This window comes from Sinorhizobium terangae (assembly GCF_029714365.1).
Classification (GTDB): Bacteria; Pseudomonadota; Alphaproteobacteria; order Rhizobiales; family Rhizobiaceae; genus Sinorhizobium; species Sinorhizobium terangae.
Genome location: NZ_CP121660.1, coordinates 687,316 through 802,658, shown reverse-complemented (window position 1 = coordinate 802,658; position 115,343 = coordinate 687,316). Strand labels below are relative to the sequence as shown.

Sequence of the window (115,343 nt, the reverse complement as noted above, 5' to 3'; positions counted from 1 at the left end):
CGAGCCGGCCAAGCCGCGGCCCGTCAAGTCCGTCGCGGCGAGCGCCGCGCAGGCGGAAACAGTGCACTTCCCCGGAATCGTCCAGGCCCGGGTGGAAACCGATCTTGCATTCCGCACATTGGGGCGCGTCGTATCGCGCAAAGTGAATGTCGGCGACCTCGTGCGGGCAGGCGATGTCGTGGCCGAGATTGATCCGCTCGCCCTTGAGCTTGCGGTCCGGAGCGCCGAAGCCGACCTGCGCAACGCTGAAGCGCAGTTTGAAAACGCCATGTTGACGGAGAACCGCAAGCGCAGGCTTTCCTCGACGAGTGCTGCGAGTATCGCCGACCTGGATCTTGCCGAGCAGGCGCTGAAGTCGGCCTGGGCCAGTGTCGGACAGGCAAATGCCAGCCTCGACAAGGCGCGCGAGCAGCTTGGTTATGCCGAGCTGAAGGCCGAGTTCGATGGTGTTGTCACGGCCACGGCGGTCGAAGTCGGACAGACGGTAACCGCTGGTCAGCCGGTGCTGAGACTCGCTCGCCTTGATCGGCGTGACGTGGTCGTCGACGTGCCGGAAGCGCAGTTGCGCGCCTTGCGCCTGGGCGATCGGTTCGACGTCGCCCTCCAACTCGACGAGACGCTCCGGACCTCCGGCGTTCTGCGCGAGATCGGACCGCAGGCCGATGCCGGCACCCGCATGCGCAGGCTGAAAATCGCGATCGATCAGGCGCCGGAAGTCTTCCGCCTCGGATCAGTGATAACCGCTGCGCCACCAGAGGTGCAGCAAGTGCGCCGGATCGGCCTGCCTGCGGCGGCCGTCGTAAAGAAGGATGGCACCGACCATGTCTGGGTGGTCGATCCCGCGACCCACACCGTTTCACTGAGGCCCGTCCGGCTCGACATCTCCTCCAACGACGCTCGTTCCATCCGCGTCCTCTCCGGGCTTACGGACGGGGAAGAGGTTGTCGTCGCCGGTGTGAATCAGCTGGCCGAGGGCCAGAGCGTCAGAACCAAACAGGAGCAACGCCCGTGAACAAGTTCAACCTTTCAGACTGGGCGCTCGAGCATCGCTCACTCGTCTGGTATTTCATGATCATCTTCACAGTGGCCGGAGCCTACGCCTATATGGCCCTCGGCCGCGAGGAAGATCCATCCTTCACTATCAAGACGATGGTCATCCAGGCCAAGTGGCCCGGCGCCTCCGCTCAGGAAGTGACGCAGCAGGTCACCGATCGCATCGAAAAGAAGCTGCAGGAACTCAACAATCTCGAACATACCCGCAGTATCACCACCGCCGGTCAGACCATCGTCTTCGTTGACCTGCTGCCGGAGACGAACGCAGCGGATGTGAAGCCCACCTGGTCGCGGGTGCGCAACCTGATTGACGATATTACGCACGAGTTTCCGCAGGGCGTTATCGGCCCGTTCTTCGACGACCAGTTCGGGGATGTCTACGGCAATATTTATGCCTTCACCGGCGACGGCCTCAGCCATAGGGAGTTGCGCGATTTCGCGGAGGACGCCCGAACGCAGATCCTCAAGATTCGAGACGTGGGCAAAGTCGACATCGTCGGTGCGCAGGACGAGGTCATCTACCTCGAATTCTCCACCCGCAAAATTGCTGCCCTCGGCATCGACCGCGCCGCGATCGTCTCCGCACTGCAGGCGCAAAACGCCGTAACGCAGTCCGGTTTCGTTGAGGCGGGACCGGAGCGCATTGCGCTGCGCGTCGGCGGCCGCTTCATCTCCGAAGACACCCTGCGCGGGATCAATCTCAGGGTCAACGACCGCTTCTTTCCCCTGACGGACGTCGCCAACATCACCCGCGGCTATGTCGACCCGCCAAGCTCGCTTTTCCGCTTCAATGGAAAGCCGGCGATCGGGCTCGCGATTGGCATGAAGACGGGCGGCAACGTGCTTGCCTTTGGCGAAGCGATCGAGGAGACGATGGCCAGGATCGTTCAGGATCTTCCGGTCGGCGTCGCGGTCGAACAAGTGTCCGACCAGCCGAAAGTCGTTCACGAAGCCGTCGGGGGCTTCACAAAGGCCCTGTTCGAGGCGGTTGCGATCGTGCTCGTGATCAGTTTCATCAGCTTGGGTTTGAGGGCTGGCCTGGTCGTTGCGATAGCGATCCCGCTCGTTCTCGCCATCACCTTTATGGTCATGCTCTATACTGGGATCTCGCTACAGCGAATCTCGCTCGGAGCGCTCATCATCGCGCTCGGTCTTCTCGTCGACGACGCGATGATCGCGGTCGAGATGATGGTGGCGCGGCTGGAATTGGGTGACAGTCTCAAGAAGGCCGCCACCCACGTCTACACGTCCACGGCCTTCCCGATGCTGACCGGCACGCTCGTCACCGTCGCGGGCTTCATCCCGGTCGCGTTCAACAAGAGCAGCGCCGGGGAGTTCACCTTCTCTCTCTTCGTCGTCATCGCCGTATCGCTCATCGTATCCTGGATCGTCGCCGTACTGTTCACGCCCCTGCTCGGCGTGACCTTGCTGCCCAAGACGATGAAGAAGCATGCCGAACATAAGGGCTGGTCCGCGAGGGCGTTTTCGCGGCTGCTGCAATTCTGTCTGCGCTGGCGCTGGATGACGATCGTCGCTACGGTCCTGCTCTTCGCCGGCTCGGTCGCCGGCCTGTCGATGGTGCAACAGCAGTTCTTTCCGAGTTCCGACCGGCCAGAACTCATCGTCGACTGGAATCTGCCGCAGAACAGCTCGGTTGCCGAAACGAGCCGCCAGATGGGTCAGTTCGAGCGTGAGGTGCTGACTGGCAACCCTGCGGTAGAGCATTGGTCGACCTACGTCGGAAGGGGCGCGCCGCGCTTCATCCTTTCCTTTGATGTACAGCCGGCTGACGTTGCCTTCGGGCAGACCGTCATCGTCACCAAAGGGCTCGAGGCTCGCGACAAGCTGAAGCAGGAAGTCGAAGCGTATCTGCAGAAGACTTTTCCCGGAACTGACGCCTATGTGAAGCTTCTGGAAATCGGACCGCCGGTCGGCAAGCCGATTCAGTACCGTGTGTCCGGCGAGGACCTCCAGACGGTGCGCGAGCTCGCGCAAAAACTGGGGTCTGTCGTCGGCACCCATCCTTCCCTCAAGAACCTCGCCTTTGACTGGAATGAGCCAGCGCGCGTCGTCAAGCTCGACGTGCTGCAGGACAAGGCGCGGCAGCTCGGCGTCTCATCCCAGGACATCGCCATGGCGCTCAACACCGTCGTCCGAGGGGACGCGGCAACGCAGGTCAGGGACGACATCTATCTGGTCAATGTGGTCGGCCGCGCCGCAGAAACCGAGCGCGGTTCGATCGACACGCTGCTGGACCTGCAACTGCAATCCAGCAGCGGCCAGTCGGTCCCATTGTCCTCGGTCGCAAGGTTCCGCTATGAGGTGGAACAACCGACGATCTGGCGGCGCGACAGGCTCCCGACCATCACCGTCAAGGCTGGGATCAGCGATACGACGCAGCCGGCGTCGATCGTGAAGGCGCTGGCCGACAAGGTTGCGGGGTTCGAGCAGACGTTGCCGGTCGGCTATCACGTCGAAGTCGCCGGTGCGGTCGAGGAAAGCGCCAAGTCGCAGGGTCCCATTGCGACGGTAGCGCCGGTCATGCTCCTTATCATGGCAACGCTCCTGATGATCCAGCTTCAGAGCTTCCACAGGCTGTTCCTGGTCTTCTCGGTTGCCCCATTGGCCCTCATCGGTGTTGTCATGGCTCTTCTCATGAGCAATGCCCCGCTCGGCTTCGTGGCGCTGCTCGGCGTGCTCGCGCTCGTCGGCATTCTCATCCGTAACTCGGTGATCCTGATCGTGCAGATCGAGGAATTGCGCGCAGAGGGCATGTCGCCATGGAAGGCGGTCGTCGAGGCGACCGAACACCGCATGCGGCCGATCATGCTGACCGCCGCCGCCGCCACCCTGGCGCTGATCCCGATCGCGCACGAGATCTTCTGGGGACCAATGGCCTACGCGATGATGGGCGGAATTGTCGTGGGAACGGCCCTGACGCTTCTCTTCCTTCCGGCGCTCTATGTTGCCTGGTTTCGTATTCCGCGCGAAGTCGAGCAGCACTGAGATGCGCGGCTCCATCTCTCTCGACCGCTCGCGAAGCATTTTCGCTGTACAATGGGCCGGCCGCTCTCGGCCGGTCCGGGCGACAAACCGGACGGGGCCTCGGCGGGTGCTCCCGCTGATACTGGTCCTGTCCGTCGCCCTAAACGGCTGCGCGACTCGTGTGGAGAACGTCCTTCAACCGCCAGCAGTGGCCGCTACTGACGCGAACCGGGTCGACATGCTGGTGGCGACGACGCGCAAGCCGTCGGACGATCCCGGCCGACTCTATTCGGGCGAGCGCGGAACGGCGATCTCGCTCAACAGCGTCACCGTCTCCATTCCTCCGGATCGAAACCGCAAGATCGGCGAGGTGCAATGGCCCTCGCGCGTGCCGCCCAATCCTGAAAAGGAATTCGCGGTCCTTGACGTTGGCAAGGTCGCTTCGGAAGGGCAGGCTCTCAAGTGGTTCCGCAAGAACCGGAACGCCAAGCGCCAGGTGCTCATCTTCGTGCACGGCTTTAACAACACCTATGCAGACGCCGTCTTCCGCTTCGCCCAGATCGTTCACGACTCGGGCACTGATGCGGCGCCGATTCTCTTCGCCTGGCCATCACGGGCGCGCGTCTTCGACTATCTCTACGATAAGGAAAGCGCAAACTACTCGCGGCGGGCACTAGAGGACCTGATCCTTCAGGCGACAAGGAGCCCCGACGTCGATGACGTGACGATCCTTGCGCATTCGATGGGTACCTGGCTCGCCGCCGAAGCGCTGCGCGGCGTTGCCATGCGCGAAAAGGCAATCCCGGCCAAAATCAAGAACGTCGTGCTTGCGTCGCCGGACATCGATATCGATGTGTTTCGTCGCCAATTCCTAGAGATGGGAGCCAAACGGCCGCATTTCGCGATCCTGACATCGACGCGAGACAAGGCGCTTGGGGCTTCTCGCTGGCTGTCGGGCGGAGTTGAACGAATCGGAGGGGCAGATCTCAGACCCTATGCCGCCGCTCTCGAGGAACTTGGCGTTTCCGTCATCGACACGAGCGCCATCGCCTCGAACGATCCGCTTGGCCATAATGCCTTCGCCGACAGCCCCGAGATCGTACGTCTGCTCGGCCGGCGCCTGGCCGGTCAATCGCTTTCGGGAGGCGATGCCACGTTCGCGGATCGTGCAGGAGTGGCGGCTGCCAATTTCGCCGGGTCGGCCGCGCGCGTGGCCGTTGCGGGGCCGGCATCGGTCATCAGCGGCGAAGCTCGCGAAGTGTTGAAGCGCGAGCTTTCCCCCTCGACCGGGGAGATCGTGGACGGGCAGATCTCGTACTGAATGTAGGGCCGCTGCCCAGTCAAACGCAGCCCAGGAGGTGGCGAAGCACGCCACCTCCCAAAGCCAAAAAGCGCAAAGCAATGGGAGCCGACTAGCCTGTTCGCAGCCGCCGCCCCTTACGGCGCCAGAGTCGTTTGAACGACCCGATAGCCTCGTCGTTTGTCGGCGAGAGGCCGGATGCTCCTTAGTCGAATGCGCCACCGCATCGTGCGCAGCCCTCCACCTCTCCCGAGGACATCGTTTCGAGGGTTTGAACAGCGACGTTCAAATCTGCGGAAAAGCCGAACATCGCGTTGTTGACTATAACGTCATTATGACTTAATAGTCATTTATGGCTGATAGGGAGGAGACGCCTATGAAACTGCAAGCCGCACCCGCAGTTGCCACAGGACCGGAATTTCTGGGCGCTCGGACCTGGTGAGCGCGCGCCATGTTAGCCATCAAACCGAAGATGAGCCGGCAGGTTCTCAGAGCCATCTTGTTTGCCCTGCCCAAGGTACTCAATCACACCGCTTCCGGCCGTCCCGCGTTCGCTGAACGGCTAAAACAGCGCGATGTTGTGGCATGGATTGGTCTGCAGGATGGTAGCCTCGGCCGCATTGTGGAAATCCGAGACGGCAGATTCCGCTCCCGTGCGGGTTCGCCGGCCGAGGCTGAAGTGGCCATGTCCTTCAAGGACGCAGCGACGGCATTGAAGCTCTTGATGCCCAATCGCGATCAATTGGAAATCATCCATGCGGCCAAGAACTTCAAGGTCGTGACCACGGGACCGGACGATCTGGTCGTCTGGTTCACGCAGACCCTCTATATGAGCGAAACTGCGGGCCTTCCCATGGGAACGCCGATGCCGGACGGCAGCCGCCGCTACACATGGGGTAATCGCGGTGCGACTGCCCCCGGCAACTTATTTGCAAGATGATGCTGTCTGGGTTGGTTGCCCCCGATAGGATGGAAATACGGGCTCACGATTGGAACCGGGCCCAAACATCGAATGGAGGCAACCATGGACCAATATATAGGGCTCGACGTTTCATTGAAAGATACTGCGATCTCGATCCGGGAGGACGGGAAGCGGATCTGGCGGGGGAAGCGCGCTTCGGATCCAAAGGTGTTGGCGCAGGTGATCCGCAAGCATGCCCCGAACGCAAAACGCGTCATATTCGAGACGGGGCCGCTGTCGACGTGGTTCTATCACGCACTGACGGCGGAGGGGATCCCCGCTATCTGCATCGAAGCGCGGCACGCGCAAAAGATATTGAACGAGACGCTCAACAAGACAGATGCCAATGATGCAGATGGCTTGGCCCAGCTGGCCGAAGCCGGCTTCTACAAGGCGGTCCGGGTAAAGTCATTTGACAGTATGTTGACGCGCACGCTGGTCGGCGCCCGCAATCAGCTCCTGAGCATCTCAACCCAACTTAGCAACCAGATCCGCGGCCTGATGAAGACGTTCGGCCTTATCATCCCTAAAGGAACGGGTCGGGTGTTTGATGGCAATGTGAGAGAGCTTTTGGCTGGGAATGATGACCTTGCACGGATCATATTGCCCCTGCTTGAGGCGTGGCGCGACATTCGCAAGCGCGCGGCCGATCTTGATCGCCAGTTGCTCGCAGTGGCACGGCAGAGCCAGGCTTCGAAGCTTCTGACGACGATCCCAGGAATTGGCGCCGTTACGGCGGTGTCCTACATCGCAGCGATTGAAGATCCAGACAACTTCAAAACGTCGCGCTCGGTTGGTGCCTGGCTCGGGCTAACAACGCGGCGCTACCAGTCAGGTGAGGTCGACTATAACGGCCATATCTCGCGTAGAGGTGACAACCATCTGCGGGGGCTGTTGTATGAAGCGGCGACAGTGCTTCTCACGAGCGCCAGTGCCAGGACCGAGAGCAGCCTCAAGAGCTGGGGGCTTCAGCTGCGTGAGCGGTTGGGCTTCAAGCGCGCTGCGGTGGCAGTCGCCCGGAAGCTTGCGGTCATCATGCACAGCATGCTCAGGACAGGAGAAGTCTTCAACGCATCGGCTGGCGCCATCGCATAAGCAACCGCCAGCTTCTGCCCTCAGCGCGTCAAACCTGATTTGAGGCACTGAGCGTCCCTGCTGCGGACGTCGGTTGGATCATTCCGCTACGAGTGGCTGCAGCTCGTTGAGACTGCGCGCTACACATGGGAAGGTCCTGCCTGCGAAGCCCATTGTGCGGCGACATTTGTCGACCGCGAAGACAACCCTGCTCCCCAGCACCGGATAGCTCCGAAGGACATGCCGCTGAGCGCCGATCCACCGATCAATTTAATCTGCGTTGCCTACCCGCAACCCGGCGAGGTCGCCGAATGCCTAAAGCACCTTGACGACCGGGATGCGATTAGACAACCACCTGCACCAACGGCGGACCCCTGTTCGTTCACGTCAAGGACGGCCGGATCCTGCGCGTTACGCCCGTCGAGTTCGACGGCAGCGACCCGTCCACCTGGGTGATCGAAGCCCGTGGGCGCAAGTTCAGCCCGCCCCGCCGCGCGCTGGTAGCCCCCCACGCTTTGACAATGAAATCGCTAGTCTATTCGGACAAGCGCATTCTTTACCCGATGAAGCGCGTGGATTTCGATCCCGACGGCGAACGCAACCCGCAGAACCGCGGAAAATCAGGCTACGTGCGGATCAGCTGGGACGAGGCACTGGACATCGTCGCCAAGGAGATCAACCGTCAGAAGCGCGTCCATGGACCCGGCTCCATCACGTTCCCCATGTCGTCCCATCACCAGTGGGGAAACGTCGGCTACTACCTGAGCTCGCTGATGCGGTTCGCCAACCTGATCGGCTTCACCCGGGTCGCGGCCAATCCGGACAGTTGGGAAGGCTGGTATTGGGGTGCCATGCACCACTTCGGCAATTCAATGCGCGTCGGCGTGCCTGCGGGCTATGGCGGAGTGGAGGATTGCCTCAAGGAAGCCGAGATGATCGTCTTCTGGTCCTGCGACCCTGAAAGCACCAATGGAGCCTATGCGGGGTTTGAGGGCACGACGCGTCGTTTATGGGCCAAGGAACTCGGCATCGAGTTCGTGCACATTGACCCCCATTGCAATCCGACAGCCCAGTTGCTGGGCGGACGCTGGTTTCCCGTCCGGCCGCAGACCGACGCGGCTCTGGCCCAGGCAATCATGTATGTCTGGGTTACGGAAGGCCTTTATGACGAGACGTACGTCGCCACCCGCACCACCGGCTTCGACGAATGGAAGGCGTACCTGCTGGGCGAAACCGACGGCGTTCCCAAGACGCCCGAATGGCAGGAGGCCGAGACCGGCATCCCTGCCAGGGACGTGCGCGCCTTGGCCCGCAAGTGGGGCGGCAAGAAGGTCTACCTGGCTGTCGGGATGACGGGCACCGGCTTCGGCGGCGCGGGCCGCGGCGCCACCGGTGCGCAGTGGGCGCGCTGCATGGTGATGATGATGGCGATGCAGGGCTGGGGCAAGCCGGGCATCAATTTCGGCGGCCTCCAGATCGGCGTCCCGCACGACCTGCATTTTTATTTTCCGGGCTATGCAGATGGAGGGATTTCCGGCGACCTGGCGTGGACCGGTAATGCGGTCAACAATTACCAGCGTATGCCGCATATCCTGACGATGAATCCCGTCAAGCAGATGGTTCCACGCCAGCAACTGCCCGACGCGATCATCGACGGTCACGCCACCGGCTATCTCTGGGACGGCATGGCCCAGGAGGCCCAGTTTGCACCATTCAGCTATCCCATGCCGGGCTACTCGCCGATACACATGATCTACCGCTACGGCGGCTCGTCTCTCAGTACCGTAACCCGATCGGGGCGCTGGGTGGATGCCTATCGGCACGAGAGCATCGAGTTCGTCGTGAACCAGTCCATCTGGATGGAGGGCGAGGCCCAGTTTGCCGATATCATCCTGCCGGCCTGCACCTCGCTGGAGCGCTGGGACATCGGCGAATGGGCGAATTCCGGCGGCTACGCCCATCACGGTGTTAACGTCGTCAACCATCGCGTCATCACCCTCCAGCACAAGTGCATCGAGCCCTTGGGCGAGTCGAAGTCAGACTATGAGATATTCACTTCCGTCCTGACCCGGCTGGGGCTGGGAGCCGTCTTTACCGAGGGCTGCAGCGAGCTCGACTGGGTCAAGCGGGTGTTCGATTCGTCAGATCTGCCCAGCCGAATTTCCTGGAAGAAATTCTGTCGCAAGGGCTACTACGTCGTGCCGCCCGAAAAGCCGGAACTGCGCCAGCCCGTCGACATGCGCTGGTTTGCCGAGGGCAGGCGCAAGGATCTTCCGGAACCGGCTCCCATGCCATCCCAGTACGCCGAAGAGTTCGGCATGGGCCTGCAGACGCCGAGCGGAAAACTCGAATTCGTGCCGGAGATCCTCAAGCGGAACACGGCGGACAATCCGGACCGGCCGCCGGTCAATCACTACCTCCCCTCCTGGGAAGGGCTGCGCAACACCGAGCTGGCCGAGCGCTACCCGCTTCAGTTGATCGCCACTCACAGCCGCTACAGCTTTCACACCAGCGGCGACGGCAAGAACAGCGCGGTCAATCAGGTCGAGGACCACCGCGCGCTGATTGCCGGCCACCGCTTCTGGCTGCTGCGGCTTAACCCGGCCGATGCAGCCGCCCGGGGCATTCGCCATCGTGACCTGGTGAAGATCTTCAACGACCGCGGCGCCGTGATCTGCGCCGCCGACATTTCGCCGCTGGTGACCCCAGGGGTCGTTAAGTCCTATGAGGCCAGCGCCGAGTTCAAGCTCATCGACGTTGCGGGGGAGACCGTCGAGGTTGGCGGGTGCCTCAACATGCTCACCCCGGACCGGTCGCAGACCCGCGGAACCAGCAGCATGGCTCCCAATTCCTGCCTGGTACAGATCGAGAAGTGGCGCAACGCCGAGGCATTCAAGTTGGATCGCGCAGCTTAGGAGGAAGCCATGAGCAAGTGGAACCTGATCATCAATGTCGGCCGCTGCGAAAACTGCCACAATTGCGTCATTGCGAACCGGGACGAGCATGTCGGAAACGAGTTCGCGGGCTACTCGGCGCCGGCCCCTGCCGTCGGCGATAGCCCAATCCGCATCCTGCGACGTACGCAGGGCAGCGCTCCCATGGTGGAGACCACCTATTTGCCGGTGATGTGCAATCACTGCGATGACGCGCCCTGCATGCGCCGCGCCGGCGACGCCATTCGCAAGCGCGACGATGGCATCGTCATCATCGATCCGGTGAAGTCGCGTGGCCGCAAGGACATCGTTCGCTCCTGCCCGTATGGCGCAATCGTCTGGAACGAGGAGCAACAGGTGCCACAGACTTGGTTCTTCGACGCTCACCTGCTGGATCAGGGGTGGGATCGGCCCCGCTGTCAACAGTCCTGTCCGACGGATGTCTTCGAGGCGGTGAAACTCGATGACGCCGTCATGCAGAAAAAAGCAGAGACGGAAGGACTCAAGGTGCTCAAGCCCAACCTCGCGACCAAACCCCGCATTTGGTACCGGGGATTGGAGCGGTGGGAGACGTGTTTCATCGGCGGTAGCGTCAGCGCCGAACTTGCCGGGGTGGTCGATTGCGTTCAGGGGGCGGAGGTGACCCTTTCCCAGGGAGGCAAGCGTCTCGCAAAAGCCACGACGAACGATTTCGGCGATTTTGCCTTGGACGGTTTGCTGGGTGACGGAAGCACATATCGTGTCGAAGTATCCCACGCAAATGGCAGCGCCTGGCGCGACTGTGTCCTAAGCGAGAGCATCTATCTGGGCGAATTGCGGTTGGCCCGCCCCCGTGCCGCCGACGCGCGTGGGGGACCCGATGCTTGACAGTGATCATTGCCGCACGGATGTGGACAATCGGGGAACAAGACGACAGGAGAGCCGGGGAGCGAACGTTGCCCGCATTCTCAGTGCGGCAGAGACTTTGTGCGCGCTCTATGGATCCGGAAAGACGAACGTCTGCGACATCGCGAGCTACCTGAAAATGTCGCCGGCAAATGTCTACAGGTTCTTCCCTTCCAAACTGGCGATATACGACGAGCTTGTCGCGCGAGTGCTCGACAACAATTTTCCCGTCATACAGCCCGTCTCCGGAACGCTCACGAGTGCAGAAAGTCTCCGAGTGTTCATTCTGGAGCTGCACCGACGTGTTCTTGCGCTCATGCGAAAGCAAGAAAATCTCTTTGAGCTACTCACGGTCGCCGACGATGAGCGCTGGCCCGCCTTCGAGGCATTCGTAAAACGCGTGAGGGACATCGTCGCTGAATTTGTCGAAGTGGGTGTCCGTGCACGGGAGTTTCGCCGACAGGACAGTCTGCGGGCCGCGGAATGCTTCTGCGCGTCAACTGCCGCACTCTGGGAGCCTAAAGCGATCAGAAATTTTCATTTGAGGCGCTCGCTTACTGCGCCCGACGACCTGGTTTCTTTCAGTGTTGAAGCTCTCCGGATCCGACGCGGCTGAGTTCGTGCTCGCGGCACTGGAGTTCGAGCCGGAGGAAGCTCGTCGCGTCGCAAATTTGGAATTGCCGCCGCTACCCAAGTGAGGCTGCGCGGATCGATTGGGAGGAGGACATTCATGCTCGCAACACCCCGTGACGACTTCGGGCACCCCGTTGTCACGCTGCGCGATATCGAGGCATTCGAGCAAACGCCGCTGTGGGAGCGTAACCTGCCGGCAAGTACCTACGAGATGCTTGCGCGCGGCGCCGCAATCGCGCCGGATCAACCTGCCCTCTCGTTTTTTCTGCGCGTCGACGATTTTCGTGATCCCTTCGTCTGGACGCACGCAGAGCTCCTCGCTGACATCACGAGAACAGCCAACGCCCTCCGGCGGCTGGGAATCGGTCGCAACGACGTCGTCGCCTTCGTGCTGCCCAATCTGCCCGAAACGCATTTCGTGATCTGGGGCGGCGAGGCGGCGGGCATCGCCTTTGCGATCAATCCACTTCTTGAAGCGGAACAGATCTCCGAGCTTCTCGTCACCGGGAAGGCAAAATGGCTCGTCACCCTGGCCCCATCTCCGGGAATCGACATCTGGCAGAAGGCGATCGGGGCCGCGGCGAATGTGCCGAACCTGCGAGGGGTTCTGACCGTCAGTCTTGCCCCGTATAACACCGCCACCGACGTACCGCAGGGCTTCGACGGGCTCAGCATTCCTGTTCTCAGTCTCCGCCAGGAGATGGCCGCAGAACCGGGAGACCGGTTGACCTTCGAGACCCCCAAGGCTGAAGACATTTCCTCGTATTTGTGCACAGGCGGCACCACCGGGTTGCCCAAGATCGCCGCGCGCACCCACTTCTCGGAAGTGTTCGACGCTTGGTCAAGCCGAGCCTTCATTGGCGACGCCTTCGCACCAGGCAAGACGATCTTTTGCGGCCTGCCGCTCTTCCACGTCAATGGGCAACTGGTGACGGGCCTAATCCCCTGGGCGCAAGGCGCACATGTCGTCATGGGCACGCCCCAGGGCTATCGCGCAGAGGGAATTATTCCGTCCTTCTGGGAGATCGTCGAACATTATAGCGTCGTGGCCTTCTCGGGCGTTCCGACTGTCTACTCCGCACTGCTGCAGGTGCCGGTCGGCGGCCGCGACATTTCGGGCGTTCGCTATGGTTTCTGCGGCGCCGCACCAATGCCCGTGGAACTGTTCCGCAATTTCGAAAACGCGACGGGAATACGCATTCTGGAGGCCTACGGCCTGACGGAAGGCGCCTGTGTTTCCAGTATCAATCCTCCCCAAGGCGAGCGACGTATCGGCTCGATCGGCCTGCGCCTCCCCTACCAGCAAATGGCAGTGGTCAGACTTGACGATTCCGGCGGCTTCACCGGATTCGCCGGGGCGGAAGAGGTCGGCGTGCTCGCGATCCACGGGCCGAACGTCTTCGCCGGCTATATCAATGCAGAACACAACAACGGTCTCTGGCTCGAGATCGACGGCGAGCGCTGGATGAACACCGGCGATCTCGCCCGCCAGGATGCGGGCGGCTATTTCTGGCTGACAGGCCGCAAGAAGGAACTCATCATCCGGGCCGGCCACAACATCGATCCCAAACTGATCGAAAATGCTGTGCAGGATCACCCGGCAGTGCAACTCGCCGCGGCGGTTGGACGGCCCGATGAGCGCGCCGGAGAACTGCCAGTCCTTTACGTTCAGTTGAAGCCGGGGACGACGGCATCGGAGGCGGACCTGCTTGCTCATGCCATCGGCCGTATCCCAGAGCGCGCCGCACATCCCAAATCGGTCCGGATTCTCGCCGCGCTGCCCATCACATCCGTCGGCAAAATCTTCAAACCAGCATTGTCGATGCTGGAGATCGAGGACGTCGTACGCCAGGAGGCGGCATCGGGCGGCGTGAATCTCGTATCGCTCTCGGTTGATCAAGATCCCCGGCTTGGGGTGCTGGCAAGAATTGCAACTGAGGGCGATCCGAGCCCTCTCCGCGAAAAACTGGGTCGCTACGCCTTCAAGGCGCAGTTCCTTTGAAGATCAGCGAGAAGAAGGGGACGTCAATGATGGCGATCAATCTTGGCCGTTACGAGAATGGGGCGCCAGCAGTCTCTTGGGCAAACTACCAGTCAGGAAACCAGTCATGAATGCTGCAACTCGGATCCCCGTGACCAACCTTCAGCACCACGTCTTCTACGTGACCGACCTGGAGCGCTCGAAGGCTTTCTATATCAAGCTTTTCGATTTGCAGTTCTCCGCTCTCAACCACCCGGACAGCAGCGCAGCAATGCGTTTGTCGCAGCAGGAAATGCACTTCTTCTCGTTCGGTTTCCACCATCACGACATCTGTCTGGTGAAGCACCACAAGCTGAAGATGGACAACAATTCCATGCTGCACTTCGCGTTAGCGGTGAAGGACGCAGAGGCATTCGACGACGTCAGGCGCCGCGCAGAAGGGATGGGCCTGTCGATCCGCGAAGGACGCATGCTTGCCTCCGCGCGCCCAGTATCACGTGCTTTTTGCGTCCGGGACCCAGACCAGCACTGGATCGAGATCATTGAGGAGCCCGGCAAATGAGCGACGCCGCTTTCATCCCCCCGAACGTCTTGCCCCCATTCAAACTGCGCTTCGCCGGCCTCCTGAAGCGGAAATGGTTTCGCGAATTGGTGCTGTTGTGGCCGACGCTGACCAAGCGGCGGTTCTCCAACAAGACGGAGGACTACGGCGTCTTCAGGCCTTCGCTCGTTTCTCACATCGGGCAGCTATCGATCTATGTGCGCGACATCGCGCGAAGCCGGGCCTGGTACGAGAACGTTGCCGGCATGATCCACAGCCGCACCTGCGAGCCCGAACCGCATCCCTTCAAGGAAGGGTGGCGCATCCGCTGCTGCTACATGAGCGCAACCGACCACGAGGATTGCCTCGTGCTCGTCGAGGAATACGACCCCTCCGGCAGGATCACTGTGCCTTCGGGCATGAGCTTCTTCCATTTCGCACTCGAGGTGAAAGGAAACCAACTGGAGGACGTCCTGGCCTTTGCCAAGCAACAGCAGGCCGCCGGTTTCCAGTTGAACTACGGTCCAGTCCGCCACAACAGCGAACCGCCTTTGGGCGATGGCGAAACCGGTGGCAACGTCGCCTGCTATCTCTACGACCCCGACTGGCACAATGTCGAGTTCTGCGGCGCGATGGACACGATCGAGAACTATCGCGCGCGATACGGCGACCTCAAGGGCAAGGACCGCGCTTGACCAGCGCTCCGACCTTCAAAGAGCGCTCTGAGCCGACATTCGGGCCGCTTTCGATGCGGCCCTTCCAAAGAAAGGAAATGAAATGGTAGTGAAAGTGGCCCGATTTACGATCGGCGGCGAACCGTTATGGGGGATTTTGGACGGAGACGAGATTGCGCCGCTCGGGGGCACCTTCGTCTCAACCGCCGACATCCTGCGCCTTACTCCTGCAGAACTCAAAGCGAGGGCAGGCGCTGAGCGGTTCGCGATCAGCTCAGCAAACATTCTGAGCCCCGTCACAGCGCCGGCGCAGATCGTCTGCCAGGGTCTGAACTACGCGGATCACGCCGATCAATCGGGGCATGCGCCACGTCAGAAGAACCTGTTCTTCATGAAGGCCGCCTCATCGCTATCGGGAGCATTCGACCCGGTGATCCGACCCGCCGGGTGTCAGATGCTCGACTATGAAGTGGAACTCGGGCTTGTCCTGAAGCGACCTTTGAATGCGGGCGATCGCGTCACCCGAGAGACCCTCGGCGATTTCATCGGCGGCCTAGTGTTGTGCAACGACGTTTCCGCCCGCGACATCATGTTCGGCGAAGCCTTCTTGCAGTGGTTCCGTGGCAAGAGCGCCCGTACGTTCTGCCCCTGCGGACCCTGGCTGGTCATTCCGGAACCGGAAGAGGTAGCGGATCTGCTCGACAGGATTGAGATCCGCCTCTGGCTGAACGACGAACTTCGACAGTCGGCCCACACCCGCGACCTCCTCTTTCGCCCGGAAACCTGCCTCAACGACATTGCGTCCCTGATGGACCTGTGGGCGGGTGATCTCGTCCTGACCGGGACGCCGGGGGGCGTGATCCTGCAAGCGAATGCCGCTCTGGCCCAGATCGTGACGACTAAGCTCTTCAAGGATTCCGAGCGGAAGGATGCGATTGTCCAGGAAGCAACCGCGCACACACGCTACCTCGCGCCTGGCGACATTATGCGCGCCGAAATGCGTACCGACGACAGCGCCGTCGATTTTGGCAGGCAGTTGCTCGAAATCGTTGACGCGTGATGTCGGCGGGACCAGGACGCGCACGCCATCCCTGCCCGCATCAGCCTGATCTCCGGAGATTGAAGGAGTCGAGGTTCGCCTCCTGATCTAGCCCATTAGCCGGCGCCTTGGAGGCAATGCGCGGGGTCCGCAGCAGGTGAGAACTGTCCATTTCCTTGGGCTTTACAGAAAGCGAGTTGTCTCGGAGGAGGGAGACCCGCATGAAAACTATTAGGTTGGTGACCGGACTTTTCAGCTATCTTTTCGTGACACCTGCGGTCGCAGGAGGATTCGATGTTCTGGGGCAGCCGAATGACGTCCTTTTCGAGCCAGGACGCTACATCGAGTTCGGGCTAGGTTTTGCCAGTCCGAGCGTGGAGGGACAGATCACTGCCGTCGGTCCCCCGTTTGCTTCGGGCGACACGGCGCCCACGCTTCCATTTTACACAGGCGCCTTCAAGGCTGATATCAACGAGCAATTCTCGGGAGCGGTCATTGTAGATAATCCCTACGGGCGCACGCTCGAGTACAATAGCGGACCGCTGTCCGGGCTGACGGGAGAAGTCGAGTCATTCGCCGTCACAGGCTTGCTGCGCTACAAGCTGACGGATCGTTTCAGCATTTTCGGCGGCCCAAGGCTTCAGCGTCTCGGCGGCAATACCGATATCTCAGTCTTTGCAGGCGGCGTGCCAGCCGGCTTCGCCAACGTCGAATTTGAGGACACATGGGCGGCGGGCTACGTGGTCGGGGGTGCCTTTGAAATCCCGGAGGCCCATGTTCGGGTCGCAGTCACCTATAATTCGGCAATCGACTACGATCTCGACACTTCCGGTGCTTACGTCGGGACGACAAGCGTCGAGACCCCCCAATCGGTCAACATCGATCTTCAGGCCCCGATCAGTCCTTCGACGCTGCTATTCGCGACGGTTCGCTGGGCCGAATGGAGCGAAACCACAATCAGTCCGCCGGGTTATCCTCTAGGCTCGCTGACCCACTTCAACGATACGACAACCTACAGGCTCGGCGCAGTGCAGGTGTTCAACGAGAATTGGGCGGGATTCACGGCTCTGACCTACGAGCCAGAAACCGACATATCGGCTGACGCGCCAATCGACGCAACAGACGGTCTATGGGGGGCAACGCTCGGTGCGATCTACACGAAAGACAAAGTGAAAGTGACGACCGCTGTCTCGTATTACCAGTTCGGTGACGCGTCGGGTTCATTCGGAGACTTCACGGACAATGATGTAGTCAGCGCCGCCGTCAAGGTGGGGTATTCGTTTTGATCGGACTTCCGGAAGCGCCTCGACTGCCAAACTTTGCAGTTGCTCGGGAGTGATTTCCGGCAGGTTGCCATGCCGCATAGCGCCCGGACGACCATGTCCGGCGCCCAGACAGCACCAGACATGAATGGAGAAAACTATGCAGAAGCAATTCGCCCCGAAGGTGTGGCGTTGGAACCGCCCGAATGGTGCGCACCATGCAGAAGCGATCGGCATGGCGGAGACCGCTACCGGTCACGAGGCTATGAGCACCACAGACAAAAACGACCGCAACTGTGGTCACAGCAGTCACTCAGCACCATCCCGACGAATTTCCGCACTCCACCCACCTGTGCCGCTGACGGCGACACCTGGAAGGACCGGATTGGCGTCCGAGCCCGACCTTCGCCGCAGGTAACCTGGGCGACTGTCTTGCGCTTCCATATCGGCCGTAGAGAACGGCTTTGCCACCTACTGAAAGCAGACGTTGGCGGCGACGACGCTGGAGGTAGTGGTTGCGCCATGAACGGACGTTCTTGGTTCACAAGTTCATTTCGCGGATGCCGCAGTGAAACGTGCCGCTCCGTGTGACTGGATCGCCGCTGCATCGGTCCGGCATTCGGTAGCAAACGCCACCAGACTTGAGCCACACCCTCCAGCGTCTGGACGCCCTTACTCGCGATGAGCCAATCACGGGGAGCGTTTCGGCGATAGCTGGAGCGACCTTCGTGTTGGCGGCTTTGTTGCGGCGGCCGCGAGATTGGCTTCCACGCAGCACAATTCCGAAAGTCGTCGCGACATGCTGCCAGGAACGCTCCTCACCGGTAAGCGATCGGTTCTCCGAGGTCAATCCAACCCGTCAATTCAGGCCGGCACGGGCAAGTCCGTCGATCAGGCGCGCCCGATCCTCGGCGCGGACGAAAGAAGATGTTGCTCCGACCGCGTCCCGTGAGATGTCAGGGACTAGCGACTTGAGCCGTCCGAGCAAGTCCGTGGCAGCCTCCTGATTGTCCAGAAGTCCGGCACAGGCCGTGCCGATGACCAGCGGAACCGCGTGGCCGGACCGCAAGCGATGCGCCTCCCGTGCATAACTCAATCCAAGCTCGTAATTCGCGCCCTGGAAGTAAGCCATGGCGTAGTAGAACTGAAAGTCGCCGAGAAAAGCCTCGCGCGGGCTCAGTCTGAGGGCGTAGTCGATGCAAGGAATGGCGTCCGCCGCGCGGCCCCCGTTGGCATGCGCAAGTCCCAACTGGCCGTGTGCAAACGCGGAGTTGGGGTTGATCGCGACAGCCTGGCTGATCGCTGCCATCGCCAGGACATTGTCACGCGTCGCAAAGGCTATCATCGCCTGCGCAAGGTAAGCCCACGGTTCCTTATCGTCCGCGGCAATGGCTTGTTGCACGATATCCCTGGCAAGGGCCAGGGCGTATCCCATGTCCTCCCACCCCTGGAACGCGCGCCACACCGTAATCCAACCTTTCATGGCGAGCGCCTGGGCATAATCGGGAGCCAGTCCGATTGCCCGATCGAGCAGGGGGAGCATCTTCCGGCTGCTCTCCTCAGACAACTGGGAACACAGGAACACCGCCCGCACGACACATTCCCAGGCATCAAGGCCATGATGCGGCTTGGGGCTTTCGCGGGCATGCTCTGCCGCCAGGAGTTCCGGCCCGATGCGGCCGACGACGCTTGCGGTGATTTCGTCCTGAATGACGAAGATGTCGCCGAGGTCGCCGTCGTACCTCTCGGCCCAGAGATGGGCTTCGGAGGCCGCATCGATGAGCTGCGCGGTCACCCTCACGCGGTTGCCGGACTTACGGACACTCCCCTCGAGAACATAGCGGATCCCGAGTTCGCGCCCGATGGCGCGCACATCCACGGCCTTTCCCTTGTAGGTGAACATCGTGTTGCGGGCGATCACGAAGAAGCCCTTGAGCTTGGATAGCGCGGTGGTGATGTCCTCGGTGAGCCCATCGCTGAAGAAGTCCTGCTCCGGGTCGGCGCTCATGGCGTTGAACGGCAGCACGGCAATGGATGGTCGGTCCGGAAGTGAGGGCCTGGGGGGCGATGCCGGTCGTGCGGTCGACTCTTCCAGAAGGGGCCGGTACAGTCGCACAGGCCGCTCCATGTTCTTGAGCGCGCGTTCGCCGAGGTACTCGTAGTTGCAGTCAAGCTTGCCCTGGAGGTGATCGTACGCCGTGCCGGAAATGCAAACGCCGCCTGGATCCGCCAAGGTCTGGAGGCGGGCCGCGATGTTGACGCCATCGCCGTAGAGATCCCCATCAACCTCGTGGATCACATCACCGAGATTGACGCCGATCCGGAAGATAATGCGTCGCTCCGTTGGGATATCGGCCTGGTTCTCGGCAACGCCCTTCTGAATGGCGACCGCGCACGCGACGGCATCGACGACCGAGCCGAACTGCACGAGCACACCGTCGCCCATCAGCTTGACAATACGGCCCTGATGCTCGGCCAGCAACGGATCGATCACGTCCCGGCGCAGAACCTTCAGGGCCCACAACGTCCCAGCCTCGTCATGTTCGAGGAGGCGGGAATAGCCGACGACGTCAGCGGCCAAGATCGCGGCCAGCCGCCGCTCCGCTCTTGCAGTTGCCATTGCTGTCTCTCCCTCAGGAGATCCGCCGGATGAAGCCCAAGCGATTGACGCGACATGCACCATCCGGCTGCCTGACACCGCGACCGTGCTGGTTCAAGATACCACTGAGACGGTCATGTGGCGACGCTTCACGAGAGTGCCGCCTTCAACAGGAACAGGATCCGCGACGCGGTTACTGCAAAGGTGTGTTGCGGTCCAATGGAAGGACGGCGTCATTCGAAGGAAGGTCCGTATTCGGGACTTCGAACCCACTGGCGCGCTGAATTTGCCGAAGCGGTTTCTTCCGTCGTTGGCGGTGGGAACAATCGCTCCGTCAGCCACGTGTCCCAACCTCAGGATGGTCCGGAGTGGGTCAGGTCACGACGATGCCCACGCCGACCTGAATGTCCGCAACTAAAGATTTGCGGCCGGGAGCTGCCCGTCCACTCCCGGCCCGAAGCGGACGAGGAGACAAGTCATTTACGCTAGCCGGAGTGCAACCATGTCGCCGCTGCTGAGTGTTGTCAAATTCGCTTCGATTTTGTTGATCGGCCAATCCCACCAGGCGATATCAAGAAGTTCACTGATGATCTCATCTGAATAACGCATTCGGATGATCGCTGCCGGATTTCCTCCGACAACCGCGTAAGGAGGTACATCACAGGAAACGACGGAAGCTGCGGCGACGATTGCGCCAGAACCGATTTGGACACCCGGCATGATCGCCGCATCCTGGCCAATCCACACGTCATGCCCCACGACCGTATCCTTTACAGGCAGGTCCTTGTAGCCGAAAGTTTCGGGTTTGAAGATGCGAAACGGGTAGGTAGTGAAGCCAGTCATCGGATGATTGGCCGAACTGGTGACGAAGTAACTGCCCCTAGCAATCTGAACAAACTTGCCGATGATCAGCCGTTCGCGAACGCCATGACCGAGATACGGTGCCAGAACTCTGGCAGTGTCTTCGGGCTTTCCGGAATGCGTGTAATAGCTGAAGTCGCCAACCTCCATGCGCGGATGATCGATGACGTTCTTCAGGTAGACCGTATCCCCATAGACAGTCCCGTCGGGCAAGGTAATTGGGTGAACCGCATTGACGTCGAGAAGAGGCATGGAAAACCTTTTCAACATGCAGCCGGCCCTGCTGAAACAGAGTCCCATTTTTAGGCATAGCTGCCCGATTTCGCAGTAATTACGCTATTTTCTCTGAGCCGTGAAATCCATAGCGAAGCGATTATGGGTCTCATGAGTAATTTTCATGCCGACGTTCTCGATCGAGTCCTGTTCGCGATGTCCACTTCTGGCGCCGCTATCGGCACGCACACATTGGACTTCCGCTCTCCTGAAGGTTTTTCGATGCGGGCCGCAGCGCGACGTTTGCCGCTGGCGTTGGGCGGCCCGCGTTGACAAACCTTGGAAGGAGGAAGCCGCGGAGGCTGGGTGGGACCTATGGGGAAAGCGCGGGGCCGCGGGCGTCTGTTGTGGACTTCGGCGCTGCCGACAGACGCAAAGGCGCCGACCCGAGGGTGTGGGAGGCGATGATCGGAAGCAGATCTGGCGGTCTCGTTGGTGCCGATTTCGACGCTTTTGCGATGCTCAGTGTTATTGGGCGCAAAGCGATCCGATCCCGGAATGCAGAGTGTTTTCGGGTCGGCTTTGGCCAATGTGACGGGCACCTTGTCATGCGGCCTGCTTTCTCGGTGGCGCCCGGGCTCTGGGTTTCTGACCGCGTCGGAAGATCTCGATGATGCGCATCGGGCCACCGCACTCGGGGCATGGCTGTCTCAGAGTGAGCGGGATCGTCTCAGCGCTTGGCGGATCATTGTGTTTGGCCGTTTCCGCTCCGAGCAGAGCGCGGATCTTTGCGACCTTGGTCTTGCGGCCCGCACTGGCGAGCAGGCCGTAATGGCGGATGCGGTGGAAACCGTCGGGCAGCACATGGAGCAGGAAGCGGCGGATGAACTCGTCGGTGGCCAGCCGCATCACCTTCTGACGGTCGCCGGTCTTGATCCGGTAGTCCTTCCAGCGGAAGGTGACGGTCTCGGCATCGGCGCTGATCAGACGGCTGTTGGAGATCGCCACCCGGTGGGTATAGCGGCTGAGATAGGCGAGCACCGCTTCGGGACCGCCGAACGGCGGCTTGGCATAGACGACCCATTCTGATTTGCGCACAGCCAGGCGGCGAACGCGTCAGCCTCTGCGAGAGCTGTCAGATCAGCGTAGAACCTCAGATCGCCGGCGCAATGCAGTGCCCGCAGCCCTGCGATAAACAACCGCCGGAACAGTCGCGACAGAACCCGCACCGGCAGGAAGAACCCGGGGCGGCATGAGATCCACCGCGTGCCATCCGGCGACAGCCCGCCGCCGGGCACGATGATGTGCACATGCGGGTGATGGATCAGCGCCGATCCCCAGGTGTGTAGCACGCTGGTCATGCCGATGTGCGCGCCAAGCTGCCGGGGATCGGCGGCGATAGTGCTCAGCGTCTCGGCCGATACCCGAAACAGCAGGTCGTAGACAGCTTTCTTGTTCCAGTAAGCGATCTGCGCGATCTCGGCCGGCAGGGTGAAGACCACGTGGAAATACTCGACCGACAGCAGGTCTTCGGCGCGGGCGGCCATCCAGTCGCGCGCCGCGGGGCCCTGGCACTTCGGACAGTGCCGGTTCTTGCAGGAATTATAGGCGATGTGGTTATGCCCGCACTTGGTGCAAGCCGCCACATGCCCGCCGAGCGCCTCGGTTCGGCAGGCTTCGATCGCCGCCATGACCTTGAGCTGGGTCAGGCTGACATGCCCGGCATTGGCTCGCCGCCACGCAGGCCCATAGGCTCGGAAGATGTCAGCGATCTCCAGCTTTTGCCGGGGCACCCCGGCGCGCGCTTCATTCCAGCCGACGCCTCAGGGTGAGATCCTCCAACTGCTTCAGGCGCTCGAACGGGCTGATGGTGTCGCGGATCAACTTGGTGGCGACGTGGGTTGTCTAATCGCATCCCGGTCGTCAAGGTGCTTTAGGCATTCGGCGACCTCGCCGGGTTGCGGGTAGGCAACGCAGATTAAATTGATCGGTGGATCGGCGCTCAGCGGCATGTCCTTCGGAGCTATCCGGTGCTGGGGAGCAGGGTTGTCTTCGCGGTCGACAAATGTCGCCGCACAATGGGCTTCGCAGGCAGGACCTTCCCATGTGTAGCGCGCAGTCTCAACGAGCTGCAGCCACTCGTAGCGGAATGATCCAACCGACGTCCGCAGCAGGGACGCTCAGTGCCTCAAATCAGGTTTGACGCGCTGAGGGCAGAAGCTGGCGGTTGCTTATGCGATGGCGCCAGCCGATGCGTTGAAGACTTCTCCTGTCCTGAGCATGCTGTGCATGATGACCGCAAGCTTCCGGGCGACTGCCACCGCAGCGCGCTTGAAGCCCAACCGCTCACGCAGCTGAAGCCCCCAGCTCTTGAGGCTGCTCTCGGTCCTGGCACTGGCGCTCGTGAGAAGCACTGTCGCCGCTTCATACAACAGCCCCCGCAGATGGTTGTCACCTCTACGCGAGATATGGCCGTTATAGTCGACCTCACCTGACTGGTAGCGCCGCGTTGTTAGCCCGAGCCAGGCACCAACCGAGCGCGACGTTTTGAAGTTGTCTGGATCTTCAATCGCTGCGATGTAGGACACCGCCGTAACGGCGCCAATTCCTGGGATCGTCGTCAGAAGCTTCGAAGCCTGGCTCTGCCGTGCCACTGCGAGCAACTGGCGATCAAGATCGGCCGCGCGCTTGCGAATGTCGCGCCACGCCTCAAGCAGGGGCAATATGATCCGTGCAAGGTCATCATTCCCAGCCAAAAGCTCTCTCACATTGCCATCAAACACCCGACCCGTTCCTTTAGGGATGATAAGGCCGAACGTCTTCATCAGGCCGCGGATCTGGTTGCTAAGTTGGGTTGAGATGCTCAGGAGCTGATTGCGGGCGCCGACCAGCGTGCGCGTCAACATACTGTCAAATGACTTTACCCGGACCGCCTTGTAGAAGCCGGCTTCGGCCAGCTGGGCCAAGCCATCTGCATCATTGGCATCTGTCTTGTTGAGCGTCTCGTTCAATATCTTTTGCGCGTGCCGCGCTTCGATGCAGATAGCGGGGATCCCCTCCGCCGTCAGTGCGTGATAGAACCACGTCGACAGCGGCCCCGTCTCGAATATGACGCGTTTTGCGTTCGGGGCATGCTTGCGGATCACCTGCGCCAACACCTTTGGATCCGAAGCGCGCTTCCCCCGCCAGATCCGCTTCCCGTCCTCCCGGATCGAGATCGCAGTATCTTTCAATGAAACGTCGAGCCCTATATATTGGTCCATGGTTGCCTCCATTCGATGTTTGGGCCCGGTTCCAATCGTGAGCCCGTATTTCCATCCTATCGGGGGCAACCAACCCAGACAGCATCATCTTGCAAATAAGTTGCCGGGGGCAGTCGCACCGCGATTACCCCATGTGTAGCGGGCGGTGCTGCTCAGCTTGGCATGGCCGAGCAGAACCTGGATCACCCGCACGTCGGTGTTCGCCTCCAGCAGATGCGTGGCGAAGCTGTGGCGCAGGGTATGCAGCGTTGCGGGCTTGGCGATGCCCGCCATGTGCTTGGCCGCGGTGAAGGCCCGGTTGAGCTGGCGCGGCGAGATCGGATTGATCTTCGGCTTTGCAAGCCCGGCGATAGCATGGCCTTGCGATCCTTGCCGCCCTTGCCTTCTTCGACGTGGATCAGCATGCGCTCGCTGTCGATGTCAGTGACCTTGAGGTGGCACACCTCCGACGCCCGCAGCCCGGCGCCATAGCTGATGTGCCGGGAAACAACCATCCCCGCGGACGCGCCTCCCGCCAGTAATCGCGCAGCAGATCCAACTGAGCGCCGCCCGATACTTCAGCCCGGGCCCGGGAGCCGCGGCCAGCAGGTCGGCGACCTCCTCGACGCTCAAGACGACCGGCAGCTTCTGCGGTTTGCGTTGGAACTGCATGTACCGCTTCATCTCCTCGCGCCCGCAGGTGATCCCGAAAAAGAACCTGAGCGCGATGATCCGGACATTGAATGTCGAGGGCGTCACCCCGGCATTGGTCATGTGTAGCTGGTAGGCCCGCAACTCCTCCGGCGTCGCCGTGTCGGGTGAGCGCCCCAGAAAGGCCGCGAAATCCTTGATCGCCCGGATGTGGCCTTGCTGCGCCTTGTCGCCCATCCCGCGGATGCGCATGTCCTCGATCATCCGCTCACGCAGCGCGGTGGTCTTCTCCTCTGTCATCGGACCCTCCTGTCCATCAGATTGAGAAGTCTCAATCGTCAGGCCAGGAACCCGAGACACAAAGAACCGCCGTCGATCAGGAAACGCACCGCCAGCCACAAGCGCCATTGCCGCGCGAGCGGCTTAGTCCTGCCACCCATCTCTGCTGATGCTGACCAGCCGGCGAAGGCCTGCTTCGCCCTGGAAGCGGAAATTATTGCCGCTCTACGCACGTGTTGACTGAGGCCCAAAGCCAGGGCATAAAGGTGGCATCCACGGTCGCTCGCGACGGAAAAATGGAGTGAATTCAAAGGCAATTTCACTAAGCCTTTGAAATCACGTCAGAATCCAAGGTTCCCCAGGCAAGCACAATTTACGCCTGTAGCGCCTCATTCTGATCTGACGATCATCCGCAAAAATTCTGCTGGTTTTACAACTAAATGCTACCCTTTCCGCGCTGGCAGCCGCAGGTTCGCGCTGCGTCGAAGTCGCAATCTACGATCGCACGAAAACTGGCTGGGGACCCAACTTGTCGGACGCAAATTCTTCCGCATTCCGCCAGGAGCTGTCATCAGCAGGCCGGTCAGCGCATGGCTCGTTTCGACCCATATTGGCGGCAAGCCCAATGAGCGGCTCGTTTCACTCCATAACCTGCCGTAGTGATCAAAGGTACGGCGCCTGCTGCGATCGGTCCGCCCAGGATGCTCGCGATGACGAGCCCCAGCGTCGCACTGGCGATGCCGACCTCCATTGCATTGGCCAGGCCGAAGCGGGTGGAGATAGTCGGCGCCCAGGCAATGGTGGTGCCGTGCCCACCGACAAGCGAAGCCGAGCCGAGCAGGATCGAGAATCCGGCAGGCAGACCGAGCAACGCCGTACCGCCGCCGGCGACCACGCTCCGGATGACAAGAAAAACGAGCGTCAGCGTCAGGAGGACGAGAAAAGGCCGCCCGCCGGCAATCAGGTCGGAGAACCGCGCGTTCAGGCCCACGCCGGTGAAAAAGTACAACAGCAGGAGATCGCGCGCCGAGTGCAAAGCGTATTTCCGTGCCAAAGAATGCGAATGCCATCAATGTCACGAACGCGGAAATCGGACCTCCGGTCACCGCCTCCGGGATGTTCCAACGCGAAAGGGCCGTGACCGACCTGTTGAGCCGGTTGTCGACGAAAAACACCAGGATCGATAACGTAAACGTCAGGAATCCGGGAACCTGCAATGCCGACATACTCTCTCCCCGTGTGATCGTACGTCCGGCCGCTCCGTGTGCACTCTCCTGCAAGGAAGGCCGGGATCTGCCGGCCGTCAGCTTGCGTTCTCCTGGAACGCCATATCTTGAAGGAACCTCTCATTGCCGGGAAATCGTCGGCCCTTGCGCCGTTCGCCATCAGTCTGTTGGAAATCACTAAAGGCACAGGCCCTGGAGCACGCGATATTTGATAATCTCGATGCCGCGCGGGCCGTGCAATTTGATAACACCTTTGTTTTTCAGCTTTGTAAGCGAACGCGACACGGTTTCGATCGTCAGCCCGAGGTAGTCGGCAACATCGACCCGAGGCATGAAAAGCTCAAACCTCTGCGAGTTGCCCGCACGTTCCGACATCTCAAGGAGAAAGGCTGCGACCCGCTCGACTGCGCTTTGGCGGCCGATAACCAGTTGATGCTCCTGCGCGGACGAGAAATTTTCCAGTACCGCCGGCAGCAAGCCTTGCCAAATATGCGCATCCTTTTGCAGGCTGATGCTCCTTATGCCGGTGACGCCTATCGCTTCCGCAGTGGAACGGTGCCGGTCCCCATTTTGCAGACCAAACCAATTCCCTCCAAAATGGAATGCAAGGATTTGCCGCCGCCCGTTCGCAAGCACCCGATAAACGCGGACAGCTCCGAATTCGACGCGGTAGGCTTGGCCGATCCTTTCACCGGGAGAGTAGATGCTTTGTCCGTCGACAAAGCTGCTCATCGGCTTCGACTCAATCTCTTCCCCAGGAACCAACTCCATGAGAGGGGCGCTTATGCCCGTTCCCGGAGCAAATATTGACGTAAGCATTGCTCGACTCCCATGACTGCGTCCCCCTTTGCCCCTGCTTCGACGACCATCGTGCCCGTCGAATCGTTGTGTTTCCGCCAGCGCTGATTAGTGAACAAGATCACCGGGCCTCGACCTTTACTGCCCAGGCAAAGCAGCCAACGCTTCCGAGTTAGCTAAGGCCCTTTGCCGGCCCGAGTGCTTGCTCAATCTCTGCCGCCAGACTCTCGACCAGCCCCTTGAACTCAGTTCGCCGCGCGTCGCGAACATGGAAAGGAAGCTGATCGGCATTGGCAAGCGCAGTCTCAGCGGCGGCGAAGTCCTCGCACATCCCTCTGAAACTCTCGTCGCGCATCGACAACTCCTTGATCTGCAAGGAGCGCGTCGGAAATCGACGCAACGCAGCCGCCAATCCGTGTCCTTCATCAGACCCTCCCGATCGCGCATTCATTTCGCTCCTCCCCCTCCGGGCCGGAAATGAAAATACGACGCCAGTATATTGCGCTCTGGGCGGGCTGGGACGTATGATACGGGAGTTTACGGGTTCCGCTGGACACAAGCGTACGTTGTAGTGTTGATGGGGGGCGGACATGACGATCGCTGGCCAGGAGAGCGTTCGGGTCGAGCCGACTGCTTCACCCTCCGACGAGGAAATCCTTGCGCAGCTCGATCGAATTCGGCTCAGCGCGGAGTTCGATGCCCCCGGTCGCGCCCGCAAATTTCTGACCTATGTTGTCGAGCAGGTGATTGCAGGCCATTCGGACCGCATTAAGGCCTATTCGATAGCAACCGAAGTCTTCGGGCGAGACTCCTCGTTTGACGCTCAAACGGATCCGGTAGTGCGGATCGAAGCGGGCCGTATTCGGCGCGCGCTCGAACGTTATTATCTCGTTGCCGGCCGCAATGATCCGATTGTTATTAGCATTCCGAAAGGCGGCTACGTACCGATCTTCGAAAGGCATACCGACGTGCAGGTCGAAGGAGACCCCGGTCCTTCAATGATAGCAAGATCGGTCTTGCCCATCGAACGTTCCCGGCCACGATGGATTTGGCTCGGCGTCGGCGCGGCCGCTCTTGCCCTGGGTGGGCTGGCGGCAAGCGTACTCGTTCGCCCTGCTTCGGACGCGAACTCGGTAACGTCCAGCGGCATTCGGCCAAACATTCCAAGGCTGGTTGTGATGCCGTTCGAGGATCTCTCCGGAACGCAGCAATCGGCGATGATCACGCGAGGGCTCGCCGACGAGGTCATCAGCAATATCGCCAAGTTCAAGGAGATCATCGTCGCCACCGGTGAGACGGCGGCGCAGCCAACCGCCGCGGGCGATGGGCCGACCTACGCCCTGGAAGGTCGGGTCCGGCTCGATGGCGACAAGCTCCGTCTTGGTATAAGGCTGATCCAGCGGTCCGATGGATCTGTGGTATGGGCGAACAGCTACGACGAAAACCTGCAGGCCCACAAGATCATTGAACTGCAGGAGAACGCCGCTGCCGCCGTGGCGACCGCCGTCGCACAACCATACGGCGTCATCTTCCAGGCGAACGCCGCACACTTCACAAGCGCGGTTCCGGATGATTGGGAAGCATACGCGTGTACTCTGGCCTACTACGGCTATCGCAGCGACTTGAACCCCCAGACACATGCTTCCGTTCAAGAGTGCCTTCTGCATGCGACAAGACAGTTTCCCAATTACGCCACGGCCTGGGCACTCCTGTCGATAACATATATTGACGAGCTTCGTTTCCGATATCGTCTCGGTCGATCGTCGCCCATATCGTTGGAGCACGCGATCGAGGCAGCGACGCGCGCCGTTGAACTGGACCCAGAGAATGCCCGCGCCTTGCAGGCGGAAATGCTCGCCTTGTTCTTCCGCGGGGAGGTTGATGCGGCCTTGGCGGTGGGCGCGCGCGCTTTTGCCATCAATCCCAATGACACGGAACTCTCCGGCGAATATGGTTTCCGCCTCGCCCTCTCCGGTGAATGGCGTCGAGGCTGCGATCTCGTGGCTAGAACCGTCGCACACAATCCGGGGCCCGTTGTTGGATATTTCGAGGCCGCCCTGGCGGTCTGCTCCTATTTCAAGCGGGACTACGTCGCCGCCGAGCGATGGGCCTCCCTGGCAGACCTTCGCGCCAATCCGAGTTATCACATCATCCTGCTCGCCACCCTTGGAAAGCTCCGCAAAATGGAAGAGGCTCGAGTAGAGCGGGAATGGCTGGAAACCAACCTCCCGGACTTCTTCGACAACATCCGAAGAGAAGTCGCACTCCGGATCCGTCGCCCCGAGGATCAGCGGCAGCTCTTCGAAGGATTGCGCGAGGCGGGCGTTCCCATCCCGGAAGTTGAGCCCAGAATGAATTAGAACATTTGCCGTCAGGTGGGAATCACCGGACGTCGCATTAATGCGGCAAAAACAAACAGATCGAGCGATGGCGCGAACCTACGTGAGCGCTCCCCGCTCTACAGCGCCGTGCGTCCTTTCAGACGCACAAAGGTCTCTGTAACACTTTGGATTACTGCATGTTTTTGTCGTTGAATCGGTTCCGATTTAAGGACATGCAGTAGACCGGTGTTCCACCTCCCCAGACAGCGCGCGGGAACACCCCGCGCCTCAGACCTTGTCCGGCGACCAGTCGAGGAAGAAGCCGACATCTCCCGGGATGCCGCCCGGGAAGTTGATGATCATCGCCTTCAGCTTGTAGCCCTGCGGCTTGCCAAAGGTCTGATAGCGCTCATAGAACTCCTTGGCCTTGCCCTGCAGCGTTTGCGGCCAGTCCCGATCGGCGCTGTTAATCGCGCGGCCGCTGTCGGTGCAGAGCGAGGATGGGAAGCTATAGACCATGGCTTCGAATTTCCCGTCCTTGACCGCGTTCTGGACAAGGCGGCGAACAACCGCGATTTCCTGCTCCGTGACATGTTTTTCGAGGAAATCGGCGGCGAAATCGGCAAGCTTCTGTTCCTGCAGCGAGCGGAGCTTTCGCTCCTTCTCCATTTCCGCCATCTCCCGCTCCAGCATCTGCATGCGAAGCTGCTCGGCGCTGATCGGTGCACTCGTATCGGCATTCAAGTCTTTCTGTTCCGGCATCGTGTTGCTCCACTTCAAGTCAAGAGGACGAGGGCGGCCCGTTCTCGGCACGCATTGGAAATTCTTTGCACCGGTCTCCGCGACCATATCTGGTTCTGCAGACGCCCGAGCCTTGCTGGAAACTTCAAAAATCAAACAGGTGCCGGGCTCGTAACCCTCGCATCAGTTGCCTTCGTTCGCACCATCCGCCAGCCAAGAAGTCCGAAAACGATTGCAAGCAAGGGGTTCAGAACATTGAAGAAACAGAAACCGGCATAGGCAGCGGTCGGGATTCCAAGGGTTGCCGCCATATAGGCGCCACAACTATTCCAGGGCACAAGCGGCGAGGTAACAGTGGCCGAGTCCCCAACGACCCGCGACAGCATCACAGGCGCCAAGCCTCGATCGGCGAAAGAAGCGCCGAACAACTTGCCTGGCAGAGCGACGGATATGTATTGATCCGAAGTGATGACGTTGGAGACAACGGACGTTCCGACAACAGTCGCGATCAAACCCGCCACGGATTTCGCCCGGGCCACGAGTGGGTCGATCAGCCGCTTCAGCATCCCCGCGTGCTCCACGACCGCACCGAACGCAAGGGCGGTGATGATGAGCCAGACTGTATTCATCATGCTCGCCATGCCGCCTCGGGAAAGGATGAGGTCGATCGACTTTTCGCCCGTCGATGAAATGAACCCGTTGGCGAGCGCTGCCCATGTTCCCTTTAGCAATGCCAATCCAAAGGGTAGGTCTGGCGTGCCAGCGAAAGCCACGACGCTTGCCGGATCATGCAGGACTGCCACGACGGCGCCGGCGATGGCACCTGCGAAGATGGTCACAAAGGGGGGGAACCTGCCTATCGAGAGCAGGAAGACGAGCACGAGAGGCAGGAACGCCCAGAGCGAAACGGCGACCTTGCTATCGATCATCGCAAGTGCACGGGTGGGGTCAAACTCGCCCGCCTGCCCAAGCAAGGCGAAGACGACCGACGAGAGAAGTAGGGCCGGCACGGAGGTCCAGAGCGATTCGCGGATGTGGCCATAGATGTCAGAGCCTGCGGTCGCCGTGGCAAGATTCACAGTATCAGAGAGCGGTGAGGCTTTATCGCCGAAATATGCTCCGGAAATGATCGCGCCAGCCGTAATCGCCGGCGAGAGCCCCATGTTGGCTGCGACGCCCATCAAGCCGATGCCGAGCGTTCCGGCAACCGTCCAGGAACTGCCAATGCTGAAGGCGACGACGGCACACACGATACAGGTTGTTGCGTAGAAATAGGTTGGGCTGAGCAGCTTCAGGCCGTAGTAGATCATCGAGATGATGGTGCCGCTCATCGCCCAGGTCCCGATGAGCCCGCCCACCGCCAGCAGTATCAGAATTGCCGGGAGAGCCGCTGCGATCCCATCCACAACGGCTTGGCGGACACCATTCCACTGCAATCCATTCTTGTAGGCTATGCCAGCGGCAACGATCCCGCAGAAAAGCAATGCGATCTGGTTCGGGCCGGACGAGGCATCATTGCCAAACAAGACATAGGAAAGCGAAAGAAGCGCAATAAGCGTCAGGCAAGGAACGAGTGCATCGACCAGCGACGGTGGATGGGAACCAGTCTTCGGATCGAAACCTTCCTCACGATCGATTTGTGACATGTCATTGCTTCCAAACCGAGCGGGCTACCCTAACCATGCCATGTCATTTTCGTGAACGCAGAATTGATGATCGTGCCCCGTTCCGCCCGCACAATCGCGGCGATATCCGCCAGTGCCCCTATCGCCGCGGAATGTCCCGTCACCTTGGCGAATTGACAAGCCGCCTCGACCTTTGGTCCCATGGAACCCGCGGGAAACGAATAGGCACTCAGGTCGTCGGGGGGCGTCTTGAAGATGGCCTTCTGATCAGGGGTTCCCCAACCGGTGCAGACGGCTTCGGCGTCCGTCGCCATTATGAACAGGTCGGCTTCAAGTTCGCGCGCCAGAAGCTCGGAACAAAGGTCCTTGTCGATTACAGCTTCCACTCCCCCGAGCTTCCGCTCCGCGCCTCGTTCGTACATGGTCGGAATGCCGCCGCCGCCGGCGCAGATCACGACAGTCTTCTTGTCCAGCAGCCAGCGGATCGGACGGATCTCAAAAATCCGTTTGGGGACTGGCGAGGGAACGACGCGGCGCCACTTGTTACCGTCCTGCTTGAACGCCCATCCTTTCTCCTGATGGATCTTCGCCGCCTCGTCCGCTTCGTAGACCGGCCCAACGAACTTGGTTGGGTTCTGAAATCCGGGATCGGCACCGTCGACCTCGACCATGGTAAGCAATGTTGCGAGCGGCACTTCGAACGGAAGAAGGTTTCCAAGCTCCTGCTCCAGCATGTAACCGATCATGCCCTCCGTCTCCGCGCCGAGCACATCGAGCGGATAGGCCTCGTCTGCCTTGTAGGCTGCTCCCTGGAGCGCAAGCAGCCCAACCTGCGGGCCGTTGCCGTGCGTGATCACGACCTCATGTTCGGCGACAAGCGGTGCAATGGCTTCCGCAGCGATTTTGATGTTTTGACGTTGTACGTCCGCGGTCATGGCCTCCCCGCGCTTCAGGAGAGCATTCCCACCCAACGCGATCACGACACGCATGTTCAATCCCCCAACGTCGCGACAAGCAGGGCCTTGATCGTGTGCAAGCGATTTTCCGCCTGCTCGAAGGCAACGTTCGCCTCGGATTCGAACACGTCGTCGGTCACTTCGAGGCCGTTGGACATTCCATAGTCGTGGGCGATCTGCTTACCGACCGTTGTCTCGGTGTCGTGGAATGCAGGCAGGCAGTGCATGAACCTGACTTGCGCATTTGCGCTCGCCTTCATCAGATCAGCATTGACTTGATAGGGTGTGAGCAATTGAATTCGCTCTTTCCAAACCTCTTTCGGCTCTCCCATCGAGACCCAGACGTCGGTGTGAATGAAGTCCACCCCCTCGACTGCTGCCCTTGGATCGTCGGTGATCGTCAGGCGCGCTCCAGACCGCTCTTTGAGCCGCTCGGCGATGCGCCGATATTCCTCCGAAGGCCAGAGTGACTTCGGGCCACAGATCCGCACATCCATGCCCAACAGGCAGCCCACGATCAACAAGGAATGCCCCATGTTCGACCGGGTATCGCCCACATAGGCATATTTGATGTCGCTGATCGGCTTGTCTGCATGTTCGCGCATCGTCATCACGTCGGCGATCATCTGGGTGGGATGATACTCGTCCGTGAGGCCGTTATAGACCGGCACGCCGGCATATTTCGCCAGCGTCTCGACACCATGTTGCGATGAGCCGCGATACTCGATGGCGTCGTACATGCGGCCGAGAACCCGAGCCGTGTCCTTGAACGATTCTTTATGCCCGATCTGCGACCCTGCAGGATCTAGGTACGTGACGTTGGCGCCCTGATCGGAACAAGCAACTTCGAATGCACAACGGGTGCGCGTCGATGTCTTCTCGAAAATGAGGCAGATTTCCTTACCTTCCAGATGCTTCTGTTCCGTGCGCGCATATTTGGCCCGCTTCAGATCGCGGGCGAGATCAAGGAGGTAGCGAAACTCGCGTGGTGTGTAGTCCTGCACCGTAAGAAGCGAGCGATTGCGGAGATTGAAACTCATGATGCTGCTCCAATTGCAAAGTCAGGATGGGTAATTCTTCAATAGGCGGGCTCTCGCCAGATCGGGCAGGTCATGCAGTGTCCGCCGCCGCGGCCACGCCCCAGTTCGGCCCCACGAATCGTGATGACCTCGATACCCGCCTTCCGTAGCAGCGTGTTCGTGTGCGTGTTGCGGTCGTAGGCGACGACCACTCCCGGTTCGAGCGCCACTACATTGTTGCCATCGTCCCACTGTTCGCGTTCCGCCTCGTAGGCATTGCCGCCGGTGGCGACGGTTCTGAGTTTCTGGATGCCCAGCGCCTCGCTGACGACTTCGAGCATCGGGCGTTCTTCGGCTCGCACCTCGAAGTTTCCTTCGTCATCGACGGGATGCAGGCTGTAGCAGCGGATCTGCTCGACAACGTCGGCGAAAAGCGTCACGACGTCACGGTCGCAGAAGCTGAAGACCGTATCGAGATGCATCGCGGCCCGACTCTTCGGCATCAGGCAACCGATGACCCGAGTAGCGGCCTTGTTCCTGAAGAGGGCCTTAGCCACCTGCCCCACCGCCTGATAGGTGGTGCGTTCACCCATTCCGACGAGCACAGTGCCGTTGCCAATGGGCATGACGTCACCGCCCTCCATCGTAGAATTGGCGAACTGTTCGTCCGAGTCGCCCCACCAGATGTTGAAATCGCCGCCCTTGAAGATCGGATGGAACTTGTAGATTGTCCGCTGCACCAGCGTTTCGGCGCGGCGCGCCGGCCAGAACATCGGATTGCACGTCACGCCGTTATATATCCAGCAGGACGGATCGCGCTGAAAGAGGGTGTTGGGAATGGGTGGAATGACAAATTCAAGGCCCCCGAAAGCGCCAACCATCAGCTTCTTGCCCCGGCCCTCGGGAAGGTCGGCAATCGAAATCCCGCCGATGATGTAAGCGGCGAGTTGTCTCGAGTCCATTTCATCGAGCCATGGTCGCATGGCCTCGGCGATTTGAGAGCCGATTACATTTGGCGTGATTCGGCGGTCGAGCACGAACTTGCGAGCGTCCGCGTCGGCAAGCGCTTCTGCCAGCAGGTCGTGCAGTTCGAGGACCTCGACTCCCCTCTCCTGCATCTTCAGGACAAAATCGTAATGGTCCTTCTGAGCCTCGTGAACCCAGATGACGTCATCGAACAGCAGGTCGTGGCAGTTTGCCGGGGTCAGCCGTTGGTGCGCCAATGATGGCCTGCACACCATGACCGTCCTGAGCTTGCCGACTTCCGAATGAACACCAAAGTTGCGCATGCGCGCCTCCTCCTTCAAACCCGCAGCCCTTGCACTTGACCGGCCGCGGTCAGAGCGGGCTGATCTTTCCCGTCCACAGCAGATATGCGGCGACGATCGCGAGCACGACGACCAGTCCGGCAAGCCAGGCTTCAAATCCGGCAAACACCTGTTCACCTCGCTCCTTCCTGGCCTTCGCATAGACAAGCAGGCCAGGGGCAAACAGGATCGAGCACATCAGGAGGTAGCTGAGCCCGGCAGCATAAACCAACCAGATGCCGTAAAGCGTGGCCAGCGCCCCAACGGCGATGTCCCTGTTCCGACCACGTGCGCCCTGCTGATAGGTCTCTCCGCTCAATGCGAGTTTGAGCGCGTAGGCTCCGGAGAAGACGTAAGGGGGCAAGATGGCGACCGAGGCGATGAAATAGAAGAACTGGTAGGCGCTCTTGGAAAAGAAGCTCAGGACTAGGAAAACTTGAATCAGAATATTGGTCGCCCAAAGCGAGTTTACCGGCGATCCGTTTTCATTGTCGGCGGCAAACCACCTCGGGAACGTGCCGTCGCGCCCGCAGGTGTAGGGAATTTCCGAGCAGAGCAAGGTCCAGGACAGGAATGCACCACCGACCGAGATGATCAGCCCGGCATTGATCAGAGCAGCTCCCCATTGTCCGACGAGCGGCTGCAGCACGCCAGCCATCGACGGGACCTTGAGTCCGGCCAGCTCCGGCTGGCTTAAAATCCCTGTCGAGAGCATCGAGACGAGGACATAGATCCCGAGCGCCCCCAGAAAACCGATCACGGTCGCCCGACCGACATCGGAGCGCCGGGCCGCGCGCGCCGAGTAAACGCTCGCCCCTTCGATACCGATGAATACCCAGAGGGTGACAAGCATGGTGCTCTTGACCTGCGACATGATGCTGCCGAGGTCGGGGGCGTCGAGAGCACCCCCGCGGCCCCAGAAGTTCACCGTGAACCTGTCCCAATTGAACGCAACGATCGCAATCAAGACGAAAAGGAAGAGCGGTGCGAGCTTGGCGATGGTGGTGACGATGTTGACGAAGGCGGCCTGCTTGACACCCTTCAGCACTAACCAGTGGATGGCCCAAAGGCAGAACGAGGCTCCTATGATTGAAACGAGGTTATTTCCATCGCCGAACACCGGAATGAAGAAGGACAGCCCGGAGAAGATGGCGACCGCATAGGCGACATTTCCAAGAAACGCGCTAAGCCAGTAACCCCAGGCGCTGATGAAACCCATGAAAGGGCCAAAACCGGCCTTGGCGTATGCGTAGGGACCAGCATTGAGGTCCGGTTTGCGGATTGCCAAGGTCTGGTAGACAAATGCCAGCATCAGCATGCCGAAGCCGGTGACGGCCCAGCCGATCAATATTGCTCCGGGCGAAGCGGCGCGAGACATGTCTGACGGCAGATTGAAAACCCCGCCGCCGATCATCGACCCAACGACGAGTGCTGTGAGGGGCAGGAGAGTGAGTTTGTCGGAATGCACCTCGGTATTGAAGGTGCCCTCATGCGCGATCGTCATGTCCCCCTCCAAATCGCATGCGGTTGTCGCATTCACGCGTTTCAGCTTCTCGGGCACAGTGCTGCGGCGGAGGATGATGCGTGTTCCACCGGGCGCGCGCGCTCCACACCAGCGACATTAGAAATCCGCTGATGGCATGTCATTGATTTCAGACAAATCTCATCCGTCTCGTTGGTTTTTTCCTTGAACGTCGGCTCGCTTGACGCGCATGGGGCGAGTCTTGGCCCTGCGACGCTTGCGGCCGACTGTCCAAAGATCACCAGAAAAAATGAGTTCCGGGCGCCCCCATGAAACTTGGCCCATGACACAGCCTCGAAACGGACGGCAAGCTGCGCTCCACCCGTATCCTGCCGGTCCCGCTTTTGATCGCAATCAACGACGCGAAGAAGTGATGGGCGTAAGATTCAAGACAGATGAAAAGCGGGAGAGTACGATGAATCGTAAAGAGAGAATTCTGTTCGCGGCTATTTGTTCTATCGTAACTGTCGGCCCCGGTTCCATTTCCTTGGCCGAGCAAACGTCCGGAGATCACTACCCCGGCATCGACATAAACCAGCGCGTCATCAACGGGCAGCGCGAACCCCTCAACAAGTATCTCCTCAAACGCAGAGGCACCGTGCAGAGCCCGGATACCGGCGCTACGGGCACGATCAACCAGCCACAACCGCCACGTAAGCCGGTGCAGTAGATCGACCACAAAGCAATCCGGAATGGTGAAGAGCCGCCTCTCCGCACCATGCTTGAGCAAGAGGCCTTGCAGCCCATTGGAGGAAGAATATGGCCTGGGAGCGGATTTTTGTGCTCTGCCGCGCGGCGGCGACCGCGCTGACCTTGTTTGCGCCATGTGGTGTCGCTTTGGCCCAGCACACGGCCGCCGCTCCTGCCGCGCCGATCGAGGCCGCGCCCGAGCCGTTGACGGATGACGAGCTCGAGGTGCTGGTTGCCCGCATTGCGCTTTACCCGGACGAGCTGGTGGCGCTGATTTCCGCGGCTTCGCTCTATCCCTTGCAGATCGTCGAGGCGGAGCGGTTCCTCGAGGCGCGCGAGAAGAAGTCCGACCTGAAGCCGAAAGATAGCTGGGACGGCAGCGTTGTCTCGCTGCTGAACTATCCGCAAGTCGTCAAGATGATGAGCGAAGACCTCGAATGGACGCAGTCTTTCGGTGAGGCCATCGCCAATCAGCAGAAGGATGTGCTGATCGCCATCCAGCAGTTGCGCGACGAGGCGGTCGCCAAGGACATCATCAAGACGGACGACAAGGTGAAGGTGGTCGAGGAGGGCGACAACATCGTCATCCAGTCGGCAAATCCGGAAACGATCTACGTGCCGCAGTATCCGCCCGAGATGCTGTACGTACCGGACTACGCGCCGGCGCCGATCAGCTATTACGAAGAACCCTATCCGGCCTATTGGTATCCGGGAGCAGCCTTCTTCGCCGGCGCCATCACTGGCGCGGCCTTCGCCGCCATCGTCGACTGGGACGACTGGGGCGTCTGGGGCGGCGACTGGGACGGCGACATCGATGTCGACTGCAACAAGTGCTTCAACAACATTGACTTCGACGGCAAGGTCAACTGGAACGACATCGACTGGAAGAACGTCGATCGCAGCAAGATCAACTTCGATCGCGATCAGCTCAACAAGTTTGATCGGACCAGCATCAAGAACGACATCAAGGCCAGGGGCGACAACAACCTCCGCAACCGCGCCGCCGAGATCAATCGTGACCGGCCGCAGGCGCGCCCGGGCGGCGGTGGCGGCCAGCTCAAGGACGTGCGCAAGAGCACGCTCGAGGGGCTGAAGGCGCAACCGAGACGGGATACCGCGGCGCGGCCCGGTGGCGGGCAGGCGGCCGCAAAGGCGAGAGCCGACGGCGGCAAGCCGAGCGTCAACCGGCCGAAGGGCGGCAGCAAGCCCTCTGCTAGCCGACCCGCCGGCAAGAAGAAGATGGCTTCCAAGGCGCAGAACCGGCCGAAGAAACCGTCCGGCCTCGGCAATGTCAATTCCGGCCGGCGCGAGGTGGCCTCGTCGCGGCGGGGTGGTCAAAGCATGGGCGGCGGTCAGCGCGGCGGCGGACGGCCCCAGATGAGCCGCGGTGGCGGCGGCAGGCCGCCGATGCATCGTGGTGGCGGAGGCCGCGGCGGTGGCGGACGCAGGCGTTGAGCGGAGGGGAGAACGGCCATGACCAAGCTTTTGCACACACTTCTCCTCGGGTCGGCGCTCTCGCTTGCGGGCACGCTTGCCATCGACGCCGCCCTCGCGCAGACGCAGCAGCCGGACCAGACGCAGCAACCGGCGGGCATCATCGACGACTATGCCGCGGCGGAAGACCCGCCGGCCTTCGACGATCCCGCCAAAGCGGTGGAGGCTTTCAAAGCGCGACTTGCCGCCAACGACTTCGACGGCTTGGCGAAGCTCCTGGGACTCGACGCCGCAAAGGTGAAGACGGGCGAGGGAGCGATGGAGAACTTCGCGCTCATTCGCGAGGGGGCGGCCCGCAATGTCGTCGTTCGCGATCTCGAAGGGCGCAAGGTCCTCGAAATCGGCGATCGCCTCTGGCCGCTGCCGTTCCCGATCACCAAGGGCGAGGACGGAAAATGGGCGTTCGACACCTATGTCGGGCTGGAGGAGATCGTCAACCGCCGTGTCGGCGAGAACGAACTCGAGGCGATCGAGACGGTGCGCGCCTATGTCGACGCGCAGAAGGACTATGCGTCCCAGGACCGCGATGCCGACGGCGTGCTCGAATATGCCCAGAAGCTGATCAGCAGCCCTGGCCAGACCGACGGGCTCTACTGGCCAGCCGATCAGGGCGAGGAGACAAGCCCGGTTGGCGATGCGATCAGCGAAGCGGCGCTCGAAAAGGCGAAGGCCGGCGAGGGCTATTTCGGCTATCGCTTCCGCATCCTGACGTCACAGGGCGACAACATCGCCGGCGGCAAATACGACTACACCATCAACGGCAACATGATCGCTGGCTTCGGGCTGATCGCCTGGCCGGTCACCTATGCCGAGACCGGCGTCAAGACCTTCGTCGTCAACCAGCAGGGCATCGTCTACGAGCGGGACCTGGGCCCAAGCACGGGAGCGATCGTACCCTTCATCGACCGATTCGACCCGGATGACAAATGGACCGTGGTGGCCGACTGAGGAGGCACATCGGGATCCCTCGACCGCCCGCAGGTTCTTGCCTCGGGAGGCGGTCGATAGGAACATCGATGCCCCAGCCGCCTGCGTGATGCCGAATTCTTCACGCCCATTCAAGGCACTCGCTCAAGAGAATTTGGCTGGATCTTGCCCACGCAAGCAATGGCCGCTTTGTTCACGCAAAGCTGCTGCCCGGCTTCTTCGAACTGCACTTCCGTATCCACCTAAAGCTGCTGGAGTGACCAGCAGACGAATCCCATCTTGGGTCCGAAAGCGGAAATTATTGCCGCTTCTCCCCCTGTTGACTGAGGCCCATTGCCAGGGCACAAAGGTGGCATCCACGGTCGCTCGCGATGGGAAAGCAGAGGGCATTTCAAGGCGATTTCGATAAGCTATTGAAATCATCTGAGAATCCAGGTTCCGCAGCCAATTCTCGCTAAATCCCCTTTATTCCTTGATTTTCCAGTCGCGCCGGATCCCGTTTTGGCATCATTGGCGACCTGATGCCCAGAACTGTAGCCCACAGGTGATGCCCACGCGAAATATGCGCGGCGGCCTCTCAGGTGGCAGGCAGGGGCAACATACCCATGGCAGTCCGCCACCAGGTCGAAAATCTCATTCGCCGCGGCAACATCTTCTACTGGCGAGCACGCGTCCCCATGTCGTTCGCGCGGTGCCGACCGGGCAGCCGCTTTCACTCAGCCTTCACTGTTCCGGCACAGGCGCTGTTCGACATGGACGACAGGCACGCCCTCGCTGACCGAAATCTCAGCGAGTTCACGGGCGGCTCAAGGCAGAACCGTCGCGCCAACGCACCTCAAGCCGCGCAGACCGAAGGGACACCGATTGCAGCCCAACCTTCCGCGCCGGCCAATAAATCGCCGACAGCCAGTCCCGCCGAGCCTCCCGCGATCGTGACCCTCGATCTTCGCCCGGCACCGCCTCCCAATGTTCCCGAACGGGGGGAGGCTTCGAACGCGACGCCGGTCATCCTGGTCGCCGATTTCGAGGCGGAATGCGAGAAGCTGATCAAGAACATGAAGGATGCCTGGGACGCCAGCACGGCAAGAGAAGCCCGCGCGCTTGTGCGGATGTTCAAGGATGTGCTTGAGGAAAAGGGCGTCGAGCATACCGGCCAAATCACGCAATATCACATCGGGGAATTGCGTCAGTTTTTCAACAACGTCCCGACACGCTGGGGGCAAAGCGCCAGAATGAGGGTGATGTCCGCGCCTGAGCTTCGCGCGGAAGGGCAGAAGCTACGGGAGCAAGCCGAGGAGGAGGGAAAAGAGGCTGCCGTCGGGCTGCGCGCGGCAACCATTCGCAAGCACATCGGCAACCTCAATCACTTTCTCAAACATGTCCGCGGCCATGGCTTTGAAGTCAAAGACTGGACCTTCGAAGGCTTGAGGCCAAAGAAGCCGAGGCCTCTTCAATCCGCCCCAGCTGTGCGAGGCATGCCGCTTCGTTCAGCAAAAAGAAACGCGGAGGATCAAAGAGCGAACGGTAAACTTCAGGCGCCAATTCGAATTCGCGGGACAGATGACAGCAGCCCCCCAAGCTGGAGACGAACGTCGGCGGCAGCAATGGCTCGGGAGAAATGCACTCGATATCAGCCGCTCCTTGGTGCTTTTCGCAAACGCCGCCCAACGCTTCCCTGTCGAGGACTCTCGACAGGGCAGTCGGAGGTGCGCGTCCGCGATTATTCCACAAAGAACGATAAAGCCTTGAATTGTCCCCCCGAGCGAGAGATGCTGTAGAGTACTGTGTACATGACGGGGGAGTGTTCATGGGGCAGTTGACAAGCAGAGAACGCGAGTTCGCCGCCGCTATATTGGTGGCCATGGCCATCATCGGCATTGCCATGGCCGCGGCAGGTCGATCGGATGCGCTTGGAGTTCATGGCGCGATCGTCGTTCTCTGCAGTCTCGGTCTGCTGTTCTTCCTCATTTCCCGGGCATTTGGACCGGAGCCCGACACGGCCCGGATCACCCGCTACTACGACGATCCCATCAAGGTAGGCGTCGCGTTCACTTTGTTCTGGGCGATTTTCGGCATGTTCGTCGGCGTCTGGGCTGCCGCTCAGCTCGCCTGGCCGAGCCTGAACTTCGATACGGCATGGGCAAGCTTCGGACGGATCAGACCCGCGCATACAACCGGCGTCATCTTCGGGTTCGGCGGCAATGCCCTGATTTCGACCTCGTTCCATGTGGTCCAGAGGACCTCGCGCGCCCGGCTGGCGGATCAGTTGAGCCCTTGGTTCGTTCTGTTCGGCTACAACCTATTCTGCCTGCTGGCCGTGACCGGCTATTTCATGGGAGTGACCCAATCCAAGGAGTATGCGGAGGCGGAATGGTACGCCGACATCTGGCTCGTCATCGTCTGGGTCACCTATTTCCTCCTCTACATCCGGACACTGGCGCGGCGGAGAGAGCCCCACATCTACGTCGCCAACTGGTACTACATGGCCTTCATTGTCGTGGTCGCGATACTGCACATCGTAAATAACCTGACGATTCCCGTCTCGCTGAGCCATGCCAAGAGCTACACGATCTGGGCAGGCGTCCAGGACTCCATGGTACAGTGGTGGTACGGCCACAATGCCGTTGCCTTTTTCCTTACGGCAGGCTTCCTGGCCATGCTCTATTATTATTTGCCGAAGCGGGCAGAGCGGCCGATCTTTTCTTATCGGCTGTCGATACTGAGTTTTTGGGGCATAACGTTCTTCTACATGTGGGCCGGATCTCACCATCTTCATTACACGGCCCTGCCACATTGGGTACAGAACCTCGGCATGACCTTTTCGGTCATGCTCCTGGTTCCTTCCTGGGCATCGGCCGGCAATGCTCTGCTGACGCTGAACGGCGCGTGGCACAAGGTGCGCGACGACGCGACGCTGCGCTTCATCATGATGGCGGCTTTCTTCTACGGCCTTTCGACTTTCGAGGGGTCATTCCTGGCGGTTCGGCCCGTGAACTCGCTGTCGCACTATACCGATTGGACTGTCGGCCATGTCCACGCGGGCGCCTTGGGATGGGTCGCGCTGATTACCTATGGCTCCCTCTACACACTCGTGCCGGCGATCTGGAAGCGTGAAAGGATGTATTCAGCGGCGCTGGTCGAGGTCCACTTCTGGCTCGCCTTTGCGGGCACGCTCATCTACGTCTTCGCAATGTGGAACTCGGGCATCATCCAGGGGCTGATGTGGCGGACCTACACGGATGACGGGACGCTCACCTTTTCCTTCGTGGACACCCTCCTTGCGATGTATCCTTATTATATCGCGCGCGCCTTCGGCGGTTTGCTATTCCTTATGGGGGCAGTGGTTGCCACCTTCAATATCTGGATGACCGTGCGCGAGGTCCCCGTGGCGAGCGGTGAGCGGAAGGACGATATCCCTCTCGCCGAAGCAATGCCGGAAGGCGTGGCAACTGGCGCCGCGGAGTAGCGACATGCCTGAACTCGTTCATCGCAAGCTCGAACGTACGGCGATCGGTTTCGTGCTCGCGATCATTGTCGCGGCCAGCGTCGGCGGCATCGTGGAGATCGCTCCGCTCTTTACCATCGACGAGACGGTCGAGAACGTCGACGACATGCGTCTATATACGCCCCTCGAGCTTGCCGGACGCAACATCTACATACGCGAGGGCTGCTACGCCTGCCACAGCCAGATGATCCGCACGCTCAGGGACGACGTGGAACGCTATGGGCCTTTCTCGCTCGCGGTCGAATCGAAATATGATCATCCCATGCTGTGGGGTTCGAAGAGAACGGGGCCCGACCTCGCCAGAGTTGGCGGAAAATACTCAGACTTCTGGCATGTCGCCCACCTCACCAATCCGCGCGATGTCGTGCCGGAATCGAACATGCCGGCCTATGCTTGGCTGGCCCGGACGCCGTTGCGCCTGAACGACCTGGGCGCTCATCTCGCAGCACTGAGAAGCGTTGGCGTCCCCTATACCGATGAAATGATCGAGAACGCTGCTCGCGATGCCTTCGGACAGGCAGTGCCGGATAGCGAGCAAGCCACCGGCGTGACCGAACGCTATGGGGAGGAAACACAGGTCAGCGCATTCGACGGTGTGACAACGCGGGTCACGGAAATGGATGCACTCGTCGCCTACCTGCAGGTCCTCGGAAGGATGACAAAGGCAGCATACCAGAACACCGCGGCTCCGGAGCAAGTACCCAACCCGAACGACTGAAGCGAGAGCGGACGAAAAGCCATGGATCTGACGCATGAGACATTGGTGGAGGCGTCGAAGAGCTGGGGGCTCTTCTACCTGATCGCGTTCTCGATCTGCGTGCTCGTCTACACATTCTGGCCTGCAAACCGGAAACGTTTCGATCGCGCAAAGAAGGGCATTCTCGACGAGAACGACAAGCCATGGACGTAGAGGAAGTCGACCCCGTCAGCGGCCGAAAGACAACGGGGCATGAATGGAACGGCATCAAGGAACTCGATACTCCAGTTCCGCGCGGGGTGCTGCTGTTCCTGATCGCGACCCATATCTTTGCCCTCCTCTGGTGGGTGCTGCTGCCGACCTGGCCGCTCGGGGCCACCTACACGAGGGGTCTGCTCGGGATCGATGAGCGAAACGTCGTGGAGGAGAAGCTGGCCGCGGCGGCAGCGGCCAGAGCCGTCTGGGAAAAGAAGATCGATACGCTCTCCTACGACCAGATAAGGGCGGACGAGCGTTTGATGGCAACGGTCCGTTCCACCGGTCATCAACTCTTCGGAGACAACTGTGCCGTTTGTCATGGCGTCGACGGCAAAGGTCGAAGCAACTATCCGGATCTGACCGATGACGACTGGCTTTGGGGCGGCGGCCCGGAGAATATCGCTCAAACCCTGAAGGTCGGCATCAACACTCGGCATCCCGAGAGCCGTATCGCGCAGATGCCCTCGTTCGGTCGTGACGAAATGCTTGATCGCAATCAGGTCCGTGATGTCGCCGGCTATGTCTACTCGCTGACCAACCCCGCGTATTCCACGCCGGACAACGTAGGCCGCATCGAGGCCGGCAGAGAGATATTCCTCACCACCTGCGCCGCTTGCCACGGCGAAGACGCGAAGGGCAAGCGGGATGTCGGCGCTCCGAACCTGACAGACACCTACTGGGTCTATGGCGGCACCCTGCCGGCCATCATCGAGTCCGTCCATGGCGGACGCCAAGGCCATATGCCGACCTGGGATGAGAGGCTGACACCTGCGGAGATCAAGATGCTCGCCCTCTATGTCAACTCTCTTGGCGTCGAGAAACCATGATGAGAAAGGCCGCCACAAAGCCGAACAGGTCGACGTTGTCATTCTGGATCCTGATGGCGGCTGCCATTTTTCTCGGCGCCAACGCCCACTTGCTCTATGTCGCAATCCGAAGCGATCCCGGATGCGTTGCTCACTTGAAGGACAAAGGATCGGCGCCGGGCGAATACAGAGCCGCAAAGTCATCCTGCTGACCGTTGTCGGGGGATCCTGGAGAGGCCCATGAGCGGGAATAGAAAGTTATCGAGGTGGGTCGGCGAGGTCTCAGGCATTGAGGAGACCTGGAACCCGAAATGGCAACGGCATCTTCCGGCGCAGGCGCCTCTCGACTGGCTCGCCAAAGGTTGGCGCGATCTGATGACCTATCCGATGCTCAGCCTGACTTATGGTGTGGCGGTCTTCGCCGTTTCCTTTTCGATCATATGGCTCCTGTTTGCCACCGGGCGTGACTATTTCCTGCTTCCCGCCGTGGCGGGCTTCATGATTGTCGCGCCGCTTCTGGCCATCGGTCTCTATCTGAAGAGCTCGCGCCTGGAACAATCCGAGCCTGTCGGCCTTGGAAGCATGCTGCGCGTGAGGCCGATGGCCGGGGCTCAAGTGTTCTTTACCGGGCTCATTCTCTGCATGCTCATGCTGCTGTGGATGCGCGCGGCGGTAATCATCTATGCACTGTTCTTCGGTGTTCGGCCGTTTCCGGGTCTTGAGCATGTCACCCAACTCCTGCTGACGACGCCCGCCGGGTGGGCCATGCTCACGGTCGGGATTTTGGTCGGAGCGCTTTTTGCCGGATTTTCCTTTGCCATAAGCGTGTTCTCCATTCCCATGCTGCTTGACCAACGCATCGATGCGTTCACGGCGATGGGAATGAGCGCGGCCCTGGTCTGGAACAATCTCCGGCCGATGTTCGTCTGGGGCGCGATCGTTCTGGCGTTGTTTCTCTTGAGCGTCGCCACGGCGCTGATCGGCCTCATTGTGATCTTTCCGCTGCTCGGGCACGCCACTTGGCATGCCTACAAGGCGATGAGCTAGACATGTCGTGCTGCTCCGGCATCGCTGTTTCCCTTGCTGACGATGCTGCAGGCAGCTTCGTCCGCCCTGAGGAGATCTGGTTGGCAAGCCGTGACCTTGGCGACGGCCTGCGACAGATCACTCTATCCCTGCCCACGGTGCGCTGTGCCGCATGCATCGCCGCTGTCGAAGCGACGCTCACGGACATCCCCGGCGTGGAGGTCGCCCGAGTCAACTTGTCGAACCGGAGGGTAACGATCAACTGGCGCGGCAAGGAGCAAGAGTGTCCGGACTTCGTCAAAGCACTTGCAGGGATCGGTTATGCCTCGCACCTTGCATCTTTCGACGACGGCAGTCAGAATCCACAGCTTTCCGCCCTGCTGAGGGCGCTTGCCGTCGCCGGGTTCTCGGCCATGAATATCATGATGCTGTCGGTCTCCGTCTGGTCGGGAGCCGACCCGGCGACGCGCCAGAGCTTTCACCTGATCTCGGCGGCGCTGGCGCTGCCGGCGATTATCTACTCCGGCAGCATCTTCTATTGCTCGGCCTGGGGAGCGCTGAGGCGCGGTCGCACCAACATGGATGTGCCGATCAGCGTCGGCGTCCTGCTTGCCTTCGCACTCAGTGCCTACGACACATTCCAGAATGCGCCCCACGCCTATTTCGACGCCAGCACCTCATTGCTGTTTGTTCTGCTGGCGGGTCGGGCACTGGATGAACTGATGCGTGGCAAGGCGCGTTCGGCCTTGGGCGCGCTGGCAAGGCTCGCGCCCCAGGGCGGCAATGTCATCCGCGCCGACGGAACCGTCACCTATGTTCCGCTTGCCGATATCAGGCCCGGCATGCATCTGCTTGTCGCCGCCGGAGAACGATTGCCAGTCGATGGCGTCGTCGTGAAGGGAACCTCGGAGCTTGATTGCTCGCTCGTTTCCGGGGAGAGCCGGTGGAGACATGCGCAAAGGGGGACGACCATACAGTCCGGCGTGATGAACCTCACGAATCCTCTGACGCTAAGGGTGACCGCGCGCGCGGACCATTCATTCCTCGCCGAAATGACCCGCATGATGGAGGCCGCGGAAAGCGGCCGTTCGACCTATCGCCGGATTGCGGACCGCGCGGCCGGCCTCTATTCGCCCGTCGTACATGGCGTCGCGTTCCTTTCCATGATCGCCTGGTTCTATGATACCGGGGACCTGCACAAGGCGATCACAATCGCCGTCGCCGTGCTGATCATAACCTGTCCCTGTGCCCTCGGCCTCGCCGTTCCGATGGTCCAGGTCGTCGCTGTCCGGCGGCTTCTCGAAAGCGGGATCATGGTTCGCGACGGATCGGCCTTCGAGAGGCTGAGCGAAATCGACACCGTGCTGTTCGACAAGACCGGAACCTTGACACTGGGAGAGATCCGCCTTGGCAATGTGGATGAGATCCCGGCTCGAACTTTATCCCTGGCGGCCGCGATGGCGAGCTTTTCCAGGCACCCCGCGTCTGTCGCCATTGCCGCCGCGAAAGTCCAGGGGAAAACGCCTCCCATCGCGTTCGACCGGATTGAGGAGATTCGCGGATACGGCATAGAGGCCCGCGTCGGAAATCAAGTCTATCGCCTCGGACGCCATGCCTGGGCATCGATCGCGCCGCAGGCCACCGCGAATGATGGATCGTCGACAGTCGCACTATCGCAAGACGGCAGGACACTTGCCGTATTCTCCCTCGAGGACACCCTCCGTCCGGGCGCGCGGGAGCTCATGCGCGTGCTGCACGCCTCGGGCCTTTCGGTAAGCATAGTATCGGGCGACGGCCACCCGGCGGTTGCGTCGGTCGCATGCCGACTGGGGATCGGTGACTTCTTCGCAGAGCTGCTCCCGTCTGAAAAGGTGGACGTCATCAGGGCATATTCGGCCGCCAACCGCAAGGTGCTGATGATCGGCGACGGGCTCAACGATGCGCCCGCGCTCGCCGCCGCGCATGTATCGATCGCGCCCTCGTCCGCCGTTGACATCGGACGAAGCGCGTCCGACTTCGTTTTCCTTGGACACAGCCTGTTGGCGATCAGCGATATCCTGCAGACCGCATCGCGAGCCAATGCTCTGATCCGGCAGAATTTCGCGCTGGCGGTGGCCTACAACGTCGTCAGCGTGCCCTTCGCAATTGCCGGAGAGGTCACGCCGCTCGTCGCAGCCATCGCCATGTCCCTGTCTTCGATCGCCGTCGTGGGAAATGCCCTGCGCCTCAGGATATGGGACGCCGAGAAGCGCAAGAGCTTCGACGCGCGAGAACCAGCGGCGGTAGAGCGATGAATAATCTTGTTGTTCTAATACCGATCACGTTAGCGATGGGCGTCGTGGGTCTGTTGGCATTTCTCTGGTCTCTACGAACCGGGCAATATTCGGACCTGGACGGAGCGGCCGAAAGGGTCCTGTTCGATGATGAGGATGACGAGAGATTGCTCAGAGCTGCGGAAAGATCCGTTTCACAGGGCCCAGACAAACCGCCGTTCGATCGCAGCGTTCCCGATGTCGAGATGCGGAGGTTCCAACATGCCGCCGGAGGACCGAATGCAACAAGAGGCTGACAAGGGCTTGAATGCAGGCTCTCCGGAACATGCAATGCCAATGGAGCCAAGGCCTGATCAACAAGAGCGACCGGTTGGCCGAATGGACCCCTCGGAATCTGTAACCCTGTTCGCAATCATGTTTGGAGTAATCGGCGCTCTGGTCGGGCTCGTTGCGGGAATGGCATTTCCTTCGAATTCCCAAGCCGGTGTCGCCATTCTCAACTGCCTCATTGCGATGCTGGCCGGCGGTTCTGCCGGCATCGTTGCAGGCGGTACGGTAGGAGCTACCGTCGCCGTGTTTCGTGGCGTCAGAGTCCCGAAGGAACGCCGCCAAGAGGGGCGGTCCGGATAGTTCGTTGAGGTCAGGGTCCTCGATCAAGGTCGATGATGCATTAGAGCAAGTGGAGCTGTAGCACTGAAGGGCGACGCTTCGCGTCGGAGCGCCGCCTGTTGGCCTGCTGAGGCGATAGTTCGACCCTAGGCGGCCATTCGCCCTGGGAGGGCGACTTAGCCATAACGTCGGCTGCCATTCACCTCCTTGCCGACGATCTCCCTGATAATGGTCAAGGTTTCCCTGGCGGCCTCCCTTGGCGGCAGGGCGGTATCTGCGACGTTGCTCACGAGTCTCGTGATATCGTGGTCGATATTCTTGTCGGCCCATCGCTTGCCTCTGGCGACGGTGATGTAGACCGAGTAGGCGTGGTGCGTGGTGCCGGGCCGCTCACCGATGATGTGGAGAATCCCTCTGATCGTGTCGGGATCTGCTTTCTCGAAAAGCACCTCGCCGATCCGGTAGCCGGCGCGCACCCTTCCGCTGGTGACCATGATGTTCTTGTCGCCCATGGTGACACCGGCCTCGGCAAGCAGCCTGCGCATCTCCTCGAGGTAGGGCGCGAGATGTCCGTCGTCCATGATGGCTTTGGCGTTGAGACCGTCCGAGATGACGATCTGGCCCTTGGGCATATCGTCTCCCCAGGAGTCCCTTATTCTTTCAATCTCCGCAATTGCTTCCGGGCTCAGCGTTTCGCCTGTGTTCGGGTGGGTTATGTAGTCATTACGGTCGTTCGACAGGGTGCGGACGGGCACGACATTAGGCACGGCGGCGATAAACTCGGGCGTGAGTTCGGCCCAGAGGGATTGCTTGGCGTCGTCGTAAAGGCCCTTCACCTTGGCCGCGAGCGTCGGATTGAGATCCCAGATGTTTTGCCCGTGGCCGGTCGCGAGATCGACACCTCTTTCTTCAACCTCCCGCATCTTCTCCCGGCCTTCCGCGTAGACCGCGTCCCTGGACCTTCCATCACCCTTGGCGAGGCGGTACTGATAGTAGACCCACAGAGGATCTCCGTAGTTCTCGGTATAGCCGTTATTCTCGTCAACGATTCCGATCCGCTTGTAGAAATCCCACATCGCATCGTTGACCTTGAAGCCGAATTTATCCCTCACGCGCACGTGGTCCTGGAACGACGTGGTGAGATAGCTCAACATCGGGTCGTTCTTGGTAGGCAGGGCAATCAGATAGGCGGGATTGGCCGGCATGATCTGGTCCTGGCACCAATCCAGATCTTCGAGGCTGACCGTCATGTGCAGGGTGGTGCAGATGTCGAGGCCGATGGTGAGCCCGTGGAGCTTGCCCATGACCATGTCTTCGAGGCAGCATCGCACAAGTTGTTCGCGGCTCTTGAATACCTCCGGGCCGATGAAGCCGGCGACATCGTTGACATGAAGCCATGCGCCGCTCGGCTGCACCTTTGCGAGTTCGAGTCCAACCGCTCTGCTGAACCCGTATTTTCGGGACTCGAGCACCATCATGTCGACGCCGTTTGCCACGCCGTTGGTGAATTCCGAGCCCTGTCCGGTTTCGAAGTAGAGGCCATATCTTTCCCCATTCTTCGCGCGCGCGTACTTCAGGATCTTCTCGTTGGTGATATCAAAGATCTTGTTGCAGTCGTCCGTTCCGGCAAGGCTCTGGAACATCGTGGAAACCGTTCCCGGGGAAGTTTCGCTCACCTCGCCTTGGACATCGATGTGCGCCAGCACACACCAGGGGATCACGTCATCAAGGCCGAAAGTATCGACGATGTCCTTGAGCGCACGTTCAACCGCGACGACGCTCGCCACCGTGCTATCCACCGGATTGGTGCCGATGACGATGTCGCCAGTTGCATAGGAGAAGGCATCGAAGACCTGCCAGGCGATGTCGTCCGGATGGTCTGTAGGAGAATTGGGCTGGATCCGGGCGCCCATGTATCCCTTGGCCCCCATCTTGGTTCCAGGCATGACATTGAAAATCTTTTGGCTGAGGGAGACCAGTTCCTCGTTGCTCATCAGTTTCGGGACAAAGCCGATCGTGTCGCTGGTCAGGCCATTCATGACGCCTTTGATGTTTTCCTCCGGTTCGGTCAGAAGAAATTCCTTCAGTTGCCCCATCGTCCAGTCCTTGACCTTTTCGTACTGGACCTGATCCGTGGTCTGCCAGATCAATTTTTGCAGTTCGTCCTCGAACAGCGGGCGCTGGTAGAGGTCACTGATTTTGGTGTTTGTCAGAAGGGCGCGAGCGTTCCGTCGTGTCGTCTCATTCTCGGCCCCCACGCCAATTGCCTGATCTCCCTCCTTGAACTCATTCGCGGCGCCTATCACCTGCTGGTAAGCCGTCTGGTCAAACCCGCCCTTGATCCTGCTGATATAGGCAAAGACGTCCTCGCCCTGCTTGACTTCGTCAATGCTAAAGGAGCCTCCGCCAAGTGCCGCTCTGGCATTCCGACTATAGCTTGCGAGCGTCGCGGCGGCAGTTCCCGCCATTACCAGGAGGTCTCTTCTGGAAATCCCGTCATGCTGATGAGAGAACCAGCCCTTGTTCATGGCCATTTCCTTTCTGCAAAGGGTCCAGTGCTATCGGCATTCCGCTGAACGGCTTGCCACCCCAATCGATGGCCAAGGCCGCTAGCCGTCTCCGCTTGAGCTATGTTGAATTTCGGCAATGCTTGCGGGAAGTATCGGGTTGCATCTCGATCCGTGCGTCGTGAACTGACGTCGACCGAGATCCTGATCTGTCGGCAGCAATTCCGCCATGATTAGCCAGCCACCAGATGGACATCATGGTTTCGTCCGTCGTCCGCGAGTGGAACGGTCGCGTCAGCCAGGTGTGCGCCGTCCATGGTCAGCGACCGCCCGGCCTTCGCATCTTTGGTCACCTTGATGCGATAGGTCGCCGATCCGTATCGGTAGTCGACCTCATACGCCGGCCATTCTCCCGGAATACACGGCTCGATCGACAGTTGAGGTCCTAGACGGCGAATGCCGAGGATCGCTTCCAGACCTACACGATAAAGCCAGCCTGCCGCCCCTGTGTACCAGGTCCAGCCGCCGCGCCCAGTGTGCGGTGCCGCACCATAGATGTCGGCGCCGACGACATAGGGCTCGACCATGTAGCGTTCGCAATCTTCCGGCGTCAGCGCGTGATTGATGGGATTGAGCATGCTCCAGAGCTGAAACGCCCGCTCTCCGTCGCCTGACAGCGCGGTCGCCAAGGCGACCCAGACAGCCGCGTGGGTATACTGTCCGCCATTCTCCCGTATCCCCGGAACGTAGCCCTTTATGTAGCCGGGCTGCAGTGTCCCCTTGTCGAAGGGCGGATCGAAGAGCTTGATCAATTTGTCTTCGCGGCGAACGAGCCGATCCCATACCGCCTGCATTGCGCGTGACGTGCGTTCGGCGTCGGCAACCCCTGAGATGACCGCCCACGCCTGAGGAATGGCATCGATCTGGCACTCGTCGTTCACGGAGGAGCCAAGCGGCGTGCCATCGTCGAAATAGGCGCGGCGATACCACGAACCATCCCAGGCGTTGGCCTCCAATGAAGCGCGCAGAGCTTCGGCACGCTCGCGACACCACGCCGCCCGATCCTCATCGCCATGTGCCGATGCAATCTCGGCGAACGAGTTGAGCACCGTGAGGAAGAACCATCCGTTCCATACGCTCTCGCCCTTGCCCTCGGCGCCCACCCTGTTCATGCCGTCGTTCCAGTCGCCGGTTCCCATCAGCGGAAGTCCGTGGCTTCCGAGGCGGAAACCGCGCTCCAGGGCACGGCAACAGTGATCATAGAGGGTTCCGCTCTCCTGGCTGACCTGAGGAACGCCGAAGCTCTCCTCCTGATCGTCATTCAGGACAGACGAGGTGATGAACGGAACCTGCTCACTGAGGAGCGCATAGTCTCCAGTCGTCGACACATAGTGGTGGACGACGTAGGGCAGGAAATAGAGATCGTCGGTCATGCGGGTCCGCATGCCGATGCCCGACGGAGGATGCCACCAGTGCTGGACGTCTCCTTCCGTGAACTGGCGCGAGGCCGCGCGAAGAATGTGGGTGCGTGTTTCATCGGGCGCGGATTGCACCAAAGCTGCCACGTCCTGGAGCTGGTCACGGAAACCATAGGCGCCGCCAGACTGATAGAAACCCGTTCGCGCCCAGACGCGGCAAGCCAATACCTGATAGAGCAGCCATCGGTTCATCATGAGGTCGAAGGCGGCGTCGGGCGTTCGAACCGTGACCGAGCTCAATAGCCGATCCCAGTGGCGGGCTGCGACCGCGAGTGAGCGTTGCGCACGCTTAGGCCCGCCATATTCGCGGATGAGCCTTCGAACTTCGTCACGACTGTCGCAACAGCCGAGCACGAACACCAGCTCGGCGCTTTGGCCGGGGAGGACTGAAACCTCGATCGTGAGCGCAGCGCAGGGATCGCTTGGCGAGCCTGCGCTGCTGCCGAGATCCGAGCCTCCAAGTCCCACAGGCTGAAACACGGAACCGTTCCTGCCAAGAAACTCGCCCCGTTCGCAGGTTACCGAGCGCGGCGGCACGCTTGACGCAACGAATGCCAGCTTTCCGGAGAAGTCGCTCTCCCAGACGTTCCACACGACGACCGCTCCCGCTGGGCCATCGAATTCATACGCGATGCGCCCCGCAGCATCCTCGCGCAGTGTCCCGAGCACCCATTCAACGAAGTAAGTGGCGGTCAGGGCGCGCGTGTCTTTTCCATCGTTGCGGATTGCAAGGTGAATGATCTTGATCGGTTCCGACACGGCGACGTGGACCGTCATCTCATGGTGCAAGCCTTTGCCAGCGCTCTCGTAGCGGCTGTAACCCTGTCCATGGGTTACCGTGGTTGTCATGGATTGACCGAGAGGCAAAGGTGTCGGCGTCCAGAGCTCGCCGGTTTGCTCGTCGCGCAGGTAGACGACTTCACTCGGTGGATCTGAAACCGGATCGTTCGACCAGGGCGTGAGCCTGTTGAGCTGGCTGTTGCCCGCCCAGGTGTAGCCAAGTCCGCTTTCGCTCGTCAGGCAGCCGAACTCGCGGTTTGCCATGACGTTGCACCACGGTGTCGGCGTTTCTGCTCCGCCGTCCATAAGAACCACATATTCGCGCCGATCTTCGGAGAAGCCCCCGCGACCGTTCCAGAAAAGCAGGTCAGTTCGTCCTGCATGGGACAACTTCTCTCGTGGCCCTCGAAAGTGCGTCCGGGTATGAGTCAAAGCCTGGTGCGCCGGGCTAGACCTGCGCTCGATTTGATCGGCAAGCGGTCCCCGGCTGCAGGAGAGGACGACACGTGCGCCAGCAGCGATCGCATCTGTCGAGGTGGCCGGCAGAGCGCTCGCGGACAGGACATGAACGCCTCCGGGCTTGCCAAGTGCCTCCGCCTCCTCTCGATCCAATGCCACTGCATCGCTCACGCCATTCTCGTCGAGGAGAACGAGATCGAAGGAAAGGCCGCGACTGGAAATGAAGGCGTGGGCGTCAATGACATCCTCGACAAGCGACGCTTCGTCCGCCCCGTCGATGCGCAGGAGTAAAATGGGGAGATCTCCGGAAATCCCGACCGACCAAAGAGCATCTCTACTCAGCCGCACATTGCCGAGACCGCTGTCATTCCGCAAACCGCGATGCGAAAATGCCAGGCTTCCCGCCAGCCGGTTGTAGGCCGCCACCTTGGCGGCGGTGAGCTTCGACGAAGCAAGTCCGCTGGCATAACCTTCCATGGCATCTGACAGCGCCCGCTCGGCCGCCCCGAGATCCGCAAAGCGCCTTGCAATGGCGCGGACCTCGTCTTCGTTGTCGGCAGCGCCCGTGACGAACGCGATCTGCTCGGTTCCAGAGGGCTTTAAGACAACTGTCCTGCGCAGACTAAAGACCGGATCGAGCACGGGACCCGTCGTGCCAGACAGGCTTGTTCCAGGCTCAAGGGCGCGGGGGTTCGATGGCGTTCGCCCGCGGCCAAGAAACCTGCGGCGGTCCGTCTCGTACTGAACCGAGGGGCGTTGGTCGTCGCTCGATGAAGAAACGTGCACCGCCCAGATCGGCTTCTCCAGGGCACTGCGTGGCCGACGTCTTGCAAACAATGCGCCGGACTCGGCATCTAACCAGGTCTCGACGAAGAGCTTGGCAAAGGCGGGATGGGCGCTATCGGCGCGTCGACCGTTCAGGCAGACTTCGCAGTAGCTGGTCAGCTCGAGTTCTTTCGCCGCCGTTCCCCTGTTGAACAGCCGAAGCAAACGCACTTCCGCGTCGCAATCCGTCGCGATGCAGACTTGCCACGAAATGTCGATGTCTCCAACGGCACAGCGAAACTCGGCGCGATCGCCATGAAAGCCTCGCTCATATGTGGCATCCGCCCGACAGATCGGCTGCCGGCCAATCGACCACACATTGCCGTTCTCAAGGTCGCGGATGTAGCAGAACTGGCCCCAGCAATCTCGCGTGGCATCCTCGCGCCAACGCGTCACATCGAGACCACGCCAGGATGCGTAGCCTGAACCCGCCTCGGTAAGAAGCAGGCTGTATCGCCCGTTCGAAAGCAAAGCGATTTCGGGAGGCGCGCAGACGGGGTGCGTAGCGCCGGCACTTGCAACTTCGTCAGTCGATCGGACCATCACACGGATCCCTCAATTGCTGCGGACCTACTGCATGTCGCCTTTAATCGTAGGCGATTAAAGGACAAGAACATGCCGCGATTCAAAGTGCTACAGCGTCCTTTGCGCGTCTGAAAAGACGCGCGGCGCTGTAGACCCTGGCGTCAGCTTCCGTGGAACAGCGCGGTCGCTGCCCCTTGTTGCCGGATGCTGTCGTTCGCCGCTGCCGCTTCGAGCGATGCTGCCTCCCGGCAGAATTATTCGTTGACGTCACTCTGGCGGGGTATCGCGCCTGCTACTGCAGTCGCATCACGATGCGACCGTCGATCTTGCCCGCTTCCATGCGACTGAAGATGTCGTTGATGCTCTCCAGGCTCTCCCACGAGAAATGCGGCGTCACCCTGCCTTCGGCTGCGAACTGCAGCGATTCCTCCAGATCCTGACGGGTGCCGACGATCGATCCGCGCACCGTTATGCGCTTCAGGACTGTTTCGAACACCGGCAGGGAAATCATTCCGGGAGGAAGGCCAACAAGCGCCATCGTTCCCCGTGATCGCAGAAAGCCGAAGGCCTGTTCCATCGCGGCAGGGGAAACAGCGGTCACGAGCGCGCCATGAACGCCGCCGTTCGTCGCTTTCTGTACCTGCGCAATGGCATCTTTCGCTTTGCCGTTGACCGTGACGTCAGCCCCAAGCTGCTTTGCCAATGCCAGCTTGTCGTCGAATATATCGGCGGCCACAACGTTCATGCCCATCGCTTTCGCGTACTGAACGGCCATGTGTCCCAAGCCGCCGACGCCCGATATGGCCACCCATTCACCGGGGCGGACTTCAGTCTCTTTCAGCCCCTTGTAGACGGTGACGCCTGCGCAAAGGACCGGGGCGGCCGGTCCGAAATCCAATGTATCGGGGAGGCGACCGACGAACTCCGGATCCGCCAGTCCGAATTCAGCAAAAGTGCCATTGACTGAGTATCCGGTATTGGATTGCGACGCGCACAAGGTTTCCCAGCCGGTTCGGCAATATGGGCAGTAGCCACAAGCCGTATGAAGCCAGGGTACTCCGACCCTGTCGCCTTCCTTTACCCTCTTCACGTCCGCGCCGACGGCCGAGACATAGCCGACACCTTCATGTCCTGGAATGAAAGGTGGACTTGGCTTCACGGGCCAGTCGCCGTTTGCTGCGTGGAGGTCGGTGTGACATACGCCCGTCGCTTCATATTTGACGAGTATCTGCCCCGGCCGCGGCGTTGGAACCTCCATCTCCTCAATGGCGAGCGGCGTACGAAACTGTCGAACGACAGCCGCCTTCATCTTCTGTGCCATTTTCATTCCCCTTTATCTCGTATGGGTTCAGAGACGCTTCTCGGGGGCGGTATGAGCAGGGCGAGCTATTGAGTGTAGGGATCCGGGAAATGCTCGACCACGCCCCGGACACCGTGGACGCCCTCAGCCAGAATCCGCGCGGCTCTCCGGCAAGCGGCCGTCTCGACTTTGCCCCAAAAGTGCACAATCCCCTCGGTGACCGTGACAGTCACGTCCAATCCTTCGAGACCAGTGTTCTCGCCGAGGCGAGCGAGGATGCTACGTCGAATAGCTTCGTCGCCGGCTGCCGTCTCGTCTGGCTTTGCTAAAAAAATTGCCTGTAACAGGTCAGCACGGCTGACGATTCCGACCAGTTCTCCGTTTCGCATTACGGGGATGCGCTTGATGCCGCGTTCCTGCATGAGCCTTGCAACACGCGTCAGGGGCGCATCCTCCTCAATGGTAACGGGATCGACCGTCATGACATCGCCAACTCTCCACGAACACCGCCTCACGAACGCGTTGGCTCTGTCGTCGGGGGCGAGCGCGATGTCGGTCATCAAGACGGATGCTCCACTGCAGAGTTCCGTCCGACGGATCAGGTCGCCCTCGCTGATGACGCCGAGCAAATGCCCTTCATCGCCAACGACTGGGATGCCGCTTACGTGATGTTCGAACATGAGTTTGGCTGCCTGTCTGACACTGTTGTCAGGCGACAGTTTGACGACCTTTCTCGTCATAACATCTTTGACAAGCATGTCGATCTAACTCCGGCAAAGCCCCCCGAGTACCGTCATTAGTGAATCTAAATTAAACCTGTTGAGGCGGAACGACAATGCAGCAATTCCAAGTGCTACAGGGTCCCTTTTTCCCTGTCTGATAAGACGCGCGACGCCATAGTCGCATGTCCGCTTCGGCGCGAGCCAGACCTGAACCGAGCGGATGCGGACTTCTGCTCTCCTGAAGGTTTTTCGATGCGGGCCGCAGCGCGACGTTTGCCGCTGGCGTTGGGCGGCCCGCGTTGACAAACCTTGGAAGGAGGAAGCCGCGGAGGCTGGGTGGGACCTATGGGGAAAGCGCGGGGCCGCGGGCGTCTGTTGTGGACTTCGGCGCTGCCGACAGACGCAAAGGCGCCGACCCGAGGGTGTGGGAGGCGATGATCGGAAGCAGATCTGGCGGTCTCGTTGGTGCCGATTTCGACGCTTTTGCGATGCTCAGTGTTATTGGGCGCAAAGCGATCCGATCCCGGAATGCAGAGTGTTTTCGGGTCGGCTTTGGCCAATGTGACGGGCACCTTGTCATGCGGCCTGCTTTCTCGGTGGCGCCCGGGCTCTGGGTTTCTGACCGCGTCGGAAGATCTCGATGATGCGCATCGGGCCACCGCACTCGGGGCATGGCTGTCTCAGAGTGAGCGGGATCGTCTCAGCGCTTGGCGGATCATTGTGTTTGGCCGTTTCCGCTCCGAGCAGAGCGCGGATCTTTGCGACCTTGGTCTTGCGGCCCGCACTGGCGAGCAGGCCGTAATGGCGGATGCGGTGGAAACCGTCGGGCAGCACATGGAGCAGGAAGCGGCGGATGAACTCGTCGGTGGCCAGCCGCATCACCTTCTGACGGTCGCCGGTCTTGATCCGGTAGTCCTTCCAGCGGAAGGTGACGGTCTCGGCATCGGCGCTGATCAGACGGCTGTTGGAGATCGCCACCCGGTGGGTATAGCGGCTGAGATAGGCGAGCACCGCTTCGGGACCGCCGAACGGCGGCTTGGCATAGACGACCCATTCTGATTTGCGCACAGCCAGGCGGCGAACGCGTCAGCCTCTGCGAGAGCTGTCAGATCAGCGTAGAACCTCAGATCGCCGGCGCAATGCAGTGCCCGCAGCCCTGCGATAAACAACCGCCGGAACAGTCGCGACAGAACCCGCACCGGCAGGAAGAACCCGGGGCGGCATGAGATCCACCGCGTGCCATCCGGCGACAGCCCGCCGCCGGGCACGATGATGTGCACATGCGGGTGATGGATCAGCGCCGATCCCCAGGTGTGTAGCACGCTGGTCATGCCGATGTGCGCGCCAAGCTGCCGGGGATCGGCGGCGATAGTGCTCAGCGTCTCGGCCGATACCCGAAACAGCAGGTCGTAGACAGCTTTCTTGTTCCAGTAAGCGATCTGCGCGATCTCGGCCGGCAGGGTGAAGACCACGTGGAAATACTCGACCGACAGCAGGTCTTCGGCGCGGGCGGCCATCCAGTCGCGCGCCGCGGGGCCCTGGCACTTCGGACAGTGCCGGTTCTTGCAGGAATTATAGGCGATGTGGTTATGCCCGCACTTGGTGCAAGCCGCCACATGCCCGCCGAGCGCCTCGGTTCGGCAGGCTTCGATCGCCGCCATGACCTTGAGCTGGGTCAGGCTGACATGCCCGGCATTGGCTCGCCGCCACGCAGGCCCATAGGCTCGGAAGATGTCAGCGATCTCCAGCTTTTGCCGGGGCACCCCGGCGCGCGCTTCATTCCAGCCGACGCCTCAGGGTGAGATCCTCCAACTGCTTCAGGCGCTCGAACGGGCTGATGGTGTCGCGGATCAACTTGGTGGCGACGTGGGTTGTCTAATCGCATCCCGGTCGTCAAGGTGCTTTAGGCATTCGGCGACCTCGCCGGGTTGCGGGTAGGCAACGCAGATTAAATTGATCGGTGGATCGGCGCTCAGCGGCATGTCCTTCGGAGCTATCCGGTGCTGGGGAGCAGGGTTGTCTTCGCGGTCGACAAATGTCGCCGCACAATGGGCTTCGCAGGCAGGACCTTCCCATGTGTAGCGCGCAGTCTCAACGAGCTGCAGCCACTCGTAGCGGAATGATCCAACCGACGTCCGCAGCAGGGACGCTCAGTGCCTCAAATCAGGTTTGACGCGCTGAGGGCAGAAGCTGGCGGTTGCTTATGCGATGGCGCCAGCCGATGCGTTGAAGACTTCTCCTGTCCTGAGCATGCTGTGCATGATGACCGCAAGCTTCCGGGCGACTGCCACCGCAGCGCGCTTGAAGCCCAACCGCTCACGCAGCTGAAGCCCCCAGCTCTTGAGGCTGCTCTCGGTCCTGGCACTGGCGCTCGTGAGAAGCACTGTCGCCGCTTCATACAACAGCCCCCGCAGATGGTTGTCACCTCTACGCGAGATATGGCCGTTATAGTCGACCTCACCTGACTGGTAGCGCCGCGTTGTTAGCCCGAGCCAGGCACCAACCGAGCGCGACGTTTTGAAGTTGTCTGGATCTTCAATCGCTGCGATGTAGGACACCGCCGTAACGGCGCCAATTCCTGGGATCGTCGTCAGAAGCTTCGAAGCCTGGCTCTGCCGTGCCACTGCGAGCAACTGGCGATCAAGATCGGCCGCGCGCTTGCGAATGTCGCGCCACGCCTCAAGCAGGGGCAATATGATCCGTGCAAGGTCATCATTCCCAGCCAAAAGCTCTCTCACATTGCCATCAAACACCCGACCCGTTCCTTTAGGGATGATAAGGCCGAACGTCTTCATCAGGCCGCGGATCTGGTTGCTAAGTTGGGTTGAGATGCTCAGGAGCTGATTGCGGGCGCCGACCAGCGTGCGCGTCAACATACTGTCAAATGACTTTACCCGGACCGCCTTGTAGAAGCCGGCTTCGGCCAGCTGGGCCAAGCCATCTGCATCATTGGCATCTGTCTTGTTGAGCGTCTCGTTCAATATCTTTTGCGCGTGCCGCGCTTCGATGCAGATAGCGGGGATCCCCTCCGCCGTCAGTGCGTGATAGAACCACGTCGACAGCGGCCCCGTCTCGAATATGACGCGTTTTGCGTTCGGGGCATGCTTGCGGATCACCTGCGCCAACACCTTTGGATCCGAAGCGCGCTTCCCCGCCAGATCCGCTTCCCGTCCTCCCGGATCGAGATCGCAGTATCTTTCAATGAAACGTCGAGCCCTATATATTGGTCCATGGTTGCCTCCATTCGATGTTTGGGCCCGGTTCCAATCGTGAGCCCGTATTTCCATCCTATCGGGGGCAACCAACCCAGACAGCATCATCTTGCAAATAAGTTGCCGGGGGCAGTCGCACCGCGATTACCCCATGTGTAGCGGGCGGTGCTGCTCAGCTTGGCATGGCCGAGCAGAACCTGGATCACCCGCACGTCGGTGTTCGCCTCCAGCAGATGCGTGGCGAAGCTGTGGCGCAGGGTATGCAGCGTTGCGGGCTTGGCGATGCCCGCCATGTGCTTGGCCGCGGTGAAGGCCCGGTTGAGCTGGCGCGGCGAGATCGGATTGATCTTCGGCTTTGCAAGCCCGGCGATAGCATGGCCTTGCGATCCTTGCCGCCCTTGCCTTCTTCGACGTGGATCAGCATGCGCTCGCTGTCGATGTCAGTGACCTTGAGGTGGCACACCTCCGACGCCCGCAGCCCGGCGCCATAGCTGATGTGCCGGGAAACAACCATCCCCGCGGACGCGCCTCCCGCCAGTAATCGCGCAGCAGATCCAACTGAGCGCCGCCCGATACTTCAGCCCGGGCCCGGGAGCCGCGGCCAGCAGGTCGGCGACCTCCTCGACGCTCAAGACGACCGGCAGCTTCTGCGGTTTGCGTTGGAACTGCATGTACCGCTTCATCTCCTCGCGCCCGCAGGTGATCCCGAAAAAGAACCTGAGCGCGATGATCCGGACATTGAATGTCGAGGGCGTCACCCCGGCATTGGTCATGTGTAGCTGGTAGGCCCGCAACTCCTCCGGCGTCGCCGTGTCGGGTGAGCGCCCCAGAAAGGCCGCGAAATCCTTGATCGCCCGGATGTGGCCTTGCTGCGCCTTGTCGCCCATCCCGCGGATGCGCATGTCCTCGATCATCCGCTCACGCAGCGCGGTGGTCTTCTCCTCTGTCATCGGACCCTCCTGTCCATCAGATTGAGAAGTCTCAATCGTCAGGCCAGGAACCCGAGACACAAAGAACCGACGTCGATCAGGAAACGCACCGCCAGCCACAAGCGCCATTGCCGCGCGAGCGGCTTAGTCCTGCCACCCACTCGCGACCTCCCGCGGTCTCCACTGCACTTCACTTCTGGATTTCACACGGTTCAGGCTCACACTCAGGGCAGATGCAGAACCACCCGGGGCGTGTTTCGCTCACATCGGGGACGATGCGCGATTTGCTTGGCAGTTTCTCGCTGACCTTAGAAACGCCCCTGCTCTCCTGTAACGACCTACGGCCGACTGCGCGCCAAACAACCTTCGGCCGAGTTTTTCCCCGCCTTAGCGCCGGAGTGTCAATGCTCGGCGACAAGAATGAGGGAAGGTGTGATCCCTTGTTTTCGCCACCACTATGTGGCTTCTATCAGAGAAGCGAAGCAAAGGGGGGCATCATGCCGGATCTGACCTTGTGGGGACTGTTTGTCGTGGCGTCGCTGGTGCTGCTGTTGACGCCCGGCCCGGCCGTGCTCTTCATCGTGGCACGATCGATCCAACAGGGTCGAACTGCGGGGTTAGTCTCGGTGATGGGCATCCATCTCGGAACCATCGTGCACATTGTTGCGGCGGCAATCGGTCTCTCGGCCCTCATTGTCTCGTCGGCGCTGGCCTTCGCCATCGTGAAGTATCTCGGCGCTGCCTACCTGGTGTGGATGGGCATCCGCACCTTCATGGCCAAGGAACTCGACCCCGAACTACCGGTGGTCGCCGCAGAGCCGCTGCGCCGAGCCTTCCGCGATGGCTTTGTGGTCAACCTCTTTAATCCGAAAACGGCAATCTTCTTCCTGGCGTTCCTGCCGCAATTCGTCGATCCCACACGGGGCGCGCTGCATTGGCAGATCCTCATCCTCGGCCTCACCTTCATGGGGCTAGGCATCATGAGCGATGCGGTATTCGCGCTAGTAGCTGGTACCGTCGGCGATTTCCTTCGCCGCAGCCGGCGCTTTCAGCAATTTCTGCGCTGGTTCTCCGGTACCTCGTTCATCGGCCTTGGGGCAACCGCAGCATTGGCGACGAATAAGTAATCGACCTGGTTTCTAGGCTGAGGTCCGACCGGTTTGCGCTGTGTCTTCGTTCACGATCAAAGGCAGATCAGCGAGCGACTCGTGTGAGACCTTTAAAGACGCTCCATGCTCGCGACCATTGCCCATTCGCGCGCTTGGGGGCAACTTGTCCGGCGGAAACACACCGAATGGCTGTTCCCCACCGAGGACGTCGTCTAATCGCGCGGTAAAATGCAAGCCCTTTTTTTTGAACATCGAAGCTGGCGTTTGCCGGGAGCAGTGTCGTCTTCGCGGTCGATATTAATCGCCGCATGATGGGGCTTCGCGGGTGAACCTTCCAGAGTGTGAAGCGCACGCTACGGGCACGGCGGCTCGAAGGTGCAACAGCCTCGGCGGAATGGTCCGTTCCACGTCCCGGCAGGGACGCCTCGATGCGCCTTAGGGCAGACGCATATGAGCTTGCTGTGTCAGGCCATGCTGGTCACCCGGTTGAACAGTTCGCCGGATTTCAGCATCGAGTGCATGATGACCGCCAGCTTGCGTGCGACGGCAACCGCTGCGCGCTTGAAGCCAATCTTCTCTCTCAGCTTCAGTCCCCAGGCGCGCAGGTCGCTGTCGGCATAGCTGCGCGTCAGGATCACGGTCGCGGCTTCATAGAGCAGTCCCCTCAAATGAGCGTCGCCGCGCCGGGAGATATGGCCGTCATAATCGACCTCGCCGGACTGGTAGCGACGCGTGGTCAGTCCCAGCCAAGCGCCGACCGATCGCGACTTTTTAAAGTTGGCCGGATCCTCGATGGCGGTCGTGAACGAAGTTGCGGTGACCGCACCAACCCCGGGGATCGACATCAGCAGCTGACAGGCCTCGCTCTGCCGTGCGCTGGCGATGAGCTGCCGCCCAAGCTCGGCGGCGCGGGCACGCATGCTGCGCCAGGCTTCAAGAACCGGCAGGATGATCCGGGCAAGCTCTTCCTGACAGGCAAGCAGGCGCTGGACATTGTCTTCGAACGTGCCGCCTTTGCTCGGAGGAACGACCAGCCCGAACGTCTTCATGAGCCCGCGGATCTGGTTGGAGAGCTCGGTCGTGATCCTGACCAGCTTGGTCCGTGCGGCCACCAGCGTGCGGATCAGCATGCTGTCATAGCCCTTTACCCGCACCTCGCGGTAAAAGCCGACCTCGGCCAGATGGGCCAAGCCATCGGCATCGTTGGCGTCCGTTTTGTTCGGCGCCATGTCGAGCGCGGCCTTGGCGTGCCGAGCATCGATGCAGATCGCCGGAAGCCCTTCCGCGTGCAAGGCATGATAGAACCACACCGACAAAGGACCGGTCTCGAACACCACCCGCTTTGCCGTCGGCGCTCGTTTGCGGAGCACTTCTGCAAGCAGGCGCGGATCAGACGGGCATTTGCCACGCCAGATCCTCTTGCCGTCACGCCGCACAGAAATCGCCGTCTCTTTCAACGACACGTCGAGACCGATATATTCGCTCATGGTTGTTCTCCGTTCGATGCTTGGGCCCGGCGTCCAGTCGTGAGCCCGTACTTCCATCCTATCGGGGAACAACCACCTGCTCTTCAATAGCGTGACCACTTCTGGCCATCAGGGGCGACTCGCTCCCGCGATTACCCCATGTGTGAAAACGCGTTTTTGGGCGGGACATGAATTTTCAAGGTTGCGGCGTGCGAAGTCGAGACGGTCTCACCCTCTCATTGCAACGGTGCCGGCGTTCCCTACCCTTGGCAGATCGCCGGGATCGAACGCTGAGCCGAAGTCAGCCCCTTTCGAACTTTCGACGCTGATCACACTTCTGCACTGTGGTGAACGCGTAAGACCGACCCGTTGCGACCACTCGTCGATATCGCTCGGGATTTCCGGTGCTGGTCCCTTTTGCGGACATTCACAGGAAAGCGGTCTCGGGTCTCGTCCGCAGTCATTTCTTTTGCCAGTTCGCCGATCGGCAGAACCCCCACGCCCATGTATGATCCAAGACAACCGTCCGCCGCTGCAGCGGCGGACGGTTCCGGATTGATGGGACCCGACGTTCGTCCCATGAACTGAACGGTACAGCGCTCCGGCCAAAGCCATTCACTGCTCCCCTAAACACTAGCGGCTCCTGCCCACGACGATGTAGTTCAGTTTCTGCCGTTCCGCATAGGCGATCGCGGCATCACAAGACGGGAAGCGCAGTTCGACCTGAGTGAGCGTGTCACTCCCGCCGGTATAGCCCATAAGATAATCGATTGTGGGCGGGACTCTCCGTTCGAACACCAGCAGCCAAGGTCGTCTAGAAACGCGCGCCGACGTCATCACGGAACGCGATGGACGAAAGATGCGTGCTACCGCATCGATGCTCGGCCGTGGCTGGTCCTTGTCAGCCGCGGGGTGCTGGCTGTCGCTGACCTGCTCAGCGAACTTCTGGGCAGCGCTACCAGATTTTCCCTGTCGAAAACGGCGTTCCGTCATGATGTCGGTGGTCGTACCAGAATGGCCGGCCGGGCATGTCGGTGCCCGGCCGGCGGGCGGCGGTGCTATTTGGCTCTATCGATGCTGATCTGCTTGACGTTGGCTTGCGCCTTCTCGGTCTTCGGCAGCGTCACTGCGAGCAGGCCGTTTTTGAACGTTGCGGCGACCTTGTCCTCATCGACCTGGCCACCAAGAGCCAGCCGCCGTTCGAAGCGGCCGTAGTAGCGCTCTGTGAATCGGCGATCCTTATCCTCGGTTTCCGATTTCTTCTCACCGCGAAGCGTAAGCACACCATCGTCCAGCAACACCTCGACATCGTCTGGATCGATGCCCGGAACCTCCGCTATCACGCGGATCTCGTTGTCGTTCTCCTCGACCTCCACGGTCGGCCACGATCCGTTGAAGGGGGGCATGCCACCGAACGCCGATGGCTGACCGAAGCCGCGGAAGACGTCGTCGAACAGACGGTTTACATTGCGGTGCAACGACAGGAACGGATCCATGTCATCGCCGCGATAGACGCTCGGGGCCCGGCTGCTGCCACGGTTCCACGGGATCAGGTCACGTACATTCATGGCTTCATCCTTTCTTCGGTTCATTCTCTCCTTTTGGTTTGGCGCAGTCGCCCTCCCCTCGCCTGTTCGGCGACAGGCGAGGTTCGAGCGGTGGGCGCCGTCTAGGCTGCCTTGTCGCCCTCGATCTGCTTCGAAGCGGGCTTCGTCGTCTCGGCTTGGATGGCGATCCGACGCGGCTTCATCTCCTCAGGGATTTCCTTCTTGAGATTGATGACCAGTAGCCCGTTTTCGAGCTTCGCGCCCTCGACGATGACGTGATCGGCGAGTTCAAATCGGCGCTCAAACGGCCTTACAGCAAGGCCCTGATGGAGGTACTGTACCTCCTCATTCTCCGACTTCGCGGCGTTGACCACGAGCATGTTCGCCTCGTGGGTGATCGTCAGATCGTCCTCGTTAAAACCTGCCACCGCGATGACGATGCGGTATGCATCTTCGCCGAGTTTGACGATGTTATAGGGCGGCCAGGTGTCGACGTTGAGACTGGCGTTTTCGAGCAGGTCGAACATGCGGTCAAAGCCGACGCTTGACCGGTAGAAGGGGGTGAAGTCGAAGCTTGTTCTCATAGCTACATCCTCCGTAGAGCAACATAGATACGAGGGAGCGCCAAGAAGCCCGGCGCTCCCTGACTACGCCGACCCCATTTGGGCGTCGACAAAAATGAGTTGGGGACTCCAGACCGTCGCGTCAAGAGGGTGTCGAGCCCATTCAAGCCTCGGCGCACGTGAAATGGCGCTGTGAAATCACGGCATTAGCACTCAATGTGGTCGAGTGCTAAAAAATTTCATCGCCCCTCTTGAAACTAAAAAAACAGAAACCAGATCGATTGGCGCGATGCCAAAACATCGTGCGTCCCGCGTCGGATTCGAGTCGGATGCGGCGCGGAGGAGCTTCTGTAACATCTGTTTGTCCACGAGGAGAGCGACATGACGTTCCGTCCTTTGCATGACCGCATCTTGGTCCGCCGCATTGAAGCCGAGGAAAAGACGGCCGGCGGCATAATCATCCCCGACACGGCGAAGGAAAAGCCGCAGGAAGGTGAGGTCATCGCCGTTGGCCCGGGCGCGCGAGATGATAGCGGCAAGCTTGTCGAACTCGACGTCAAGGCGGGCGACCGCATCCTGTTCGGCAAATGGTCCGGCACAGAGATCAAACTCAACGGTGAGGAACTTCTGATCATGAAGGAATCCGACGTGATGGGCGTGATCGAGAGCGAAACCTCGGCGAAGAAGGTCGCCTGAGAGCCGGCCCGATTGAAGGAGTAGAAAAATGGCTGCCAAGGAAGTGAGATTCCACACCGAAGCCCGCGAGAAGATGCTGCGCGGCGTCGACATTCTCGCCAATGCGGTAAAGGTGACGTTGGGCCCAAAGGGTCGCAACGTGGTGCTCGACAAATCGTTCGGCGCTCCGCGGATCACCAAAGACGGCGTCACGGTTGCCAAGGAGATCGAACTTGAGGACAAGTTTGAGAACATGGGCGCCCAGATGGTGCGCGAAGTGGCGTCGAAAACCAGTGATATCGCCGGTGACGGCACGACCACGGCAACGGTGCTCGCCCAGGCAGTCGTCAAGGAAGGTGCGAAGGCCGTGGCCTCGGGCATGAACCCGATGGACCTAAAGCGCGGTATCGACAAGGCCGTTGACGCCATCGTTGAGGAATTGAAGACAAACGCGCGGAAAGTTACCAAAAACGACGAGATTGCTCAGGTAGGCACGATCTCTGCCAACGGCGACACCGAGATCGGCCGATTCCTCGCAGAAGCGATGGAAAAGGTCGGCAATGAAGGGGTGATCACCGTCGAGGAAGCCAAGACCGCGGTCACGGAGCTCGAGGTCGTGGAAGGCATGCAGTTCGACCGCGGTTACCTCTCGCCTTATTTCGTGACCAATCCCGAAAAGATGCGCGTTGAGCTGGAGGAGCCCTATGTGCTCATCCACGAGAAGAAGCTGTCCAATTTGCAGGCGCTGCTCCCGGTTCTCGAAGCCGCTGTTCAATCCGGAAAACCTCTCCTCATCATCGCCGAGGATGTTGAAGGAGAAGCGCTCGCGACGCTCGTCGTCAACAAGTTGCGCGGCGGCCTGAAGGTGGCTGCAGTGAAAGCTCCTGGTTTTGGCGATCGCCGCAAGGCCATGTTGGAGGACATAGCGATCCTCACAGGCGGAACCGCTATCTCCGAAGATCTTGGCATCAAGCTCGAGAATGTGACGCTCGAAATGCTTGGCCGCGCCAAGAAAATTGTCGTCGAGAAGGAAACCACGACGATCGTGGACGGCGCAGGCTCGAAGGCGGAGATCCAGAGCCGCGTCGCCCAGATCAAGGCGCAGATCGAGGAAACCACTTCGGACTACGACCGCGAGAAGCTGCAGGAGCGGCTGGCCAAGCTTGCCGGCGGCGTTGCCGTCATCCGCGTCGGCGGCTCGACCGAGGTTGAGGTGAAGGAACGCAAGGACCGCGTCGATGATGCAATGCATGCCACACGGGCGGCGGTCGAGGAGGGAGTTTTGCCTGGCGGTGGTGTGGCTTTGCTGAGAGCCGTCAAGGCGCTGGATGGCGTTCAGACCGAGAACGCTGATCAGAAACACGGCATTGAGATCGTCCGACGTGCAATTGAGGCGCCGGTACGCCAGATTGCCGAAAATGCAGGTGCTGAAGGCTCGATCATTGTCGGCAAGCTTCGCGAAAAAACCGAATTTGGTTACGGCTGGAACGCCCAGACCAACGAATTCGGTGATCTTTACGATCAGGGCGTGATCGATCCGGTGAAGGTCGTTCGCACCGCCTTGCAGGACGCTGCCTCGGTCGCCGGCCTCCTGATTACCACCGAGGCAATGGTCGCCGAGAAGCCGAAGAAGGAGGCGCCGGTTCCGCCGATGCCGCCTGGAGGCATGGACTTCTGACGAAAGCGATGGGTCCGCGCCCGAGGGGCGCGGACCCCTGGTGGAGCTGTGAACTGATGCCTCGGCCCTCGATGGGCAGGGCGTTCGAATATGGTTGGAGCAGGTTGGCAGGAGCCCTGGACGAGGCTCCGATGAGGCTGGACCCGAGGCCCGCCTATCCGCTCCGAAGGAGGATCTGAAGAATCGGGGCAAAAATGATCACGCGTTCGTCGAAATATGTTGGCGTATTCGCCGCACTCGTCCTCGTGCTGGACCCTGCGCCGTTCCCGGCGGCGCAGCCGCAGCCCGCCATTTCGGCAAGCACTCAACAACGGTCGCTCGCCGATGTCCTGGAGGAGGTTACGCCGGCGGTTGTCAATATTGCGGTGAGGTCACGCGCTCCCGCCGAAACCAATCCTCTCTACAACGATCCCTTCTTCCGCCGCTATTTCAACCTGCCGGAGCAGCAGCAGCAGCGGCTAAGCGCCGGTTCTGGCGTCATCGTCGACGCGGATAAAGGTTATATCCTCACCAATCACCACGTTGTCGCGGACGCCGGGGAAATTGCGGTAACCCTGAAGGACCGCCGCCGCTTCACCGCCGAGCTGGTCGGCAGCGATGAGGCAACCGATATAGCGTTGCTGAAGATCGACGCGGACAAGCTGAGGGCGCTTCCGTTTGGCGATTCCAATGCCCTTCGGGTCGGCGACCCGGTCGTCGCGATCGGCAATCCGTTTGGGCTTGGTCAGACCGTCACCTCCGGCATCGTCAGCGCCCTTGGCCGTGGCGGGATCAATGTCGAGGACTATGAGGACTTCATCCAGACGGATGCCTCGATCAATCCCGGCAACTCGGGAGGCGCGCTGGTCACTGCGGACGGCCTGCTGGTCGGCATCAACACCGCGATCATAGCGCCAGCCGGCGGCAATGTCGGCATTGGCTTTGCGGTTCCGATCGCGATGGCGTCGGCAGTGATGGAGCAACTGATCAAGCATGGCGAAGTGCGGCGCGGCCGGATCGGCATCTCCGTTCAGGATCTGACGCCGGACCTGGCCGAAGCGCTCCACATAGAGGAGAGCTCCGGCGCCGTCGTCGGAAGCGTTGAGCAGAATTCACCGGCGGCGCATGCCGGGCTTCAAGCCGGCGATGTCATCACCGCCGTCAACAATCGCAAAATCACCGGCTCGGCAGATCTCCGCAATCGTATCGGCCTGGCTCAGATCGGATCGCAGGTCGAGATCGAATATCTCCATGATCGGGCTCGCAAAACGGTGACAATGCGCATTGAGCCGGCCGAGGCAAAAGCTGGGGCCGAGGCGATACCCGCTTCCCTGCAGGGCGCGCAGTTCCAGGATGCGGCGGGTAACGTGGTTGTCTCCAGCATTGAGGATGGAAGCGCGGCAGAGCGATCGGGTTTGCGCGCGGGCGACGTGATCGTTGCCGTCAATCGCCAGCGGATCGCGACCGTCGCGGAGCTCGCCGCGGCGTTAAAGGACGCCGGCGGCACGATTGCGCTCGATCTGTTTCGCGGCGGCTCAAAACTGTTTCTGGTGATCGGTTAGGTCGCCGCGCGCATGGATATCGAACGTCGAAGGGAGAATGAAATGAGGACAATTGCTCGATGGATCACTGCAGCAGCATTGGCCCTTGGAGCGACATTTGCATGCACACCGGCTGTTGCTCAGGACCAGCGACAGGAAGTCGCCAAGCTTACCGGCTTCTGGCTCACGACACCGCATCCGGAACTGGCGATCCGCCCGGGAGAAACCGAAACAATTCCGCTGACGCTGCGCAATGCCAATCTGCCGCCGCAGCGGGCCTCACTTGAAGTTACAGGCATTCCCGATGGTTGGAAATGGTCGCTGAAGGGCGGCAACCGCGAGGTCTCGGCTGTCATGGTGGCGCCAGATGCGACACAGGAAGTTAACCTCGAACTGACGCCGCCGGAGGGCGCTAGCGGCGAGCGCGTTCCGATTAACGTGAAAGCGCGATACGCAAACCAGACCGCCGATCTTCCCCTTGTGGTGAAACTATCGGAGGCGGCGGAGGGTGGCTTGGAGCTGAAATCCGAGCTGCCGGCGCTGCGAGGTACGGCCAGCTCCACATTCAGTTTCAAGATCGAAGCCACCAATGACGGCGCGGAAGAGAACCTCTTCAGTCTCGCCGCCAATGTGCCCGATGGATTTCAGTCACGCTTCAAGCGCGGCTATGGCTCGGAAGAGATTACCGGCTTGCCGATCGAGGCCGGGGCGAGCGAGAACGTGACATTGGAAGTAACACCGCCGAGGTCAGCACCGGCTGGCCGCTACCCGGTCGTGGTCGAAGTGGCGGGCGGTGGAGCGAGCGCTACGACCGAGCTCAGTATTGAAGTAACCGGCCAGCCCGACGTTACATTGACTGGGCCGCGGGAACGCCTCTCCGGACAGGCAGAGGCTGGCAAGGAAGCGAGCTTCCCGTTCACACTCGCCAACAATGGCAGTGCGCCTGCGACCGACATCGAACTGTCGGCTAGTCCCCCATCAGGCTGGAAAGTCGAATTCGAGCCCGACCGCGTCGATCTGATCGCGCCCGATGCTACGAGGCAGGTGAACGTCAGGATTACCCCTTCTGAAAAGGCAATAGCGGGCGACTACATGGTCTCGGTGCGTGCGAGCGGCGGGCCCGTGTCGGAGTCGGCTCAGTTCCGCGTCACTGTAAACACATCGACGATCTGGGGCATGGCTGGACTTGGCGTCATCGCAACCGCGGTGCTCGTCCTCGGCCTGGCGGTGATGAGGTATGGACGGCGATGAGCACGATGGTCATAGAGGCAAAAGGACTGATGAAGCGCTACGGCTCCACCGTGGCTGTTGCCGGAATCGATTTGTCGGTTCGTGCCGGAGAAGTCGTCGGCTTGCTCGGACCGAACGGCGCCGGCAAGACGACCACGATCCTGATGCTGCTGGGTTTGACCGAGCCGACCGAGGGGAGCGTGCATATTCTCGGTAAGGACCCGCTGCGCCAGCCGCTCGAGGTAAAGCGAGAGGTCGGCTATCTGCCTGACGCCGTCGGATTCTACGACAGCATGTCAGGACGAGAAAACCTCGCCTATACCGCTCGCCTTGCCGGCATGTCTGCCGATCTTGCCCGGGAAAGCATTGCCGCGGCGCTCGACAAGGTGCGGTTGGCGCAGGTGGCAGACCGCCATGTCGGCACCTACTCCCGTGGCATGCGTCAGCGACTCGGCCTTGCCGAACTTCTGATGCGCAAGTGCTCCGTCGCCATCCTGGACGAACCGACCTCCGGCCTCGATCCACAGTCCACCCAGGAATTGCTCGACCTGATCCGGGCGCTGAGCCGCGACGGCATGACGATCCTGCTATCGTCGCACATGCTCAACGTGGTGCAAACGGTCTGCGATCGCATCGCGTTGTTTAGCAACGGCCGGATCGGTTTTCTCGGCACCATCCAAGAGCTCGCCGATAAGATCGGTGGAGGCGCATTCATCATCGATGTCGAGGCCGATGGCGTCGACCTTTCCGAACTAGGCACGTCGGCCGAGGGCGTGAAGTCGATCGTGGCTGGCCGCCGGGGTCATTGGCTGGTCGAAGCCGAACGCGATGTCCGCCCGGAGCTCGCCCGCCTCGTCGTGGATGCTGGCGGTTCCCTGAAGAATTTGGACCTGCGCCGCGCTCGGCTCGACCAAGCCTATAATCGGTTTTTCCGGGAGGTTGTCCATGACGCGTGAAGGCTCACCCTTCAAAGGCACGGCAACGATCGCGTTCAAGGAAGCGGCCGATCATATGACCAGCGCGCGGATGCATCTGATCATGCTGCTCGTGCTGCTCACCGCAATCGGCGCCGTCTATGGCGCGATCGGGCGCATCACCGAAACCACTGCCGAGGATCCTTTCCTGTTCCTGAAGCTGTTGACGGAGGCGCGCGAACCGCTTCCATCCTTCGCCGCCCTGCTTGGCTTTCTGTTGCCGTTGATGGCGATTGCGTTGGGTTTCGACGCGGTCAACGGCGAATACGCCCGGCGAACGATGAGCCGGCTCCTGGCGCAGCCGATCTACCGCGATGCGGTGCTGTTCGGAAAATTCCTCGGTGGCTTGCTTGTCATTGCGATCGCGCTGCTGACGCTCTGGCTGCTCATGACGGGCCTCGGCATCCTGTTCCTCGGTCTGCCTCCGTCGGCCGCCGACATCGTGCGGGGTGTCGCCTATCTGGCCGCGACGCTCGCCTACGCCGGTGTCTGGCTGGCGCTGGCGATCGCATTCTCGACCTTGATCCGCTCGCCGGCGACCTCGGCGTTGGCCGCCTTGTCGGTCTGGCTGGTGCTCGCGGTGTTCTGGGACATGATCGCGCCGCTGCTTGCAAGCGTGCTGGCCCCTATTGATCCGCTCGATCCGATGACTGTGGTCACGCAGTTCGAAACACAGCAGGCCGTCAGCAGGTTCTCGCCTCAGACGCTTTACGGCGAAATCACCGGGATGCTGTTGAACCCCGCGGCGCGATCGGTGGGCCCCTTGTTCTTCGATCAGGTCCAAGGCGCGATCGCCGGCGCACCGCTACCGACCCTGCAAAGCCTCCTGGTCGTATGGCCGCAGTTCGCGGGACTGGTCGCTGCGATGATCCTGCTGTTCACCCTGACCTATGTCGTCTTCCAGCGTCAGGAGGTCAGGGCATAACGGTTGCCAGGCGCTTCGTCACCCGCAAAGTTGATTACCCATGAATGGAGGAGAACGATGGAGCATGATCGCTTTCGACATCCGGTATCAATCTTCGTGGGACTCGGATTTCCGGCCGAGATTCACGGCGTCAGCGAGGCCTACACCTGGCTGAATGAGTGGCCGCCGTCAAAGCGGAATCCAACCCACGCCATCGCGCTCAATGCCTGCAAAGCGGCACTTGCGGGCGAGATTGATGCCGAGACCGCTCGCATGGCGCTTGTTGCCTGCGCGCGACGGGCAAATCTCCTCGCGCCTGACACCGGCACGATCGTGGGCGCGAATAGACCGACGCAGTCGACACTGTATCGCAGGCCGGTGGCTGCAAAGGGGTCGTTTGCGAGAGGGGGCGAAATAGTACCATATGCGATCGGGAGGGGTACCTTAAGCGACCGTGACAACTTCACACGATAGGGATTTTGGCGGGTTTCGGCAAGCGGCCATCGAAAGAACGCGCAGGCATGGCTCGATTGAGCCCATTGCAGCCGTTCGGTTCGTCGGCGAGCGCGCCTGCCAGAGTGATCGTTCATTCCTCGCCTTGAAGGGATCGAACCATCGATACCGCAATTCGCATGCACCATTTTCGGCGCCGACACGTGCGGTTGGAGGACATGGTTCACCAGCCGCCGCCTATGCTAGTTACTCCAAGCCGAATCATAGCTCCATGCCTCATACGTTTCGATCCGGCACCTGTCGGCGGACTTCACTTCAAGCGAGGTCAGGTCTGTGACCTTATAGGTACGGCGCGTGCCGCAGACCGCGCCCCCATTGGCGAAGACCTCGACGACGCCGCGGTCGAAGAACAACGTCAACCGTTCGAGCGTCAGCGGCGCTGAGCGGTACTTGATGTCACCATTGTCCTCCGCCACGGCCAGCTCAAGTCGGCGGGCGCTGTGAGCCAACCTAAAGCTCTCCCCGTCGCTGCCGCGCGCGATGATCTGAACTCCATCCAGATCGCCTGCCAAAGACAACTCGACGGGGCACCCCGGTTCGCATGCGAATTGGCAAGGTGCAGTCTGTCGAAGAGTGCGGGCGCGCAGGCGCTGGCAGCCCTTCTCCGGCATCATTGTCAAATTCCGTTCGGCGTCGAGGCCGAGCACGCGCGGGAGCGACAGCTCCCCGCTATAGGGCGAACCTCCCGGCTTCCGGAATTCCCAATTGAAGAGCCAGGCAAAAGCGATCTGGCGGTCTTTTGCCAGGAAGCTCTGCATTGCGTAAAAATCGGTGCCGAAATCCAGTTCCTGCAAAGCCGGGGTCGCGGGCATGAAGCGGTCGCCCTCGAATGTGCCGACCTGCGCGTAAAGCAGGTTATGACGGCCGGTTTCCGGCTCAGTGTATCCTACAAAGCCCATCACCAGCACATGATGACCATCGAGCTCGAAGAAATCCGGGCACTCCACGCAGCGCGCGCCGTGCCGGCGAAAATGCTCGGGAGCGCGATAGAGGACGGACAAGAATTTCCAGTCCTCGCCGTCCTCGGACCCATAGAGCAGGACGGCTGGATCACCATCGATCGCCGCGCCGAGCACCATCCGATATGTGCCGCAGGCCGCATCATACCAGACCTTGGGGTCACGGAAGTCTTGGGCGATACCGTCGGGACCATTGACAAGCACCAGTTTGTTGGCATCCGGACGCAGGAGATCGGTCGATGGCAGCACTCGCTTCTGCACCTCCTTGTAGTCCTTGAACAGGTCATAGGCCGGCAGCCGCTCCGTGTAGTAGAAGCTGAGCTTGCCCTCGGGGCCGACGAAGGCACTTCCCGAGAAGGCGCCGCCGGTGGCGCCCAGCGACCAAAGATTCTGTTCCGGATGCAGGAAGACCGGCAGATGGATCCAACGGTAGAGGTCGTCGCTGACGGCATGGCCCCAGTGCATGGGTCCCCATTCAGATTCAACGGGGTGGAACTGGTAAAACAGGTGATAGCGGCCGTCGACGAAACACAACCCGTTCGGATCGTTCATCCAGGCCTGAAACGGCGAGAATCTGAGCTGCGGGCGATTTGCGTCGCTCTCGTACCACTCCGGCCAGGATGTCCTCGGTCGAGCGATGACGCGGCCATCGCGCAACTCTAGGAAAGTCACGCCCTTCTCAGCGACGTCATCCGGATTGAAGCTGTATAGCAGTGGAATTTCAATGGCGCCATCGTCCCATTCTAGCGTGAGCGGGCCGGCCGCATAATGGGTATAGGAATAGAATTGAAAATAGGGCGGCAGCTGTGCGATCCGGTAAAGGACCCCATTGCCGGCACGCAGAACGAAGGCATCGGCGTCTTCTTCCGGAGCTGATTTTCCAGGCTTTTGCCGAGCCCAGATCTCGAACCGCACGCCGTGCTCAGCATCCAAATGCACCCTGTTCTTCATTCGATGATCTCGTTGATGACTTTTCCGAATAGTCACTGAATTTCGAGAGTCTGCGCTCGGTCTATATTGAAACTCTGCCCCTTTTCCCAGGAACTGGAGTACTCCTAAAGGCGTTCATTGTTTTGTCCATCTCAACCTGTTCGTCATTTCCTGAATCCAGGACTGTATTCCGTACCGACCCCCTCTGCACAAGTACCGTCGTTACTTCGAGCGCCTTCAAGTTGTTAGTTGAAAGCAATGCGCCCACTTGCGTTGAAAAACAGGCACTGTTTGGTGCATCATTGATTTGTGATATTTCGGTTGTCGCCACGATGTGATTATTGGCTATGTAATTGCCGCTGCCCGAAACCACATTAATTATCACCGGCTTTACGGCGAGAGGCCTGATATATTGAGTATCTATTGTCTCTGAAATGTGATTCGCAATTATCGAATTGTTGCTGCCGTCAATTTGCATAAGGCCGAACAGATCATCCAAGCCGTTATCGTACTTCTGCATGGGCGCCCATGGCTCGCGATCTCGCAAAAAGTGATTTGAGGAAACCAAATTTTCGCAACAGTTGGCAGCAAAAACCAACATTCCGGGATAAAACGAATGGAATCTATTTCCGGTGACCGAGGAACGCATCACGCCGGAAAAATAGACACTGCTAGCACCTCGAGGGAATACGTTGTTTGAGGATACTAGAATGCCCCCATACTTTTCAGCATAAATGGAATGTCCCCTATATCCGGCTCCGACAAAATTATTTGCTATTCTTGAGGCCTGCCCCATACCTTTCAATTCGATACAGTTTCCGCACTCAGCAATGAAATTGTTGTCTATCGCCAGCGCATCTGCATCATGAACAATAACTCCATGCTCCAGATAGATAAGACCCATCCCCGTTATTCGGCATGAGTCATTGGCGCTGCCTACATAGATTCCCGTTTTGCCGTTCTTATATGTATTTTCTGCATCATTTTGCCCCGAACCATCGTCAATGAAATGTAGGCCATCAATGCAAAAGTCAGCAAACTCCACAGAGCTTATACGAGGATTTCCGGTACGCTTAACATAAAACGCGGCTCCAGCAGTCTCACCGTCGGCGGCCTCTGGAGAGATGTCCACAAGTATACGACTACCGCCCGGCCACACCTCGTGCCACCGTGCCAGCTCGTTTGCGGCTGTGTTGAAACGGATGCTCGAAGACGTAAAACCGTGTCCAGAGCCCACAATTTTCAGATAGCTCACGTCTATAACGACTTGAGTGGCAAGACGGTAATCGCCTGGCGGTATATAGATAACTGCTCCAGGTTTTCCGCCATCATTTAGATCGGAAACAGGTTGCCTGCTTTTGATGTCTGCAATGATGCTATTGATGACCGCTCCAATATCCTCACGGGGATTACCTACGGGATACTTCGTTACGTCGTAACAGTTCTCGCTAACCATTGTTAATGTCTTCTCGGACATTTCTTACTCCAGAGCGGTAGTAGACTGATGTTCTTGATTGGCTTGTTGCTTGCAAGCCGACTGGGGAATGCGTTCAACCAGCTCTCTGTTTTGGTTTGTAGTAAGCTCGTAGCTGGAGATCCGAAGGAGTCGCATGTGATTGGTGGCAGTAGAGGCGCTAGTCATTCTTGTTTTTTCCTGGCTATACCATCACCAGATGCTGGTGCGGGTGTCCGGTTCAAAGAAGTGAAGTTCTTCGGCATCGACAGCGACGCGCGCGATGTCACCTGCGCGTACCGTGCTCTTCGGAGAAAAACGGGCTACAGCAGCTTTTTCGTCGCCGATGTCGGCGACGGCGTCCGGGTCGCCGGCATCGACCCAAGGTGCGTCGATATTCAGATGCACCATGGATTCAGAACCTAGCGCCTCAACAAGAGTGACTGGGGCTGAGATCTCGGCCGAAGAAGGCCGAACGGCGGCGTCGTTCATGTGCTCGGGCCGGACACCGACAATGACCTGACGGTTAGACGCACCGTTGAGCGAGGGGCGATATTCGAAGACCCGCTCAGGGATTTCGAAAGTGTTGCTGCCCAGGGTCAGGGTCCTTCCGTTCAGAACGGCCTCGTACAAGTTCATCGAGGGCGATCCGATAAAGGCGGCGACAAAGACATTGTCAGGGCGATTGTACAGGTTTTGCGGTGTGTCGACTTGCTGAAGCACGCCGCCTTTCATGACAGCTACGCGGTCACCCATCGTCATCGCCTCGACCTGGTCGTGTGTCACGTAAATCGTAGTGACATTCAGTTTTCTTTGGAGGCTGGCGATCTCGGCGCGCATCTGCACGCGCAGCTTGGCATCGAGGTTCGACAACGGTTCATCCATCAGGAAGGCCGCTGGTTTGCGGACGATCGCTCGTCCCATGGCGACACGCTGACGCTGGCCTCCTGAAAGGAGTGCCGGCCTGCGGTCGAGCAAAGTCGTCAATTCGAGGGTGCGTGCGGCTTCGTCTACGCGGCTGGCAATTTCGGTCTTCGGCAGCCCCGCCATCTGCAGGGGAAAGGCGATATTTTCACGCACTGTCTTGTGGGGATAAAGCGCGTAGGACTGGAACACCATGGCGATGTCGCGATCCTTGGGATCGACATCGTTAACTAACCTGCCACCGATCCTGAGTTCACCGCTAGTAATGCTCTCCAGGCCAGCGATCATCCTGAGCGCCGTCGACTTTCCACATCCCGACGGACCGACGAAAACCATGAACTCGCCATCCCTGATGTCGAAGCTCAGATCGTGCAGAGCGTGAAAACTGTTTCCGTAGACCTTGTTGATATTGCGCAGTTCTATGGCGGACATGCTTCTGCCTCCCTCATCCCTTTACAGCGCCGAATGTCAGGCCGCCGACGATCTGCTTTTGAAGTGCGAGCGTTACGACGATCACGGGAAGCGAATAGAGCACCGCGGCTGCGGTCATCGCTCCCCAGGCAAGCCCGTAGACCGAGTTGTATTCGGCGATGACAATCGGTGCCGTTTTCGTAGCCTCCGATGTCAGCAGCAACGCGTAGAGGAACTCGTTCCAACTCGTGATGAAGGTGAAGAGCGCAGTCACTGCGATCCCACCAATCATGACCGGAAGGATAATCTTCCGGAATGCCTGGAAACGTGTGCAGCCATCCATGCGTGCTGCTTCTTCGAGTTCCTTCGGCACGCCTTCGAAGAAGGCGGACATGAGCAACAGCGCCAGTGGGACGGCAGCCGACGTGTGGGCAAGAACCAGGCCCGGGATCGTATCGAGCAGGCCCAGAGACTTCAGAAGCTGGAACAGTGGCACACCCAGAGACACCGACGGCACCATACGCGTGACCAGCGCAAACAGCAGGAACAGGGTGGTGATCCTGCGCCGGTACTGCGTTGCGACGTAGGCCGCGGGGACTGCCGCCGCCAGCGAAAACACGGTTGTCAGCACCGCCACCGCGAGCGAGCTTGCGAACGCCTTCGGCAGCGCCGACGATTGCAGCACTTCGCGAAAGTTTTCGAGCGAGACCACTGCAGGCAGGAAGCTCGGCGGAATCTGCTGGACATCCGCCGCCGGCTTGATCGAGGTTATGAGCAGATAGACATATGGCAGCGCATAGGACAGAACGAGCGCGAGGGCCGCCGCGTTGACCAGGATGCCATTGATATTGAAGCGGCGTGCCCTACGCATGAGCCGGCCTCCATATCTTCCAATATGCCGCGGCGGCGAGAAGCATCATGACGATCAGGAACAGGGTCCCGGATGCCGATGCCTCGCCAAGATCGCCGAACCGAACCATGCGCTGATAGATGTTCATCGAGAACACTTCCGATGCGTGGTTGGGACCGCCTTGCGTCTGTATCCAGATGAGGTCGAAGGTCTTGGCCGCATCTACAGCGCGGACGATGACAATGACGGCGATAACCGGACGCATCAGCGGCAAGGTGACGTGCCAAAATCGCTTGACCGCATTCGCGCCATCAATCCGGGCAGCTTCGAGCAAGTCTTTCGGAATGTTCATCAATCCGGCGTAGGACACGAGCGCGACAAAGGAGGTCGTCAACCAGATATCGGCGAAGGAAACGGAATAGATGACGATGTCCTCGTCGGAGAGCCAGGCGATCGCATCGGGGTCTCTGATGATACCCAGTTGGACGAGCCCATAATTGAGAATGCCAATGTTGCCGACCAGCAGGAAGCGCCACAGGAGGCCGGCGACGATCGGCGGCACCATCAGCGGCAGCGTGAAAACCGTGCGATGCCAGCGCGATCGGCCAGGAAGTGCCGAAAACAAGAGAGCGGCGCAGAAGCCGAAGGTAAACTCGAAGAATAGCGCAAAGACCGAATATTGAATCGTTCTGAATGCGCTTTCGGCGACGCGCTTGGAGGTTAGCGCGTCGATATAGTTCTTGAGCCCGACCCAATCCCTGATGTGGGGGGTGATGGTGTCGACTTTGAAAAAGGAATCGAACATCAGGAGCCCTACCGGGTATGCGACCAGCAGGCCCAGAACGGCAAGCGCTGGCGCGAGCATGCAGAGCACAAATCGGTCTTCACCCGACATGGCTGTCTCCGAAAGCTGATGATATGCGGAGGATTTTCTCCTCCGCTGGAGTTGAGAACAGCGGGTTAGTTTAGGATGTCCTCGATCGTTTCTTTGGCATCCGTCAGGACCTTGCCGACATCCGCTTCGCAGGTCAGGGCCTGCTGCACGGCGGGAAGGACAGCTTCATCGACGATTTCCTGGTATTTCTCGTCCATCGGCCGCCCTTGGGTCGCAGGCGCGCTCAACGTCTCAAGCAGCGGCGTGAAATGCTCATAACCTGGTTTGCCGGAATAGCTGCGATAGGCGGAATTCGTCGCCGCAAGGCCAAGCGGCGCTTCGATACCCAATGCATTGTTGGCGATCGCAAAGGCTACAAATTTCTTCGCCGCGTCCTTGTGCTGGGAGGTCGAGGGGACAACGTTGTACCAAGGGCCGGGAATAGCCGCGATCCCGGCGTCACTGGCCAGCATCGGCGCGACGCCGACCTTGCCGCTGACCTTTGAATCCGCTGGCGTCATCTTGTAGGCATGCGCCCAGAACTTCATCATGGCCGTCCTGCCTTGATAGAACAGGTTCTGCGCCTCGCCCCAACCGATCTCATTCACATTCTCCGGCACCGAATGATCGACGCAGTGCGGGGCGATGTAGAATTCGAGCGCCTTCTTATGGGCTTCGTTATCGATGATAACTTTGCCATCCCTGTCGAGGATCACACCGGGCGAGCCCGCCTGAAGCACATGCGCCATCCACTCTTCGGAAAAGGTGCCGATGGTGTCGGTGCCCCAGAAGTCCGTTTTGCCGTCGCCGTCCGTGTCGCGGGTGAAGAACTTTGCCATGTCGCGCCATTGTTGCCAGGTCTTCGGCGGAGCAAGGGGATAGCCATACTTTTCCTGGAACGCCTTCTGCTCCTCCGGTTTGCTAAAGAGGTCCTTGCGATAAAAAACGATCTCCGCATTCGCCCAGGTGGGCATTCCGATCATTTTGCCTTCAACCTGTGCGTCGGCAAGCAGAGCCGGTGGCAGATCCTTGCGAACCGCGTCGGTGAAGAGCGGTGCGAGATCCTCGACATGGACCGCGAATTTGGCGTTCCAGACAACATCGATCGTAACAACATCGAACGCCGATGACCCGGAGGCGATTTCGGCCGAGAACTTGTCAAATACGCCCTGGTAGGGAACGACCGTGAACTTCACCTCAATGCCGGTCTCAGCGGTGAACTTCTCGGCCACGGCCTTCTGGAGCATCTCGCCGCCGCCTTCGACCAGGATATTGATGGTTTCGGCATTCGCCGGCGCCACCATGAAGATGAGCGCGAGCGCGCTGGCTGAAAGCAAATTCTTCATGAGATCCTCCTGTCTTTAAAGCGAGGCTCTCACTCCAGCCTCCCATGAAGGCAACCATAATCTTGGTATGACGACGTTGTCAACGTGCATTGTCGACGTTGTCATTAAAATTGTCGACGTTGTCATTTCCTTGGTGTACAAGTGCTTTCAGAGGGAAAGGATTACGATATGGTCAGCATCGTCAGTGTCGCTAAAGCGGCAGGGGTATCGAACAAGACCGTGTCCCGGGTAATCAACGGCGAACCGCATGTGACCGAGGACACGCGAGAAAGAGTGGAAAAGGCCATTCGGGATCTCGGCTACATTCCCAACATGGCCGCGCGCCAAATACGCTCAAGCCGCTCCAACACGTTCGGGATCATCACCGACTATGTTTCCACGACTCCCTATTCGGTCGATATCGTGCGCGGAATCCAGGATTGGGCCAATAGGCATGGGAAAAGTATCCTGATGGCAAACACCGGAGGGTTACCCGAACGGGAGGCGGAAATCTGGAAAATGTTCCAGTCCCACCGTATCGACGGGGTGCTCTACGTGACGATGTACCACCGCGTCGTGGATCCCGAGGCCGGCGATGTGAGCATACCGACGGTAATGATCAACTGCCGGCCTCACACGAGCGAGCTCTTGCCATCCATCGAGCCTGACGACTTCCAGGGCGCCCGGGACCTCACCCGATATTTGCTTGAACGGGGACATCGAAGGATCGGCTATATCAGGCTCAACCCGATTCTGCTTGGCGCTGAACTGCGTCTCGATGCCTTCCGCCGCACTGTGAAGGAATTCGGCCTCGCGGAGAGCGACCTCTCCATTCGTCTTGGAATGGAAGGACCGGTCGGAGCAGAAGAGAATTATGTGTTTGCGGCAGCGACCGAAATGTTGCAGCAAAAGGATCGCCCAACTGCGATCATGAGCGGCAATGATGAAATGGCGATTCAGATCTATATTGCAGCTTTGACGTCGGGACTAAGAATCCCGCAGGACGTCAGCATTGTTGGCTTTGACGATTTCAGAACCGTATCATTGGCGCTCAAGCCCGAACTGACCACCGCGGCATTGCCGTACTATGATCTCGGTTTCCAAGGTGCCGAGTGGTTGAACAGCGTCATTTCTGAAGAAATGGTGCGCGCGAGTCGTCGTGTCATCTCGTGCAAACTTGTCGAGCGTGCATCTGTGTGTGCTCTGTAGAACCGCCGGAGTGATGCCGCCCGCTCTCTATTCGACAACTAGCTCAGCTAGCCACCTGAATGCGGGAACGCTTGGGCATGGAGGCCTGCCAGAACTCAGATAATGCAGTTAAACGGTTTCGAGCCAGGACCTCCTGATCGATCATCGAAGGCTAGGCCGGAATCTCTTCAACATCAGCCAGCAGCAGCTGGTCGCTCTCGTCCATCATCTGAACGCGCTGCCGCGCAAGTGCCTGGGCTACCGCACGCCGGCCGAAGTCTTCATGGCGCATTTGCGCGAAAGTAGCTGATGCCCTACCCTTCACACGGCATTGTTGCACTTGGATTACATTCTCCAGAACGAGAGCAAGCCAGAGTTCTTCGCCGGATACGCATGTTTGGCGCCAGGGATGAAGGCACTTACACCAGCGCGGCCAGGATCAGCGCCGCATAGGTGAGCTGGTGCATCAATTGATCGGCGCCGTGCATGGCCCAGTAGGCCCGGGTCGTCGCATCGGCGCCGCTATGCCGCGACAGCAGTGCCTTGCCGTAGTCTATGAGATAGTGAGCCAGGAACTCCGCGAGCACGAGAATGGCGACACGCGTCATGCCGGCGCTGGCGAGCATCAGCGCCGGCACGGTTCCGAGCGCGTGCCCGCCCGCATGCACATAGCCGCCGATCATGCGGAAATTGCCCTTGCCGCGCAGGATCCAGGCTGGCTGCAGCACATAGTCAACGACAAAGTGCTTGAGTTGCAGGCAAGCGAGCATCGCCACCGTTGTAATCGCCATTTCCATCGCTTCCTCCCGCGGATCGAACTTTTGGCTGGTCAATCGTATGTACGCCAACGGGCCTGGCCTTGCCGCGGACCGTCGCAAGCCCGAGCGGTCTCGTCATCGGTTCTGCCCCGAGCTCGCGCATGGTCGCGTCGCTCAGCACGATTTCGACGCCGCGCTCCTTGGCCACGTTCACCAGTCGGCTCGCGAGATTGACCGCGTCGCCGATGGCCGTGTAGCTCAGCCGCTCGGCGGAACCGATATTGCCGATCAGGGCCGTGCCACTATTGATGCCGATGCGCACGCGGACCGCGTTCTCGCCTGCCGCGATCGGCGGGTCGTCATGCATTGCCGTCCGGATCGCGACAGCCGCGCGGCAGGCGCGGGCAGCATGATCCGGCTGCTTGCCCGGCGCGTTCCAGATCGCCATAACGGCATCCCCGATGAACTTGTCAACCGTGCCGCCCTCCGCATGGACAGCGGCGACCGCAATAGTCAGGAAGCGCGTCAGATGTGGCTCGACGCCGGGTCCGAGCCTCTCTGTCAGTTCCGTGAAACCGGGCAGGTCGGCGAACATGACCGTCACTTCGCAGAGCGCGCCGCCGGGCTTCGGCTCGATGCCGCCTTCGACGAGCGGTCGCACCACGTCGAGCGGCATATAGCGGGCGAAGGCTGAAAGCCCGACCGCCATCCGCTTCAATGCCTGGGAGAAATCGTTGAGCTCGGCGAGGAAGGTCGGGTGATGGCGGACGCTTTCCAGCGAAAAGCGCTCGACCGCACGCAATTGCGCTGCCAGCCGGGCGAGCGGGCGGGCGAAGAGAAAATTTGCAAAGCCGACCGCAGTCGCTGCGGCAAGGGCGGCCATAGCGAGCACGACTAAGGCTACGCGCCGGATATTCTTGTCAATGCCGCCTGCGAAGGTCGAGCGTGGCGTGGCGGCAACAAGGCGCCAATTCTCGAACGGCAGGCGCGACGACGACACGAAGACGGGCCCGAGCGAGGCGTTTGGCACTACCACGCGGAAGGCATCGACCTTATTGGCCGCGACAGCCTCGGCCGCGGCTGACGCCACCGCATCGGCAGCCGGAAAGTCGGAAAAATGCGCCGCCATCACGCCGTCGGAGGGTTGCGATGTCGCAAGGACACGCCCGCTGCTGTCAAGAACGAATGCCTTGCCGAGCGCCGGTAGTTCAAGCGCCTTTAACGCCTCGGAGAGACGCCGGAGGCTCACCGCCACCATCACGACGCCGATAAACTTCCCGAAGCTCACGACACGCTTCGACAGCACCATGGCGGGCTCGAAACCGTTCGGCAGCACATTGGTGACTGTCCAGACAGGCTCTCCGTTTTCCTTGCCCAATCGATACCAGGGGGCGCCGAGTACCACATAGGCGCTCTCCGCCTTGTTGCGCTCCTCGAAAAAGATGTCGCCCGGGATCGGTCGGTAGAGATCGCGCCGCAACGGACGGAGTTCGCCGGCTCTCGCGGCGCCGATTTCGACCATCTCGATCCGGCCGTCGGCGGTCGCATGCGATCCGAAAAAACGCCCATCCGGAAAGCCGAAGCCGATCCAGTCGATTGATGGCTGCTCGCGCAGCAACGAGAGGAACAGGAACTCGCGCTTGACCTCATCATCGGCGTTGATCGCACCCTGGAAGAAGATGGAGCGGACAATTTCGGCCGTGCTCGACACGAGCGACAACGTCCGGGACAGGTCGTTCCTGACGGACCCCGCCGTCTGGGCATCGAGACTCGCGACGATCTCCTCAATGCTCTCGCCGGCTGCGCGCTGCCAGATGAGATGGATAAGCGCGGCGGTGGAGAGCACCGATAGCATGACGAGAACGACGACGACGTGGGCGAGCTTCGGGCGATACATCGCTAGGCCTCATGGTGACCGGTAATCAGCCGCGCGGCGCGATCGTTGCGGGCATAGGCGACCGCCCAGTCGAGAAACACCACGAGGCGGTTGCGGAAGCCGACGAGGAACCAGAGGTGGGCGAAGTTCCAGACGAGCCATGCGGGATAGCCGGAGAGCCTGGTCTTGCCGAAATCCGCGACCGCTGCCTTGCGGCCGATGGTCGCGAGATTGCCGTAGTCACGGTAGCGGAAGGGCGCCGATTGCCGTCCCGCCATATCGCCGAGAATGGCGTAGGCTGCATAACGCCCCATCTGCTTGGCTGCCGGCGCTACGCCCGGTACAGGACGTCCGGCCGCATCGGTTACCGAGGCCGTGTCACCGATGACGAATATTTCGTCGTGTGCTGGTGGATTGAGGCGCTCGTCGACGATGACCCGTCCGGCGCGGTCGGCCGCCGCACCGATCCACTTGGCGGCGCGCGAAGCCATAACGCCCGCGGCCCAGAGAACGCAGGCGGAGCCGATTTCAGTTCCGTCGGCCAGCCGTACGCCGCTGTCGTCACAGCCGGCGACGGCATTGCCGAGCACCACCTCGACGCCAAGCTTTTCGAGTTGTCTCTGGGCCTTTCTCGAAAGGCAGGACGGCATCGCCGGCAGTATCCGCTCACCCGCCTCGACGAGCACGACCCGGGCGGAGGATGAATCGATGCGCCGGAAATCGTGAACGATCGTCCTTCGGGAGAGCTCGGCGATTGCGCCGCCGAGCTCGACTCCGGTCGGCCCACCGCCGACGACGACGAAGGTCAACAGCTTCTGACGCAAACGGGGATCATCGGTCACCTCCGCCCGTTCGAAGGCGGAGAGGATGCGAGCGCGGATCGCCGTCGCATCCGTGATTGTCTTCAGGCCGGGGGCGTGGTCCGCCCAGGTGTCGTTACCGAAATAAGTATGGCGGGCGCCGGTCGCGACGATCAGATAGTCATACGGGATGCGCTGGCCGCCGGTCACGACACATCGCGCGGCGGTATCGACCGCCTCGACCTTGTCCATCAGGACCGTGGCATTCGACTGCCGCGAAAGAATGCGGCGGATCGGCATGGCAATCTGCGCCGGCGAGAGCCCCGCGGTCGCTACTTGGTAGAGCAGAGGCTGGAACAGGTGATAGTTTCGCCGGTCGATGACGGTGACTTCGACCGGCGCGCTGCGAAGCGCCATCGCCGCGTTCAGACCGCCGAAGCCAGCACCGAGAATGACCACGCGCGGCCGGCGCTTCTCCTGGTCCTTGCCGGTCGCCCCCGGCAGGGAACCGCTTTGAGCAGGCGTTACCGACATCACTCAGCCTCCGGCACGGATGCGTCGGGCGACCACATGATCGACCGAAAACACGCCGGCGCCCCGCGAGAGGATGAGCAAGAGCAGGCTCGTCCACATCAGATGCTCGACCCAATGATCCGGGTAGACGAAGATCTGAATGGTGGCGACGACGCCGAGCAGCATCAGTGAGGCGAGCCGCGCGAGCAGTCCCAATCCGAGCATCGCCGCGCCACTGAGTTCCACTACCGTCGCCATAAGGGCGGCCAGCCCGGGATCGAGCAGCGGCAAGCGATATTCGAAGGCGAACAGCTGGAGCGTGACCGGCCACGAGGCAAGCTTCGTCTGGGCGGATTGCCAAAAAACCTCCGCGACGGCAACGCGGGACCCCAGTTGCACAATCGATAACGGCAGGGCCGCCGACCACTCCACGACCGCTTCGTGGAGCCTGTATATCGTTCTGGAAAAACTCATCGGTGTTGCGCGCATTGTAGTCATGACACTCTCTCCTGCTGGTTGGAAGACTCCTTCGCGCGATGGATGCCTGTGACGAGCTCGCTGACGAAAAGGCCTGTCACCGCTCGTGCGATATCGAACTCAGGCGAGTGGCGGCAGGCGCGGGCAACCGCAGCCTCGAGTCCCCTGCCCCGCCTCAACACGTACCAAAACGCAAACTCCGCGGCGTCGAGGCGCAGGAAGCGAACGGTGTCGCCATGTCTCCAGAGCGCGATGCGCTCCGGTTCGCGGTTGAGATTCGCGAGCCTGTCGGGATCGCCCGCCTGCTGATGCGCCGCCCATATGCTGAGGGCGGGCCAGCGGCAAAGAACAAGTCGCAGCGAAGGCTGCAAGAAGAGCGCGAAAGACCCACTCGAAAGCCCCTCATAGAGCTCGATCAGTGTACTTGGCCGCTCCAACGGCGCGTCGAGCGCTTCGGCGATCTTCCACTCGAGACGCGCGACCTCAGAGACGAAGGGCATATCGGCGGTTCCCTCGAAGTTCGCGAGAAATGGCGCAAATCCTGCGCCGTACCGGGAAAGGCGCGGCTCTTGTGGCGGGTTGCTCCGAATGAAGCGGCCGGCGGCATAACTGAAGTAGCGTTCATCGAGCAGCCGCACCGTCACGGGGAAGACGGCCTTCAAGGTCGTCGTGAGCGAGACCAGTGTATTGTTGCGGTAGATGTTGAGCCGCCTTGCGGGATCGAAACGGCCCCGTGCCAGGAGTGGCAGGATATCTGCCGGCCCGGTCGTCAGAACCGCACGCGCGACGACACTTTGCAGGGTTTCAATGGAAGACATGGCGGTCCCTCCTGCAATTATTCGATGCGCACGTGCCGCAAGCGGCTTTGACTGCCGCTGTTGCGGCGAGCGCCGGGAAAAGGATGCCAGTTGCGCCGTCGCGGCCGGGCAACCCTATGGTCTCGAAACGGCCGTCCGGTACAGTGACCGGCGGCTCCTCAAGGCGTTCGTCGAAGGCGATCCGGCGGGCGAGCATGTCGGCCCACATCGCTTCGCCCAATAAGACCTCGAGCGGCGGCACATCCGTGTCCCATTCGATGAGTGTCGGTCGCGGGCCGATCCTGCGGAGCGCGTGGGCATAGAGCGACCAGACTGCCGGCGGCACACGCGACCCATGGTCGTCGATGAGAATGACGTCGCCGTCGATTTCGTTGACCGCGTGGCCGGCAAGGTGGATCTCACCGATCGCGTCGGCAGGCAGAGCGTCGATGAAGGCCAATGCATCGAAATCGAGGTTGCTTGCGGAGACATGGACGTTATTGACGTCCAGCAGCAAGCCGCAACCGGTCCGGTTGACGAGCTCGATCAGGAATTCGGCCTCGGTCATGCTCGATTCAGCGAAGGCGAGATAGGCGGAGAGGTTTTCGATGAACACCTGGCGCTTGAGCGTGTCCTGCAGCCGATCAACGTTTGCGGAAACGATGGCAAGTGCCTCGTCGTCGTAACGGAGCGGAAGGAGGTCGTTGAGGTAGGCGCCGTCGGCGACACTCCAGGCAAGGTGTTCGGAGACGATCGCTGGCTGGAAGCGTTGGCAGACGACACGCAGCCGCTCCAGATGCGCTCGGTCGAGACCCGAGGCGCTGCCGAGCGACAGCCCGACGCCGTGCACCGAAAGCGGATAGACTTCGCGCAGCTTCTCAAGCGCATCCACGGCTGCTGATTGGCCCATGTAGTTTTCGGCATGGACTTCCAGCCAACCTGCAGCGGGCCTGCGGGAAAGCATCTCGGCAATGTGTATGGAACGGAGGCCGATGCCCGCAGCGCACGGCATCGGGTGGGTTGGAAACGTCTTGGGCATCGGTCTACTCCCTTTTTGCTTGCTGTCGCGGGCCGTCAGGCCTTCGGGGCGTCGCTGCCGCCGGCGATCTTTCCGCAGGTGCCGGCAGGCACATAGATCCAGGCATCGGCCTGGTCGTCCATCGTCGAGGTCCCCGCGCAGGAATGGGTTGCCGTCTGGCAGTCGTTCTGCCCCGCCTTGACGATGCCGTAGCACTTCTCGAACGAGTAGTCGGGCTGGGCGGCCGGTCCTGCCGAGGCCGTGGAAGCCGAGACGGAGGCGATCGCCGCAAGCGCGGAACTGATGAGCGTACGCGTGTAGATCATTGAACATCTCCTGGATCTGACGTTGTTCAGACCGCACATCGGCCTGATGCTGAGAAGCTTCGCAGACCGCTCGAGCTGTTTGAAATGCTGTTCAGGCATGGTTTCGATAGGCCGAACTATCCGTCGGCGATGGACGCACCCGAGACGAAAAAAAGCCCCCCGGTTGGGGGGCAAGACTGCCATCGGGAGGGAGATGGCAAAGAGAGCTTGCGCGCACTCCGTGGCGACGCGCTGGGATTGGTTCGGGCGTCGAACGCCCTAGATCACGATGATTTTGGGTCGAATCGACCCAAAATCATAAACGTGATCGATTCTAGAGCGGATGCGGGCGGAAATCGCTTCAGACCGCTCTAGAGATAACGCGTACTGATATCGACGCTCGAGCGCTTCCCTATTGCATCGTAGTTCGCCATCAGCCAGTCCTCCGCGCATTGTCGGCCGCGATCACGGAGGTCTACGAGGGCTCCCCACTCGGCATTAAGCTTGCTCGATACGCTGAGGTTTCTCATCGTCTCATCGTCGGAAATGCCGTGCACGAAGATGCGCTTGAGCCCGAGGGAATTACCCGCGTTGGAATCGATCAACTGCGTTACAAAGGCGATTGCACGCATCTCCCTGAGCAGCGACGAATTGAAGCTGATTTCGTTGATCCTGTTCAGGATTTCGGCGGCGGTCCGCGGCAACTCCGTTCGCTCCAGCGGATTGATATGCACCACCAGCACATCAGGAGTATCGCAGCCGTAGATCAGCGGGAAAATGGCGGGGTTTCCCATGTAGCCTCCGTCCCAATAGGCTTCTCCGTCGATCTCGACGGCTTGAAACAGGAACGGCAGACAAGCCGAAGCCATCACGGCGTCGATCGTGATCTCGTCATTGGAAAACACCTTGACCTTGCCGGAGCGCACGTTTGTCGCGCAGATGTTGAGCTTCACCGGACAACGGGACATGCGGATCGCGTCAAGGTCGATCGATTGCTCGAGGACCTGGCGCAACGGATTATAGTTCAGCGGATTGAACTGATAGGGCGAGAGCAGCCGCGTCACCATATCGAAAATGACAAAGGCCGGCGAAAACTCCAATGACTTCGATCCGGTTACGCGGTCCAGCAAGCTCGGCTGCAGCGGGCTGAAGGCTGCCGCGTGGCTGATGCGGCGCCAGAAATTGGCGAGCGCCTTCTGCGCGCCGCTGCGCCCGCCTTCCGCAAGCCCATAGGCCAAGACGGCGGCGTTCATCGCGCCGGCACTGGTGGCGACAATGCCTTCGAAGGAGAGGTGCGGCTCGTCTAGCAGCCGGTCGAGCACACCCCAGGTAAAGGCGCCGTGCGCACCGCCGCCCTGAAGCGCCAGGTTTATCGTTCGTGCCGTACGCACATCGGCCATGATAGGTCTTTCCTGATCGGCGGGCGCCGGCAGGTCCACTTTCGTGTGCTCGTTCATGGCTCTGCTCCTCTTCGCTGCGACAATCAATGGGCCGTCCATCCACCGTCGACGGGGATCGCCGTGCCGGTGATGGAGGCGGCAGCGTTGCTACACAGGAAGACGCTGAGCGCCCCCATCTCTTCGACCGTAGCAAACCGCTTGGTCGGCTGGTTCTTCAGGAACACATCGCGGATCACCGCATCGCGCGCGATGCCGTGCGATTTTGCCTGATCGTCGATCTGCTGTTCGACGAGCGGCGTCCAGACATAGCCCGGGCAGATCGCATTGGCCGTGATGCCGAATTCCGCGCCTTCGAGGGCCACCACCTTGGTGAGCCCGACGAGACCATGCTTGGCGGCCACGTAAGCCGACTTGTAGGGCGAGGCGACGAGACCATGAGCCGAGGCGACATTGATGACGCGTCCGTAACCGCGAGCGCGCATCGGCCCGTAGGTCGCCTGAACGAGGTGAAACGCAGCAGAAAGATTGATCCCAAGGATCGCGTCCCATTTCGCCGTCGGGAACTCGGAGATCGGGGCAACATGCTGTATGCCGGCATTGTTGACGACGATGTCGACCTGCCCGAAGCGGGCGCCGGCGCGCTCGACCATCATCCGGATCGCCTCCGGACTCGACATGTCGGCGCTATCATAGGCGACGTCGACGTCGTTTTCCTGCGCCATCTCGGCCCGTTGCCGTTCGATTTCGGCCGGATCGCCAAAGCCGTTGAGCATCACCGCCGCGCCCGCTTTGGCAAGCGCCTGGGCGACGCCGAGACCAATGCCGCTGGTGGAACCGGTGACGATGGCGCTGCGCCCCTCGAGCGCCCTGCGCCCGAAGATCGCCTCGATTTCAGCGTCGGTACTTTTGAACATGTCCGCGTCTCCTCATGTTTGGGCCGAAGGGCCTCTTCCGGAGCGAGAATGGCGCTGTATTCATTTCAACTGAAATGCCACTGTGCTATGAATTCGATAGGTGAATTGCATTGGTGAAAGCGGCATCTGCATTGGAGAGTCGCCGCCTGGACATGAAAACCTTGCGGGGGCGGGTATGGACATTCACCACGTTCGGTATTTCTTGGCCGTTTGCGAGACGCGAAATTTCACGCGTGCCGCCGAAAAATGCAACGTGACCCAGCCGGCATTGAGCCGTGCCGTCCAGCAACTCGAAGATGAAGTCGGCGGGCTCCTGTTTCGGCGGGAACGGAACCTGACCCACATCACGGATCTCGGAAACCTGCTGAGACCGCGGTTCCAGTCGATTCTCGACGAGCTCTCGGGCGTCAGGCAGGAAGCGTCACGCTTTCTCTGTCTGGAAGATGCGCATGTGAAGGTCGGCATCATGTGCACGATCGGACCGCGTCGGTTTACCGGCCTCCTGACCGACTTCAACATGCGCCACCGCGGCGTTCAGCTTCAGCTCGTCGAAGGTGTGCCGTCCAAGCTTTCAGAACTGCTTGGGGAAGGAGAGATAGATGTGGCCATCATGGCGAGCAGCGAGCGGTTCCCCGAACGCTTCGACGTGACCGCGCTGTTTCGTGAAAGGTTCATGCTCGCCTTTCCTCCGGGTCACCGTCTCTGTCAATACGATGCGATTCCCATTACCGCCATCGATGGCGAGATCTATCTCAGGCGCGTGAACTGCGAATACTGGGATTATCTCACGGAGTTGTGCGAGTCCTCTGGCGTGAGGACCCAGATCTCCTACTCCAGCGAGCGGGAGGACTGGATACAAAACATGGTGGCCGGCGGGCTCGGCATCTGCTTCATTCCCGAATACAGTGCCGTCATTCCAGGCTTGCAGGTGCGGCCCGTGGTCGAGCCGGAGGTCACGCGGGAGGTTTGCCTCGTGACTGTCGCAGGCCGGCGGTTCTCGCCGGCCGTCGCCACCTTCGTCGGGGCAGTCAAATCCTATGGCTGGGCGGCACCGCATTCCGGCATTGACATGCGCCGATCAGCCGCCGACGCCTCAGCCCTCCCGCAATAGCTCTGAGCTATGGAATTCAAAAGCAGGCGGCATTTCTTTGTCGGCCGAATGTCCCGCAATCTCCTTGTGCCGCCGGAATATCTCCGGCCGGACCGACCAAGGAGAACCGGACATGATTCAGAAATCCATCGCAGGCCGTCTGTCGTTGGCCGCCGTTGCGGCGCTCGGACTCTTCGCAAGCACACTCGCGGCGCCATTGGCCATGGCCGGGGAATGCCCCAAGGACCAGATCGCAGCAAATGCCATGGCGCCCGGCGCCACGACGCCTGAAGGCGTGACCGACGAAGTCCTCGCGTCCATCGATCTTTCCTCGAAGGGAAGCGCGTGGGAAGGGAATGCGCTGCGGCTGCGCAAGCTGGTCGTCCAGCCGGGCGGCATCGTGCCGTGGCATTCGCACGACGCGCGTCCCGCCAACATTCTGGTCGTGGAAGGCACGATCACGGAATATCGCAGCAGTTGCAAAGTCCCGATCGAACACAAGGCGGGTGAAGTCACTGCCGAATTCGGCGATCTTGCCCATTGGTGGAAGAACAACGGCGCGAAGCCGGCCGTGCTCTATTCGGCAGATATCCTGCCGCCGATGGCCAGCGACGCCGACACCATGTGATCTCACGGCACGCCGAATATCAACCCAACCCGGACGTTTCCCGCCATCGGGCCGGAAACGTCCCCGCTTCAGGAGGACAGGCGATGGCGAATCCCGACCGCGCCACGGTGCCGGTATCCGTCTCCGTTCTGGCAAATCCGATAGCCGACCGCTGGCACTTCGGCATCATTGCGCTCATAGCATTCCTGACGCTCGTCGATCTCTTCGCCACCCAGGCAATCCTGCCGTCCCTGCAGGCGCAGTTCGACGTCAGCCGCGCGACGATGGGCTTCGCAGTCAATGCCAGCACCTTCGGCATGGCGGCCGCCAGCCTTGCCGTCGGTATTTTTGGGCGCAACCTGGACCGGCGGAACGGCATCTGGATCAGTCTCGCACTGCTTGCCGTACCGACTGTGTTGCTCTCAACAACCCGAGACATCGCGATCTTCGCTGGCCTGCGTGTGGCGCAGGGCCTGTGCATGGCGACCGCCTTCACCCTCACCATGGCCTACCTTGCGGAGCATTCTCCGGCTGAGCGGGCAACGGGCGCGCTTGCGGCCTACGTCACCGGCAATGTCGCCAGCAACCTCTTCGGCCGCATTCTCTCGGCTGCGGTTGCCGATCTCGGCGGACTGTCGATCAACTTCCAAACCTTCGCGCTTCTCAACCTGGCGGGCGCGGCCCTCGTCTGGACCACATTGAAGAGAACGGCGCACATGATGCCGGACCGGCGAATGCGGAGCAACGGGAGCTGGCGCTTGGTGCTCGGCAATCGGCGGCTGCAAAGCGTGCTCGCCATCGGTTTCCTGATCCTCTTCGTGTTCATAGGGACTTACACCTATGTCAACTTCCAGCTCGTCGAGCTCGGGCTTTCGCCGATGCAACTCGGCCTCGTCTATTTCGTTTTCCTGCCATCGCTGTTCACGACGCCGCTCGGCGGATTGATTTCGCGTCGCTTGGGTGACGGAGCCGGCATTGTGCTCACGCTCTTCCTCGCCGTTCTCGGGCTCATCGCCCTGTTCAGCAACAGCCTCGCCGTGGTCCTTGTAGGCCTTGCCATGGTCGCCGTCGGCACGTTTCTCGCGCAGGCGCTTGCAACCAGTCAGGTCGGCCGCATCGCCGAGAGTGAGAAGGCAACAGCAAGCGGCACCTATCTCGCTTCCTATTACACGGGCGGGCTCTTCGGGAGCCTGGTGGTCGGGCAGATCTACGATCGGTTCGGATGGAGCATTTCAGTCCTGACGCTCGTCGCAACGCTTGTGCTCGCCATGCTTTTTGCCGTCCCGTTGCGGGCCATGTGGTCCAGTTATCGAAACAGACAAGAGACGGCATTACCAAATCGCAGCAGACAGCCGCATTCTTGAAGGAGCCCGTTGGGGGCCAGAGAGAGGAGCTTTACAATGATGCAGATCAGCAATGCAGTAGGGTTGGCCGCCCTGATCGCCACCACGATCACGGCATCGGCTCAAGTTTCGACGACAGAGGCCGCAGACAGGGACGGCATAGTCACGGTCAAGAGCCGCTATTCGGTCAGCGAGACGGTGAACCGCATCAGGCGCAGCGTCGAGGAAAAAGGGATCACCCTCTTCGGCGTCATCGACCAGGCCAAGCTCGGCAACGCCGCAGGCAACGAGGTGCGTCCGTCGCGCCTGGTGATGTTCGGCAATCCGGCGCTTGGCACGACCTTTATTACCGCCAATCCGCTCGCCGGACTTGACTGGCCAGTTCGGGTCCTCGTGTATCAGGCGAAGGACGGATCCGTCTACGCCGCCTACACCGATTTTGACTGGATCGCAAAACGCCATCGAATTTCGAGTCGGGGCCGCGAGTTCGCCATGGCGTCGCAGGTGGTCGAAGCTGTCACAGCAATCGTTAAGGAATAGATGCGGCCAGAGCGCTCGTCCTCGTCTCCTTCTCCAGGAGCCGGCGAGCGCTTCTGCACGTCTCCATCGACGGGCGTGAAGGCACTCGATGAGAGGGCCTCGGCCATTGGGAGCTCGCCTTGAACATGGGGTAATCGCGGGCGGTTCACCCCGTAACCCTTCTCTCGGCAATAGCTGGCATGGGTGGTTGCCCCCGGTAAGATGGAAATACGGGCTCACGATTGGAACCGGGCCCAACATCAAATGGAGGCAACCATGGACCAATATATTGGGCTTGATGTTTCGTTGAAAGATACTGCGATCTCAATCCGGCAGGATGGGAAACGGGTCTGGCGAGGGAAATGTCCTTCTGATCCAAAGGCTCTGGCTCAGATGATTTCCAAGCATGCCCCGCAAGCAAAACGAGTTGTATTCGAGACCGGCCCATTATCGACGTGGTTCTATCATGCGCTGACAGCCGAAGGGCTTCCCGCGATTTGTATAGAAGCTCGGCACGCGCAAAAGGTGCTGAATGAGACGCTCAACAAGACTGACGCCAATGATGCGGATGGCTTGGCGCAGTTGGCCGAAGCCGGCTTTTACAAGGCAGTTCGAGTAAAGGCTTTCGATAGCATGCTAACACGCACACTGGTGGCGGCGCGCAATCAGCTTTTGAGCATCTCCAAGCAGCTCAGCAACCAGATACGCGGCCTGATGAAGACGTTCGGTCTCATCGTGCCCAAGGGGGCGGGCCGGGTATTTGATGCCAATGTGAGGGGACTGCTGGATGGAAATGCTGGACTGGAGCTAGTTGTATTGCCCCTGCTCGAGGCGTGGCGCGACATACGCAGGCATGCCGCCAATCTTGATCATCAGGTGCTCGGAGCGGCGAGGGAGAGCCAGGCTACAAAGCTTCTGATGACGATTCCGGGTGTTGGCGCTGTCACGGCCGTCTCCTACATTGCAGCGATCGAGGATCCTGTAAACTTCCGGACGTCGCGCTCTGTCGGCGCCTGGCTCGGGCTGACGACGCGGCGCTATCAGTCGGGCGAGATCGACTATGATGGCCATATCTCGCGACGAGGTGACGGTCAGCTGCGGGGATTACTTTACGAGGCGGCGACCGTCCTCCTCACGAGAACCAGTCGCCGCGCCGAATGCAGTCTCAAAACATGGGGGCTGAAGCTGCGTGAGCGCTTGGGCTTCAGGCGTGCAGCGGTTGCCGTTGCGCGAAAGCTTGCCGTCATCATGCACAGCATGCTTAAAACCGGCGAAGTGTTCAACGCATTGGCTGGCGATCCCGCATAAGCGAAAAAGCTGGCCTCCTTGCCTCAGTGGCTCAGGAGACACTGGGAGTCCCTGCTGTGGACGTGGGTCGGGTCATTCCGTCGTATCCGTCGTAGCTCGATCGAGACTGCGCCTTGAACATAGGAAGACCCACCCTGCGAAAACCCATCATGCGGCGACCGCGTGTCGACCGCGGAGACAACCCTGCTCCCGGCAGTGGACGAGTTTGCAAAAACAAGGATGCAAGCTCCCCACAATCAAGAAAAGATGTCGCGCTGCATGCTCCGCAACACGGCAACAAAGTAGGGTGTTCGAAATTCGCTTGACCCCGAGCATGCGATTAGAGCGTTTCAGGTTTTGACAGAAGCATATCCGGCGTTGGCGAAGTAGTTGCTGCATTCGTCGGGCTGGAGTGAGGGGACAAGGCTGCCGAGGTATTTCCATGTCTCCTCGACGGTTCGCTTCTGAGCCGCCCGCATCCAGTGTTTGATTTTGGCGAAGGCCTGCTCGATCGGATTGAGATCGGGCGAGTATGGCGGGAGATACCAGAGCCGCGCGCCGGCGGCTCGGATCATCTGCCGGATGGCCGCCGACTTGTGCGAGCCGAGATTGTCCATGATGACGATGTCGCCGGGTTCGAGCACGGGCACGAGCTGTTGTTCGACATAGGCGCGGAAACACCGACCGTTGATCGGTCCGTCGAAGACGCAAGGCGCTGCCAGCCGGTCGTGGCGCAAAGCGCCGACAAAGGTCAGCGTGCGCCAGTGGCCGTGCGGGGCAAAGCCGCGCAGGCGCTTGCCTCGTGGCCCCCAGCCATAGAGCGGCGCCATGTTGGTCTTGATCCAGGTTTCGTCAATGAACACCAGCCGTCTCGGATCGAGACCGGACTGCCAGGAGCGCCAGCGTTGCCGCCGGCGGGCAATATCGGCACGGGCCTGCTCAAGGGCGAACAGCGTTTTTTTTAAACCGCAACCCCTCGCGGCGCAGGAACCGCCAGACCGTATCGTGCGACACCTTCACCCCACGCGCCGCCAGCTCTTCCTTCAGCCTGTGCAGCGACAAATGCGGCGTCTGGTTGATCCGCTCCGCGATGAACGCACGGTGCGGCTCCAGCACATGCTTGCGGTGGCCGCCCATCTTGCCGGGCGCCACGGACCCGTTCGAACGATAGCGCTGAGACCACTTCACCGCCGACGATACGGCAATGCCGAAACGAGCCGCCACCGATCGGCAGCTTTCCCCCGCCGAAATGGCGCCAACAACACGTTCACGAAGATCGTTCGAAAGAGGTCGCGTCATCGGATGCTGGCCTCCGCTCCAGCCAGCATCTTGAATCACAAAACGGACTAAAACGGAATCCCCTCCGATTCAGTCAAAACCGGAACCGCTCTAGACAACGAGTTTGCAAAAACAAGGATGCAAGCTCCCCACAATCAAGAAAAGATGTCGCGCTGCATGCTCCGCAACACGGCAACAAAGTAGGGTGTTCGAAATTCGCTTGACCCCGAGCATGCGATTAGACAACGGATTCGAACCCACAACACTGTGAATGCGGAATTCAGACAGGACTCCTAACCGGCAAGTGCAACGCCGTGCCTATCAAATGCGTGAATCTTGTCGCCCATTGGTTGCATTCCCACGACATCACCTGCGGCAAGGTTCGATTCGGTCGGGACGGCAAGTGTGATCGGATCGATCAAGCCTTCGGATTCCACATAGGCATAGGTTTGCGCGCCAAGGCGTTCGATCAATTCCACCCGCCCGCGAATGCCGCCTTCTTCTGGCGGAAGAATCGTCAGGTGTTCCGGCCGAACACCCGCTGTGACCGTCCCTGCAGCGTTCCAGGCGCGCGCGCGCTCGATGCGCGTTCCATGCACTGTCAGATTTCCGCCGTCTACCGCAGCCGGCAGGAAGTTCATAGACGGGGCGCCGATAAACCCGGCGACGAAAGTGTTCGCCGGACGCTCATAGAGTTCCATAGGGGCGCCGACTTGCTCGATCTTGCCCTTGTTGAAGACGACAATACGGTCCGCGAGCGTCATGGCCTCCGTCTGATCGTGCGTCACATAGATCATCGTGGCACCGAGGCGTGCGTGAAGGCGTGCGATCTCTAGTCGCATCTGTACGCGAAGCCCCGCATCGAGGTTTGACAGCGGCTCGTCAAACAGGAAAATCTTCGGCTGTCGGATGATAGCGCGACCGATGGCGACGCGCTGTCGCTGGCCACCCGAGAGTTCACGGGGAAATCGTTCGAGAAGGGGACCGATCTGCAACGTGGTCGCGACGTCACCCACCCGACGGGAAATCTCCTCCTTTGCCAGACCAGAGAGCTTCAGGCCGAAACCGATGTTTTCCGCGACTGTCATGTGCGGGAAAAGGGCATAGGACTGGAAGACCATGGCAATCTCGCGCTTGGCCGGCGCAGTCGTGGTCACGTCGCGCCCGGCGATGCCGATCGTGCCGTCCGTCACGTCCTCGAGGCCGGCAATCATTCGCAGCATTGTCGACTTGCCGCAGCCCGAGGGGCCGACGAAGACGACGAATTCTCCTTCCGCGACATCTAGATCGACCCCGCGGATTACCTCCAGCGCTCCATAGGATTTGCGAATCGAGCGAAGTGCAAGCTGTGTCATGATCAACCCTTTACCGCGCCCATGGTCATGCCCTTGATGAAGTAGCGCTGGAAAAACAGAAAGACGAAAAGCGTGGGGAGGCTGGCGACGAGCGAGAGTGCGCCCTGCACGCCCCAGGCGACGGAATACTGCCCTTTGAGATTGACGATGCCGATCATGATCGTCCGCTTGTCGTCGGACTGAGTAAAGATCAGCGGCCAGAGGAAATCGTTCCAAATCCAAGTGAACTGCAGCGTCGCCAATACCGCAAGCGCCGGCAGGCTGAGCGGCAGCACGACACGGGTCAGCACCTGCCACTCGCTTGCGCCTTCCAAGATCGCTGCCTCGCGCAAGGCCGTCGGAACGGTGGCGAAGAAGTTGCGCATCAGAAGAGTGCAGATCGGAATTCCGAGCGCGGTATGAACGATGAAGACCGGCCATAGCGTATCGATCAGACCCATTCTGTTGAATAGGCGGAAAAGCGGAACCAGAATAACTTGTGGTGGGAAGAACATGCCCGCCACAAGGACGAGGAACAGCATGTTGGAGCCGCGAAACGGCAGCTTGGCGAAAACATAGCCGGCCAGCACGCCGAGCGCCGTCGACGCCAGCGTACCGGGGACCGTGACCAGCAGCGTATTGAGGAAGTAGCGATGCACGGCGGGGTTCGCCAGCACCTCGATGAAGTTGCCGAGGTAAAATGCCGACGGAAACGACCAGAGACTGCCGAGCGCGATCTCGCGCGTTGTCTTAACCGAGGCGAGCAGCACGCCGACCGTGGGCAGCAGGAAGAGAATTGCAAGCGCAAGCAGCATGGCGAAGATCGCCCCGCGCCACGGGTTGAAACGGCGGACGACGGAAGGATTAGCCATAGATCCGGTCCACCTTCTTGAGTTGGCGGAAATAGATGCCGATGATCGTGAGGGCAATCAGGAACAGCACGACGGAAATGGCACTGCCGTATCCCATCAGATATTTGCGGAAAGACTCGTTGTACATGTGCATGGCTAGGGTATCGGAACTGTTGAACGGTCCGCCGCCGGTCATGATGTAAAGGATATCAAAGCCCTTGAGCGAATTGATCACCGAAAGAGCGATGACGACGACGGTGGACGGAGTGAGCAGCGGCAGGACGACGAAGACGATACGCTGCCAAAGCTTCGCGCCCTCAATTTCACAGACTTCCAGGAGATCTTCGGGAATCGCCGTCAGGCCGGCAAGGTAGATCACCATGGAAAGGCCGGTCTGTTGCCAAGACCAGGCGAGGATGACCGATCCGAGCGCCGTATCGGGCTTGGCAAGCCAGGCATAGCGCATCTTCTCCCCGGTGATATTGGAGAGCACCGTGTTGAGCAGGCCCCAGTCGGGCTGATAGATCCATATCCAGATCTGGCCGACGATAACGGCCGAAAGGCAGATCGGCAGGTAGAAGACCGTCTTGAAGGCGCGCCCGCCTGGAACTTTTCCGTCGAGCAGAAGCGCGAGCCCGAGCCCGAACAATGTCGGCACCACGATCGCCGCGACCATCCAGATCGTTGTATTGATCGCCGCGCTCATGAACAGCTTATCGGTGAAGATCTTGGCGAAGTTGTCGAGGCCCACGAAGTCGTAGTCGGAGCCGAAGCCGTTCCAGTTGGTCAAACTGTAGATGAACGAGCTGAACAGCGGCCAGATCACGAAGACGGCAAAGACGGACAATGGCGGTGCCAGCAGCGCGATGCGCCAGACGGTATTTTGCCGCTCCATCGGTATCCTTTCCGGGAAATCGCGACCCGCCCGGGGCCGCGATCCTCATTCCTGTTATTCGTCTATTGCTTGAACGCCGTCTTGGCATCCACGGCCACGGCCTTCAGGATTTCGTCCAGCTTGGACGGATCGTCGATGAAGCGCGTGAACATGGAAAGGCCCACTTCGGCAACGGGCGGCGTGGTGGCAAGGTCGTAGTTGAAGGCGAAGGCTTCCGCTTCGGCAACCGTCTTGGCGGCACCCTGCATGACGCTGTTATAGGTCTTCGGGTCAACATTGACATTGGCGGAAAGTGCGCCCTGCGCTTCAGCCCATTTCGCCTGGACATCGGCGTTCGACATCATGAAAGCGAGGAACTTCTCCGCTCCCTCCGGATTGGCCGCGTTGGCGGAAATCACCAGACCGTCGACCGGCCCGACCGCTGCGTTCGGAACACCGTCCTTGATCTCCGGGAAGGGGAAAAAGTCGTAGTCCTCGCCGGGGACAAGGCCGACGCCGTTCCAATAGCCGGTGATCCATGTGCCCATCAGGGTCATCGCCGCATCGCCGCGGGCCACCTTGTCGGCGGCGTCCGTCCAGTCGTCGGCATTGGCGTTTTCCACGAAGAAACCCTGGTCGAGAAGGTCCTTCCAGAGAGACATGGCAGCGACGACTTCCGGGTCGTCATAGGACGCTTCACCCTTCATCAGCTTGGCGCGGTAGTCGGGACCGGCGGTGCGTAGCAGCAGGTAATCGAACCAGAACTGCGCCGGCCAGCGGTTCTTGGAACCGAGCGCGACGGGGGCAACGCCCTTTTTCTTCAGGGTCTTGCAGAGCGCGATGAACTCGTCCCAGGTCGCCGGAGGCGCCGCCATGCCTGCATCGGCAAGCACCTTCTTGTTATAGAACAGGCCGGCGTAGTGATAGTTGAACGGCACGAGGAAGCGCTTGCCGTCATAGAGCGTCGCGCTGTCGGCGATGGGCTTGGCGACGACGCTGTCGAGCTTCTCGCTCGCCCACATGTTGTCGATCGGGCGCAAGCTGCTGGACTTGACGATGAAATCGACGCGCGCGCCGGCCCAGTAGCTGAAGACATCAGGGAGGCTGTGGCCTGCCGCCCGCACGAGAATGTCGGTCTTGAAGTCCTCGTGGCCGACCGGGCTTTCCTTCATCTTGACGCCGGTCGCCTGCTCGAACTTCTCGACCTGCTCGTTGAAGGCCTTCAACCCGAGTTCGCCCGTGAAATAGTGGCTGATCGTGACGTCGCCCGACTGGGCGAAGGTGGGGTTAGCCCCTCCCGCCGCCGACGCCAGGAGCGCTGCAAGCATGAGCGAGCGCCGTGTGATGGAAAACATAGGAACCTCCCGTAAAGTTTTCGATTGTTAAACTTCCTGCCTCACACACTCAGAATTCGGCAAATTTGTTGCCCCTGTCAACACAAAAGTATTGCATTTTGAAACAAAACCGGCAACTTGTTCCCATGTCGGGCGACGTCACCGATTTTGTTGCCATATGCTGTACTTGAGTTTAGCATGGCGCAAATGAACGGCACCCCGAAGGAGTTTACACCGATGCGCCTTTTGCAATCTCTCACGCGCGGCCTAGAGGCCCTCGACTTTCTTGCGGCAAGCCGTGAGCCGGCCCGGTTGACCGACGTCGCCGAGGCACTGGGCGTGGATAAGTCCAATGCGTCGCATCTGATGAAGACACTGGTCGCCGCCGGCTACGCGACCCAGGATTCGGCCCGCCGCTACCAGCCGACCGACAAGATCGCGCGACATACGGCAAGCAGCCATTCGTTGATCGACATCGTCTCGGTGAAGGAAGCCTGGCGCCCGGTGCTCGAACGACTCGTCGCCGAGACCGGCGAATGCGCCCACATGGCCGTGCTGGTCGGTAGCCGCGTCTGGTATATCGACAAGATCGATTCCTCGCTGCCGCTCAAGGTCGATCATCCGATCGGCGCCCTTGCGCCGCTCCATTGCACGGCGCTCGGCAAGGCGTTTCTTGCCTTTGGCGACGCCCAGCTCGAGGGCCCCTTCCCGTCCTTCACGGCGCGTACACTGACGACGCGCCGATCTCTCGACGACGAGATCGCGCGCACCCGTGCACGGGGCTATTCCATAGACAACGAGGAATTTGCGCCCGGCATCCGCTGCGTCGCCCGTCCCATCTACGACGATCACAGCCACATGATCGCCGCCGTCGGCGTCTCCGGCCCCTCCGTCCGCGTGACCGACGAGCGCCTCGCCGAGCTCGGCCACATCGTCACATCCGCTTCCATACCTTCACCGCAGAAAGGCCCATCGCATGAGTACCAACCCGATTAGGGTCGCCATTATCGGCACCGGTCGCATATCCGATCTTCACGCCATCGAATATCTCAAGAACCCGGCAAGCCGTATCGTCGCACTGTGTGACCGGGACCCGGCACTGGCCGCGACCAAAGCAATGGAATGGGGAATAGAGGGCGTTGCGATCGAGACCGAGCTCGACGCTGTCCTCGCAAGGCCCGATGTCGATCTGGTGGAAATCCTCCTGCCGCATCACCTGCATCTTAGCGCCGCGCTCAAGGCGATGGACGCCGGCAAGATCGTCTCCCTGCAGAAGCCTATGTGCGTTTCGCTTGAGGAGGCGGACCAGCTCGTGGCAGCGGCCGAGGCCTATGACCGGCCAGTCAAGATCTTCGAGAACTTCATCTTCTATCCGCCGGTGCTCAAGGCGCGCGACCTGATCGACCAGGGCGCCATCGGAACGCCGCTCTCCATCCGCATCAAGTCCAATCCGGCGCGCAGCGCCACGGCCTGGAATGTGCCGGCCGCCGCGAATGCTTGGCGCCAGAAGCAGGATCAGTCCGGCGGCGGGCCACTGGTCTTCGACGATGGCCACCATAAATTTGCGCTGGCCTGGCACTTCATGGGTGAGCCGGACGAAGTCCACGCCTTCATCGGTGACACCGAAGGCCCCGGCGGCATTCGCTTCGACGCCCAGTCGCAAATCTCTTTCCGCTTTCCCGGCAACCGCATCGGCAATCTCGAGATTGTCTATTCGCCGGAGATGGAACTGGCGACGCGACACTATGCGCAGGACGACCGCGTGGAGATTACCGGCACCCAGGGCGTCATCTGGATCAACGGTGGCCACGGGCGGCTCGCTGACGTTCCGCCGGTCGTGGTTTACAGCGACGGCAGATTGAAGGAATTTCGCGACATTCCGACGGGTTGGGAGCAGAGCTTCGTCCTGTCGACCCGGCACTATATCGACGCAATCGGTACCGGCGCCGCCCCCGTGCTGACGCCACGCCAGGCCCGCGAGATCCTGCGCTTCGCGCTCGCCGCAGACGAATCCGCACGTATCGGCCGCCCCGTGGACCTCAGGAGCGGGAGGTCCGCATGACGCTTCTCCCGTTTCCCAATGGCCCCACGCATACAGCCACCGACCGCGCCGCCTGGCTCAGCGCCGCTGGAGGACTGAAGGCCGCGCTAGATGCGGACCGCCTCAGCGCACCCGTGACGATACCGCTGGTCGAGGCGCTGGTTCTCGGCCTGATGCGACAGGGCGTGACCAAATATCTCGCGATCTTCGGCCATGGCAGCACCGCGCTCGCCGATGTGCTTGACGCTTATGAGGCCGAGGGTCTCGTGCGCTGCTGGCAGTTCCGCAACGAGGTGGAAATGGCGCATGCCGGCACGGCACTCTCCTGGGTCTATGGCGAGGTCGGCGCCGTCGTCACATCGATCGGGCCGGGCGCCTTCCAGGCGATGGCGGCATCACTTGCCGCCGCCTCCAACGGCGTCGGCCTCTATCATCTCTACGGCGACGAGACGACACAGGGCGAAGGTTACAATATGCAGCAGGTACCGAAACCGGCACAGGGCGTCTTTTCCCAAATTACCTCCCTTATGGGAAGCGCCTATACGCTGCATACTCCGGGCGCGCTGCGGGATGGACTGCGCAAGGGCGCAACTTGCGTTTTCCACCCGTGGCGCCCCGGCCCCTTCTACATGAACCTGCCGCTCAACACGCAGCCCGCACCGGTAACGCTGCGCCTCGACGCCCTGCCCGACCGGCCGGTCTTCCCCGCGCTCGCACCGGCTGACGACGGCCCATTCCGGTTAGCAGCGAACGTTATCGGCTCAGCGTCGAAGGTGGCGATCAAGCTTGGCGGCGGCAGCCGCACCGCAGCCGAAAGCGTCCGGCGGCTGGCCGAGGCGGCTGGTGCGCTTGTCGTCTCCAGCCCCGGGGCCAGCGGCGTCATGCCGGCCGATCATCCGCAGAACATGTGTGTTGGCGGTTCCAAGGGCTCGATCAGCGGCAACTGGGCGATGGACGAGGCCGACCTCCTCATTGTCATCGGCAGCCGCGCCGTCTGCCAGGCGGATTGCTCGGGCATCGGCTGGCCCAACGTGCGTCATGTCGTCAATATCAATGCTGACCCAGTCGACGTGCAGCACTACAACAACACGATCGCACTGACTGGCGATGCATCCGTCGTTGCCGGGCGGTTGGCCGCAATGCTGGCGGATAGACAGCCCGATCCGCGCAAAGCGGCTTGGCTGAAAGCCGGCACCGTCAAGCGAGCGGATTGGGACGATTTTCTTGCCCGCCAGGCATCCTCGCCGCCGGTTTTTGATCCTGTCTGGCAAAGACCGGTGCTGACCCAGCCTCGCGTCATCCGGCTTGCCGCCGATTTCTGCCGCCGGCACGGCGCCCTGAAATTCTTCGATGCGGGTGACGTCCAGGCGAACGGTTTCCAGATCGTCGAGGACCAGGCACCCTTCGAAACCTTCACCGAGACCGGCGCGTCCTACATGGGCTTTGCCGTCAGCGCGCTGCTTGCCGCCGGCATCGCCGACAAGGGACGCTACGGCATCGCCTTCACCGGCGACGGCTCCTTCATGATGAACCCGCAGGTGCTGATCGACGGTGTCGAACATGGCGTGCACGGCACGATCCTGCTCCTCGACAACCGCCGCATGGCCGCCATCAGCCATTTGCAGCACGCGCAATACGGCCGCGATTTCCGCACCAATGACGGCGTCGCCGTCGACTACGTGAAGCTGGCCGAGGCAGTGAGCGGCGTACGCGCTCTATCGGGCGGCGAGGACGAAGAGAGCCTGACAGCCGCCCTCGAGGAGGCGCGAGCCTGGCCGGGCCTCAGCCTTGTCCACGTTCCCGTCTATTTCGGCGAGGACCCCGCCGTCGGCCTCGGCGCCTATGGCCAGTGGAACGTGGGCAACTGGGTCGACGACGTCCAGCGGCAATATGCCCGCACCTTGATCTGAGAGAACGACCATGTATGAACAATTCGGACTGCTGATAGACGGTCAGTGGCGTGCCTCGCGCAGCGGGCAGACCCGACCCGTCATCGATCCTGTCGATGAAGAGATCATCGGCCATCTTCCCTCGGCCGACGCCACGGATCTCGACGAGGTTCTGAGCGTCCTCTCCCGCGAGGCCCCGCGCTGGGGCAAGGTTCCCGGCTGGGAACGGAGCGCCATCCTCCGTCGCATCGCCGGGGAAATGCGTAGCCTCTCGGACCGTGCAGCGCGCGACATGTCCGCCGAAACGGGCAAGCCCATTACGGAAGCCACAGGTGAATGGAACGCCGCCATCGATCAGTTTGATTGGTATGCCGACGAGGCGCGGCGCATCTTCGGCCACGTTCTCGGCGGGCGCGACCCGAACGTGCGTCTCGACGTCCGGTTCGATCCGGTCGGCCCGGTGGCCGCCTTCACCGCCTGGAACTTCCCGGCGCTGCTTCCAGCCCGCAAGATCGCCGCCTCGCTTGCCGCCGGCTGCCCCATCGTCATCAAGCCCTCGGAGGAAGCGCCGTCGAGCACGCTGCACATCGCGGCAGCCGCCATGAGGGCTGGCCTGCCCGCCGGCGTGCTGAATGTGGTCAGCGGCAACTCTTCCGATGTATCGACCCACCTGATCGCCTCGCCGACGATCAGGAAGGTCTCGCTCACCGGCTCCGTCGCGGTCGGGAAGCTGATCCTCAGGCAATGCGCCGACACCGTGAAGAAGGTGTCGATGGAGCTGGGTGGCCATGCGCCGGTTCTCGTGCTGGAAGATGCCGATCCGGTTGCTGCCGCCACCGCCTGTGCCCGCGCCAAGTTCCGCAATGCCGGTCAGGTCTGTATCTCGCCAAGCCGCTTCTATGTCCACGACTCCATTTACGAGCCCTTCGCGCGTACGATGGCCGACGTCGCCAACGGCCTCAAAATCGGCCGCGGCAGCGACGACGGCGTGGAAATGGGCCCGATGGCCAACGCCCGCGGCCGCGAGCGTATCGTCAGCATGGTCTCCGATGCCCTGGCCAAGAGCGCGACGCTGCTTGCAGGCGGCGAAATCCCGGCTGACCGCAATCGCGGCTTCTTCTATCGTCCGACGGTTCTCGGCGACGTTCCGGACGATGCACTTATCATGTCGGAGGAGCCGTTCGGCCCCGTCGCCCCGATCGCGCGCTTCTCCGACTTTGACGATGCCGTGAAGCGCGCCAACGACGTGCCCTTCGGCCTTGCGGGCTACGTCTTCTCGCGTTCGCTCGAGCGCGCGAACAGGGCGGCGGAAGCGCTCGAAGTCGGCATGGTTGGCGTCAACGACATGCTGCTTGCCGCAGCCGAGATCCCCTTCGGCGGGATCAAGGAAAGCGGCATGGGCCGTGAGGGAGGCCGGCTCGGAATCTTCGACTATCTCGAAGCCAAATACATCAAGATGCGGGTCGCGTGAGGAAGAAAACATGTGTGACGACCACAACAATTCCGGCAAGGAAACGGGCTTTTCGCGCGGATTGACCAGCTATGGCGACCGGGGGTTCAGCATCTATCTGCGCCGATCCTTCGCCAGCTCCATGGGTTATAGCCGGCAGATGCTCGACCGGCCAATCGTCGGCATCGCCCACTCGGCGAGCGGCTTCAACAACTGTCACCGGCATTTCCCCGAGATGATCGAGGCGGTGAAGCGCGGCGTGCTGGCCGCAGGCGCGCTGCCTGTCGAGTTCCCGACGATCTCGCTCGGCGAGGTCTTCCTCAGCCCGACGAGCCTCAAGTTTCGCAATCTCATGTCCATGGATGTCGAGGAGATGACCCGCGCGCAGCCGATGGACTCGGTGGTTCTCCTCGGCGGCTGCGACAAGACCGTTCCCGCGCAGCTGATGGGCGCTGCATCCGCCGGCCTTCCGTCTATCCAGCTCGTCGCCGGCCCCATGTCGACCAGCCGTCATCGTGGTGAACGTCTCGGCGCCTGCACCGACTGCCGCCGCTTCTGGCAGCGCTATCGCGCGGGCGACGTCGACGATCAGGGCATCGGCGAGGTCGAAAAGCGCCTCGCGTCCACCAGCGGCACTTGCGCGGTGATGGGAACGGCCAGCACCATGGCCTCGCTTGCCGAAGCTATCGGCATGATGCCCGCAGGCTCCGCAGCCATCCCCGCAGTCGATGCGGATCGCCTGCGCATGGCCGAGGAAACCGGCCGTCTCGCCGTCCAGCTGATCGGCACGGACAGGACACCCAGGAAGATCATCACGGAGAAAGCGCTGGAAAACGGCGTGCGCATCCTGATGGCGATCGGCGGTTCCACCAACGCTATCATCCACCTCGCCGCCATTGCCGGCCGCCTCGGGGTGAAGATCGACCTGAATCGGATGAATGAGATTAGCGACACGACGCCCGTACTCGTCGACCTCAAGCCGACCGGCGCCGCTTATATGGAAGACCTGCATGCGGCCGGAGGCATTCCGGCCGTCATGCGGGAGCTGAAGCATCTCCTTCACCTCGACTGCGAGACGATCACTGGCGAAACCATTGGCGACCGCATCCAGGCGGCGGACCCCTGGGTTGATCGCAATGTCGTGAAGTCGTTCTATGCTCCCATTCGTGAAAGCGGCGGGCTTCTCGCCCTGTTCGGGAACATGGCGCCGCGCGGCGCGATCATCAAGCGCTCGGCCGCAGACCCCAATCTCTTCGAGAAAACCGGCCGTGCCGTCGTCTTCACTTCGTTGCAGGATCTTGCGGCTCGCATCGACGATCCCGACCTCGACGTTACGGCGGACGACTTCCTTGTTCTCCAGAATGCCGGTCCGCTCAGCGACGCTGCCATGCCGGAGGCTGGTTACATCCCGATCCCGGCCAAGCTCGCACGTGCCGGCGTCAAGGACATGGTGCGTATCTCCGATGCACGTATGAGTGGGACCGCCTACGGCACCATCGTTCTGCATGTCGCGCCGGATGCTGCTTCGGGTGGTCCGATCGGTCTGATCCGTAACGGGGACTCGATCGCGCTGAGTGTAAAAGATCACTCGATCCGCCTTCTCGTTTCCGATGAGGAACTGGAGACCCGGCGTGCTGAGCGGACGATAGAAAAGCGTCCGGCGCTTCGGGGTTACGATATGCTTTACCGCGATCATGTCTTGCAGGCCGACGAAGGCTGCGACTTCGACTTCCTGCAAAGCAGACCGGCCTCGTCATCCCACATCCGAAGCTGAAGCTCCAAGGAGGAGCCGGTTAAGCTGACAGCGAACTACCGCCTCATTGAGCTGAGCGTCGTTGCGGCGGCCATCGGCGCGGAGACGGCGAGGGTCAATTCCCCCTTTCGTCCCTCGGGGAGCGCCGGTTGACCCTGCCGAATTCGTGAAAGTCGGCAGCGATCGGCGCCGACCTTCGGCCAGTTCCTGTTGATAGATTACGCGATGTTTTGAGAACAGAACGAGAACGCACGAGTGCTGCGCCGAATGCTGGTGTACGGCTGCTCTCGACCCTTTGCGGCCTTAGGGGACGAGGACCGGCAATGGCTCGATTGAGCCCAATCCGGTCCTTCCAGGTGTCGCCGTCAGCGGCACAGGTCGATGGTGAGCGGGGGTCGTGGCAACAGCGCTGTAGGGCAACATTCCGCCAACGACCCGACTGTGCCGAGTTAAGGTTTTGCCAGTGTTTGTGCATCAGCGGCGATGGATACGAAGTGCCGCTTGAAAGCGATATGTAGATCGTCAATCAGCGTGAAGATTGTCGGGATGACGAATAGGCTGAGGAAGGTTGACGTAAGTAGCCCGCCGATCACAACGATCGCCATTGGCTGTCGGAAGCTGGGATCGCCGCCGGTCAGGCTCAACGCCACAGGGATCATTCCTGCGCCCATCGCAATCGTCGTCATGATAATCGGCCTTGCGCGCTTGTGGCATGCGTCAACGAGTGCGTCGAACCGCGGCACACCTTGCCGCCTCGACATGATCGCGTACTCGACGAGCAAGATCGAATTCTTGGTCACGATACCCATGAGCAGAATCAGGCCGATCACCGCCGGCATGGAGAAGCTCATGCCCGTGACCAGCAGTGGAACGAGTGCGCCTCCGAGTGCCAATGGAAGCGCCATCAGGATAGTGACGGGCTGAAGGAAATCGTGGAATAGAAGGACAAGGACCGCGTAGACGCAGAACACGCCGATTGCCATTGCTATTGCAAAGCTCTCGAAGAGTTCGGAACTCTGCTGCAGTTCGCCCTGCTGGACCTGATAAACCCCCGGGGGCAACTGGCGAAGCGCTGAAAGCGCCTGCGCCTCCCGGTTCACGTCACCAAGGATGCGGCCGTTGAGTTCGACGGAGAGGGTGACGTTGCGGGCGCGATCGATGCGGTTGATTTCCGAAGGACTGCCGCCAATCGATATGTCGGCGATGGTCCCCAAAGACACCTTTCCTTTGGCACCGGACACCTGGATTCGAGAGATGGCGTCAATGTCGGTCCGTGACTTTGGATCAAGACGAACACGGACGTCGATCTGGCGCTGCGGTAGATTGAGCTTGGCCATTGAGTTCGAGTAGTCGCCATTGGTGGAAACACGAACTGCCTCCGCAATCGCCTCGGACGTTACGCCCAAGGCGGCCGCTTTGGGGAAGTCTGGCTTGATCTGAACTTCCGGCGCCTGCAGGGACGCGCTGGAGGTCACCGCACCGACACCGTTCAGCGTCCTCAACTGATCCTCCAACGAACTCGCAGCGCGATCCAGAGCGTCGGCATCATCGCCGGCAATCGTGATCTCGAGCTTCGTGCCGTTGCCGCCGCTTCCGACTTCGACCGTGGCGCCGGGCAGGACAGAGAGGGCATTGCGTATGTCCCGCTCGATCTCTGTCTGCTTGCGGTCTCGATCGCTCATGTCGGTCAGGTTGACCACGACCGTCGCCTTTGTGATGTCGCTAGTCGTCGAGGAATCAGGGCCGCTTCCCGAAGAGGACGAGCCGACGGAAACGTACACGCCGGTGACATCCGGCAACTTTGATATGATCTCGGCCGCGCGTCGGGACGTGGTGTCGGTCATCTCCAGCGTGCTGCCCGGCGAAAGCGTCAGATTCACCTGGGTCTGAGAATTATCCGAGGCCGGAAGGAACCCTGTCTTGAGAAAGGGTATGGCCATCAGCGATGCGACAAGCAGGGCGCTCGTCGCGAGCATAGTGATGAGCCGGTGCCTGAGGCATGCCTTGACGACGGACAGATACGTTCTCATCACCCAGCCGTCCTTTTCCTCTTTCGGATGCGCCTTCATGAGATATGCCGCCATCATGGGGGTGATGAAGCGGGCGACGAGAAGGGAGGCGAGCACGGCAGCCGCCGCCGTCACACCGAACTGTCGGAAAACGAGGCCGGGAACGCCGCCCATGAATGCTGTCGGTAAGAAGACGGCGACGAGGGTGAAGGTTGTCGCGATCACGGCAAGCCCAATTTCGTCGGCCGCCTCCATGGCGGCGTCTCTGGCGGTCTTGCCCATTCCGAGATGTCGTTCGATGTTTTCTATCTCGACGATCGCATCATCTACCAGAATGCCGACGACCAGCGACAGTGCAAGCAACGTCACCGTGTTCAGGCTGAAGTCTGCGAGATACATCACGAGGAATGTCGGGATTACCGATAGCGGGAGGGCGATAGCAGAGAGAAAAGTCGCCCGCCAGTCCCGTAGAAATGCCCAGACGACGACGACCGCGAGGAAAGCGCCTTCGTAGAGCATGTGCATCGAACCGTCGTAGTTCTCGATGATCGGCTTGACGGTCGTGTAGGCGTCGACGATCTGGACCTCCGGATTCGCCGCCGCGAATTCCCGCATCTTCGCCTGGATTTCGTCCGCTACCGCGGTGTCCGAGAAACCGTTCAAACGGTAGATCTGGACGGCTATGGCCGGCTTTCCGTCGAGGTAGGCGATGGACGAGCGGTCCGCATAGCTATCGGTGACGGTCGCTACGTCGTCCAGCCTCACGTTCTGCCCGTTGGAGAGCGGGATAGCGAGGGATGCGAGGTCATCGACCGAAGGTACGGCACCCATCACGCGGACGGTTTGCCGCAGGGCACCGATGTCGCCCCGACCTCCCGATATGTCGGATTGAACCGACTTGATCTTGGAAGAGATGTCGGCGGCCGTGATCCCGAGGCTTGTCAGTACGTCCGGCCTCAGGTCGACATGCGCCTCGCGGTCCACGCCGCCGATGCGCGTTACCTGTCCGACGCCTCCACCTGACAACAGCGCCTTGGTCATGTCGTTATCGACGAACCACGACAACTCCGCCTCGTCGAGTTTGTCTGACCGTACCGCGAAGGCGAGAAGGACGGACGACTGCACCGTCACCTTGGAGACGGTCGGAGTATCCATCGCGGATGGAAGCTCACTTTTGGCGCTGTCAACTGCGTTGCGGACCTCGTTGAGGGCCGCCTCACTATTCTTCTCGAGTTTGAACGACACGCTGATCGTGACGTTGCCGTCGGTGATCGTCGTCGTGATGTGGTCGAGCAGGCTCAGCGACGCGAGCTTGTCCTCGATCTTGCGCGCCACCTCTGTTTCGAGCTGCGTTGGAGCTGCGCCTTCCAGGGTGCCGACGATTTTTATGGTCGGCAGATCCATGTCGGGAAAGTCCTGCACCTGAAGGCGCAAGAAAGCGAGCAGTCCGCAGACAGTCAGGAGAGCAAACAGAAGGACGACTGGAACGGGATTTCGGATCGACCAAGTAGAGATATTCATCGCGCAGCCTCCTCGATCTTGACCAGCGCGTTCTCAGACAGAAAGGCGCCGCCCGCCTGCACAACCCTCTCCCCACCTGCCAGGCCCTCGGATACTTCCACCCGGTCGGACCTGCGTCGGCCGACCTTCACCCGCACGCGGTGCGCCCTGCTTTCCTCGTCGATCACGAACACGTAAGCGAGGCCGTCGCGGTAAACGATGGACGATTCCGGAACCGTAAGGGCTTTGCTCGCCGTGATGTCAATGCGTCCGGACACGTAGAGGCCGGCGCGAGGCTTCGGTTCCTCTGGGAGCTGCACGTAGACGATCGCTCTCCCCGTCTCGTCGCTGATCGTCGGCGCGACAAGCCGCACCATACCCTTGAACGTGCGCCCGTCCGGCGCGTCGATCTCGGCCGCTTGCCCCGGTTCGACCCTCAGAAGGCTCAGCGCCGGGACTTCGGCCTGCCATTCAATGCGCTGCTGGCGCGTCAGCCGGAAAAGTTCGGTACCAGTCGACACGACCGCGCCGAGAGATGCCGACCGTGACGTGATGATCCCGTCATCCACGGCGGTGATAGTTGTCTGCGAGACCTTGATCCGCTGGCCTTCGAGAGCGGCCTCTTCGGACGCGAGGGCGGCTTGCGCCGTCCTCTCGGTGTTGAAGTACTCGACCCTTTTTTGGTCGGACAACACTCCGGAGGCGATGTCGCGCGCACGCTTAGCCTCGGACGTTGCCTTCTCAAGATTTGCCTTCCCGGTTTCCACCGCCGCCTCCTGCTTTTTCAGGTCAGCAAGGACGCCAGCCTGATCAAGCCGCACGAGGACGTCTCCCTTTTTCACGACAGATCCCACATCGACCAGAACCTCCTTGATGCGCAATCCACTGGTTTCGGAGGCGATGGTGGCCTCGTGCCAAGGCTTCAGCCACCCACTGACCGGAATGGTTTCGGGCCACTGCTCCTTTGCCGGCTCCACCAGGGACACGGTAAGCGCAGGCGCCTGTGTTTCCTCCTGTGCCGCCGCCGGCCCGCGGGCGAGAAGAAGGCACGTCGCGAGGGTGCCTGCGAATATTGCAATGTTCTTCATTCTTGGTTCCCTCGATAGGTTGGGCGTGGAGGTCGGCTTATCGTCCAGTCTTCCGCATTGCGAGATGCGGGCCGACGAAGCCGTCTTCGACCCTGGGCACGGTCACGTCGATGGGGCCGCTCCAGCCGCCGCCAAGGGCCTTGTTGAGGGACACGTAGTTTGTCGCGATGTCCGCATTCGCCTGGATCAACTGCTCCTGGGCGGAGTAGAGGGAGCGGTCGGCATCGAGGACGTCGAAGAGGTCGCTCTCACCGGCGGCTAACAGGTCGCGCGAATACTTCGCCGCCAGTCTATAACCGGATACGGATTCTGCGAGCGAGGCGGCTCGGGCTCGCGACTTGTTGAGCGAGACGATCGCATTTTGCACGTCCTCGAGGGCGTTCAGAACGGTCGACTGATAGATGAAGAAGTGCTGGTCTCGTTCCGCCTTGGCGACACCTACCGCGGCCTTCAACTGTCCGCCCTGAAAGATCGGAACGGTCAGGCTGGGCCCGAAAGACCAGCCGATGGTCGACTTCTTGCCGAGATCGCTGATGCTCGCCGCTGAGGTGTCGATCGCGCCCGTTAGGCTGACCGAAGGGTATCGGTTCGCTTCTGCCTGTCCGACTTTCGCGGTTGCCTGGGCAAGCTGACGCTCAGCCGATCGGATATCCGGCCGGGTGTTCAAGATATCCGCCGGAATTCCCACCTTCATCTTGCGCGGCGGCGACGGGATCGGCTCTGCGCTACGGAACTGCGCATCGAGATCAAGTGCCGATCGGCCAAGCAGGACAGCAAGGCGGTTTACGGCCTTGGCATAGCTGATCTGATAGGACGGCACGTCGGCCTGGGTCGACGCCGCCTGCGCCTCCGCCTTGGAGACATCGACCCGGGACGCCAGTCCGACTGCGACTTGCTGCGTCGTGAGGACGGCGGTTTCGCGCTGGGATTTTGCCGAACGTTGGGCGAGTGCCACAAGCTGCTGGTACTCGCGAGCCTGGACGTAATAGGTGGCGACGTCGCCTATCAGAGTCACGAGCGTGTCGCGCAATTCTTCTTCCGAAGATTGCTCGGCGTAGACAGCCGCCTCCACTGCGCGCCTTGCTCCGCCGAAAAGATCGATCTCCCAGCTTGCATCGAAGCCAGCCTGGTACTGCGAATAGACCGTGGGCTCCGTACCTGTCGTGGTCCCCTTGTTGCGGGTTGCCGACGACGCCTCGGAAAGCGAGGGAAACAGTGTACCCCTTTCTTGCTGGAGCGATGCCCGGGCCTGCCGGATCTTTGCCTTCGCCGTCGCGACATCCAGGTTCGAGTGGACGGCCTCCGTCACGAGTCCGTTGAGGACCGGGTCATGGAACTGCTTCCACCACTCCGCCAGCTCGGGAGGAGCTTCGTGGACGTGCTTTCCTTTTGTTTTCCAGGAGGCCGGCATCGCGATCGACGGTTTCACGTAGTCCGGCCCG

The 115,343-nt window shown here is 60.7% G+C and carries 84 protein-coding genes and 10 pseudogenes (2 of these 94 only partly in view); 46 read left to right on the top strand and 48 right to left on the bottom strand.

What is annotated here, in order from left to right; translation table 11 throughout:
• From QA637_RS22430 to QA637_RS22370, 13 genes and pseudogenes are all read left to right on the top strand, one after another.
• A protein-coding gene (locus tag QA637_RS22430) for an efflux RND transporter periplasmic adaptor subunit (protein ID WP_283066976.1) crosses the window boundary here: on the top strand, window positions 1-1,012 show its 3' portion. The gene continues 86 nt to the left of window position 1, outside the view; 1,012 of the gene's 1,098 nt are visible here — the last part of the coding sequence; its start codon lies off the left edge, out of view; it ends in the stop codon at window positions 1,010-1,012.
• On the top strand, window positions 1,009-4,059 hold the full coding sequence (locus tag QA637_RS22425; RefSeq protein WP_283066974.1) for an efflux RND transporter permease subunit: 3,051 nt from the start codon (window positions 1,009-1,011) through the stop codon (window positions 4,057-4,059). The genes QA637_RS22430 and QA637_RS22425 overlap by 4 nt, the downstream gene beginning before the upstream one ends.
• A 1-nt stretch (window position 4,060) precedes the next feature.
• Window positions 4,061-5,359 (top strand): alpha/beta hydrolase, encoded by a 1,299-nt coding sequence (locus tag QA637_RS22420; protein WP_428843159.1) that lies wholly within the window; start codon window positions 4,061-4,063, stop codon window positions 5,357-5,359.
• 451 nt (window positions 5,360-5,810) lie between these two features.
• Window positions 5,811-6,245 (top strand): annotated as a pseudogene (locus tag QA637_RS22415) (molybdopterin-dependent oxidoreductase); the annotation flags it as partial.
• Between the two features lie 117 nt (window positions 6,246-6,362).
• A complete protein-coding gene (locus QA637_RS22410) occupies window positions 6,363-7,394 on the top strand; it encodes an IS110 family RNA-guided transposase (RefSeq protein WP_283066786.1) in 1,032 nt (343 codons plus the stop codon).
• A 329-nt stretch (window positions 7,395-7,723) separates the two neighbouring features.
• A pseudogene (locus QA637_RS22405) lies at window positions 7,724-10,288 on the top strand (molybdopterin-dependent oxidoreductase); the annotation flags it as partial.
• Window positions 10,289-10,297: 9 nt separating this feature from the next.
• Window positions 10,298-11,173, top strand: a complete 876-nt coding sequence (locus QA637_RS22400) for a 4Fe-4S dicluster domain-containing protein (RefSeq protein ID WP_283066970.1) — start codon at window positions 10,298-10,300, stop codon at window positions 11,171-11,173.
• Window positions 11,139-11,807 (top strand): TetR/AcrR family transcriptional regulator, encoded by a 669-nt coding sequence (locus tag QA637_RS22395; protein ID WP_283066969.1) that lies wholly within the window; start codon window positions 11,139-11,141, stop codon window positions 11,805-11,807. The genes QA637_RS22400 and QA637_RS22395 overlap by 35 nt, the downstream gene beginning before the upstream one ends.
• Window positions 11,808-11,921: 114 nt before the next feature.
• Entirely contained in the window at window positions 11,922-13,826 is a 1,905-nt protein-coding gene (locus tag QA637_RS22390; protein ID WP_283066968.1) for an acyl-CoA synthetase, read from the top strand.
• A gap of 106 nt (window positions 13,827-13,932) precedes the next feature.
• Entirely contained in the window at window positions 13,933-14,367 is a 435-nt protein-coding gene (locus QA637_RS22385) for a VOC family protein (protein ID WP_283066967.1), read from the top strand.
• Entirely contained in the window at window positions 14,364-15,041 is a 678-nt protein-coding gene (locus QA637_RS22380) for a VOC family protein (RefSeq protein WP_283066965.1), read from the top strand. The genes QA637_RS22385 and QA637_RS22380 overlap by 4 nt, the downstream gene beginning before the upstream one ends.
• 82 nt (window positions 15,042-15,123) lie before the next feature.
• Window positions 15,124-16,080: a fumarylacetoacetate hydrolase family protein gene (locus QA637_RS22375; protein ID WP_283066963.1), complete on the top strand. Its 957-nt coding sequence runs from the start codon at window positions 15,124-15,126 to the stop codon at window positions 16,078-16,080.
• A gap of 218 nt (window positions 16,081-16,298) precedes the next feature.
• Window positions 16,299-17,345, top strand: coding sequence for an OmpP1/FadL family transporter (locus QA637_RS22370; RefSeq protein ID WP_283066962.1), 1,047 nt, complete (start codon window positions 16,299-16,301; stop codon window positions 17,343-17,345).
• Window positions 17,346-18,180: 835 nt separating this feature from the next.
• On the opposite strand, the gene QA637_RS22365 is transcribed toward QA637_RS22370, so the two are convergent.
• The 8 genes and pseudogenes from QA637_RS22365 to QA637_RS22330 form a co-directional block, all read right to left on the bottom strand.
• Window positions 18,181-19,941, bottom strand: coding sequence for an adenylate/guanylate cyclase domain-containing protein (locus QA637_RS22365; RefSeq protein ID WP_283066961.1), 1,761 nt, complete (start codon window positions 19,939-19,941; stop codon window positions 18,181-18,183).
• Between the two features lie 459 nt (window positions 19,942-20,400).
• Complete coding sequence (locus QA637_RS22360; protein ID WP_283066960.1) at window positions 20,401-21,033, bottom strand: CatB-related O-acetyltransferase; 633 nt, start codon at window positions 21,031-21,033, stop codon at window positions 20,401-20,403.
• A gap of 567 nt (window positions 21,034-21,600) precedes the next feature.
• Window positions 21,601-22,787: pseudogene (locus tag QA637_RS22355) on the bottom strand (IS91 family transposase).
• A 438-nt stretch (window positions 22,788-23,225) separates the two neighbouring features.
• Entirely contained in the window at window positions 23,226-24,257 is a 1,032-nt protein-coding gene (locus QA637_RS22350; RefSeq protein WP_283066786.1) for an IS110 family RNA-guided transposase, read from the bottom strand.
• Window positions 24,258-24,341: 84 nt separating this feature from the next.
• A pseudogene (locus tag QA637_RS22345) lies at window positions 24,342-25,187 on the bottom strand (tyrosine-type recombinase/integrase).
• A 661-nt stretch (window positions 25,188-25,848) separates the two neighbouring features.
• Window positions 25,849-26,392: pseudogene (locus tag QA637_RS22340) on the bottom strand (sodium/glutamate symporter); the annotation flags it as partial.
• A gap of 177 nt (window positions 26,393-26,569) precedes the next feature.
• Window positions 26,570-27,124 carry a helix-turn-helix domain-containing protein gene (locus QA637_RS22335; protein WP_283066959.1) on the bottom strand — a complete coding sequence of 185 codons (555 nt, stop codon included), beginning with the start codon at window positions 27,122-27,124 and terminating at the stop codon, window positions 26,570-26,572.
• Between the two features lie 238 nt (window positions 27,125-27,362).
• Window positions 27,363-27,641: a hypothetical protein gene (locus QA637_RS22330; RefSeq protein WP_283066958.1), complete on the bottom strand. Its 279-nt coding sequence runs from the start codon at window positions 27,639-27,641 to the stop codon at window positions 27,363-27,365.
• Between the two features lie 139 nt (window positions 27,642-27,780).
• On the opposite strand from QA637_RS22330, the gene QA637_RS22325 reads away from it, so the two are divergent.
• Window positions 27,781-29,550: a hypothetical protein gene (locus QA637_RS22325; protein WP_283066957.1), complete on the top strand. Its 1,770-nt coding sequence runs from the start codon at window positions 27,781-27,783 to the stop codon at window positions 29,548-29,550.
• 249 nt (window positions 29,551-29,799) lie between these two features.
• Here QA637_RS22325 and QA637_RS22320 read toward each other — a convergent pair whose 3' ends face one another.
• The 6 genes from QA637_RS22320 to arcD form a co-directional block, all read right to left on the bottom strand.
• Window positions 29,800-30,273 (bottom strand): histidine kinase, encoded by a 474-nt coding sequence (locus QA637_RS22320; RefSeq protein WP_283066955.1) that lies wholly within the window; start codon window positions 30,271-30,273, stop codon window positions 29,800-29,802.
• Window positions 30,274-30,404: 131 nt separating this feature from the next.
• On the bottom strand, window positions 30,405-31,898 hold the full coding sequence (locus QA637_RS22315; protein WP_283066953.1) for a Na+/H+ antiporter NhaC family protein: 1,494 nt from the start codon (window positions 31,896-31,898) through the stop codon (window positions 30,405-30,407).
• A 29-nt stretch (window positions 31,899-31,927) separates the two neighbouring features.
• Window positions 31,928-32,866 (bottom strand): carbamate kinase, encoded by a 939-nt coding sequence (gene arcC / locus QA637_RS22310; RefSeq protein ID WP_283066951.1) that lies wholly within the window; start codon window positions 32,864-32,866, stop codon window positions 31,928-31,930.
• Window positions 32,867-32,868: 2 nt separating this feature from the next.
• On the bottom strand, window positions 32,869-33,873 hold the full coding sequence (locus QA637_RS22305; RefSeq protein ID WP_283066949.1) for an ornithine carbamoyltransferase: 1,005 nt from the start codon (window positions 33,871-33,873) through the stop codon (window positions 32,869-32,871).
• 38 nt (window positions 33,874-33,911) lie between these two features.
• Window positions 33,912-35,141 carry an arginine deiminase gene (arcA, locus tag QA637_RS22300; protein WP_283066947.1) on the bottom strand — a complete coding sequence of 410 codons (1,230 nt, stop codon included), beginning with the start codon at window positions 35,139-35,141 and terminating at the stop codon, window positions 33,912-33,914.
• Between the two features lie 49 nt (window positions 35,142-35,190).
• Window positions 35,191-36,663 (bottom strand): arginine-ornithine antiporter, encoded by a 1,473-nt coding sequence (arcD, locus tag QA637_RS22295; RefSeq protein ID WP_283066945.1) that lies wholly within the window; start codon window positions 36,661-36,663, stop codon window positions 35,191-35,193.
• Between the two features lie 433 nt (window positions 36,664-37,096).
• On the opposite strand from arcD, the gene QA637_RS22290 reads away from it, so the two are divergent.
• The 12 genes from QA637_RS22290 to QA637_RS30915 all read left to right on the top strand — a co-directional run bounded on the left by QA637_RS22290 (window position 37,097) and on the right by QA637_RS30915 (window position 48,987).
• On the top strand, window positions 37,097-37,351 hold the full coding sequence (locus tag QA637_RS22290; RefSeq protein WP_283066943.1) for a hypothetical protein: 255 nt from the start codon (window positions 37,097-37,099) through the stop codon (window positions 37,349-37,351).
• Window positions 37,352-37,440: 89 nt separating this feature from the next.
• Complete coding sequence (locus tag QA637_RS22285; protein ID WP_283066942.1) at window positions 37,441-38,826, top strand: DUF3300 domain-containing protein; 1,386 nt, start codon at window positions 37,441-37,443, stop codon at window positions 38,824-38,826.
• Between the two features lie 18 nt (window positions 38,827-38,844).
• Window positions 38,845-39,813, top strand: coding sequence for a DUF2950 domain-containing protein (locus tag QA637_RS22280; protein WP_283066940.1), 969 nt, complete (start codon window positions 38,845-38,847; stop codon window positions 39,811-39,813).
• Between the two features lie 584 nt (window positions 39,814-40,397).
• Window positions 40,398-41,570 carry a hypothetical protein gene (locus tag QA637_RS22275; protein WP_283066938.1) on the top strand — a complete coding sequence of 391 codons (1,173 nt, stop codon included), beginning with the start codon at window positions 40,398-40,400 and terminating at the stop codon, window positions 41,568-41,570.
• A gap of 29 nt (window positions 41,571-41,599) precedes the next feature.
• A complete protein-coding gene (gene ccoN, locus QA637_RS22270; RefSeq protein ID WP_283066936.1) occupies window positions 41,600-43,258 on the top strand; it encodes a cytochrome-c oxidase, cbb3-type subunit I in 1,659 nt (552 codons plus the stop codon).
• A gap of 4 nt (window positions 43,259-43,262) precedes the next feature.
• Window positions 43,263-44,015: a cytochrome-c oxidase, cbb3-type subunit II gene (gene ccoO, locus QA637_RS22265; protein WP_283066934.1), complete on the top strand. Its 753-nt coding sequence runs from the start codon at window positions 43,263-43,265 to the stop codon at window positions 44,013-44,015.
• A gap of 21 nt (window positions 44,016-44,036) precedes the next feature.
• Entirely contained in the window at window positions 44,037-44,207 is a 171-nt protein-coding gene (locus tag QA637_RS22260; protein WP_283066933.1) for a cbb3-type cytochrome c oxidase subunit 3, read from the top strand.
• Window positions 44,198-45,079, top strand: a complete 882-nt coding sequence (gene ccoP / locus QA637_RS22255; protein WP_283066932.1) for a cytochrome-c oxidase, cbb3-type subunit III — start codon at window positions 44,198-44,200, stop codon at window positions 45,077-45,079. The genes QA637_RS22260 and ccoP overlap by 10 nt, the downstream gene beginning before the upstream one ends.
• 219 nt (window positions 45,080-45,298) lie before the next feature.
• Window positions 45,299-46,105, top strand: a complete 807-nt coding sequence (locus tag QA637_RS22245) for a DUF2189 domain-containing protein (RefSeq protein WP_283066930.1) — start codon at window positions 45,299-45,301, stop codon at window positions 46,103-46,105.
• 2 nt (window positions 46,106-46,107) lie between these two features.
• Window positions 46,108-48,378 carry a heavy metal translocating P-type ATPase gene (locus tag QA637_RS22240; protein WP_283066928.1) on the top strand — a complete coding sequence of 757 codons (2,271 nt, stop codon included), beginning with the start codon at window positions 46,108-46,110 and terminating at the stop codon, window positions 48,376-48,378.
• A complete protein-coding gene (gene ccoS / locus QA637_RS22235) occupies window positions 48,318-48,653 on the top strand; it encodes a cbb3-type cytochrome oxidase assembly protein CcoS (RefSeq protein WP_346283781.1) in 336 nt (111 codons plus the stop codon). The genes QA637_RS22240 and ccoS overlap by 61 nt, the downstream gene beginning before the upstream one ends.
• Window positions 48,654-48,687: 34 nt before the next feature.
• Window positions 48,688-48,987: a hypothetical protein gene (locus QA637_RS30915; protein ID WP_428843166.1), complete on the top strand. Its 300-nt coding sequence runs from the start codon at window positions 48,688-48,690 to the stop codon at window positions 48,985-48,987.
• 155 nt (window positions 48,988-49,142) lie between these two features.
• Here QA637_RS30915 and QA637_RS22230 read toward each other — a convergent pair whose 3' ends face one another.
• The 7 genes and pseudogenes from QA637_RS22230 to QA637_RS22200 all read right to left on the bottom strand — a co-directional run bounded on the left by QA637_RS22230 (window position 49,143) and on the right by QA637_RS22200 (window position 61,724).
• The gene (locus tag QA637_RS22230; protein WP_283066926.1) at window positions 49,143-51,494 is read right to left on the bottom strand and encodes an ethanolamine ammonia-lyase; all 2,352 of its coding nucleotides are present in this window, start codon (window positions 51,492-51,494) and stop codon (window positions 49,143-49,145) included.
• Window positions 51,495-51,706: 212 nt separating this feature from the next.
• Window positions 51,707-55,558 (bottom strand): GH36-type glycosyl hydrolase domain-containing protein, encoded by a 3,852-nt coding sequence (locus tag QA637_RS22225; RefSeq protein WP_283066924.1) that lies wholly within the window; start codon window positions 55,556-55,558, stop codon window positions 51,707-51,709.
• Between the two features lie 274 nt (window positions 55,559-55,832).
• Complete coding sequence (gene adhP / locus QA637_RS22220; RefSeq protein WP_283066922.1) at window positions 55,833-56,861, bottom strand: alcohol dehydrogenase AdhP; 1,029 nt, start codon at window positions 56,859-56,861, stop codon at window positions 55,833-55,835.
• 65 nt (window positions 56,862-56,926) lie between these two features.
• Complete coding sequence (locus QA637_RS22215) at window positions 56,927-57,598, bottom strand: CBS domain-containing protein (protein WP_283066920.1); 672 nt, start codon at window positions 57,596-57,598, stop codon at window positions 56,927-56,929.
• A 540-nt stretch (window positions 57,599-58,138) separates the two neighbouring features.
• Window positions 58,139-59,325 (bottom strand): annotated as a pseudogene (locus tag QA637_RS22210) (IS91 family transposase).
• A gap of 438 nt (window positions 59,326-59,763) precedes the next feature.
• Window positions 59,764-60,794 (bottom strand): annotated as a pseudogene (locus QA637_RS22205) (IS110 family RNA-guided transposase).
• Between the two features lie 84 nt (window positions 60,795-60,878).
• Window positions 60,879-61,724 (bottom strand): annotated as a pseudogene (locus QA637_RS22200) (tyrosine-type recombinase/integrase).
• Window positions 61,725-62,200: 476 nt separating this feature from the next.
• Between QA637_RS22200 and QA637_RS22195 the strand changes: the two are divergent.
• The gene (locus QA637_RS22195) at window positions 62,201-62,830 is read left to right on the top strand and encodes a LysE family translocator (RefSeq protein WP_136509942.1); all 630 of its coding nucleotides are present in this window, start codon (window positions 62,201-62,203) and stop codon (window positions 62,828-62,830) included.
• 446 nt (window positions 62,831-63,276) lie between these two features.
• On the opposite strand, the gene QA637_RS22190 is transcribed toward QA637_RS22195, so the two are convergent.
• The 4 genes from QA637_RS22190 to QA637_RS22175 form a co-directional block, all read right to left on the bottom strand.
• Window positions 63,277-64,299: an IS110 family RNA-guided transposase gene (locus tag QA637_RS22190; RefSeq protein ID WP_283066918.1), complete on the bottom strand. Its 1,023-nt coding sequence runs from the start codon at window positions 64,297-64,299 to the stop codon at window positions 63,277-63,279.
• A gap of 612 nt (window positions 64,300-64,911) precedes the next feature.
• Window positions 64,912-65,271 (bottom strand): NADH dehydrogenase ubiquinone Fe-S protein 4, encoded by a 360-nt coding sequence (locus tag QA637_RS22185; RefSeq protein WP_153441662.1) that lies wholly within the window; start codon window positions 65,269-65,271, stop codon window positions 64,912-64,914.
• A 65-nt stretch (window positions 65,272-65,336) separates the two neighbouring features.
• Window positions 65,337-65,846 carry an Hsp20/alpha crystallin family protein gene (locus QA637_RS22180; protein WP_283066915.1) on the bottom strand — a complete coding sequence of 170 codons (510 nt, stop codon included), beginning with the start codon at window positions 65,844-65,846 and terminating at the stop codon, window positions 65,337-65,339.
• Between the two features lie 101 nt (window positions 65,847-65,947).
• Window positions 65,948-66,409: an Hsp20 family protein gene (locus QA637_RS22175; RefSeq protein ID WP_283066913.1), complete on the bottom strand. Its 462-nt coding sequence runs from the start codon at window positions 66,407-66,409 to the stop codon at window positions 65,948-65,950.
• A 360-nt stretch (window positions 66,410-66,769) separates the two neighbouring features.
• Here QA637_RS22175 and groES point away from each other — a divergent pair, with 360 nt between their 5' ends.
• The 7 genes and pseudogenes from groES to QA637_RS22140 all read left to right on the top strand — a co-directional run.
• On the top strand, window positions 66,770-67,084 hold the full coding sequence (groES, locus tag QA637_RS22170; RefSeq protein ID WP_153441664.1) for a co-chaperone GroES: 315 nt from the start codon (window positions 66,770-66,772) through the stop codon (window positions 67,082-67,084).
• 28 nt (window positions 67,085-67,112) lie between these two features.
• The gene (gene groL / locus QA637_RS22165; protein WP_283066912.1) at window positions 67,113-68,741 is read left to right on the top strand and encodes a chaperonin GroEL; all 1,629 of its coding nucleotides are present in this window, start codon (window positions 67,113-67,115) and stop codon (window positions 68,739-68,741) included.
• A 194-nt stretch (window positions 68,742-68,935) separates the two neighbouring features.
• On the top strand, window positions 68,936-70,282 hold the full coding sequence (locus QA637_RS22160) for a DegQ family serine endoprotease (RefSeq protein ID WP_283066911.1): 1,347 nt from the start codon (window positions 68,936-68,938) through the stop codon (window positions 70,280-70,282).
• A gap of 42 nt (window positions 70,283-70,324) precedes the next feature.
• The gene (locus QA637_RS22155) at window positions 70,325-71,512 is read left to right on the top strand and encodes an NEW3 domain-containing protein (RefSeq protein ID WP_153441667.1); all 1,188 of its coding nucleotides are present in this window, start codon (window positions 70,325-70,327) and stop codon (window positions 71,510-71,512) included.
• The gene (locus QA637_RS22150; protein ID WP_153441668.1) at window positions 71,509-72,447 is read left to right on the top strand and encodes an ABC transporter ATP-binding protein; all 939 of its coding nucleotides are present in this window, start codon (window positions 71,509-71,511) and stop codon (window positions 72,445-72,447) included. Before QA637_RS22155 ends, QA637_RS22150 begins: the two co-directional genes overlap by 4 nt.
• On the top strand, window positions 72,437-73,390 hold the full coding sequence (locus QA637_RS22145; protein WP_153441669.1) for an ABC transporter permease: 954 nt from the start codon (window positions 72,437-72,439) through the stop codon (window positions 73,388-73,390). The genes QA637_RS22150 and QA637_RS22145 overlap by 11 nt, the downstream gene beginning before the upstream one ends.
• A 57-nt stretch (window positions 73,391-73,447) precedes the next feature.
• Window positions 73,448-73,717 (top strand): annotated as a pseudogene (locus QA637_RS22140) (DUF982 domain-containing protein); the annotation flags it as partial.
• A 347-nt stretch (window positions 73,718-74,064) separates the two neighbouring features.
• Here the strand turns inward: QA637_RS22140 and QA637_RS22135 are convergent.
• The 6 genes from QA637_RS22135 to QA637_RS22110 all read right to left on the bottom strand — a co-directional run bounded on the left by QA637_RS22135 (window position 74,065) and on the right by QA637_RS22110 (window position 81,629).
• Window positions 74,065-75,792, bottom strand: a complete 1,728-nt coding sequence (locus QA637_RS22135) for a GH32 C-terminal domain-containing protein (RefSeq protein WP_283066908.1) — start codon at window positions 75,790-75,792, stop codon at window positions 74,065-74,067.
• A 61-nt stretch (window positions 75,793-75,853) separates the two neighbouring features.
• Complete coding sequence (locus QA637_RS22130; protein WP_283067302.1) at window positions 75,854-77,227, bottom strand: NosD domain-containing protein; 1,374 nt, start codon at window positions 77,225-77,227, stop codon at window positions 75,854-75,856.
• A gap of 210 nt (window positions 77,228-77,437) precedes the next feature.
• Window positions 77,438-78,580, bottom strand: coding sequence for an ABC transporter ATP-binding protein (locus QA637_RS22125; protein ID WP_153441672.1), 1,143 nt, complete (start codon window positions 78,578-78,580; stop codon window positions 77,438-77,440).
• A 13-nt stretch (window positions 78,581-78,593) separates the two neighbouring features.
• On the bottom strand, window positions 78,594-79,430 hold the full coding sequence (locus QA637_RS22120) for a carbohydrate ABC transporter permease (RefSeq protein WP_283066907.1): 837 nt from the start codon (window positions 79,428-79,430) through the stop codon (window positions 78,594-78,596).
• The gene (locus QA637_RS22115; protein ID WP_153441674.1) at window positions 79,423-80,304 is read right to left on the bottom strand and encodes a carbohydrate ABC transporter permease; all 882 of its coding nucleotides are present in this window, start codon (window positions 80,302-80,304) and stop codon (window positions 79,423-79,425) included. The genes QA637_RS22120 and QA637_RS22115 overlap by 8 nt, the downstream gene beginning before the upstream one ends.
• 65 nt (window positions 80,305-80,369) lie before the next feature.
• Window positions 80,370-81,629 (bottom strand): ABC transporter substrate-binding protein, encoded by a 1,260-nt coding sequence (locus QA637_RS22110; RefSeq protein ID WP_283066904.1) that lies wholly within the window; start codon window positions 81,627-81,629, stop codon window positions 80,370-80,372.
• A 168-nt stretch (window positions 81,630-81,797) separates the two neighbouring features.
• Here QA637_RS22110 and QA637_RS22105 point away from each other — a divergent pair, with 168 nt between their 5' ends.
• Together QA637_RS22105 and QA637_RS22100 are read left to right on the top strand one after the other, a co-directional pair.
• A complete protein-coding gene (locus QA637_RS22105) occupies window positions 81,798-82,817 on the top strand; it encodes a LacI family DNA-binding transcriptional regulator (RefSeq protein ID WP_153441676.1) in 1,020 nt (339 codons plus the stop codon).
• A gap of 172 nt (window positions 82,818-82,989) precedes the next feature.
• Window positions 82,990-83,106: pseudogene (locus QA637_RS22100) on the top strand (IS30 family transposase); the annotation flags it as partial.
• Window positions 83,107-83,215: 109 nt separating this feature from the next.
• Here QA637_RS22100 and QA637_RS22095 read toward each other — a convergent pair.
• The 9 genes from QA637_RS22095 to QA637_RS22055 form a co-directional block, all read right to left on the bottom strand.
• Window positions 83,216-83,593, bottom strand: a complete 378-nt coding sequence (locus tag QA637_RS22095; protein WP_153441677.1) for a DUF3307 domain-containing protein — start codon at window positions 83,591-83,593, stop codon at window positions 83,216-83,218.
• A complete protein-coding gene (locus QA637_RS22090) occupies window positions 83,529-85,451 on the bottom strand; it encodes an adenylate/guanylate cyclase domain-containing protein (RefSeq protein ID WP_153441678.1) in 1,923 nt (640 codons plus the stop codon). The genes QA637_RS22095 and QA637_RS22090 overlap by 65 nt, the downstream gene beginning before the upstream one ends.
• Window positions 85,452-85,453: 2 nt before the next feature.
• Complete coding sequence (locus QA637_RS22085; RefSeq protein WP_153441679.1) at window positions 85,454-86,764, bottom strand: NAD(P)/FAD-dependent oxidoreductase; 1,311 nt, start codon at window positions 86,762-86,764, stop codon at window positions 85,454-85,456.
• Between the two features lie 3 nt (window positions 86,765-86,767).
• Complete coding sequence (locus QA637_RS22080; RefSeq protein ID WP_153441680.1) at window positions 86,768-87,241, bottom strand: DoxX family protein; 474 nt, start codon at window positions 87,239-87,241, stop codon at window positions 86,768-86,770.
• A complete protein-coding gene (locus QA637_RS22075) occupies window positions 87,238-88,038 on the bottom strand; it encodes an HvfC/BufC family peptide modification chaperone (RefSeq protein WP_153441681.1) in 801 nt (266 codons plus the stop codon). Before QA637_RS22075 ends, QA637_RS22080 begins: the two co-directional genes overlap by 4 nt.
• The gene (gene bufB, locus QA637_RS22070; RefSeq protein ID WP_153441682.1) at window positions 88,025-89,056 is read right to left on the bottom strand and encodes an MNIO family bufferin maturase; all 1,032 of its coding nucleotides are present in this window, start codon (window positions 89,054-89,056) and stop codon (window positions 88,025-88,027) included. Before bufB ends, QA637_RS22075 begins: the two co-directional genes overlap by 14 nt.
• Window positions 89,057-89,091: 35 nt before the next feature.
• Window positions 89,092-89,361 (bottom strand): BufA1 family periplasmic bufferin-type metallophore, encoded by a 270-nt coding sequence (locus tag QA637_RS22065; RefSeq protein ID WP_153441683.1) that lies wholly within the window; start codon window positions 89,359-89,361, stop codon window positions 89,092-89,094.
• Window positions 89,362-89,711: 350 nt separating this feature from the next.
• On the bottom strand, window positions 89,712-90,797 hold the full coding sequence (locus tag QA637_RS22060; protein ID WP_153441684.1) for a patatin-like phospholipase family protein: 1,086 nt from the start codon (window positions 90,795-90,797) through the stop codon (window positions 89,712-89,714).
• Between the two features lie 26 nt (window positions 90,798-90,823).
• Window positions 90,824-91,654 (bottom strand): 3-hydroxybutyrate dehydrogenase, encoded by an 831-nt coding sequence (locus tag QA637_RS22055; RefSeq protein ID WP_153441685.1) that lies wholly within the window; start codon window positions 91,652-91,654, stop codon window positions 90,824-90,826.
• Window positions 91,655-91,829: 175 nt separating this feature from the next.
• Here QA637_RS22055 and QA637_RS22050 point away from each other — a divergent pair, with 175 nt between their 5' ends.
• From QA637_RS22050 to QA637_RS22030, 5 genes are all read left to right on the top strand, one after another.
• Entirely contained in the window at window positions 91,830-92,765 is a 936-nt protein-coding gene (locus tag QA637_RS22050) for a LysR family transcriptional regulator (protein WP_153441686.1), read from the top strand.
• Between the two features lie 112 nt (window positions 92,766-92,877).
• Window positions 92,878-93,372 (top strand): cupin domain-containing protein, encoded by a 495-nt coding sequence (locus QA637_RS22045; RefSeq protein ID WP_153441687.1) that lies wholly within the window; start codon window positions 92,878-92,880, stop codon window positions 93,370-93,372.
• 83 nt (window positions 93,373-93,455) lie between these two features.
• Window positions 93,456-94,715: an MFS transporter gene (locus tag QA637_RS22040; RefSeq protein ID WP_153441688.1), complete on the top strand. Its 1,260-nt coding sequence runs from the start codon at window positions 93,456-93,458 to the stop codon at window positions 94,713-94,715.
• Window positions 94,716-94,751: 36 nt separating this feature from the next.
• Entirely contained in the window at window positions 94,752-95,234 is a 483-nt protein-coding gene (locus QA637_RS22035) for a DUF302 domain-containing protein (protein WP_153441689.1), read from the top strand.
• 255 nt (window positions 95,235-95,489) lie between these two features.
• On the top strand, window positions 95,490-96,521 hold the full coding sequence (locus QA637_RS22030) for an IS110 family RNA-guided transposase (RefSeq protein ID WP_153441690.1): 1,032 nt from the start codon (window positions 95,490-95,492) through the stop codon (window positions 96,519-96,521).
• A 329-nt stretch (window positions 96,522-96,850) separates the two neighbouring features.
• Here QA637_RS22030 and QA637_RS22025 read toward each other — a convergent pair.
• From QA637_RS22025 to QA637_RS22005, 5 genes are all read right to left on the bottom strand, one after another.
• Window positions 96,851-97,799 (bottom strand): IS630 family transposase gene (locus QA637_RS22025; RefSeq protein WP_153441515.1). Its coding sequence is split into 2 segments (ribosomal slippage): window positions 96,851-97,462 and window positions 97,464-97,799, totalling 948 coding nucleotides; the frame shifts between segments, so codons are not numbered across the junction.
• Window positions 97,800-98,071: 272 nt separating this feature from the next.
• Window positions 98,072-99,133 (bottom strand): ABC transporter ATP-binding protein, encoded by a 1,062-nt coding sequence (locus tag QA637_RS22020; RefSeq protein WP_153443125.1) that lies wholly within the window; start codon window positions 99,131-99,133, stop codon window positions 98,072-98,074.
• A 2-nt stretch (window positions 99,134-99,135) separates the two neighbouring features.
• The gene (locus QA637_RS22015; protein WP_153443127.1) at window positions 99,136-99,984 is read right to left on the bottom strand and encodes a carbohydrate ABC transporter permease; all 849 of its coding nucleotides are present in this window, start codon (window positions 99,982-99,984) and stop codon (window positions 99,136-99,138) included.
• Entirely contained in the window at window positions 99,977-100,858 is an 882-nt protein-coding gene (locus QA637_RS22010) for a carbohydrate ABC transporter permease (protein WP_283066897.1), read from the bottom strand. The genes QA637_RS22015 and QA637_RS22010 overlap by 8 nt, the downstream gene beginning before the upstream one ends.
• Before the next feature lie 62 nt (window positions 100,859-100,920).
• Window positions 100,921-102,192 carry an ABC transporter substrate-binding protein gene (locus QA637_RS22005; RefSeq protein ID WP_153443131.1) on the bottom strand — a complete coding sequence of 424 codons (1,272 nt, stop codon included), beginning with the start codon at window positions 102,190-102,192 and terminating at the stop codon, window positions 100,921-100,923.
• Window positions 102,193-102,408: 216 nt separating this feature from the next.
• Here QA637_RS22005 and QA637_RS22000 point away from each other — a divergent pair, with 216 nt between their 5' ends.
• The 5 genes from QA637_RS22000 to QA637_RS21980 are packed head-to-tail and all read left to right on the top strand — an operon-like array spanning window position 102,409 to window position 109,325.
• On the top strand, window positions 102,409-103,167 hold the full coding sequence (locus tag QA637_RS22000; RefSeq protein WP_153443133.1) for an IclR family transcriptional regulator: 759 nt from the start codon (window positions 102,409-102,411) through the stop codon (window positions 103,165-103,167).
• Entirely contained in the window at window positions 103,148-104,233 is a 1,086-nt protein-coding gene (locus tag QA637_RS21995) for a Gfo/Idh/MocA family protein (protein ID WP_153443135.1), read from the top strand. Before QA637_RS22000 ends, QA637_RS21995 begins: the two co-directional genes overlap by 20 nt.
• Window positions 104,230-106,122: a thiamine pyrophosphate-dependent enzyme gene (locus QA637_RS21990; RefSeq protein WP_153443137.1), complete on the top strand. Its 1,893-nt coding sequence runs from the start codon at window positions 104,230-104,232 to the stop codon at window positions 106,120-106,122. The genes QA637_RS21995 and QA637_RS21990 overlap by 4 nt, the downstream gene beginning before the upstream one ends.
• 10 nt (window positions 106,123-106,132) lie before the next feature.
• Entirely contained in the window at window positions 106,133-107,572 is a 1,440-nt protein-coding gene (locus QA637_RS21985) for an NAD-dependent succinate-semialdehyde dehydrogenase (protein ID WP_153443138.1), read from the top strand.
• Window positions 107,573-107,582: 10 nt separating this feature from the next.
• Window positions 107,583-109,325 carry a dihydroxy-acid dehydratase gene (locus tag QA637_RS21980; RefSeq protein WP_153443140.1) on the top strand — a complete coding sequence of 581 codons (1,743 nt, stop codon included), beginning with the start codon at window positions 107,583-107,585 and terminating at the stop codon, window positions 109,323-109,325.
• A gap of 428 nt (window positions 109,326-109,753) precedes the next feature.
• Here QA637_RS21980 and QA637_RS21975 read toward each other — a convergent pair whose 3' ends face one another.
• The 3 genes in view from QA637_RS21975 to QA637_RS21965 are tightly spaced (at most 37 nt apart) and all read right to left on the bottom strand, a layout consistent with a single transcriptional unit that may run on beyond the window.
• Window positions 109,754-112,834 (bottom strand): efflux RND transporter permease subunit, encoded by a 3,081-nt coding sequence (locus tag QA637_RS21975; RefSeq protein ID WP_283066893.1) that lies wholly within the window; start codon window positions 112,832-112,834, stop codon window positions 109,754-109,756.
• The gene (locus tag QA637_RS21970; RefSeq protein WP_153443144.1) at window positions 112,831-113,901 is read right to left on the bottom strand and encodes an efflux RND transporter periplasmic adaptor subunit; all 1,071 of its coding nucleotides are present in this window, start codon (window positions 113,899-113,901) and stop codon (window positions 112,831-112,833) included. Before QA637_RS21970 ends, QA637_RS21975 begins: the two co-directional genes overlap by 4 nt.
• Before the next feature lie 37 nt (window positions 113,902-113,938).
• Window positions 113,939-115,343 carry the 3' portion of an efflux transporter outer membrane subunit gene (locus tag QA637_RS21965; RefSeq protein WP_283066891.1) on the bottom strand. It continues 77 nt past the right edge of the window, so only the last 1,405 of its 1,482 coding nucleotides appear in the window; its start codon lies beyond the right edge, outside the window; its stop codon occupies window positions 113,939-113,941.

Excerpts from the sequence above, each read along its gene's own strand:
- QA637_RS22010 (WP_283066897.1), bottom strand. The coding sequence starts at position 100,858 with ATGGAGCGGCAAAATACCGTCTGGCGCATCGCGCTGCTGGCACCGCCA.
- QA637_RS22335 (WP_283066959.1), bottom strand. The coding sequence starts at position 27,124 with ATGAGCAGCTTTGTCGACGGACAAAGCATCTACTCTCCCGGTGAAAGG.
- QA637_RS22145 (WP_153441669.1), top strand. The coding sequence starts at position 72,437 with ATGACGCGTGAAGGCTCACCCTTCAAAGGCACGGCAACGATCGCGTTC.
- QA637_RS22115 (WP_153441674.1), bottom strand. The coding sequence starts at position 80,304 with ATGTCGGGTGAAGACCGATTTGTGCTCTGCATGCTCGCGCCAGCGCTT.
- QA637_RS22275 (WP_283066938.1), top strand. The coding sequence starts at position 40,398 with ATGGCAGTCCGCCACCAGGTCGAAAATCTCATTCGCCGCGGCAACATC.
- QA637_RS22175 (WP_283066913.1), bottom strand. The coding sequence starts at position 66,409 with ATGAGAACAAGCTTCGACTTCACCCCCTTCTACCGGTCAAGCGTCGGC.
- QA637_RS22385 (WP_283066967.1), top strand. The coding sequence starts at position 13,933 with ATGAATGCTGCAACTCGGATCCCCGTGACCAACCTTCAGCACCACGTC.
- QA637_RS22000 (WP_153443133.1), top strand. The coding sequence starts at position 102,409 with ATGCGCCTTTTGCAATCTCTCACGCGCGGCCTAGAGGCCCTCGACTTT.
- QA637_RS22290 (WP_283066943.1), top strand. The coding sequence starts at position 37,097 with ATGAATCGTAAAGAGAGAATTCTGTTCGCGGCTATTTGTTCTATCGTA.
- QA637_RS22130 (WP_283067302.1), bottom strand. The coding sequence starts at position 77,227 with ATGGTTAGCGAGAACTGTTACGACGTAACGAAGTATCCCGTAGGTAAT.
- QA637_RS22400 (WP_283066970.1), top strand. The coding sequence starts at position 10,298 with ATGAGCAAGTGGAACCTGATCATCAATGTCGGCCGCTGCGAAAACTGC.
- QA637_RS22325 (WP_283066957.1), top strand. The coding sequence starts at position 27,781 with ATGACGATCGCTGGCCAGGAGAGCGTTCGGGTCGAGCCGACTGCTTCA.
- ccoO (WP_283066934.1), top strand. The coding sequence starts at position 43,263 with ATGCCTGAACTCGTTCATCGCAAGCTCGAACGTACGGCGATCGGTTTC.
- QA637_RS22365 (WP_283066961.1), bottom strand. The coding sequence starts at position 19,941 with ATGGCAACTGCAAGAGCGGAGCGGCGGCTGGCCGCGATCTTGGCCGCT.
- QA637_RS22030 (WP_153441690.1), top strand. The coding sequence starts at position 95,490 with ATGGACCAATATATTGGGCTTGATGTTTCGTTGAAAGATACTGCGATC.
- QA637_RS22160 (WP_283066911.1), top strand. The coding sequence starts at position 68,936 with ATGATCACGCGTTCGTCGAAATATGTTGGCGTATTCGCCGCACTCGTC.
- bufB (WP_153441682.1), bottom strand. The coding sequence starts at position 89,056 with ATGCCCAAGACGTTTCCAACCCACCCGATGCCGTGCGCTGCGGGCATC.
- QA637_RS22005 (WP_153443131.1), bottom strand. The coding sequence starts at position 102,192 with ATGTTTTCCATCACACGGCGCTCGCTCATGCTTGCAGCGCTCCTGGCG.
- arcC (WP_283066951.1), bottom strand. The coding sequence starts at position 32,866 with ATGCGTGTCGTGATCGCGTTGGGTGGGAATGCTCTCCTGAAGCGCGGG.
- QA637_RS22085 (WP_153441679.1), bottom strand. The coding sequence starts at position 86,764 with ATGTCGGTAACGCCTGCTCAAAGCGGTTCCCTGCCGGGGGCGACCGGC.
- QA637_RS22095 (WP_153441677.1), bottom strand. The coding sequence starts at position 83,593 with ATGGAAATGGCGATTACAACGGTGGCGATGCTCGCTTGCCTGCAACTC.
- QA637_RS22015 (WP_153443127.1), bottom strand. The coding sequence starts at position 99,984 with ATGGCTAATCCTTCCGTCGTCCGCCGTTTCAACCCGTGGCGCGGGGCG.
- ccoS (WP_346283781.1), top strand. The coding sequence starts at position 48,318 with ATGGGACGCCGAGAAGCGCAAGAGCTTCGACGCGCGAGAACCAGCGGC.
- QA637_RS22105 (WP_153441676.1), top strand. The coding sequence starts at position 81,798 with ATGGTCAGCATCGTCAGTGTCGCTAAAGCGGCAGGGGTATCGAACAAG.
- QA637_RS22120 (WP_283066907.1), bottom strand. The coding sequence starts at position 79,430 with ATGCGTAGGGCACGCCGCTTCAATATCAATGGCATCCTGGTCAACGCG.
- QA637_RS22420 (WP_428843159.1), top strand. The coding sequence starts at position 4,061 with ATGCGCGGCTCCATCTCTCTCGACCGCTCGCGAAGCATTTTCGCTGTA.
- arcD (WP_283066945.1), bottom strand. The coding sequence starts at position 36,663 with ATGACGATCGCGCATGAGGGCACCTTCAATACCGAGGTGCATTCCGAC.
- QA637_RS22360 (WP_283066960.1), bottom strand. The coding sequence starts at position 21,033 with ATGCCTCTTCTCGACGTCAATGCGGTTCACCCAATTACCTTGCCCGAC.
- ccoN (WP_283066936.1), top strand. The coding sequence starts at position 41,600 with ATGGGGCAGTTGACAAGCAGAGAACGCGAGTTCGCCGCCGCTATATTG.
- QA637_RS21980 (WP_153443140.1), top strand. The coding sequence starts at position 107,583 with ATGTGTGACGACCACAACAATTCCGGCAAGGAAACGGGCTTTTCGCGC.
- QA637_RS22180 (WP_283066915.1), bottom strand. The coding sequence starts at position 65,846 with ATGAATGTACGTGACCTGATCCCGTGGAACCGTGGCAGCAGCCGGGCC.
- QA637_RS30915 (WP_428843166.1), top strand. The coding sequence starts at position 48,688 with ATGCCAATGGAGCCAAGGCCTGATCAACAAGAGCGACCGGTTGGCCGA.
- QA637_RS22125 (WP_153441672.1), bottom strand. The coding sequence starts at position 78,580 with ATGTCCGCCATAGAACTGCGCAATATCAACAAGGTCTACGGAAACAGT.
- QA637_RS22305 (WP_283066949.1), bottom strand. The coding sequence starts at position 33,873 with ATGAGTTTCAATCTCCGCAATCGCTCGCTTCTTACGGTGCAGGACTAC.
- QA637_RS22075 (WP_153441681.1), bottom strand. The coding sequence starts at position 88,038 with ATGTCTTCCATTGAAACCCTGCAAAGTGTCGTCGCGCGTGCGGTTCTG.
- QA637_RS22380 (WP_283066965.1), top strand. The coding sequence starts at position 14,364 with ATGAGCGACGCCGCTTTCATCCCCCCGAACGTCTTGCCCCCATTCAAA.
- QA637_RS22215 (WP_283066920.1), bottom strand. The coding sequence starts at position 57,598 with ATGCTTGTCAAAGATGTTATGACGAGAAAGGTCGTCAAACTGTCGCCT.
- QA637_RS22225 (WP_283066924.1), bottom strand. The coding sequence starts at position 55,558 with ATGGTCCGATCGACTGACGAAGTTGCAAGTGCCGGCGCTACGCACCCC.
- QA637_RS22315 (WP_283066953.1), bottom strand. The coding sequence starts at position 31,898 with ATGTCACAAATCGATCGTGAGGAAGGTTTCGATCCGAAGACTGGTTCC.
- QA637_RS22110 (WP_283066904.1), bottom strand. The coding sequence starts at position 81,629 with ATGAAGAATTTGCTTTCAGCCAGCGCGCTCGCGCTCATCTTCATGGTG.
- QA637_RS22390 (WP_283066968.1), top strand. The coding sequence starts at position 11,922 with ATGCTCGCAACACCCCGTGACGACTTCGGGCACCCCGTTGTCACGCTG.
- QA637_RS22020 (WP_153443125.1), bottom strand. The coding sequence starts at position 99,133 with ATGACACAGCTTGCACTTCGCTCGATTCGCAAATCCTATGGAGCGCTG.
- QA637_RS22050 (WP_153441686.1), top strand. The coding sequence starts at position 91,830 with ATGGACATTCACCACGTTCGGTATTTCTTGGCCGTTTGCGAGACGCGA.
- QA637_RS21990 (WP_153443137.1), top strand. The coding sequence starts at position 104,230 with ATGACGCTTCTCCCGTTTCCCAATGGCCCCACGCATACAGCCACCGAC.
- QA637_RS21970 (WP_153443144.1), bottom strand. The coding sequence starts at position 113,901 with ATGAAGAACATTGCAATATTCGCAGGCACCCTCGCGACGTGCCTTCTT.
- QA637_RS22040 (WP_153441688.1), top strand. The coding sequence starts at position 93,456 with ATGGCGAATCCCGACCGCGCCACGGTGCCGGTATCCGTCTCCGTTCTG.
- QA637_RS21995 (WP_153443135.1), top strand. The coding sequence starts at position 103,148 with ATGAGTACCAACCCGATTAGGGTCGCCATTATCGGCACCGGTCGCATA.
- adhP (WP_283066922.1), bottom strand. The coding sequence starts at position 56,861 with ATGGCACAGAAGATGAAGGCGGCTGTCGTTCGACAGTTTCGTACGCCG.
- QA637_RS22410 (WP_283066786.1), top strand. The coding sequence starts at position 6,363 with ATGGACCAATATATAGGGCTCGACGTTTCATTGAAAGATACTGCGATC.
- arcA (WP_283066947.1), bottom strand. The coding sequence starts at position 35,141 with ATGCGCAACTTTGGTGTTCATTCGGAAGTCGGCAAGCTCAGGACGGTC.
- QA637_RS22150 (WP_153441668.1), top strand. The coding sequence starts at position 71,509 with ATGAGCACGATGGTCATAGAGGCAAAAGGACTGATGAAGCGCTACGGC.
- QA637_RS22320 (WP_283066955.1), bottom strand. The coding sequence starts at position 30,273 with ATGCCGGAACAGAAAGACTTGAATGCCGATACGAGTGCACCGATCAGC.
- QA637_RS22350 (WP_283066786.1), bottom strand. The coding sequence starts at position 24,257 with ATGGACCAATATATAGGGCTCGACGTTTCATTGAAAGATACTGCGATC.
- QA637_RS22190 (WP_283066918.1), bottom strand. The coding sequence starts at position 64,299 with ATGAGCGAATATATCGGTCTCGACGTGTCGTTGAAAGAGACGGCGATT.
- QA637_RS22035 (WP_153441689.1), top strand. The coding sequence starts at position 94,752 with ATGATGCAGATCAGCAATGCAGTAGGGTTGGCCGCCCTGATCGCCACC.
- QA637_RS22065 (WP_153441683.1), bottom strand. The coding sequence starts at position 89,361 with ATGATCTACACGCGTACGCTCATCAGTTCCGCGCTTGCGGCGATCGCC.
- groL (WP_283066912.1), top strand. The coding sequence starts at position 67,113 with ATGGCTGCCAAGGAAGTGAGATTCCACACCGAAGCCCGCGAGAAGATG.
- QA637_RS21975 (WP_283066893.1), bottom strand. The coding sequence starts at position 112,834 with ATGAATATCTCTACTTGGTCGATCCGAAATCCCGTTCCAGTCGTCCTT.
- QA637_RS22185 (WP_153441662.1), bottom strand. The coding sequence starts at position 65,271 with ATGACGGAACGCCGTTTTCGACAGGGAAAATCTGGTAGCGCTGCCCAG.
- QA637_RS22045 (WP_153441687.1), top strand. The coding sequence starts at position 92,878 with ATGATTCAGAAATCCATCGCAGGCCGTCTGTCGTTGGCCGCCGTTGCG.
- QA637_RS21985 (WP_153443138.1), top strand. The coding sequence starts at position 106,133 with ATGTATGAACAATTCGGACTGCTGATAGACGGTCAGTGGCGTGCCTCG.
- QA637_RS22240 (WP_283066928.1), top strand. The coding sequence starts at position 46,108 with ATGTCGTGCTGCTCCGGCATCGCTGTTTCCCTTGCTGACGATGCTGCA.
- QA637_RS22285 (WP_283066942.1), top strand. The coding sequence starts at position 37,441 with ATGGCCTGGGAGCGGATTTTTGTGCTCTGCCGCGCGGCGGCGACCGCG.
- QA637_RS22280 (WP_283066940.1), top strand. The coding sequence starts at position 38,845 with ATGACCAAGCTTTTGCACACACTTCTCCTCGGGTCGGCGCTCTCGCTT.
- QA637_RS22230 (WP_283066926.1), bottom strand. The coding sequence starts at position 51,494 with ATGAACAAGGGCTGGTTCTCTCATCAGCATGACGGGATTTCCAGAAGA.
- QA637_RS22090 (WP_153441678.1), bottom strand. The coding sequence starts at position 85,451 with ATGTATCGCCCGAAGCTCGCCCACGTCGTCGTCGTTCTCGTCATGCTA.
- ccoP (WP_283066932.1), top strand. The coding sequence starts at position 44,198 with ATGGACGTAGAGGAAGTCGACCCCGTCAGCGGCCGAAAGACAACGGGG.
- QA637_RS22245 (WP_283066930.1), top strand. The coding sequence starts at position 45,299 with ATGAGCGGGAATAGAAAGTTATCGAGGTGGGTCGGCGAGGTCTCAGGC.
- QA637_RS22055 (WP_153441685.1), bottom strand. The coding sequence starts at position 91,654 with ATGTTCAAAAGTACCGACGCTGAAATCGAGGCGATCTTCGGGCGCAGG.
- QA637_RS22195 (WP_136509942.1), top strand. The coding sequence starts at position 62,201 with ATGCCGGATCTGACCTTGTGGGGACTGTTTGTCGTGGCGTCGCTGGTG.
- QA637_RS22155 (WP_153441667.1), top strand. The coding sequence starts at position 70,325 with ATGAGGACAATTGCTCGATGGATCACTGCAGCAGCATTGGCCCTTGGA.
- QA637_RS22060 (WP_153441684.1), bottom strand. The coding sequence starts at position 90,797 with ATGAACGAGCACACGAAAGTGGACCTGCCGGCGCCCGCCGATCAGGAA.
- QA637_RS22260 (WP_283066933.1), top strand. The coding sequence starts at position 44,037 with ATGGATCTGACGCATGAGACATTGGTGGAGGCGTCGAAGAGCTGGGGG.
- QA637_RS22375 (WP_283066963.1), top strand. The coding sequence starts at position 15,124 with ATGGTAGTGAAAGTGGCCCGATTTACGATCGGCGGCGAACCGTTATGG.
- QA637_RS22080 (WP_153441680.1), bottom strand. The coding sequence starts at position 87,241 with ATGACTACAATGCGCGCAACACCGATGAGTTTTTCCAGAACGATATAC.
- groES (WP_153441664.1), top strand. The coding sequence starts at position 66,770 with ATGACGTTCCGTCCTTTGCATGACCGCATCTTGGTCCGCCGCATTGAA.
- QA637_RS22135 (WP_283066908.1), bottom strand. The coding sequence starts at position 75,792 with ATGAAGAACAGGGTGCATTTGGATGCTGAGCACGGCGTGCGGTTCGAG.
- QA637_RS22330 (WP_283066958.1), bottom strand. The coding sequence starts at position 27,641 with ATGAATGCGCGATCGGGAGGGTCTGATGAAGGACACGGATTGGCGGCT.